General features: G+C 56.6%; 116 protein-coding genes and 1 pseudogene (1 of these 117 running past the window's edge). 67 read left to right on the top strand and 50 right to left on the bottom strand.

What is annotated here, in order from left to right:
* Position 1: 1 nt before the first annotated feature.
* The 6 genes from EH164_RS11990 to sad form a co-directional block, all read right to left on the bottom strand.
* The gene (locus EH164_RS11990; protein WP_124968384.1) at positions 2-976 is read right to left on the bottom strand and encodes a diguanylate cyclase; all 975 of its coding nucleotides are present in this window, start codon (positions 974-976) and stop codon (positions 2-4) included.
* Between the two features lie 212 nt (positions 977-1,188).
* Entirely contained in the window at positions 1,189-2,625 is a 1,437-nt protein-coding gene (locus EH164_RS11995; protein ID WP_124968385.1) for a GGDEF domain-containing protein, read from the bottom strand.
* Between the two features lie 108 nt (positions 2,626-2,733).
* Positions 2,734-3,096, bottom strand: coding sequence for a DUF4186 domain-containing protein (locus tag EH164_RS12000; RefSeq protein ID WP_124968386.1), 363 nt, complete (start codon positions 3,094-3,096; stop codon positions 2,734-2,736).
* Complete coding sequence (gene glsB, locus EH164_RS12005) at positions 3,096-4,022, bottom strand: glutaminase B (protein WP_124968387.1); 927 nt, start codon at positions 4,020-4,022, stop codon at positions 3,096-3,098. The genes EH164_RS12000 and glsB overlap by 1 nt, the downstream gene beginning before the upstream one ends.
* A 60-nt stretch (positions 4,023-4,082) precedes the next feature.
* Positions 4,083-5,672, bottom strand: coding sequence for a methyl-accepting chemotaxis protein (locus EH164_RS12010; protein ID WP_124968388.1), 1,590 nt, complete (start codon positions 5,670-5,672; stop codon positions 4,083-4,085).
* A 100-nt stretch (positions 5,673-5,772) separates the two neighbouring features.
* Positions 5,773-7,161, bottom strand: coding sequence for a succinate-semialdehyde dehydrogenase (sad, locus tag EH164_RS12015; RefSeq protein WP_124968389.1), 1,389 nt, complete (start codon positions 7,159-7,161; stop codon positions 5,773-5,775).
* Between the two features lie 104 nt (positions 7,162-7,265).
* Between sad and EH164_RS12020 the strand changes: the two genes are divergently transcribed.
* Positions 7,266-8,117, top strand: a complete 852-nt coding sequence (locus EH164_RS12020; protein WP_124968390.1) for a LysR family transcriptional regulator — start codon at positions 7,266-7,268, stop codon at positions 8,115-8,117.
* Between the two features lie 768 nt (positions 8,118-8,885).
* Here the strand turns inward: EH164_RS12020 and EH164_RS12030 are convergent.
* The gene (locus tag EH164_RS12030) at positions 8,886-9,356 is read right to left on the bottom strand and encodes a GNAT family N-acetyltransferase (RefSeq protein WP_124968392.1); all 471 of its coding nucleotides are present in this window, start codon (positions 9,354-9,356) and stop codon (positions 8,886-8,888) included.
* A 149-nt stretch (positions 9,357-9,505) separates the two neighbouring features.
* Here EH164_RS12030 and EH164_RS12035 point away from each other — a divergent pair, with 149 nt between their 5' ends.
* Entirely contained in the window at positions 9,506-10,450 is a 945-nt protein-coding gene (locus EH164_RS12035) for an L-lactate dehydrogenase (protein WP_023479024.1), read from the top strand.
* 40 nt (positions 10,451-10,490) lie between these two features.
* On the opposite strand, the gene EH164_RS12040 is transcribed toward EH164_RS12035, so the two are convergent.
* Positions 10,491-11,282: a PhzF family phenazine biosynthesis protein gene (locus EH164_RS12040; RefSeq protein ID WP_124968393.1), complete on the bottom strand. Its 792-nt coding sequence runs from the start codon at positions 11,280-11,282 to the stop codon at positions 10,491-10,493.
* Positions 11,283-11,452: 170 nt separating this feature from the next.
* Here EH164_RS12040 and EH164_RS12045 point away from each other — a divergent pair, with 170 nt between their 5' ends.
* Positions 11,453-12,649, top strand: coding sequence for a sugar transporter (locus EH164_RS12045; protein ID WP_124968394.1), 1,197 nt, complete (start codon positions 11,453-11,455; stop codon positions 12,647-12,649).
* Between the two features lie 594 nt (positions 12,650-13,243).
* On the opposite strand, the gene EH164_RS12050 is transcribed toward EH164_RS12045, so the two are convergent.
* Together EH164_RS12050 and EH164_RS12055 are read right to left on the bottom strand one after the other, a co-directional pair.
* Entirely contained in the window at positions 13,244-14,398 is a 1,155-nt protein-coding gene (locus EH164_RS12050) for a carboxylesterase (RefSeq protein ID WP_124968395.1), read from the bottom strand.
* The gene (locus tag EH164_RS12055) at positions 14,398-15,072 is read right to left on the bottom strand and encodes a MarC family NAAT transporter (RefSeq protein WP_042715624.1); all 675 of its coding nucleotides are present in this window, start codon (positions 15,070-15,072) and stop codon (positions 14,398-14,400) included. The genes EH164_RS12050 and EH164_RS12055 overlap by 1 nt, the downstream gene beginning before the upstream one ends.
* A 242-nt stretch (positions 15,073-15,314) precedes the next feature.
* Between EH164_RS12055 and marR the strand changes: the two genes are divergently transcribed.
* From marR to marB, 3 genes are read left to right on the top strand one after another with little or no spacing between them, the layout of a single operon-like run.
* Positions 15,315-15,749 (top strand): multiple antibiotic resistance transcriptional regulator MarR, encoded by a 435-nt coding sequence (gene marR, locus EH164_RS12060; protein ID WP_023478578.1) that lies wholly within the window; start codon positions 15,315-15,317, stop codon positions 15,747-15,749.
* 18 nt (positions 15,750-15,767) lie between these two features.
* Positions 15,768-16,148, top strand: coding sequence for an MDR efflux pump AcrAB transcriptional activator MarA (gene marA, locus EH164_RS12065; protein ID WP_023478575.1), 381 nt, complete (start codon positions 15,768-15,770; stop codon positions 16,146-16,148).
* 36 nt (positions 16,149-16,184) lie between these two features.
* Positions 16,185-16,400 carry a multiple antibiotic resistance protein MarB gene (gene marB, locus EH164_RS12070; RefSeq protein ID WP_023478576.1) on the top strand — a complete coding sequence of 72 codons (216 nt, stop codon included), beginning with the start codon at positions 16,185-16,187 and terminating at the stop codon, positions 16,398-16,400.
* 38 nt (positions 16,401-16,438) lie between these two features.
* On the opposite strand, the gene eamA is transcribed toward marB, so the two are convergent.
* Positions 16,439-17,335, bottom strand: coding sequence for an O-acetylserine/cysteine exporter (eamA, locus tag EH164_RS12075; protein WP_124968396.1), 897 nt, complete (start codon positions 17,333-17,335; stop codon positions 16,439-16,441).
* A 189-nt stretch (positions 17,336-17,524) separates the two neighbouring features.
* On the opposite strand from eamA, the gene ydeE reads away from it, so the two are divergent.
* On the top strand, positions 17,525-18,712 hold the full coding sequence (ydeE, locus tag EH164_RS12080; RefSeq protein ID WP_124968397.1) for an efflux MFS transporter YdeE: 1,188 nt from the start codon (positions 17,525-17,527) through the stop codon (positions 18,710-18,712).
* Positions 18,713-19,296: 584 nt separating this feature from the next.
* Here the strand turns inward: ydeE and EH164_RS12085 are convergent.
* Both EH164_RS12085 and EH164_RS12090 read right to left on the bottom strand, forming a co-directional pair.
* Positions 19,297-20,400: a cobalamin-independent methionine synthase II family protein gene (locus EH164_RS12085; protein WP_124968398.1), complete on the bottom strand. Its 1,104-nt coding sequence runs from the start codon at positions 20,398-20,400 to the stop codon at positions 19,297-19,299.
* 186 nt (positions 20,401-20,586) lie between these two features.
* Positions 20,587-20,997, bottom strand: a complete 411-nt coding sequence (locus EH164_RS12090) for a rhodanese-like domain-containing protein (protein WP_023481406.1) — start codon at positions 20,995-20,997, stop codon at positions 20,587-20,589.
* Positions 20,998-21,064: 67 nt separating this feature from the next.
* Between EH164_RS12090 and ftrA the strand changes: the two genes are divergently transcribed.
* Together ftrA and mgtS are read left to right on the top strand one after the other, a co-directional pair.
* Entirely contained in the window at positions 21,065-22,069 is a 1,005-nt protein-coding gene (gene ftrA / locus EH164_RS12095; protein ID WP_370277275.1) for a transcriptional regulator FtrA, read from the top strand.
* 107 nt (positions 22,070-22,176) lie between these two features.
* Positions 22,177-22,269, top strand: coding sequence for a protein MgtS (mgtS, locus tag EH164_RS12100; protein WP_023481773.1), 93 nt, complete (start codon positions 22,177-22,179; stop codon positions 22,267-22,269).
* A gap of 572 nt (positions 22,270-22,841) precedes the next feature.
* Here mgtS and EH164_RS12105 read toward each other — a convergent pair.
* Positions 22,842-23,264, bottom strand: coding sequence for a hypothetical protein (locus EH164_RS12105; RefSeq protein ID WP_124968400.1), 423 nt, complete (start codon positions 23,262-23,264; stop codon positions 22,842-22,844).
* 50 nt (positions 23,265-23,314) lie between these two features.
* Positions 23,315-23,533 (bottom strand): hypothetical protein, encoded by a 219-nt coding sequence (locus EH164_RS12110; protein ID WP_023481553.1) that lies wholly within the window; start codon positions 23,531-23,533, stop codon positions 23,315-23,317.
* A 744-nt stretch (positions 23,534-24,277) separates the two neighbouring features.
* Here EH164_RS12110 and EH164_RS12115 point away from each other — a divergent pair.
* Positions 24,278-24,511: a hypothetical protein gene (locus EH164_RS12115; protein WP_241174959.1), complete on the top strand. Its 234-nt coding sequence runs from the start codon at positions 24,278-24,280 to the stop codon at positions 24,509-24,511.
* 146 nt (positions 24,512-24,657) lie between these two features.
* On the opposite strand, the gene dcp is transcribed toward EH164_RS12115, so the two are convergent.
* A complete protein-coding gene (gene dcp, locus EH164_RS12120; RefSeq protein ID WP_124968401.1) occupies positions 24,658-26,703 on the bottom strand; it encodes a peptidyl-dipeptidase Dcp in 2,046 nt (681 codons plus the stop codon).
* A gap of 185 nt (positions 26,704-26,888) precedes the next feature.
* Here dcp and ydfG point away from each other — a divergent pair, with 185 nt between their 5' ends.
* From ydfG to ydfZ, 3 genes are all read left to right on the top strand, one after another.
* Complete coding sequence (gene ydfG / locus EH164_RS12125; protein WP_124968402.1) at positions 26,889-27,638, top strand: bifunctional NADP-dependent 3-hydroxy acid dehydrogenase/3-hydroxypropionate dehydrogenase YdfG; 750 nt, start codon at positions 26,889-26,891, stop codon at positions 27,636-27,638.
* A gap of 90 nt (positions 27,639-27,728) precedes the next feature.
* On the top strand, positions 27,729-28,415 hold the full coding sequence (locus tag EH164_RS12130) for a GntR family transcriptional regulator (RefSeq protein WP_124968403.1): 687 nt from the start codon (positions 27,729-27,731) through the stop codon (positions 28,413-28,415).
* 165 nt (positions 28,416-28,580) lie between these two features.
* Entirely contained in the window at positions 28,581-28,784 is a 204-nt protein-coding gene (gene ydfZ / locus EH164_RS12135) for a putative selenium delivery protein YdfZ (RefSeq protein WP_023481798.1), read from the top strand.
* Positions 28,785-28,836: 52 nt separating this feature from the next.
* On the opposite strand, the gene EH164_RS12140 is transcribed toward ydfZ, so the two are convergent.
* The 5 genes from EH164_RS12140 to EH164_RS12160 form a co-directional block, all read right to left on the bottom strand.
* On the bottom strand, positions 28,837-30,300 hold the full coding sequence (locus EH164_RS12140; RefSeq protein WP_124968404.1) for a mannitol dehydrogenase family protein: 1,464 nt from the start codon (positions 30,298-30,300) through the stop codon (positions 28,837-28,839).
* A 146-nt stretch (positions 30,301-30,446) separates the two neighbouring features.
* On the bottom strand, positions 30,447-31,835 hold the full coding sequence (locus tag EH164_RS12145) for an MFS transporter (protein WP_124968405.1): 1,389 nt from the start codon (positions 31,833-31,835) through the stop codon (positions 30,447-30,449).
* A 54-nt stretch (positions 31,836-31,889) separates the two neighbouring features.
* A complete protein-coding gene (locus tag EH164_RS12150) occupies positions 31,890-32,906 on the bottom strand; it encodes a Zn-dependent oxidoreductase (protein WP_124968406.1) in 1,017 nt (338 codons plus the stop codon).
* A gap of 11 nt (positions 32,907-32,917) precedes the next feature.
* Positions 32,918-33,118 carry a hypothetical protein gene (locus tag EH164_RS12155; RefSeq protein ID WP_124968407.1) on the bottom strand — a complete coding sequence of 67 codons (201 nt, stop codon included), beginning with the start codon at positions 33,116-33,118 and terminating at the stop codon, positions 32,918-32,920.
* Positions 33,119-33,238: 120 nt separating this feature from the next.
* Positions 33,239-33,565: a YnfA family protein gene (locus tag EH164_RS12160; RefSeq protein ID WP_124968408.1), complete on the bottom strand. Its 327-nt coding sequence runs from the start codon at positions 33,563-33,565 to the stop codon at positions 33,239-33,241.
* A gap of 134 nt (positions 33,566-33,699) precedes the next feature.
* On the opposite strand from EH164_RS12160, the gene EH164_RS12165 reads away from it, so the two are divergent.
* Both EH164_RS12165 and speG read left to right on the top strand, forming a co-directional pair.
* Entirely contained in the window at positions 33,700-34,038 is a 339-nt protein-coding gene (locus EH164_RS12165; protein ID WP_124968409.1) for a DUF1283 family protein, read from the top strand.
* 48 nt (positions 34,039-34,086) lie between these two features.
* Positions 34,087-34,647 (top strand): spermidine N1-acetyltransferase, encoded by a 561-nt coding sequence (gene speG / locus EH164_RS12170; RefSeq protein ID WP_023481559.1) that lies wholly within the window; start codon positions 34,087-34,089, stop codon positions 34,645-34,647.
* Positions 34,648-34,665: 18 nt separating this feature from the next.
* On the opposite strand, the gene EH164_RS12175 is transcribed toward speG, so the two are convergent.
* Complete coding sequence (locus tag EH164_RS12175) at positions 34,666-35,376, bottom strand: YnfC family lipoprotein (protein WP_023481821.1); 711 nt, start codon at positions 35,374-35,376, stop codon at positions 34,666-34,668.
* Positions 35,377-35,567: 191 nt separating this feature from the next.
* On the opposite strand from EH164_RS12175, the gene EH164_RS12180 reads away from it, so the two are divergent.
* The 9 genes and pseudogenes from EH164_RS12180 to osmV all read left to right on the top strand — a co-directional run bounded on the left by EH164_RS12180 (position 35,568) and on the right by osmV (position 44,326).
* Positions 35,568-35,849, top strand: coding sequence for a DUF1161 domain-containing protein (locus tag EH164_RS12180; RefSeq protein ID WP_023481755.1), 282 nt, complete (start codon positions 35,568-35,570; stop codon positions 35,847-35,849).
* A gap of 152 nt (positions 35,850-36,001) precedes the next feature.
* Complete coding sequence (gene ynfE, locus EH164_RS12185) at positions 36,002-38,440, top strand: selenate/tellurate reductase subunit YnfE (protein ID WP_124968410.1); 2,439 nt, start codon at positions 36,002-36,004, stop codon at positions 38,438-38,440.
* Between the two features lie 10 nt (positions 38,441-38,450).
* Positions 38,451-39,068 carry a DMSO/selenate family reductase complex B subunit gene (locus EH164_RS12190; RefSeq protein WP_124968411.1) on the top strand — a complete coding sequence of 206 codons (618 nt, stop codon included), beginning with the start codon at positions 38,451-38,453 and terminating at the stop codon, positions 39,066-39,068.
* Between the two features lies 1 nt (position 39,069).
* Positions 39,070-39,927 carry a DmsC/YnfH family molybdoenzyme membrane anchor subunit gene (locus tag EH164_RS12195; protein ID WP_124968412.1) on the top strand — a complete coding sequence of 286 codons (858 nt, stop codon included), beginning with the start codon at positions 39,070-39,072 and terminating at the stop codon, positions 39,925-39,927.
* 64 nt (positions 39,928-39,991) lie between these two features.
* A complete protein-coding gene (gene dmsD / locus EH164_RS12200; RefSeq protein ID WP_124968413.1) occupies positions 39,992-40,603 on the top strand; it encodes a Tat proofreading chaperone DmsD in 612 nt (203 codons plus the stop codon).
* A gap of 282 nt (positions 40,604-40,885) precedes the next feature.
* Positions 40,886-41,596: an osmoprotectant ABC transporter permease OsmY gene (gene osmY, locus EH164_RS12205; protein ID WP_023481750.1), complete on the top strand. Its 711-nt coding sequence runs from the start codon at positions 40,886-40,888 to the stop codon at positions 41,594-41,596.
* Positions 41,597-41,616: 20 nt separating this feature from the next.
* Positions 41,617-42,521: pseudogene (osmX, locus tag EH164_RS12210) on the top strand (osmoprotectant ABC transporter substrate-binding protein OsmX).
* A gap of 9 nt (positions 42,522-42,530) precedes the next feature.
* On the top strand, positions 42,531-43,178 hold the full coding sequence (osmW, locus tag EH164_RS12215; protein ID WP_023481843.1) for an osmoprotectant ABC transporter permease OsmW: 648 nt from the start codon (positions 42,531-42,533) through the stop codon (positions 43,176-43,178).
* Positions 43,178-44,326 (top strand): osmoprotectant ABC transporter ATP-binding protein OsmV, encoded by a 1,149-nt coding sequence (osmV, locus tag EH164_RS12220; protein WP_023481673.1) that lies wholly within the window; start codon positions 43,178-43,180, stop codon positions 44,324-44,326. The genes osmW and osmV overlap by 1 nt, the downstream gene beginning before the upstream one ends.
* A gap of 54 nt (positions 44,327-44,380) precedes the next feature.
* Here osmV and EH164_RS12225 read toward each other — a convergent pair whose 3' ends face one another.
* The 5 genes from EH164_RS12225 to EH164_RS12245 all read right to left on the bottom strand — a co-directional run bounded on the left by EH164_RS12225 (position 44,381) and on the right by EH164_RS12245 (position 49,555).
* Entirely contained in the window at positions 44,381-45,337 is a 957-nt protein-coding gene (locus EH164_RS12225; protein ID WP_124968414.1) for a hypothetical protein, read from the bottom strand.
* 59 nt (positions 45,338-45,396) lie between these two features.
* Positions 45,397-46,311: a hypothetical protein gene (locus EH164_RS12230; protein WP_124968415.1), complete on the bottom strand. Its 915-nt coding sequence runs from the start codon at positions 46,309-46,311 to the stop codon at positions 45,397-45,399.
* Positions 46,312-46,488: 177 nt separating this feature from the next.
* Entirely contained in the window at positions 46,489-47,184 is a 696-nt protein-coding gene (gene bioD / locus EH164_RS12235) for a dethiobiotin synthase (protein ID WP_023481465.1), read from the bottom strand.
* Positions 47,185-47,309: 125 nt separating this feature from the next.
* Complete coding sequence (gene mlc / locus EH164_RS12240; RefSeq protein ID WP_023481507.1) at positions 47,310-48,530, bottom strand: sugar metabolism global transcriptional regulator Mlc; 1,221 nt, start codon at positions 48,528-48,530, stop codon at positions 47,310-47,312.
* 128 nt (positions 48,531-48,658) lie between these two features.
* Positions 48,659-49,555, bottom strand: a complete 897-nt coding sequence (locus tag EH164_RS12245) for a LysR family transcriptional regulator (RefSeq protein WP_124968416.1) — start codon at positions 49,553-49,555, stop codon at positions 48,659-48,661.
* Between the two features lie 122 nt (positions 49,556-49,677).
* On the opposite strand from EH164_RS12245, the gene EH164_RS12250 reads away from it, so the two are divergent.
* Positions 49,678-50,928 carry an MFS transporter gene (locus EH164_RS12250; protein ID WP_124968417.1) on the top strand — a complete coding sequence of 417 codons (1,251 nt, stop codon included), beginning with the start codon at positions 49,678-49,680 and terminating at the stop codon, positions 50,926-50,928.
* 67 nt (positions 50,929-50,995) lie between these two features.
* Here EH164_RS12250 and EH164_RS22930 read toward each other — a convergent pair whose 3' ends face one another.
* Entirely contained in the window at positions 50,996-51,088 is a 93-nt protein-coding gene (locus EH164_RS22930; protein ID WP_208864599.1) for a KPN_01571 family protein, read from the bottom strand.
* A 133-nt stretch (positions 51,089-51,221) separates the two neighbouring features.
* On the opposite strand from EH164_RS22930, the gene EH164_RS12255 reads away from it, so the two are divergent.
* From EH164_RS12255 to EH164_RS12265, 3 genes are all read left to right on the top strand, one after another.
* Entirely contained in the window at positions 51,222-52,706 is a 1,485-nt protein-coding gene (locus EH164_RS12255) for a carboxypeptidase M32 (RefSeq protein WP_124968418.1), read from the top strand.
* A 162-nt stretch (positions 52,707-52,868) separates the two neighbouring features.
* Positions 52,869-53,264 carry an acid resistance repetitive basic protein Asr gene (gene asr / locus EH164_RS12260; protein WP_034814024.1) on the top strand — a complete coding sequence of 132 codons (396 nt, stop codon included), beginning with the start codon at positions 52,869-52,871 and terminating at the stop codon, positions 53,262-53,264.
* 281 nt (positions 53,265-53,545) lie between these two features.
* Positions 53,546-54,376, top strand: a complete 831-nt coding sequence (locus EH164_RS12265) for a serine protease (protein WP_023481653.1) — start codon at positions 53,546-53,548, stop codon at positions 54,374-54,376.
* A 1-nt stretch (position 54,377) separates the two neighbouring features.
* Here the strand turns inward: EH164_RS12265 and EH164_RS12270 are convergent, their stop codons facing one another.
* From EH164_RS12270 to EH164_RS12285, 4 genes are all read right to left on the bottom strand, one after another.
* On the bottom strand, positions 54,378-56,540 hold the full coding sequence (locus tag EH164_RS12270; protein ID WP_124968419.1) for a bifunctional diguanylate cyclase/phosphodiesterase: 2,163 nt from the start codon (positions 56,538-56,540) through the stop codon (positions 54,378-54,380).
* 97 nt (positions 56,541-56,637) lie between these two features.
* Positions 56,638-56,967: a multidrug/spermidine efflux SMR transporter subunit MdtI gene (gene mdtI / locus EH164_RS12275; RefSeq protein WP_023481364.1), complete on the bottom strand. Its 330-nt coding sequence runs from the start codon at positions 56,965-56,967 to the stop codon at positions 56,638-56,640.
* Entirely contained in the window at positions 56,954-57,310 is a 357-nt protein-coding gene (mdtJ, locus tag EH164_RS12280; RefSeq protein WP_023481606.1) for a multidrug/spermidine efflux SMR transporter subunit MdtJ, read from the bottom strand. Before mdtJ ends, mdtI begins: the two co-directional genes overlap by 14 nt.
* Before the next feature lie 397 nt (positions 57,311-57,707).
* Positions 57,708-58,778 (bottom strand): AI-2E family transporter, encoded by a 1,071-nt coding sequence (locus EH164_RS12285; RefSeq protein ID WP_023481574.1) that lies wholly within the window; start codon positions 58,776-58,778, stop codon positions 57,708-57,710.
* Positions 58,779-59,010: 232 nt separating this feature from the next.
* Here EH164_RS12285 and umuD point away from each other — a divergent pair, with 232 nt between their 5' ends.
* Both umuD and umuC read left to right on the top strand, forming a co-directional pair.
* A complete protein-coding gene (gene umuD, locus EH164_RS12290; RefSeq protein WP_124968420.1) occupies positions 59,011-59,391 on the top strand; it encodes a translesion error-prone DNA polymerase V autoproteolytic subunit in 381 nt (126 codons plus the stop codon).
* The gene (umuC, locus tag EH164_RS12295) at positions 59,375-60,628 is read left to right on the top strand and encodes a translesion error-prone DNA polymerase V subunit UmuC (protein ID WP_124968421.1); all 1,254 of its coding nucleotides are present in this window, start codon (positions 59,375-59,377) and stop codon (positions 60,626-60,628) included. Before umuD ends, umuC begins: the two co-directional genes overlap by 17 nt.
* Here the strand turns inward: umuC and smrA are convergent.
* A complete protein-coding gene (gene smrA, locus EH164_RS12300; RefSeq protein ID WP_124968422.1) occupies positions 60,625-61,188 on the bottom strand; it encodes a DNA endonuclease SmrA in 564 nt (187 codons plus the stop codon). The two genes, umuC and smrA, sit on opposite strands and share 4 nt — an antisense overlap.
* Positions 61,189-61,645: 457 nt before the next feature.
* Here smrA and ogt point away from each other — a divergent pair, with 457 nt between their 5' ends.
* The 3 genes from ogt (at position 61,646) to uspE (ending at position 64,219) form a co-directional block, all read left to right on the top strand.
* Positions 61,646-62,161 (top strand): methylated-DNA--[protein]-cysteine S-methyltransferase, encoded by a 516-nt coding sequence (gene ogt / locus EH164_RS12305; protein WP_124968423.1) that lies wholly within the window; start codon positions 61,646-61,648, stop codon positions 62,159-62,161.
* Between the two features lie 209 nt (positions 62,162-62,370).
* Positions 62,371-63,123, top strand: coding sequence for a fumarate/nitrate reduction transcriptional regulator Fnr (gene fnr, locus EH164_RS12310; protein WP_023481718.1), 753 nt, complete (start codon positions 62,371-62,373; stop codon positions 63,121-63,123).
* A gap of 145 nt (positions 63,124-63,268) precedes the next feature.
* Positions 63,269-64,219 (top strand): universal stress protein UspE, encoded by a 951-nt coding sequence (uspE, locus tag EH164_RS12315; protein WP_124968424.1) that lies wholly within the window; start codon positions 63,269-63,271, stop codon positions 64,217-64,219.
* Between the two features lie 29 nt (positions 64,220-64,248).
* Here the strand turns inward: uspE and EH164_RS12320 are convergent, their stop codons facing one another.
* The 3 genes from EH164_RS12320 to pntA form a co-directional block, all read right to left on the bottom strand.
* On the bottom strand, positions 64,249-65,361 hold the full coding sequence (locus EH164_RS12320) for a mechanosensitive ion channel family protein (RefSeq protein WP_023481720.1): 1,113 nt from the start codon (positions 65,359-65,361) through the stop codon (positions 64,249-64,251).
* A gap of 108 nt (positions 65,362-65,469) precedes the next feature.
* Positions 65,470-66,858: a Re/Si-specific NAD(P)(+) transhydrogenase subunit beta gene (gene pntB / locus EH164_RS12325; protein WP_124968425.1), complete on the bottom strand. Its 1,389-nt coding sequence runs from the start codon at positions 66,856-66,858 to the stop codon at positions 65,470-65,472.
* Between the two features lie 10 nt (positions 66,859-66,868).
* A complete protein-coding gene (gene pntA, locus EH164_RS12330; RefSeq protein WP_124968426.1) occupies positions 66,869-68,401 on the bottom strand; it encodes a Re/Si-specific NAD(P)(+) transhydrogenase subunit alpha in 1,533 nt (510 codons plus the stop codon).
* Between the two features lie 492 nt (positions 68,402-68,893).
* Here pntA and ydgH point away from each other — a divergent pair, with 492 nt between their 5' ends.
* Both ydgH and EH164_RS12340 read left to right on the top strand, forming a co-directional pair.
* The gene (ydgH, locus tag EH164_RS12335; protein ID WP_023481762.1) at positions 68,894-69,838 is read left to right on the top strand and encodes a DUF1471 family protein YdgH; all 945 of its coding nucleotides are present in this window, start codon (positions 68,894-68,896) and stop codon (positions 69,836-69,838) included.
* A 198-nt stretch (positions 69,839-70,036) separates the two neighbouring features.
* Positions 70,037-71,419, top strand: a complete 1,383-nt coding sequence (locus EH164_RS12340) for an amino acid permease (protein WP_124968427.1) — start codon at positions 70,037-70,039, stop codon at positions 71,417-71,419.
* A 2-nt stretch (positions 71,420-71,421) separates the two neighbouring features.
* Here the strand turns inward: EH164_RS12340 and EH164_RS12345 are convergent, their stop codons facing one another.
* Positions 71,422-71,757: a GlpM family protein gene (locus tag EH164_RS12345; protein ID WP_124971427.1), complete on the bottom strand. Its 336-nt coding sequence runs from the start codon at positions 71,755-71,757 to the stop codon at positions 71,422-71,424.
* 128 nt (positions 71,758-71,885) lie between these two features.
* On the opposite strand from EH164_RS12345, the gene rstA reads away from it, so the two are divergent.
* The 3 genes from rstA (at position 71,886) to tus (ending at position 74,925) form a co-directional block, all read left to right on the top strand.
* Positions 71,886-72,602 (top strand): two-component system response regulator RstA, encoded by a 717-nt coding sequence (gene rstA, locus EH164_RS12350; protein WP_124968428.1) that lies wholly within the window; start codon positions 71,886-71,888, stop codon positions 72,600-72,602.
* Between the two features lie 21 nt (positions 72,603-72,623).
* Positions 72,624-73,919 (top strand): two-component system sensor histidine kinase RstB, encoded by a 1,296-nt coding sequence (rstB, locus tag EH164_RS12355; RefSeq protein ID WP_023481468.1) that lies wholly within the window; start codon positions 72,624-72,626, stop codon positions 73,917-73,919.
* A gap of 76 nt (positions 73,920-73,995) precedes the next feature.
* On the top strand, positions 73,996-74,925 hold the full coding sequence (gene tus, locus EH164_RS12360; protein WP_124968429.1) for a DNA replication terminus site-binding protein: 930 nt from the start codon (positions 73,996-73,998) through the stop codon (positions 74,923-74,925).
* Here tus and fumC read toward each other — a convergent pair.
* The gene (fumC, locus tag EH164_RS12365) at positions 74,922-76,322 is read right to left on the bottom strand and encodes a class II fumarate hydratase (protein WP_124968430.1); all 1,401 of its coding nucleotides are present in this window, start codon (positions 76,320-76,322) and stop codon (positions 74,922-74,924) included. The genes tus and fumC overlap by 4 nt on opposite strands.
* Positions 76,323-76,472: 150 nt before the next feature.
* Positions 76,473-78,119 (bottom strand): class I fumarate hydratase FumA, encoded by a 1,647-nt coding sequence (gene fumA, locus EH164_RS12370; RefSeq protein ID WP_124968431.1) that lies wholly within the window; start codon positions 78,117-78,119, stop codon positions 76,473-76,475.
* Positions 78,120-78,317: 198 nt separating this feature from the next.
* Between fumA and manA the strand changes: the two genes are divergently transcribed.
* From manA to EH164_RS12395, 5 genes are all read left to right on the top strand, one after another.
* The gene (gene manA, locus EH164_RS12375; RefSeq protein WP_124968432.1) at positions 78,318-79,496 is read left to right on the top strand and encodes a mannose-6-phosphate isomerase; all 1,179 of its coding nucleotides are present in this window, start codon (positions 78,318-78,320) and stop codon (positions 79,494-79,496) included.
* A 100-nt stretch (positions 79,497-79,596) separates the two neighbouring features.
* Entirely contained in the window at positions 79,597-81,129 is a 1,533-nt protein-coding gene (locus EH164_RS12380) for a YdgA family protein (RefSeq protein ID WP_124968433.1), read from the top strand.
* Between the two features lie 219 nt (positions 81,130-81,348).
* Complete coding sequence (locus EH164_RS12385) at positions 81,349-81,600, top strand: two-component-system connector protein YcgZ (RefSeq protein WP_124968434.1); 252 nt, start codon at positions 81,349-81,351, stop codon at positions 81,598-81,600.
* A 91-nt stretch (positions 81,601-81,691) separates the two neighbouring features.
* Complete coding sequence (locus EH164_RS12390) at positions 81,692-81,991, top strand: hypothetical protein (protein ID WP_124968435.1); 300 nt, start codon at positions 81,692-81,694, stop codon at positions 81,989-81,991.
* Between the two features lie 163 nt (positions 81,992-82,154).
* Complete coding sequence (locus tag EH164_RS12395; RefSeq protein ID WP_124968436.1) at positions 82,155-82,367, top strand: hypothetical protein; 213 nt, start codon at positions 82,155-82,157, stop codon at positions 82,365-82,367.
* A gap of 60 nt (positions 82,368-82,427) precedes the next feature.
* Here EH164_RS12395 and EH164_RS12400 read toward each other — a convergent pair whose 3' ends face one another.
* Positions 82,428-82,676 (bottom strand): biofilm development regulator YmgB/AriR family protein, encoded by a 249-nt coding sequence (locus tag EH164_RS12400; protein ID WP_124968437.1) that lies wholly within the window; start codon positions 82,674-82,676, stop codon positions 82,428-82,430.
* Positions 82,677-82,964: 288 nt separating this feature from the next.
* On the opposite strand from EH164_RS12400, the gene malX reads away from it, so the two are divergent.
* The 4 genes from malX (at position 82,965) to add (ending at position 87,241) form a co-directional block, all read left to right on the top strand.
* Positions 82,965-84,581 carry a maltose/glucose-specific PTS transporter subunit IIBC gene (gene malX, locus EH164_RS12405; protein WP_124968438.1) on the top strand — a complete coding sequence of 539 codons (1,617 nt, stop codon included), beginning with the start codon at positions 82,965-82,967 and terminating at the stop codon, positions 84,579-84,581.
* The gene (locus tag EH164_RS12410) at positions 84,578-85,762 is read left to right on the top strand and encodes a MalY/PatB family protein (protein WP_124968439.1); all 1,185 of its coding nucleotides are present in this window, start codon (positions 84,578-84,580) and stop codon (positions 85,760-85,762) included. Before malX ends, EH164_RS12410 begins: the two co-directional genes overlap by 4 nt.
* Before the next feature lie 28 nt (positions 85,763-85,790).
* Positions 85,791-86,072 (top strand): hypothetical protein, encoded by a 282-nt coding sequence (locus EH164_RS12415; RefSeq protein WP_241174960.1) that lies wholly within the window; start codon positions 85,791-85,793, stop codon positions 86,070-86,072.
* A gap of 167 nt (positions 86,073-86,239) precedes the next feature.
* Complete coding sequence (gene add / locus EH164_RS12420; protein WP_124968440.1) at positions 86,240-87,241, top strand: adenosine deaminase; 1,002 nt, start codon at positions 86,240-86,242, stop codon at positions 87,239-87,241.
* Between the two features lie 35 nt (positions 87,242-87,276).
* On the opposite strand, the gene EH164_RS12425 is transcribed toward add, so the two are convergent.
* Positions 87,277-88,317, bottom strand: coding sequence for an oxidoreductase (locus EH164_RS12425; RefSeq protein WP_124968441.1), 1,041 nt, complete (start codon positions 88,315-88,317; stop codon positions 87,277-87,279).
* Between the two features lie 197 nt (positions 88,318-88,514).
* On the opposite strand from EH164_RS12425, the gene blr reads away from it, so the two are divergent.
* The 10 genes from blr to nth all read left to right on the top strand — a co-directional run bounded on the left by blr (position 88,515) and on the right by nth (position 96,306).
* A complete protein-coding gene (gene blr, locus EH164_RS12430) occupies positions 88,515-88,652 on the top strand; it encodes a division septum protein Blr (RefSeq protein ID WP_023481427.1) in 138 nt (45 codons plus the stop codon).
* Positions 88,653-88,890: 238 nt separating this feature from the next.
* A complete protein-coding gene (gene ydgT, locus EH164_RS12435; protein ID WP_124968442.1) occupies positions 88,891-89,106 on the top strand; it encodes a transcription modulator YdgT in 216 nt (71 codons plus the stop codon).
* Positions 89,107-89,191: 85 nt separating this feature from the next.
* Positions 89,192-89,632 (top strand): DUF2569 domain-containing protein, encoded by a 441-nt coding sequence (locus EH164_RS12440; protein ID WP_023481384.1) that lies wholly within the window; start codon positions 89,192-89,194, stop codon positions 89,630-89,632.
* Between the two features lie 78 nt (positions 89,633-89,710).
* Positions 89,711-90,292, top strand: coding sequence for an electron transport complex subunit RsxA (gene rsxA, locus EH164_RS12445; protein WP_124968443.1), 582 nt, complete (start codon positions 89,711-89,713; stop codon positions 90,290-90,292).
* On the top strand, positions 90,292-90,870 hold the full coding sequence (gene rsxB, locus EH164_RS12450; RefSeq protein ID WP_124968444.1) for an electron transport complex subunit RsxB: 579 nt from the start codon (positions 90,292-90,294) through the stop codon (positions 90,868-90,870). The genes rsxA and rsxB overlap by 1 nt, the downstream gene beginning before the upstream one ends.
* On the top strand, positions 90,863-93,286 hold the full coding sequence (gene rsxC, locus EH164_RS12455; protein WP_124968445.1) for an electron transport complex subunit RsxC: 2,424 nt from the start codon (positions 90,863-90,865) through the stop codon (positions 93,284-93,286). The genes rsxB and rsxC overlap by 8 nt, the downstream gene beginning before the upstream one ends.
* A complete protein-coding gene (rsxD, locus tag EH164_RS12460; protein WP_124968446.1) occupies positions 93,287-94,339 on the top strand; it encodes an electron transport complex subunit RsxD in 1,053 nt (350 codons plus the stop codon).
* A gap of 9 nt (positions 94,340-94,348) precedes the next feature.
* Positions 94,349-94,969 (top strand): electron transport complex subunit RsxG, encoded by a 621-nt coding sequence (gene rsxG / locus EH164_RS12465; RefSeq protein ID WP_124968447.1) that lies wholly within the window; start codon positions 94,349-94,351, stop codon positions 94,967-94,969.
* A 3-nt stretch (positions 94,970-94,972) separates the two neighbouring features.
* Complete coding sequence (locus EH164_RS12470) at positions 94,973-95,674, top strand: electron transport complex subunit E (protein WP_124968448.1); 702 nt, start codon at positions 94,973-94,975, stop codon at positions 95,672-95,674.
* Complete coding sequence (nth, locus tag EH164_RS12475; protein ID WP_094420003.1) at positions 95,674-96,306, top strand: endonuclease III; 633 nt, start codon at positions 95,674-95,676, stop codon at positions 96,304-96,306. Before EH164_RS12470 ends, nth begins: the two co-directional genes overlap by 1 nt.
* 4 nt (positions 96,307-96,310) lie before the next feature.
* On the opposite strand, the gene EH164_RS12480 is transcribed toward nth, so the two are convergent.
* Positions 96,311-96,736, bottom strand: a complete 426-nt coding sequence (locus tag EH164_RS12480) for a CopD family protein (RefSeq protein ID WP_124968449.1) — start codon at positions 96,734-96,736, stop codon at positions 96,311-96,313.
* 742 nt (positions 96,737-97,478) lie between these two features.
* Here EH164_RS12480 and dtpA point away from each other — a divergent pair.
* On the top strand, positions 97,479-98,981 hold the full coding sequence (gene dtpA / locus EH164_RS12485) for a dipeptide/tripeptide permease DtpA (RefSeq protein WP_023481746.1): 1,503 nt from the start codon (positions 97,479-97,481) through the stop codon (positions 98,979-98,981).
* A 105-nt stretch (positions 98,982-99,086) separates the two neighbouring features.
* Positions 99,087-99,692, top strand: a complete 606-nt coding sequence (gene gstA / locus EH164_RS12490; protein WP_124968450.1) for a glutathione transferase GstA — start codon at positions 99,087-99,089, stop codon at positions 99,690-99,692.
* A gap of 78 nt (positions 99,693-99,770) precedes the next feature.
* On the opposite strand, the gene tyrS is transcribed toward gstA, so the two are convergent.
* The 4 genes from tyrS to anmK all read right to left on the bottom strand — a co-directional run bounded on the left by tyrS (position 99,771) and on the right by anmK (position 103,436).
* Positions 99,771-101,045, bottom strand: a complete 1,275-nt coding sequence (gene tyrS / locus EH164_RS12495) for a tyrosine--tRNA ligase (protein ID WP_023481336.1) — start codon at positions 101,043-101,045, stop codon at positions 99,771-99,773.
* 141 nt (positions 101,046-101,186) lie between these two features.
* A complete protein-coding gene (pdxH, locus tag EH164_RS12500) occupies positions 101,187-101,843 on the bottom strand; it encodes a pyridoxamine 5'-phosphate oxidase (protein WP_124968451.1) in 657 nt (218 codons plus the stop codon).
* A 56-nt stretch (positions 101,844-101,899) separates the two neighbouring features.
* Positions 101,900-102,220, bottom strand: a complete 321-nt coding sequence (gene mliC / locus EH164_RS12505) for a C-type lysozyme inhibitor (RefSeq protein WP_124968452.1) — start codon at positions 102,218-102,220, stop codon at positions 101,900-101,902.
* 91 nt (positions 102,221-102,311) lie between these two features.
* Entirely contained in the window at positions 102,312-103,436 is a 1,125-nt protein-coding gene (gene anmK / locus EH164_RS12510; RefSeq protein WP_124968453.1) for an anhydro-N-acetylmuramic acid kinase, read from the bottom strand.
* A 282-nt stretch (positions 103,437-103,718) separates the two neighbouring features.
* On the opposite strand from anmK, the gene slyB reads away from it, so the two are divergent.
* Entirely contained in the window at positions 103,719-104,186 is a 468-nt protein-coding gene (gene slyB, locus EH164_RS12515) for an outer membrane lipoprotein SlyB (protein ID WP_023481629.1), read from the top strand.
* An 89-nt stretch (positions 104,187-104,275) separates the two neighbouring features.
* On the opposite strand, the gene slyA is transcribed toward slyB, so the two are convergent.
* Positions 104,276-104,716: a transcriptional regulator SlyA gene (gene slyA / locus EH164_RS12520; RefSeq protein ID WP_034814017.1), complete on the bottom strand. Its 441-nt coding sequence runs from the start codon at positions 104,714-104,716 to the stop codon at positions 104,276-104,278.
* A 154-nt stretch (positions 104,717-104,870) separates the two neighbouring features.
* On the opposite strand from slyA, the gene EH164_RS12525 reads away from it, so the two are divergent.
* The 3 genes from EH164_RS12525 to EH164_RS12535 are packed head-to-tail and all read left to right on the top strand — an operon-like array spanning position 104,871 to position 107,994.
* Positions 104,871-105,107 (top strand): DUF1656 domain-containing protein, encoded by a 237-nt coding sequence (locus EH164_RS12525; RefSeq protein ID WP_054802851.1) that lies wholly within the window; start codon positions 104,871-104,873, stop codon positions 105,105-105,107.
* A 2-nt stretch (positions 105,108-105,109) separates the two neighbouring features.
* Positions 105,110-105,973, top strand: a complete 864-nt coding sequence (locus EH164_RS12530) for an HlyD family secretion protein (RefSeq protein WP_124968454.1) — start codon at positions 105,110-105,112, stop codon at positions 105,971-105,973.
* An 8-nt stretch (positions 105,974-105,981) separates the two neighbouring features.
* The gene (locus EH164_RS12535) at positions 105,982-107,994 is read left to right on the top strand and encodes an FUSC family protein (RefSeq protein ID WP_124968455.1); all 2,013 of its coding nucleotides are present in this window, start codon (positions 105,982-105,984) and stop codon (positions 107,992-107,994) included.
* On the opposite strand, the gene sodC is transcribed toward EH164_RS12535, so the two are convergent.
* The 3 genes from sodC to EH164_RS12550 form a co-directional block, all read right to left on the bottom strand.
* Positions 107,987-108,508: a superoxide dismutase [Cu-Zn] SodC gene (sodC, locus tag EH164_RS12540; protein ID WP_124968456.1), complete on the bottom strand. Its 522-nt coding sequence runs from the start codon at positions 108,506-108,508 to the stop codon at positions 107,987-107,989. The genes EH164_RS12535 and sodC overlap by 8 nt on opposite strands.
* A gap of 78 nt (positions 108,509-108,586) precedes the next feature.
* Positions 108,587-109,483, bottom strand: a complete 897-nt coding sequence (locus tag EH164_RS12545) for an aldo/keto reductase family oxidoreductase (RefSeq protein ID WP_124971433.1) — start codon at positions 109,481-109,483, stop codon at positions 108,587-108,589.
* 48 nt (positions 109,484-109,531) lie between these two features.
* Positions 109,532-109,783 (bottom strand): DUF1289 domain-containing protein, encoded by a 252-nt coding sequence (locus EH164_RS12550; RefSeq protein WP_161629349.1) that lies wholly within the window; start codon positions 109,781-109,783, stop codon positions 109,532-109,534.
* A 108-nt stretch (positions 109,784-109,891) separates the two neighbouring features.
* Between EH164_RS12550 and EH164_RS12555 the strand changes: the two genes are divergently transcribed.
* The 4 genes from EH164_RS12555 to rnt form a co-directional block, all read left to right on the top strand.
* Positions 109,892-110,488: a TetR/AcrR family transcriptional regulator gene (locus tag EH164_RS12555; protein ID WP_124968457.1), complete on the top strand. Its 597-nt coding sequence runs from the start codon at positions 109,892-109,894 to the stop codon at positions 110,486-110,488.
* A gap of 56 nt (positions 110,489-110,544) precedes the next feature.
* Positions 110,545-111,639, top strand: coding sequence for an alkene reductase (locus EH164_RS12560; protein ID WP_023481761.1), 1,095 nt, complete (start codon positions 110,545-110,547; stop codon positions 111,637-111,639).
* A gap of 95 nt (positions 111,640-111,734) precedes the next feature.
* On the top strand, positions 111,735-112,142 hold the full coding sequence (gene gloA / locus EH164_RS12565; protein ID WP_023481879.1) for a lactoylglutathione lyase: 408 nt from the start codon (positions 111,735-111,737) through the stop codon (positions 112,140-112,142).
* 91 nt (positions 112,143-112,233) lie between these two features.
* Positions 112,234-112,333: the beginning of a ribonuclease T gene (rnt, locus tag EH164_RS12570; protein ID WP_124968458.1), read on the top strand. Its footprint extends 557 nt past the window's final position; only the first 100 of its 657 coding nucleotides appear in the window; the start codon lies at positions 112,234-112,236; its stop codon lies off the right edge, out of view.

The following is a 112,333-nucleotide window of genomic DNA, read 5'->3' on the forward strand; positions in this document are numbered from 1 at the left end:
TTTAGCGTCCGCGATTGTTGCGGGATTTCATGGCATACATCTTCTCATCCGCCTCTTTCATCCAGCTGCGCAGATCGTCACTGCCATCGTGATTAAACTCGCTGACGCCCCAGGAGAAACCGAGTTTCCACGGTTTGCCCGACTGCTGGTTCCAGGCCTCAACCTGTTCAACCAGATGCTGCATCGCGATCCACGCGCCCTCTTCATTGGTATCGGAGAAGACAATCGCGAATTCGTCGCCGCCGTAGCGAACCCGCAGATCCGCTTCACGCAGGCTGGCCGTCATCACCTCCGCCATCGCCTTCAGGGCTTCATCCCCTTCGCCGTGGCCGTAGGTATCATTAATCTCTTTGAAGTTATCAAGGTCGATCCACGCCAGCGTCAATGGCTGCGCGCGGCGGCGTGCGCCAACAATCGCGAACTTCGCCAGGTTATCGAAGCCACGGCGGTTAAAGAGGCCGGTTAACTCATCGGTGGTCGCCGCGCTCATCACCGCGAACTCATCTTCGACGATCATGGCGAAATCTTTCAGGGTGTCGACTTCTGAGCCAGAAAAGCCGCGCGCCGCTTTATCAATCACGCACAGCGATCCCACCAGCGCACCGTCCGGCAGGCGCAGCGGGTAACCGGCATAGAAACGAATATACGGTTCGCCGGTCACCAGCGGATTATCGGTAAATCGCTCATCAAGATGGGTATCTTCGATGATCATCGCCGTTTCAGACAAAATGACGTGACCGCAAAAGGAGATGTTGCGCGGCAGCGTCTGGGCTTCTGCCGGATTACCGCCGGTGGATTTAAAATGGAGCGTATCTTCGTCGACCAGCGTAATCAACGCCGCCGGGACATTGAACATCCGTTGCGCCAGGCGCGTTAAGCGGTCTAAACGGGCGTTGACGCCACCCTCCAGCAGGCCGGAGTCATGCAATGACGCCAGGCGCTGTGCCTCATTTGCGGGAATCGCAGGTGTTTTCATAGAGTGCCGATCTCATCATTCTCAGTCTGGACCGCCGCGCTCGGGCAAACGGGCGAGTAGACAACGGTTTACAGCATTAAGCGTAGCCTATTCGGCACGTTTGTCAGGGTGAGCGAATCCGCAGCTTGCGACCGCGCGAGGCTAATCATATTGGTCTCAAAAATCAGCCGCAAGATATTTATAAGTTATTAATATTTATTGTGTTGCTTATTTCACGTTGCGGGCGAGATAGTGACTTCCGGCTCGCCGCTGTGGCTATCCGTGGTGCAGTTTCTGCCGTGCCTCTTCGAGCGGTAGAGATGCTCATCGGCCTCGGCCAGCAGATCGTTGAATCCCTCTGTTAACTGGCGCGGGTCGGGCGTGCCGTGCCCGATGCCGACGCTCATCGTCAGATGTAGCGTCTGCTGCCGCCATTTAAAGGGATGGGTTTCCACTGCACAGCGCAGCGTCTCCGCAAGTCTCTTCCCTGCTGTTGCATCTTTTGTGACGGCGACCACCACAAACTCCTCGCCGCCCATACGCGCCACCAGCCCACGCTCGCCAAGCTCCTGCTGCACTTTTTGCGCGAACGAAGTCAGCACCCGGTCGCCACACTCGTGACCATAACTGTCATTGACGCTTTTGAAGTAGTCGATATCCATCAGCATCACGGAGAGGTGTTTGCCCGCAAAACGCTTCTCCTCTTTACGCAGAGCTTCATACAGCCCGGAGCGGGAGTAAACGCGGGTGAGAAAATCAAAATCGGCGCGCAGCGACACCTGGCGCATCAGGCGGTTAATGGCTTCAACGCTGACCGACACGATCACCGGGCAGATCGCCATCGTCGCCACGCCGAGCCGCGCCGAGAGCATCTGCGGAATATCAAACGGCGAATGGACGTGAATATCGATCTGCCCGCTGGAGACCAGCATAATCTCCAGCCCACCGGTGATAAGCGTCACCAGGCAGGTTAACGGCAGTGAATAGCGCACCGCGCACCAGATGAGCGCTGGCAGCGGAAACGCCAGGCTTCCGGCACCGCCAATCATCACCGAGGCTGAGACAGACACCGCCAGCGCGAGGATCGGCATCACCTGCGGTAGTGAAAAGCCCTTAAGCACGCGCGGGCGCGTCATGGTCAGCAGACACGGCAGGATCAGCACGCCCGTTGAGAACTGCTCGCCAAACCAGTCAGCCAGCAATGGCCAGAAGCCCTGATCGTTAATCCCAACCGAGCCCAGCGCGCCAAAGAAGGCGCAGAGCAGCGCAGCCACCAGACAGTAACTAAAGAGTTTCAGCGCATTGATCGGCTGTGGCGTCTTGGCGATCTGGCGCCGCTCCCAACCGATAAGCTGCGCCATGGTGATGATAAAGACCATATTGGAGAAGTTGATGATCAGCGACGCCGTGCCCCAACTGGTGGTGACGGCATCGTAAGCCAGCATCGCGACATAGCTGATTAAGTAGTAGTGCCAGCGGTGCAAAAACGCGTAGCGGGCGAAGACCCCGGCCATCACCGCATTCAGCGGCCAGAAGAGCGACAGCTCCTCGACCAGGCGCATCATCGCGCCGATAAAATAGAACAGCGTGGTCAGCGCAAAAATCATTCCCGCATTTATCAGCGGGGTCTCTTCCCTGAACGGACGCCAGGAGGACAACAAAGCTCGCATCAAATCTCAGTTCCTGTCGCGGGCGGCAGGAGCTGCCCGAAGTAGCGTCGGAAATAGCCTAAAGCTTAGCATGCTTGTTTTCCGCTATAGCGTGTTGCGCAACCGCCATCAGCGCGGCGAGTTCATCTGGACAACCAGCCAGTGATAAATCACATCAACTACATACTGCTGCTGCGCGGGCGACAGCGGCTGGCCTGCCTCAATGGCGTGCCACTTCGCCAGACAGCCACGACAGCAGGTAGCGGTGGCATGCTGGGCGATAAATACCGGGTGACCACGCATCGGCGTCTGTTTGCCGTCATTATTAGGCAGCGCAGGCGCAAGGCGCTGAGCGACAAAATCGGCGGCGTGGGCAGCAATGACTTCTGCCCCCTTCTCTTCGCAGTAGTGCCGCTCCTTTGCGCCTAAGCGAAAACGGGAGCGAAAGGTAGAGCGCCCAAGGCGGGCAAACAGCGCATCGAAATCCGCCATCAGTAGACCGATCTACCAAGGCGCTGGCTGAGCGCTTCCAGCAGCGCGACGCCCGCCAGCGAGTTGCCCGCGTCATCCAGCTCCGGGCTCCAGACGGCGATCGCCATCTCATGAGGCACAATCGCCACGATCCCACCGCCAACGCCCGACTTCGCCGGCAGGCCAACGCGGAAAGCAAACTCCCCGGCGTTCTGGTACATGCCGCTGGTCGCCATCAGGGCGTTGATCTGCCGCGCCTGCATCGGCGTCACTACCGGCTGGGCGAGATTCACCGCCTGCCCGCTCTGCGCGAGGAAGAGAAAGGTGCGCGCCAGCTCAGCACAGCTCATCTTCAGCGCGCAGTAGTGGAAGTAGTTTTGCAGAACCGTAGTGACATCATTGTGGAAGTTGCCGAAAGATTTCATTAGCCAGGCGATAGCCGTGTTACGCGCAGCGTTATCGAACTCCGATCGCGCCACCGCCGTGTCGTAGACGATATCGTCGACGCCTGCGAGCTTGCGCACAATTTCCAGCATGCGCTGGCGCGGCGCGCTAAGGCGGCTTTGCAGCATATCGCATACCACCAGCGCCCCGGCGTTAATGAAAGGATTGCGCGGCTTGCCCTGCTCAATCTCAAGTTGCAGCAGCGAGTTGAAGGGCTGGCCGGAGGGATCTTTACCGACGCGCTGCCAGATCTCCTCCTCGCCGTAGTGGTTCATTGCCACCACCAGGCTAAGCACTTTTGAGATCGACTGAATTGAGAAGCGCTCATCGGCATCACCCGCCTGATAGTGCTCCCCATTGACGGTGCTGATCGCGATCCCCAGTTTATTGCCGCTGACTGCCGCCAGCGCCGGGATATAATCCGCGACCTTACCGCGTCCCAGCAGCGGGCGTACCTGGGCGACTATCGCCTCCAGCACGCCATTATCCATCACCGATGCCACTTTCACTCCTCGCCCACAGGCCAAATCGGGCTGCGAGTATACCAGAGCTGTTTTGTCGCGTCAGGCGCTGAGACGAAAACGCGCAACCGCTTGCATCAATACCTGCGAATCGTGATAAAGCTGCTCAGAGGCCGCAGCTGCCGTGGTCACCAGTTCGCCGGTGCGCCGCGCCACGCTGTTGAGTGAGTGGAGACGTCGGGTCATCTTGTGAATACTCTCGCCTTGACTAAGCGTTGCAGCTGAGATTTCACTCAATACCCCGCTCAGATGCCCGACCAGGCCAGTCACCTGTTGCAGGTTATCTTCAAGACGGTTCACCGCCTGGGTGCCATCGTTGATCCCCTGCAATGAGTGGTTAATCAGTTGCTGAATGGTTTGCGTCGAATGGCTGCTCTTACGCGCCAGCAGGCCCACCTCTTTCGCCACCACCGCAAAGCCGCGTCCGTGGTTGCCCGCATGCGCCGCTTCGATGGCGGCATTCAGCGCCAGAATGTTGGTCTGAAACGCCACGCCGTCGATCAGCGAGACGATATTGCGCATCTCGGCGGAGCGGTCGACAATCTCGCGCATCGACTGCGTCACCGTCTCCATCATTCTGTCGCCGCCCGCCGCCACTTTACGCGCTTCATCCGCCTGCTGGCGCGCCTCTTCGGCAAAACCGGTATTGCCCTCGACGTGCGACTCCAGCGTGGCGATATGTTCAGTGACATCGTTTAGCTCCTGCGCCTGCTTCGCCGATTGCTGATTAAGCGACTGGTTGCCTTCCGCCAGGCTGCCGATGGTGCCAATCATCGACGCGGTGGCGTCGCTCACCTGCATCACCAGCTGTTGCAGCCCCTGCTGCATGGTGCCGACGCTGTGGCTAAGCTGCTTGATTTCGCGGTTGAAACGCTGCACCGGCGGCAACGGCGTGCCGAGATCGCCAGCAGCAAGAATATTGATATGGGCAATCAATGCGCGCAGCGGGGTGATGACCCAGCGCGACATGCCGAACCACACCAGCAGCGCAATGACCACCAGCAGAGCCGGGATCAGCATAAACACTTGCTGCAAGCGGCTAAGGCTGGCAAGCAGCGACTGCCTTCCCTGCTCGGCGTGCTGCGCGCCAGCCTGCTGGAAACGGGCGTAGTTATCATTGAAATCGGCCTGAAATGCCTGCGCAGGGACGGCAAAAAAGGCATCGATCGACTGGGTTTTCACCAGCCCGTCGGCCTGCTCTTTCAGCGCGCCATAAAAGAGCTGATAGCTGTTGACCAGCCCTTCATCTTTTGGTGGATTCAGCGCCTGAAAAGCAAGCCAGGCTTTGTTGGAAGCCGCCAGTGCCTGCTGGGTCTCATCCATCAGGCTGTGCCAGCTGCCGTCCGAACCGGTCGCTTTATCCTGCATAAAGTAGACCCCGGCGCGGTTGAGCAGATCGCTTGCGGTGAGGAGTGCAATGCGTGCTTCGTCCGCCCGCACCTGTTGCAGATGCGCCTGTTGATTCAGGCTCTCGTCGTGCTGCGCGCTGCGAAGCGAGGCGGTAAGGAAAAAGGAGGAGGCGATTTGCAGGGCGGAAAAGAGCGCGATGATGCAGAAAATCCCGGCCAACAAACCAAACTGCTGCGGTGCGATACGCCGAAAAATTCGGCGAAAAATTTGCGTTAAGTTCATGATATTCTTCTGTAACCACTGAGTTGCGGTGAGTCTACAAAAGGATCATGACACATCCATGACAGCCAGAGCTGACGCGCCCCACAGGGGCGCGTTTAGCTTACAGGCGATCTTTCCACACGGTCTGAACGTTGCAGAACTCATGCAAACCAAAGTGGGAGAGTTCACGCCCGAAACCGCTCTTCTTCACGCCACCGAAGGCCACGCGCGGATCGCTGGCGCTAAAACCATTGATAAACACGCCGCCGCACTCGAGGTTATCGGCAAACCACTCGGCCTGCGCGCTGTCGGCGGTGAATACCGTGGCCGAAAGGCCAAAGTCGCTGTCGTTGGCAAGCGTCAGCGCATGCTCTGCATCGCGAGCGGTGCTGATCGCCGCAACCGGGCCAAACAGCTCCTGGCGAAATGCTGTCATCTGCGGCGTAACGTTGGTCAGTACGGTGGCCGGATAATAGTTGCCGCTGCCCGGCGTCTTCTCGCCGCCGAGTCGCAGGGTGGCACCCTCTTTAATGCTCGCCTCAACCTGGGCGTGCAGTTCGTCGCGCAGATCGAAGCGCGCCATCGGCCCAAGGTAGTTCTCCTCATTTTCCGGCGCGCCCTGCTGTAGCGCAGCCGCGGCGGCGACAAATTTCTCGGTAAACGCGTCGGCGATCCCTTCTTCAACAATGAAGCGTTTCGCCGCGGCGCACACCTGCCCGGTGTTCTGGTAACGCCCGGCAACAGCGGCTTTCACTGCCAGATCGAGATCGGCATCGTTAAGCACGATAAAGGGATCGGAACCGCCCAGTTCGAGCACGCACTTTTTCAGCGCCGCACCGGCCTGCGCACCGATTGCCGCCCCGGCACGCACGCTACCGGTGACGGTCACTGCGGCAATGCGCGCATCGTTAATCGCCTGGCTGACGCCCTCATTGGTGGCGTTGACCCAGCCAAAGACGCCCGGCGCGAACCCGGCTTCGCTGAACAACTCGCCGATCAGCGCCGCAGAACCCAGCACATTCGGCGCATGTTTTAACAGATAGCTGTTGCCCGCCAGCAGGATCGGCACCGCGCCGCGCAGCACCTGCCACAGCGGGAAGTTCCACGGCATCACCGCCAGAATCGGCCCCAGCGGGCGATATTCGATGCGCGCGCGCTGCGCTTCAACTTGCGTGGCTTCGCTGCCGAGCATCATCGGGCCATGTTCGGCGTACCAGTCGCACAGCGCGGCGGATTTCGCCACTTCTGCCCGCGCCTGTAAGATCGGTTTACCCATCTCTTCACTCATCATCTGCGCCATCTCCTCTGCGCGGTGACGCAGCACGGCGGCCAGATCGCGCAGCTTCTGCGCGCGGTCATTGACGCTGACGTTGCGCCACAGGCGGTAGCCGCTATCGGCCAGCGCCAGCGCGCGGTCAACCTCTTCGCGGCTGGCCCACGGCGTGGCGCGCAGGGTTTCGCCCGTGGCCGGGTTAATGGAGAGTGCATGGGTGGTGGCGGTCAGAGACATTATTTTTCCCCTCAATGATTTCAGAACTTGCATTAGGGTGACGCAGTTTGTTATTTCTGAAAACTGAATAATATTAACTTCACCATTCACGTTACGAGAACAACATGGATTTAACCCAGCTTGAGATGTTTAACGCCGTGGCGCAGACCGGCAGCATTACCCAGGCCGCGCAGAAGGTGCACCGGGTGCCGTCAAACCTGACGACGCGCATTCGCCAGCTGGAAGCGGATCTCGGTGTCGATCTCTTTATCCGCGAAAATCAGCGCCTGCGCCTGTCCCCTGCCGGGCACAGCTTTTTACGCTACAGCCAGCAGATCCTCGCGCTGGTTGATGAGGCGCGGATGGTAGTGGCGGGCGATGAGCCGCAGGGGTTGTTCTCGCTGGGCGCGCTGGAGAGCACCGCCGCGGTGCGTATTCCGGCGACGCTCGCCGCTTATAACCAGCGCTACCCGCGTATTCAGTTCGATCTCTCCACCGGCCCTTCCGGCACCATGATTGACGGCGTGCTTGAGGGGACGCTGAGCGCGGCGTTTGTCGACGGGCCGCTTATGCACCCGGGGCTGGAGGGCATTCCGGTCTATCGCGAAGAGATGATGATTGTCGCCCCGGCGGGCCATGAGCCGATTACCCGCGCTTCGCAGGTGAACGGTGCCAGTATTTATGCCTTTCGCGCCAACTGCTCCTACCGCCGCCATTTTGAGAGCTGGTTTCAGGCCGATCGCGCCACGCCGGGAAAAATTCACGAGCTGGAGTCCTACCACGGCATGCTGGCCTGCGTGATTGCCGGCGCCGGGCTGGCGCTGATCCCACGCAGTATGCTGGAGAGTATGCCCGCCCATCAGCAGGTCAATGCCTGGCCGCTGGCGGAGGAGTGGCGTTGGCTCACCACCTGGCTGGTGTGGCGACGCGGCGCGAAGAGCCGACACCTTGAAGCATTTATTGCGCTGTTGCCGTAGCCGTTTTGGCTGCGTGCGGTTTGTTATGCCGGATGGCGCGTAAACGCTTATCCGGCCAACGTGAACAGAGCCACTGAAACCGCGGCTGATTGCCGGATGGCGGCTTCGCCTTATCCGGCCAACAGGAAAGGTGCGGCTGAAACCGCGTAGGCCTGATAAGCACAGCGCCATCAGGCATTATCCCCCTGGCACCCATTGCCGGATGGCGGCTTCGCCTTATCCGGCCTACCAAAACGAGCCTTCAGCGACATCGTTGCGACATTTATCTGCAATATGACAGCGATGGTGTTGACCCCCGCTGAAATCGGCGAACCGAAGCGTGAATGACAAGGTCTGGACGCCATGGATGGCGGACAGAGGCGAACCGAGGCAGGACAAAATTGCCGGGAGCAATTTTGAACAGCGCTTGCGCTGGCCCCGAAGGGGCGAGTCCCATGGATGGGACGAGTAAACCGAGTTCCAGAATGGAACGAGTAAGTCGAGTCGAGCCGGCCGCAGTCAGACACGCGGGAGGTGAGCGCAGTGCGCAGCACCGATTTCCTCGCGGGGCCGCGGGGATTGACAAGGGGAGCGCGGCCGCTTCCCTTGTCCCGTTCACCGCATAAGAGGTTAATGAAACTCCCCCACGCCTGGTGAACGGAACCATTCCACCAATGCCACATGAAAACCCCATCGCCGGATGGCGGCTACGCCTTATCCGGCCTACGCTCGCGTCCACCGGGGCAACCTGCCGCGCCGATTGCCGGATGGCGCATACGCTTATCCGGCCTACGCTCGAAGCGCATCAGGCAACTGCTTCTCCATAAATACACTTAACGGGTCGGGATCATACGGCGCAAACGCCTCGCAAATCTGGTATCCGCAGCGCTGGTAAAGTTTCACCGCCGCGTGCTGCTCGACACCCGTCTCCAGCCGCAGCGTGTGGCACCCCTTCTCGCTCGCCGCCTGCTCCAGCGCGGCAATCAGCTGCTCGCCCAGCTTCTGCCCGCGGTGCGTCGGATCGATAAATACCCGCTTCATCTCCGCGCTGCCATCCTCATTAAGCAGCACCGCGCCGCAGCCAACGGCATCCTGCTGATGCACGATTTTACGCAGGATCAGCGTCTCTTCGGGAAAAGAAGCCAGGTCAACCAGATGGTTGCTCTCTGCCGGATAAAGCGCGGTCTGGTAGCGGTCGAGGGCGGCGATGAGGGCAATCACCTCCGGCTGCGTCGCGGTGGCATCAACAATACGGTACATAGCGGCTCCTTATAGTTATCGCATTGTTAAATTAGCGAAAATTCCGCCGCTTAACTCATATGAATAACCTATAGATCCGCGACAATATTGCACGCCAGCAATAACCCGCTGTACTTTACGCAAGAGAATATTCTGACAAGGGAATCGCCATGAATACAAAAGCTCGCAAAGTAATGATTATCGGCACCGGTAATGTTGGTGCATCTGCCGCTTACGCTCTTTTAAACCAGAACATTTGTGAAGAGCTGATCCTGGTGGATGTTAACGCCCCGCGCGTAGAGGGACACGCGCAGGATCTGGCGGATGCCGCCGCGTTTATGCCGGGGATGATGTCTATCTCCACCCGCTCCATCGAGGCGTGCGCGGATGTTGATATCGCGGTAATTACCGTCTCCGGTGGCGCGCTGAAGCCTGGCCAGACGCGGCTGGATGAGCTTGGCAACACCGCGCGCATTGTTAAAAACATTGTGCCCACCATGATGGCAAACGGCTTTAACGGCATTTTTCTGGTGGCGACCAACCCTTGCGACATCATTACCTGGCAGGTGTGGTCCCTCTCCGGCCTGCCGCGCAACCAGGTGATCGGCACCGGCGTCTGGCTCGACACAACGCGTCTTCGCCGTCTGCTGGCGCAGGCGCTGGATATCGGCGCGCAGAGCATTGACGCGTTTATTATGGGCGAACATGGCGATACGCAGTTCCCGGTGTGGTCGCACTCATCGATTTATGGCTCGCCTATCGCCGACGTCTATCAACAGAAAACCGGCCAGCCGCTGGATGCGGATGCGCTGGCGGATCGCGTGCGCCGCCACGGCTTTGAGATCTTTGCCCGCAAAGGCTGCACCGAATATGGTATTGCCGGCACGATTGCCGAGATCTGCCGCAATATTTTTACCGGTAGCCACCGCGCGCTGGCGATCTCCTGCATTCTTGACGGGGAGTATGGCGCGCACAATGTGGCGATTGGCGTGCCGGCGGTGCTGACCCACAGCGGCGTGGAGCAGATTATCGAACTGCACTTAACCGAGGACGAAGTGGCGAAGTTCAACCACTCCGTTGAGGTGATCAAAGCCAATATCGCGCGCTTGCCGTAATAAGCGCGCTGCGGGGGCGCTATCGCCCCCGGTCATTGTGCTAGCGCAAATAGACTTTGCCGATCAAGTAGAGCGTTGCCTGGCCGCCAATCAACACCCGATCGCCCCGCCACTCGCAGCGCAGATCGCCGCCGCGGGCGGAGAGCTGGCGCGCCTGCATCACCGTTTTGCCGAGCTTCTCGCCCCAGTATGGGATCAGCATACTGTGCGCCGAACCGGTAACCGGATCTTCGGCCACCGACTCGCCCGGGCAGAAGAAGCGGCTGACAAAGTCATACTCCTCCCCCGGTGCCGTGACACAGACCATTTTCCCCAGCGGTTTCATGGCGGTGATATCGGGCTGTAAGGCTTCGACCTGCGCCTGGTTCTCCAGCACTACCATGTAATCGCGCCCTTCATACACCGCCTGCGCCTGCGCAATGCCCAGCGTTTCCAGCAGCAGCGGCGGCGGATTTTCAACAATCTGGGTTGCCCATGCCGGGAAATTTAGGGTCAGCCAGTCGCCGTTGCGCGCAACGGTTAACTCGCCGACAAAACGGGTGCTGAAGCGGATCTCAGTCTCTGGATAATCGAGGTATTCGAAGATAACGTGAGCGGCGGCAAGCGTCGCGTGACCGCAGAGGTTGATCTCATCCTGCGTGGTGAACCAGCGCAGCTCGAAGCCGCTGTCGTTGCGCACAAAAAAAGCGGTTTCCGATTGGTTATGCTGCTGCGCCATTTTCAGTAACAGATCGTCTGGCAGCCATTCGGTGAGTGGACAGACTGCGGCGGCGTTACCGCCGAAGGTGTGGTCGCTGAAGGCATCGACCAGATAGAAGTCAATTGTTTGCATTGTTTTTCCTCATCTTTTCTTTTGTTCTGACGGCAAAATTTCAGCGGCGCAACCGCTATTTTTTTGCTGAATGAAAAATGAGATCTACATCACAAAAAGTTTGTCTTTCCGCCAGCAAAAGCATTAAGATCTTCGCCTCTTCTTCTCTTAAACCAACCCAAAGCACTCTTATGATGACGAATACTGTTTCACGTAAAGTCGCGTGGCTACGGGTGGTTACGCTTGCCGTTGCCGCTTTTATTTTCAACACCACCGAATTTGTGCCGGTGGGGTTGCTCTCTGATATCGCCCAGAGCTTCGATATGGAGACCCCGCAGGTCGGGATCATGCTGACCATCTACGCGTGGGTGGTGGCACTGATGTCGCTGCCCTTTATGCTGCTGACCAGCCACATTGAGCGGCGAAAACTGCTGATTGCGCTGTTTGTGCTGTTTATCGCCAGCCACGTTCTCTCCTTCCTGGCGTGGAATTTCGAAGTGCTGGTGATTAGCCGTATCGGCATTGCCTTTGCCCATGCCATCTTCTGGTCGATCACCGCTTCACTGGCGATCCGCCTGGCACCGGCGGGTAAACGCGCCCAGGCGTTAAGCCTGCTCGCCACCGGCACCGCGCTGGCGATGGTGCTCGGCTTGCCGATTGGCCGTATCGTCGGGCAGTACTTTGGCTGGCGCACCACCTTCTTTGTGATTGGCATGGGTGCGCTGGTAACGCTGGTTTGCCTGGTCAAACTGCTGCCGACGCTTAAAAGCGAGCACTCCGGCTCGCTGAAAAGCCTGCCGCTGCTGTTTCGTCGCCCGGCGCTGGTCAGCATCTATGTGCTGACGGCGGTGGTGGTCACCGCCCATTACACCGCGTACAGCTATATTGAGCCGTTTGTGCAGAATGTAGCGGGCTTTAGCGCCAATTTCGCAACTATTCTGCTGCTGTTGCTTGGCGGCGCGGGGATTATTGGCAGCGTGCTGTTCGGTAAGCTCGGCAACCGGCACGCCTCCGGGCTGGTGTGTAGCGCCATAGGGCTGCTGGTGATTTCGCTGGTGATGCTGCTTCCCGCCGCCGGGAGCGAAAGATCCCTCGCCGTGCTGAGCCTGTTTTGGGGCGTGGCGATTATGATTATCGGCCTTGGTATGCAGGTGAAAGTGCTGGCGCTGGCGCCGGATGCGACCGACGTGGCGATGGCGCTCTTTTCCGGGATTTTCAATATCGGTATCGGCGCAGGCGCGCTGGTGGGCAATCAGGTGAGCCTGCACTGGTCGATGAATACGATCGGTTATGCCGGTGCCGTCCCGGCGATTGCCGCGCTGGTGTGGGCGGTGGTGATTTTCCGCCGCTGGCCGGTGCAGCTCGAGGAGCAGAGCGAGCCAGTGTGATCGTTCTGAAACCGCGTAGGCCGGATAAGCGCCAGCGCCATCCGGCATTGTCTTCCCGCACCCATTGCCGGATGGCGGCTTCGCCTTATCCGGCCTACCAAAACGAGCATACAGCAACACCGGTGCGGCTTTTCTCTGCAATATGACAGCGAGGGTGTTGTGTCCCCGCTGGAATCGGCGAACCGAAGCGTGAATGACAAGGTCTGGACGCCATGGATGGCGGACAGAGGCGAACCGAGACAGGGAGCGAGACCCGGAACGGGCGAGCAAGTCGAGTCGAGCCGGCCGCGGTCAGGCACGCGGGAGGTGAGCGCAGTGCGAAGCACCGATTTCCTCGCGGGGCCGCGGGGATTGACAAGGGGAGCGCGGCCGCTTCCCTTGTCCCGTTCACCGCACATGAGATTAATGGAACTCCCCCACGCCTGGTGAACGGAACCATTCCACAAAACGCCATATGCCAGGCCCATTGCCGGATGGCGGCTATGCCTTATCCGGCCTACAGAACGCCTTCCACCCAGGCAACGTGCCGCAACGATTGCCGGATGGCGCTACGCTTATCCGGCCTACTCGGTTTCATCGGCTACTGTGAAGCCATCAGGGCGCTGCGGTGATAACGTCGTGCATCACCGAATTTTGCCATGCAAACCACGGGTTCCACGTCAACCGGGCGTGAATTTTCCCCGGCGTCACTAATCCCCAGTCGGAATACCACACCTCGTCACCCTTCAGGCAACGCTCTGCCGCCGCCTCCGACTGCCCGTTACCGCAAAGCCTTACGCTGCCCTGCCGACCATAGAGCGGATTATCCGGTGAAAAGAGCACCGACATATGGGAGAACTGGCTGATGCGCTCCTGCGGTAGAATATCGGTTTTCACGCGTAAACGTGACATTGTCACTGATTCGGACGGCGGCGTGCCGTACCAGATTAAGCGGCTGGCGGGATGGGTAAAGGCGCGGTCGAATTGATCGAGGATCCAGCGCGTATCCAGCACCGAATCATGCTCCGTTAACACCACGAGCGTCGGTTTATTGAAGGGCTTCTGCGCCAGCAAACTCTGCGCGCTGGCGCTGGTTCGCCAGAACTGGGCAAAACCGTTGGTCGGCACGCGCAGATAGCGGGTTGCGATCTGCTGCGGGAAAAGCGTCCCCGGCGGGCGCAGCCAGTCGCGAAACAGCGCCAGCGTCGGTGCCAGAAAAGCGTAGCGGGTACTTGGCCTGAAGGCCGGCGAGAAGAGCAGCAGCCCCTGCACATTGTCATGCGTCATAGCATATTCCAGCGCCAGGTTACCGCCGGTAGAGAAGCCGCCGAGCCAGAGCGAATCGACCTCTTTCGCCAGAATCGCCGCCTGCTCATTCACCACCTGCCGCCACCGGTCAACGCTGACACCAATCAGATCGGCGGGACGCGTGCCGTGGCCGTCCAGCAGCACGGTGCGCACCAGAAACCCTTTGCGGGCAAGCTCAGGGGCGATATCGACGAACGATCCCGGCCCATCGCCAAGACCGTGGATCAACAAAATCCCCTTGCGCGCCTTCTGCGCAGGACGCCACTCCTGCGGCGTATTGAGCCGCAATTCGGCGGGTTTATCCAGCGTCTGAAAGGCGCGATGGGCGGCGACATAATCGCGCGTCTGCTGTTGATACGCAGCAAAGCTGTTCTGCCCAAGCGGCGCTTCGACGCGCTTTTGCTGCTGGCAGCCGACGATCAGCAGAGAGCAACAGAGAATGAAGCCGGAGAACTGCCGCATCAGGCGCCCGCCGGATAGGTCGAGATAATCTCCAGCACGCCATTAATAATGAACTGCACGCCCATACAGACCAGCAGGAAGCCCATCAGCCGCGAGATGGCTTCAATGCCGCCCTTGCCCACCAGCCGCATAATCGCACCGGAACTGCGCAGACTTACCCACAAAATCAGCGCCACGGCGGCAAAGACCAGCGGCGGCGCGACGGCGATCACCCAGGCGGGAAAATCAGCGCCGTGGCGAACGGTCGACGCCGAACTGATGATCATCGCAATGGTGCCCGGCCCGGCAGTGCTCGGCATCGCCAGCGGTACAAAGGCAATATTGGTCTCCGGCTCATCCGCCAGCTCCGCCGTTTTGGCTTTTGTCTCCGGCGACTCATGACTTTTCGCCGGTGGAAAGAGCATGCGAAAGCCGATAAACGCCACAATCAGCCCACCGGCAATGCGCAGGCCTGGAATCGAGATGCCAAAGGTATTCATCACCACCTGGCCTGCGTACCAGGCGACCATCATGATGATAAAGACATAGAGCGAAGCCATGCGCGCCTGCTGGTTTCGCTGGACGCTGTTCATGTTCCCCGCCAGGCCTAAGAACAGCGCCACGGTGGTCAGCGGGTTTGCCAGCGGCAGCAATACCACCAGCCCGAGACCGATAACTTTGATCAATTCCATCATGGTACGTTTCACCTCTCCCCGGTTAACAACCCCGCCAGTATAGCCGCAACGCGGCGGCAAAAGCGCCTTCACTTATGCTGATAATGGGTAAAAGTTACGTAAATTCAACTAGATGAAATTAAAAACATTCTTAAGCGTGAAAAGTTTTAGCAATTAGTGGCATCCGATACCCATTTGGTTGACTTATATTTGCCTGAGCAATAATATCTGCCGTGATTAAACTACTTGCCGGGGCAACCATTGTGAAAAGCACGAATGATCTATTCAACGACATCATTCCTTTAGGCCGCTTGATCCACATGGTTAACCAAAAAAAAGATCGTTTACTCAACGACTATCTTTCGCCGTTGGATATCACCGCAGCCCAGTTTAAGGTGCTCTGCTCTGTCCGCTGTGAAGGGTGTATTACCCCGGTTGAGTTGAAAAAAGTTCTCTCTGTCGACCTTGGCGCACTGACCCGCATGATGGACAGGCTGGTGTGTAAAGGCTGGATTGAACGCAGCCCGAATCCTAATGACAAGCGCGGCGTGCTGGTGCGATTAACACCTGAAGGCGCGACGCTCTGTGAGCAATGTCATCAATTAGTGGGTCAAGACCTGCATCAGGAATTAACAAAAAACTTAACCGCAGAAGAAGTGGCAACACTTGAGCATTTGCTTAAGAAAGTCTTGCCGTAAAAACAAAGAGGTATGACGATGTCCAGACGCAACACTGACGCTATTACCATTCATAGCATTTTGGACTGGATCGAGGATAACCTGGAGTCGCCGCTCTCCCTGGAAAAGGTGTCAGAGCGTTCGGGTTACTCTAAGTGGCACCTGCAACGGATGTTTAAAAAAGAGACTGGTCATTCACTGGGACAATACATTCGCAGCCGCAAGCTGACGGAAATTGCGCAGAAGCTCAAGGGAAGCAATGAGCCGATCCTGTATCTGGCGGAGCGTTATGGGTTTGAATCGCAACAGACCCTGACCCGCACGTTCAAAAACTATTTTGACGTGCCGCCACATAAGTTCCGGGTCACGGATATGCCTGCGGAGTCCCGCTATCTCTATCCGTTAAATCACGCTTGTTAACTAATCGCCTGTAATTAAAGACGTATCGAGGAAAGTATGAAACGTATTACCTGTGCCGCAGCGGCATTTTTGGTGCTGCTGAGTGGCCAGAGTTATGCGGAGCAGTTTGATCACAGCACCGGGCAAAACGCCCGTGACGCGATGATCATACCCGCCGCCCAACAAACATCGCCGTATGACTTCAACCATATGGGGGCGGGAAGCGACAAATCTGACGAGTTAGGCGTAGCGTATTACCATCAACGCAGCTAACCGTTTGCCCCGTACCGTGCGGGGCTTTTTTTTTACTTTCAGTTTGCCTGTGCCGCCCGGCGCAGACGAAAACCAAACACATTGATATAGAGCCCGGCCATCACCAGCACGGCACCGGCGAGCTGCATCGCGGACAATTTCTCATCCAGCAGCAGGGCTGCACTCGCCATGCCGACCACTGGCACCAGCAGGGACAACGGCGCAACGCGCCAGGTTTCATACCGCCCCAGCAGCGTTCCCCAGATTCCGTAGCCGAGAATGGTGGCGATAAAGGCCAGATAGACCAGCGACAGCAGCGTCGTGGTATCGATCGCCACCACGCTTTTCAGCATCAGGGCCGGGCCGTCAAAAATCAGTGAGCAGACCATAAACGGCACAATCGGGATCAGCGCGCTCCACACCACCAGCGACATCACCGCCGGGCGCGAACTGTGCTGCATAATTTTTTTATTGAAGATATTGCCGCAGGCCCAGCTAAAGGCCCCCGCCAGCGTGAGCATAAAGCCGAGCAGCGGAATATGTTGCCCCGTGAGGCTCGCCTCAATCAACACCAGCACACCGACTACTGCCAGCGCAATGCCGACCAGCTGTTTGACTTGCAACCGTTCGCCAAAGATCCCCGCCCCGAGAATGATGGTGAAGAAGGCCTGCGCTTGCAGAACCAGCGAGGCTAATCCTGCGGGCATACCGAACTTGATGGCGCAAAAGAGAAACGCAAACTGCCCGAAGCTGATGGTCAGGCCATAGCCGAGCAGCAGACGCATCGGCACTTTTGGGCGGGCAACAAACAGTAACGCCGGGAAAGCGACCAGCAGAAAGCGTAACCCCGCGAGCATCAGCGGCGGCATGGCGTGCAGCCCCACTTTGATCACCACAAAATTGAGGCCCCAGGCCACGACTACCAGCATTGCCAGCAGCACATCTTTACGCGCCATCTACGCCCCTTTTTGTTTACAAATTTGTAAAAAATTTACGTTAACTGAAAAAATAGTCCAGTAATAGATCATTAAATTCGGTAGGTCGTTTTTGGCACCCACAGACAAATTGGCGGTTGTGCGCCTCAGTTTCGGCGTGTTATTGCTGTTGGTATCACAAAAACGAAAATAAACATGCCGGGTAAGAAAATGACCTCGACACAAACACGCTCCACCGCTGCATTACTTTTTTCATCACTTTTGTTAACGATTGGCCGCGGCGCAACGCTGCCGTTTATGACTATCTACCTCAATCGCCAGTACGGCATGGCGGTCGATCAGGTCGGCTATGCGATGAGTATCGCCCTGACAATCGGCGTGATCTTCAGCCTTGGCTTTGGCATGCTGGCGGATAAGTTCGATAAAAAACGCTATATGTTGCTGGCAATTATCGCCTTTATCGGCGGATTTGCTGCCATTCCGCTGACCCACCATGCTGGCCTGGTGGTGCTCTTTTTCGCTCTGATCAACTGCGCCTATTCGGTCTTTTCAACGGTGTTGAAGGCCTACTTTGCCGATACGCTGCTGCCGGCGACGAAAGCGAAAATTTTCTCGCTCAACTACACCTTCCTCAATATCGGCTGGACCGTCGGGCCACCGCTCGGTACCCTGCTGGTGATGCAGAGCATCAATCTGCCCTTCTGGCTGGCCGTGTTCTGCGCCGCCTTTCCGCTGGTATTTATTCAGCTCTATGTGCAGCGCATCGCCGTTGGAGAGGGCCACGATCCTGCCGCATCCTGGTCTCCGTCGGTGCTGCTGAAGGATAAAGCGCTGGGCTGGTTTACCCTCTCAAACTTTCTCGCCTCGTTCGTTGCCGGCTCTTTTGCTTCCTGCCTGTCGCAGTATGTGATGGTGGTTGCCAGCAGCGAATTCGCCGAGCGCGTGGTGGCGGTGGTTCTGCCGGTCAACGCGGCGATAGTCGTCACCTTGCAGTATGCCGTTGGGCGCAAACTCACACCGGGCAACCTGCGGCCGTTGATGGGGATTGGCACGCTCAGTTTTGTTATCGGCCTCGCGGGCTTTATGCTCTCTGGCGACAATTTATGGCTGTGGGGCCTCTCCGCTGCGGTGTTTACCCTCGGCGAGGTGATCTATGCGCCAGGCGAATATCTGTTGATAGATAACATTGCGCCGCCGGGCATGAAAGCGACCTACTTCTCCGCGCAGGCGCTCGGCTGGCTGGGCGCGGCGATGAACCCGCTGTTAACCGGCGTGATCCTCACCACGCTGCCGCCCTGGTCGCTGTTTGTCATCCTGATGGTCACCATTGTGATCGCCTGGCTGATGATGCTCAAAGGGATGCGCGTCCGGCCATGGGGAGTGTTGCAGACGCAATAAAGTGATGCCCGTCATTCCGGATCGTAACTGCGCCTTATTCGGCCTGTGGTAACGAAGCCGCTGAAATAATGCCGGATGGCGCTAACGCTTATCCGGCCTACAAAAGCGAGCCCACAGCCCCATCAATGTTGCTTTTATCTGCGATATGGAAGCGAGGGGTTGTGTCCCCGCTGAAATCGGCGAACCGGAGCGTGAATGACAAGGTCTGGACGCCATGGATGGCGGACAGAGGCGAACCGAGACAGGGACTCGTTCCAGAATGGAACGAGTAAGTCGAGTCGAGCCGGCCGCAGTCAGGCACGCGGGAGGTGAGCGCAGTGCGCAGCACCGATTTCCTCGCGGGGCCGCGGGGATTGACAAGGGGGGAGCGGTCCCCCCCTTGTCCCGTTCACCGCATAAGAGGTTAATGAAACTCCCGAACGCATGGTGAACGGAACCCTTCCACAAATGCCAACCCCATTGCCGGATGGCGCGTACCGCTTATCCGGCCTACGCCGTTTCAGCGAGCTCCGTTTTTGTAGGCCGGATAAGGCGCAGCCGCCATCCGGCAATCATGCAGCGGAGACAAAGCCGGATGGTGCCTGTTACCACACCTGCTCGGCGATACGGGTCACCAGGCGCACTTTCTCCCACTGCTGCTCTGGCGTCAGGGAATTGCCCTCTTCGGTTGAGGCAAAACCGCACTGCGGGCTGAGGCAGATCTGGCTGATATCAACATACTTCGCCGCTTCCTCAAGACGTGCTTTCACTCCCTCCGGGTTCTCAAGCTCACCGTTTTTAGTGGTGATCAGACCCAAAACCACCTGCTGTTTGCCCGGACGCACAAAGCGCAGTGGCGCAAAGTCGCCGGAACGATCGTTGTCGTACTCGAGGAAGAAGGCATCGACATTCACGCCGCCGAACAGCACTTCCGCCACCGGCTCGTAACCCCCTTCGGAGATCCAGGTCGAGCGGAAATTGCCGCGGCAGACATGCAACCCGATGGTCAAATCTTCCGGCTTATCCTCCAGCGCCTTGTTCAGTACGCGGGCGTAAATGCGTGCCAGCTCCTCCGGATCGTCACCACGGGCGACAATCTGTTTACGCTGCTCGTCAGAGCAGAGATAGGCCCAGACGGTATCGTCCAGTTGCAGATAACGGCAGCCAGCATCATAAAACGCGCGGATCGCATCACGCCAGGTGGTGGCGAGATCGTCAAAATAGGCATCCAGCTCGGGATATACCGTCGCGTCGATCACCTTACGGCCTCCGCGGAAGTGGAGCACGCTCGGGCTGGGAATAGTCATTTTCGGCTGCGCATCGCCGCTGATGCTCTTCAGGTAACGAAAATCTTCCAGCATTGGGTGGTCTTTAAAACTGACTTTGCCCGTCACGCGCACGCCGTGCGCTTTGGTCTGCACGCCATTGAACTGGATCCCCTGCTCGGCTTCGAAAAGCTCAACGCCCTCCAGCCCGGCAAAGAAATCAAAATGCCACCAGGCACGGCGAAACTCGCCATCGGTCACCACGTGCAGACCGCAGGCGCACTGCTGTTCCACCACATGACGAATCTCTTCGTTTTCAACATGACGCAGCTGATTGGCGCTGATTTCACCCTGCGCAAACTGCTGACGCGCCTGCTTAATGGCGTCGGGGCGTAAAAAGCTGCCAACTACGTCTGCACGGAACGGGGCCTGATGTCGCTGCATAATTCTCTCCTTATGCGCCGTGGCAGATGGTTGCCCGGCGTGATAATTCATTATTTGAATATTTAGACTTCTGGACGGCTAAATGTCCAAACAAAATGTCACACCGGGGCAACGGCGGCAAACGAGAAAATTTCACGTGCCATGAAAAAGATTCACGTTCGAGGCAGAAAAGTGAAAAATATCAGGTCAGGCGGCGTGCTCTATCCCGCTGGCGAAGCTAAAACCTTCATCCTGCCAGCCGGTAATGCCGCCGATCATGATCTTTACCGCCAGTCCAAGACGCGCCAGCTTAAGCGCTGCGAAATCAGCGCCATTGCAGTGTGGACCAGCGCAGTAGACGACAAACAGCGTGTCGGCGGGCCACTCCGCCATTCGCTCCGGCGTGATGGTGTTATGAGGCAGATGGATTGCGCCGGGCAGATGGCGACGCGCAAACGCATCCGGGCTGCCGACCACGTGCAGTAAGACAAAATCTTTCTCATTATGGGTCAGGGCGTGGTGCACGTCCGCGCAGTCCGTCTCAACGCTCAGGCGGTGCATAAAGTGGCTGGCGGCTTCTTCCGGGGAGGCGGCGGGAATATCGGTTACATAGCTCATCGTCTTTTCTCCGTGGTTGTGTTAACACTAATCTAACCAAAACAGCGCGCCCTGAATGCGCCCTTCTCTGCCAGATAACACCAGGATAATGACAACTTTACGACACCCGACCGATCGCCATCGCGTGGTCGCCCTCGCCTATGACGGGCTCTGTACCTTTGAATTTGGCGTCGCCGTGGAAGTGTTTGGTCTGCCGCGCCCGGAGATGGGCGATAAGTGGTATGACTTTGCCGTTGCCGCCGTTGATGATGGCGAACTGCGCGCCACCGGCGGCATTCGTATCATGACGGAAGGCGGTCTTGAACTGCTTGCTGAGGCGAATACCGTGGTGATTCCCGGCTGGCGCGGTGCCGATCAGCCGGTGCCACCCGCGTTGTGCATTGCATTACAAAAAGCATGGCAGCGCGGCTGCCGGATTATCTCAATTTGTTCTGGGGTGTTTGTGCTGGCGGCTGCGGGGTTACTCAACGGGCGCAAAGCGACTACGCACTGGCGCTATACCGACCTGTTACGTGAACACTATCCGGCCATCGTCGTGCTGGACGACGCCCTCTATTATGACGAGGGAAATGTGATGACCTCGGCGGGCAGCGCGGCGGGCATCGATCTCTGTCTGCACGTGGTGCGCGAGGATTTTGGTATTGAAGCGGCTAACAGCGTCGCCAGACGGCTGGTAGTGCAGCCTCACCGCGACGGCGCACAAACTCAACATCTGAGCCGCCCGGTGGCGCGTACGCGTGAAAGCCGTCAGCTCGGCCTGCTGTTTGATTATCTGCACCAGCACCTGGCGGGCAACCATACGGTCGCCGCGCTGGCGCAGCGCGCGGCCATGAGCGAGCGCACTTTTCTGCGCCGTTTTCAGGAAGCCACCGGCACCACGCCCGCACGCTGGATATTGCAGGAGCGGTTGCTGCGCGCGCAGTCACTGCTGACGCAAACGCGGATGAGCATCGAGCTTATCGCCCGTCATAGCGGGTTCGCTAACGCCGCCTCGCTGCGCCACCATTTTCAACAGCAGCACGCCCTGTCGCCTGCGGCGTACCGGAAAAAATTTACCGAAGCGGTGAATTAATTCACATTATTAAGCGTTTGTTGATATTTAGCAGGCTATTATCTCTCCATTGCAGCGATAAAATTTTCAAGTGAGGCAAATCAGTGAAATAAATGGAGAGGTACAAAATGGGAAATATGCATGTATTTATGGCGGTTCTGGGCATTATTTTGTTTTCAGGTTTTTTAGCCGCTTATTTTAGCCATAAATGGGACGATTGATGAACGACGATAATCCCCCACCGCGACGGCTTCTTACATTATGTGTAAGAAGCCGTTTTTGCTTTATCTGGCGCAAAAAAAAACCGCCGGTTATGGCGGTCAATGCTTGCATGGATAGATTTGTGCTTATTGTTACACGCTAACTCATTTTTCAATGTTAACGGGCTGGTGTCACTTTATCAGTAACAACCTCAACAGAACCTAAACGACGCCTGCCATTACCTCTTCATCAGGGGAAATCATCGAAACGATTGCCTGACCTTAATTGACATTTTTATTTGAAAATAAAGAGGATATATCCCTTTTAACCTGGTTGCCGTGTTAGGGTGGTCTCTCAATTCATCAGACCGGAGGGGTTATCCCCAATCTCAAATTTACGTGCCCGGTTTGCAGCAGCCACAAGTTTACTTTTACTACTTATTGTTCCGATAAACTTCCTTCGCACGGGGCGATTTGCTCAGTGTGTGGCGCGCGACTTACTGCGTTAACCTGTATTCCTGCACTCAGAAGACGGCGCTGGCCGAAACTCGTTTTTTAAAAATGGGGCCTCTTTCCCGGCCCCGTTTTTTTGTTTACGCGTTTTTTGCTTTGCCTAATGAGAAACCACTAACCTTCGCAATATGCACCCGTAATATTGTGCCCTTTACGCTCGTCCAGCCGCCATTACCTGTCATCCATGAGGGATCTTTAATATGCAGGTAATTAAGCGGAATCTCTTGCTCGTTGTCGACGCGGTAATCTTCTGCCAGCTGATCGAAAAAAGCGGCGATAGGATTTTTAATATCCTCATCACCGGCAACGGAACGAATCGCCTGCGCCGTTGACAGCGCATACTCTTCACCTGATACCAGTTCACCTGCCACAACCTGACCGCCAACCACCAGCGTGACCACCATGCTTGCGCCAAGGTTTGCGCAGGAGACCAGATGCGACAGCGCGCTGTCCTGCGTGCTGATGGTCGGCGTAGCGGCTGTTACTTCACGTTCTGTTTCCATCGATACCTCCACATACAGGCAGAAAAAAACCGCCCGCAGGCGGTTAGGGTTTAATGAAACTTGCGAATAGCTTGCTCCGTCTCCTGCTGGGTGACCAGATCGGAGAAACGGGCGACGAAGTAGGTCTCGCCGTCGAGCTCCCAGGGCTCGATCGGGATTTCCAGAAAAGCGCTTTGCTCATTTTTAAAGGTGACCGATTTGGCGTTATCTTCCACGGACACCTGCTCAACCTTACCACCGGCGCGAATTACCACTACATTTTTGGTCATGTCGGTTACCTCAGTTGCTTAAATTGCCTTCGACATTAACACAGCCATGCTCATCATGCCTGCACCATGCCATAGATTGTTAAGCGCTAAAAATTAGGTCCTATAATTTGGCTTAATGAGAGGGATAACGCTACGGCGGGAAACGTGAGGTGGACCACACTTTCGCAATTGTGTGGGTATAAAAAGGCGGCAAAAAGCCAGAGACCGGCTAAATAACCCGTCTCTGGCTAAGGATATTTCGGTGATGCCGGGTGCCTCCCGGTGAGTGCGCGCCAGCCCGCACAACTCGCTTTCACCCCAAAAGATGTGGCTGGTAGCCCCTCCGCGTAGGGGGATTCATCACCATGTTTAACGTTATTAAGCGAAGGGAGATCGGTCAATGCTCATGCGGGTTATGTAAGTTTTTAAAGCATAAACCTTTATCGCAGGGCGGGCTCGCTCACTGCTCTTCATCGCGCAGCACGTAGAATCCCGCGATTTCAATTTTTGATAAAGAATAAAGGTCTTCTGGTCGATAACGGTTAACAGGAAACGTTCACGAACGCTGACAGGGTCAAACCGGACAGGTCAGTGTTCAGCGCCTTTTCACAAAACTGCTGTGGGCTGTACCGTTTAGCGTTAATCGTTTTCAGAGATGGCTTGTCCGTTTTAGACACGTCGCGTGGCGTTAACTTATTCAGGTAATCTCGACAGAACGTTTTTTAACCAATCGATATGATGTATCAAAGCATTTCTTAAGGAGAGATGATGAAGACAACCGAAGAAACGATTAACGATCTGCAGTGTCGCGCTTTAGCCTATGAAGTCATTTTCCAGTCCATCTTCTCTGAGCTGCCGCAAGTGTTCATTGAAAGAGCCGCTGATAAAATTGAAGGTAACTTCAAAGCTTTCGAATCAGGCACCCATTCCGAAGCAGGAAAAGCCAAGCTTGATGCGGCGAAAGCTGTCGTTTCGCGGATCATGGGAACAAAGATTTAACCGTCCTGACATGTGGCTGATGAAGTCGTGCGGTTTGAAACAATGCTCTTAATTTACGGCTTCCAGTTGCATCTGCTATCGACGGGGCCGCTTGAGCATAAAAAAACCGGGCATCTCGCCCGGCTCTTTTTCCATCCTGCGAAGATTTATTCGCTTAAGCCCCGATTTTTCAGCATCGGTTCGATCTGCGGATCGTGCCCGCGCCACTGGCGATAGAGTTCCGCTAAATCGGTACTATTGCCGCGCGACAAAATGGCGTCGCGGAATTTCTGCCCGTTTTCACGGCTCAACCCGCCCTGCTCAACGAACCACTGATAGCCATCATCGGCGAGCATTTGCGTCCATAAGTAGGCGTAATAACCCGCGGCATAACCACCGCCGAAGATATGGGAAAAATAGCTGCTACGATAGCGCGGCGGTACGGCGGCCAGGTCGAGCTTCTCTTTGGCGATAGCCTGCGCCTCAAAGCTTCCCACATCGTTGACTTCAACATTCGCTGCCAGCCCATGCCAGTTCATATCCAGCAACGCTGCGCTCAGCAGTTCGGTCATGTCGTAACCTTTATTAAACTGCGTGGCGCGCAGCATCTTGTCGCGCAGGGCATCCGGCATCGGCTCGCCGCTTTGGTAGTGGCGAGCGTAATGGGCAAACACCTGCGGCTGGCTGGCCCAGTGCTCGTTGATCTGCGACGGGAACTCAACAAAATCGCGCGGCGTGTTGGTTCCGGAGAGGCTGGCGTAGCGCTGGCTGGCAAACAAGCCGTGCAGCGTATGGCCAAACTCGTGGAAAGTCGTAATCACCTCATCCCAGGAGAGCAGCGCAGGCTGCCCGTTGGCCGGTTTCTGGTAATTGCAGACGTTGTAGATAACCGGTTGCGTGCCGTTAAGCGTCGACTGCTCGATAAAGTTACCCATCCAGGCGCCGCCGCTTTTCGAGTCGCGGGCAAAGAAGTCGCCATAAAAGAGCGCCAGCCCGCGATCGTCAGCATCAAAAATCTCCCATACACGAACATCCGGATGGTAAACGGGGATATCAAACCGCTCCTGAAAACGGATGCCGAACAGCTGGCTTGCCGCCCAGAAGACCCCTTCCGTTAATACCGTGTTCAAGGCGAAGTAGGGTTTAATCTGCGTCTCATCGAGATCGTATTTCGCCATGCGAACCTGTTCCGCGTAGAAGGCCCAGTCCCAGGCCTGCGCGGTAAACCCACCCTGCTGGTTATCGATAACCTGCTGAATATCAGCCAGCTCGCGTTCAGCGCGCGCACGAGCAGCTGGCGCGATATTGCGCATAAATTCCAGCGCTGCCTGCGGCGTACCGGCCATCTGATCGGCAATCTTCCAGCTGGCGAAATCATCAAAGCCGAGCAGATGCGCCTGCTGAGCCCGCAACTGCGCCAGACGCAGCACCAGCGCGCGGGTGTCGTTGGCGTCGTTGCGCTCGGTACGCAGCCAGCTGGCTTTAAACAAATTCTCTCGCGTCTGACGATCGCGCAGTACGGCCAGCGCTGGTTGCTGAGTGGTGTTAAGCAGTGTTAACAGCCAGCGGTTTTCCAGCCCTTTTGCCTTCGCCGCTTCGGCGGCATGCTCAATCTCTTCAGCGCTCATGCCGTCGAGTTGGCGGACATCGTCCACCACCAGGCCGCCCGCTTTATCCGCCGCCAGCAGGCGCTGATTGAAGTGGCTAATCAGCGACGCTGCTTCCGTATTAAGCGCTTTCAATGTCGCTTTATCCTGCTCATCCAGCATCGCGCCCGCCAGCACAAATCGCTGATAGGTCACTTCAACCAGGCGCATTGATTCAGCGTCGAGGTTCGCGGTATCCAGGCTTTTCCATACCGCTTCAACGCGGTCAAAAAGCTGTTCATCAAGATAAATGTCGTTCGCCAGCCCAGCTAATTCCGTGGAGAAGGCCTCATCAAGTTGCTGGAGGAAATCATTGGTGTCTGCCGACGTCATGGCAAAAAAGACGCTGGTCACGTAAGTGAGCAAGGCACCGCTCTGCTCCAGCGCCAGGATGGTGTTATCGAAGTCCGCAGGCGCGCTGTTTTGCGCGATCGCCGCAATCTGCTCGCGTTTTTGTCGCATCCCTTCATCAAAGGCCGGGCGATAGTGCTCCTGCGCAATAAGATCGAAGGGCGGTGCCTGATACGGCAGCGGGCTGGCAATAAAAAAGGGATTGGTGACCGACATAGTTTGCTCCTGAATGCGGTAAGTCTCCTCAGAGTAGGCATCCGCCGCGCGCGACGCAATGCTTTCTCGACCCTGCACAAGCCACCATTTTTTGCCACACTCTTTAACAGTCAAAACTTGTATTGCCGCCTCTGTGCGGTGCATGCTATGTCACGACATCACAAAAATCGTTGAGGAACAAAGAGATGATTATTCTTGTTACCGGGGCAACCGCAGGGTTTGGCGAGAGCATTACCCGCCGCTTTATTCAAAATGGCCACCACGTGATCGCCACCGGCCGCCGCCAGGAGCGCCTGCAGGAGCTGAAAGAGGAGCTGGGCGAGAATCTCTACACCGCGCAGCTGGATGTGCGTAACCGTGCGGCGATCGACGAGTTTATCGCCGCCCTGCCCGCGCAGTGGCGCGAAATTGATGTGCTGGTCAATAACGCCGGGCTGGCGCTGGGCATGGAGCCCGCCCACAAAGCCAGTGTGGATGACTGGGAAACGATGATCGACACCAACAATAAAGGGCTGGTCTATATGACCCGCGCCGTGCTGCCAGGCATGGTTGAGCGCAATCGCGGTCATATTATCAACCTTGGATCAACGGCCGGTAGCTGGCCTTACGCGGGTGGCAACGTCTACGGCGCGAGCAAAGCCTTTGTGCGCCAGTTCAGCCTCAACCTGCGCACCGATCTGAGCGGTACCGCAGTGCGTGTCACCAATATCGAGCCGGGTCTGGTTGGCGGCACCGAATTCTCCAACGTGCGCTTTAAAGGCGATGACGATAAAGCGACTAAAACCTACGAAAACACCACCGCGCTGAGCGCGGAAGATGTGACCGAAGCGGTATGGTGGGTGGCGACACTGCCGAAGCATGTCAATATCAACACACTTGAGATGATGCCGGTCAGCCAGAGCTACGCCGGTCTGAGCGTGCACCGCCAGAGCTGATGCTTCCCGCCCGGCCTGCGGGCCGGGTATGGGATGTGCGCAGAAACAATGGTATGGTAGCCGGGTTAACCCTTTAAAAAGTAAGAGCGAATGGCCTCCGAAACGCAACTCAATCCTACGCAGCCCGTTAATCAACAGATCTACAGCATCCTGCGACGGGATATTGTCCACTGCCTGATCCCACCGGGCACACCACTCTCGGAAAAAGAGGTGTCGGTGCGTTTTGACGTCTCGCGCCAGCCGGTGCGTGAAGCTTTTATCAAGCTCGCGGAAAACGGCTTGATTCAGATCCGCCCTCAGCGCGGAAGCTACGTTAATAAAATCTCGCTTACACAAGTGCGCAACGGTTGCTTTGTCCGCCAGGCGATAGAGTGCGCCGTGGCACGCCGCGCCGCGCAGATGATTGATGACAGCGCCTGTTATCAGCTTGAGCAGAATCTCCACCAGCAGCGGATCGCCATTGAGCGTAAGCAGCTGAATGATTTCTTTGAACTGGATGATGATTTTCACCACAAGCTGGCGCTGATTGCAGACTGCCAGCTGGCGTGGGATACGATTGAAAACATCAAGGCGACTATCGACCGCGTACGCTATATGAGCCTCGATCACGTTTCACCCCCGGAGATGCTGCTGCGCCAGCACCAGGCGATTTTCGAAGCGCTGGAAAAACGCGACGCCGATGCGGTTGAAAATGCCATGACCCTGCATCTGCAGGAGATCAGCGAATCGGTTAAAACCATTCGCCAGGAGAATCGCGACTGGTTCAGCGAAGAGTAACTCCCCCTCTTTTCCCCTTATCAGGTCACCTTTTTTGCCGGAAAAAAGTGTGACCTTGATCAAAAGCAAAAACTCATCATCTCAGTGGCGTATTTATAGGGCGTCCGTTTTGGGGCCATCTTCTGCCCCGGTTCGCTTTATGGATATTATCAAGGAGAAACCATCATGATGACTTATGACCGTAACCGTAACCCTATCACCACCGGCTCACGCGTGATGATTAACGGCACTGGCCGCACTGGCAAAATTGTCGCTATTCACGCCGAGGGATTAAGCGCTGAAAAAGTGCGCCGTAACAAAACGGTGGAAGTGGAAGGGTGTGAAGGCAAATTCGAGCCGGTAGAGCTGATCCGCCTCGGCCTGCACTGATCGGCAAGACGTGATGAATATGAATGCCGCCGCGGCGGCATTCATTGTTGAGTTACAGCCCGGCAGCAAATTGCGCGACCGTCGCTTTTGCCCCTTTCGCCAGCAGCATCTGATACGCCTTTTGCACCTGCGCGACAAACGCTCTCTCTTTCGGCAACTCACGGCCAAAGATCGCCTCAATGCCCAGCAACGCCTCTACGCGAGCTTCCCCTTCTGCACTGCTGTTAACTGCCTGCTGAATCACAGACAGTAGCGGATCGCACACCTCAATCGCCTGCCCCTGCTCGTCAACGCCACCGACATAGCGCATCCAGCCCGCGATGCCTAACGCCAGCAGGGAGAAATCACTGCCCTGCGTCAGATGCCAGCGCACAGAATCGAGCATGCGCTGCGGCAGCTTCTGACTGCCGTCCATGGCAATCTGCCAGGTACGATGGCGCAGCGCGGTATTGCTGTATCGTGCGATCAGCAGATCGGCGTAATGCGCCAGATCGACGCCTTCGACTTTCAGCGTCGGAGCCTGTTCGCGCAGCATCAGGGCATGTGCTGCGCGGCGGTAGTGTTCATCTTCCATGCATTCGTTGATGTGCTGATAACCCGCCAGATAGCCGAGATAGGCGAGGAAGGAGTGACTGCCGTTCAGCATGCGCAGCTTCATCTCTTCAAACGGCACCACATCACTCACCAGCTCAGCCCCCGCTTTCTCCCACGTCGGGCGGCCTGCGACAAAGTTATCTTCAATCACCCACTGACGGAACGGTTCACAGGCGACGCCCGCCGGATCGCGCACGCCGGTAAGCTGTTCGATCTTCTCAAGGGTTTCCGCCGTCACAGCCGGGACGATACGATCGACCATCGTGGAGGGAAAGGTGACGTTCTCTTCAATCCAGCGCGCCAGCGCGGCGTCCACCGTGCGGGCATAGGCGCAGACAACGTTGCGCGTAACGTGGCCATTTTCCGGCATGTTGTCGCAGGACATCACGCTGAACGGCGGTAAACCTGCGGCTTTGCGACGCGAGAGCGCTTCGACAATCACCCCGGCGGCGGATTTTGGCTGATGCGGGTTTTGCAGATCGGCTACGATCAGCGGGTGATCGAGCATCAGTTCCCCGGTCGCCGGTGAGTGGCAGTACCCTTTCTCGGTGATGGTCAGCGAGACAATCGCAACCTGCGGCTCACACATGGCATCCAGCACCGTTTCCAGCCCGTCCACCTGCGCATGCAGCGCGCGTTTCGCCACGCCAACCACGCGCGCGGTCCACGCATCGGCGGACATCTCCGCCACGGTGTAGAGATTATCCTGCTGTTTCAGATCGGCAATCTGCTGCTCGCCGCCGATAAGATTAACTTCGCAGTAGCCCCAGTCGCTGCCGTGCTCTGCGGCGAGAATATCGGTGTAGACCGACTGATGCGCGCGGTGAAACGCGCCAAAACCAAGATGCACAATGCGCGCAACCAAAGTGCTGCGATCGTACTGAGGTAACGTGGCTTTCGCCGTTAACAGCCTGTTTTCCATGGTGAGACTCGTCTTATTAAATGAAACAGTGGTTCACTAGATTAAGGCGTAGCGCAAACCCGACTATGATTTGCGACAGGATTTGCTGACTACACCAACTAGAATGGTAACCAAATGTGTCTTAGGCCTGAGTAAACTGGTTCAACTCAGACATAGTGGCGAGATGCAACAGGCTGCGCCGCGCTTTGGTTCTGGCTTTGAGGTTCAGCGGCGTCTTGCAGAATACTCAAATCACGGTCGCGTACTTCCGGCATTAGTACAGCGGAGACGAGGCCAATCACCGAGTAAGCCATTAACATCACCGCGATTGGCCACCACGCACCGGTCATATTACAGAAGATACCCGCCAGTACCGGCCCGAAACCGACCGCAATCAGACCACCCGCCTCTTTTGAGATCGCCATGCGCGTAAAACGGTTACGTGAGCCGAACATCTCCGCCATGGTGATATTCTCGAGCGCGAACAGCCCCAGTACGGCGATATTATGGATAACGATGATCGACAGCATAATCACGCCGGGCGCGTAGCTTTTATCGACAATCACCGCCATCATTGGCCAGGCAAGCAGCACCGATGAAACGCAGAGACAAATATAGGGCAAACGGCGACCCACTTTGTCCGACAACCAACCGAGCAGCGGTATGGTGATAAAACCAATAATCGAGCTAATCATTAACGCATCGGTGGGGATGCGTTTCTCAAACAGCAGCGTCTGCACCAGGTAGCCTGCGAGGAAAGTCTGAATCAGACCGGAATTACCCGCCTGACCAAAACGCAGCCCCGTCGCCAGCCAGAACGTTTTGCTGCTGAACATCGCACCCAGGCTAGTCTGCTCCGGAGCGATCTTCGCCGGTGCCTGTTCACCTTCATGTACCTGTTCAAACACCGGGCTCTCTTTCAGGTTCAGACGTAACCAGATGGCGAACAGCATGACCACCACGCTGGCAATAAAGGGAACGCGCCAGCCCCAGGCCAGCAGCGCTTCACGATCGAGCGCAAAGAACATGATCGCCCAGATGGCAGTGGCGCTCAGCGTACCGCAGTTGGTGCCCATCGCCACCAGTGAGGAGATGATGCCGCGCTTTCCCTTCGGCGCATATTCGGCAAGCATGGTTCCGGCACCGGAAATTTCAGCCCCGGCGCCAAAACCCTGAATGACGCGCAGCGTCACCAGCAGCACCGGTGCGAATATGCCAATCTGCGCGTAGGTGGGTAATACGCCAATCAAGGTCGTACAGATGCCCATCATGGTGATGGTGATAAAGAGCACTTTTTTACGCCCGATGCGATCGCCCATTTTGCCAAAAACAAATGCGCCGATAATTCGTGCGATATAGCCCGCTCCGTAGGTTCCCATCGCCAGGATGAGCGCCATCGCAGCGGACTGCTCCGGGAAGAAAATTTCATGAAAAACCAGCGCCGCACCGAGGGAGTAGAGCTGGAAATCCATAAATTCAAGGGCGGTGCCCAGCCAGCCGGATACCGCCGCTTTCACCAGGTCCGAGGTCGTTCTTTCAGCTTTTACGTCAGTCATAATCGCCTTCTCAATCGTGTTGAATGCGTACGCCTGCAACGCACTTATTGTTATTTAATTGAACGTTAATAAAACCTTGCAGCAGCGACGCTGGTCTTTTTCAAACAGTTCAATCGCATCTGTGACGTGGTGATACGCAAATTTATGCGTCACCAGTTTGCCCGGGTCGATAAGCCTGCGCGCCAGCCAGTCGATAACCACCGGGAATTTATTGGCGTTGAGACGGGAGGAGAAAATCGACAGCTCTTTACCGGTAATGCCCTGCTGGACAATGGTGCTGGGCTCGCTGGAAAAACCCATTATCACGATGCGCGCCGCGGGCGATGCCAGCGTAATCGCCTCCTGCAAAATCGACGGATGACAGGCGGCATCGATAATCAACGTCGGTTTGATGCCAGCCTGTGTCAGCACCTCGGGCAGCGCTTGCTGGCTGTTGTTAATCACCCGATCGGCCCCGCTGCGCTGCGCCATCGCCAGCCGCTCATCGATTCGGTCAACGACGATGACCTGCTTAACGTTGTAGACCCCCTTCAACACCTGCAATGTGGTCAGCCCCATCGGCCCTGCGCCGTAAATCAGCGCCACATCATTTTCGCCGGGCTGAACCTGGCCGGTGACATTCGCGGCGATGGTATAGGGCTCAACCATCACGGCATCTTCGTCGGAAATCGTGTCGGGAATGACCCAGGCGTTGCGTGCCGGAACCGTTGCATATTCGCTAAAGCCACCATCCCGGTGGACACCGAGCACCACCAGTTCGGTACAGACATTCGGTTTACCGACCGAACAGGGGTAGCAGTGGCCACAGCTAATCACCGGATCGACCGCCACCCGCTCACCGATTCGCGAGGGTGAGACGCCTTCGCCAACGGCATCAATCAGCCCGAAGAATTCATGACCAATAACCCGCGGATATCTGGCGAACGGATTATGCCCGCGATAAATATGGCTGTCGGAGCCGCAAATCCCGGCGAGCTTAATGTTGACGCGCACCTCCCCGGCAGCGGGCTCTGGCAGAGGGCGTTCAGCAAGGATCAGCTGATTAGGTTGTTCAATTACCACACTTTTCATAGAGATATCCTTTATGACCGGTTCCACAAAGAGCCGGACAGGCCATTCAGCGTTGGGCAAAGATAAGAGTCAGGCGTTGAGATGAAGCCGCGATGGCGGCCGCCAGGCGAGGCGTCGCCCGGCGTAATCAGGCCGTTATCGGGGCAGTGATGCGGTGAGAAACGTTGGCACTCCGCCAGGCTGGCGTAGCGTTTTACAGGTGCAATTTTCATCGGAAATCCCTTACATCAAATGAATGTGTTGTAAGGGAACTTACGGAATGTGGCAACTACCATACAAGTATAACGATCGAAATTTACGCGTTCGATCACAGAACTTTAACACTTACCTTCTCAATTACGTGACCAGCCTGCGACGATGATCAACATACCGCACAGAGCAACCCCTGCGCCCAGCCAGTCATAAACGGTCAGTTTTACCCCTTCGACAACGCGCAGCCAGAGAAGCGCGGTGCAGACGTAAACCCCGCCGTAAGCAGCATAGACGCGCCCGCTGGCGACCGGGTGGAGCGTCAGCAGCCAGACAAAAAGCGCCAGTACGATCGCGGCAGGAATAAGTAGCAGTGGTGAGCCGTCGCGTTTTAGCCACAGCCAGGGCAAGAAACAGCCTACAATTTCACACAGAGCGGTGACAAAAAAGAGCAGCGTAGTTTTCAGCATAGTCAGGTCGTTTATTGAAAATAGGTTGAACCATCTTACCTGATAATGCTCTTACAGTCGGTTTCGCCCCGGTATGCTGGCAGGCGGAGATCGCTTAGAATAGAGACGTTTTTCCTCACTTAAGGACCATTGCCATGACTTCTACACTTAGCAAACGCCTGTGCCTGACCGCAATGCTGACGCTGGGTGCCATTGTGTACACCACTTCCGCACTGGCTGAAACCAACCGTCTGGTGATTGAATCGGGCGACAATGCGCTGTCCCGTCAATCCGCCGCGATGGAAAAAGAGCAGTGGAACGACACCCGCAGCCTGCGCCACAAAGTTAATAAACGCGTCGAGAAAGAGTGGGACAAAGATGATGTCGCCTTTGATGCGCGCGATAACTGCCAGAAAAGCAGCAACCTGAATGCATACTGGGAACCCAATACCCTGCGCTGTCTGGATCGCCGCACCGGGCGTGAAATTCGGTAATCTCGTCGGGCGCGCTGCGCCCGCCTTCATCTCAGAGAAAGGATTTTTATGAGTGACGACTATCCTGTTCGTCTTCGCCCGCTTGAGCGCGAAGACCTTCGATTTGTCCACCAGCTCGACAACAACGCCAGCGTAATGCGCTACTGGTTCGAAGAGCCCTATGAAGCCTTCGTTGAACTCTCCGATCTTTACGACAAACACATTCACGATCAGAGCGAGCGCCGTTTTGTCGTCGAGTGTAATGGCACCAATGCCGGTTTGGTGGAGCTGGTTGAAATTAACCATGTGCACCGCCGCGCGGAGTTTCAAATCATTATCTCGCCGGAATTCCAGGGCAAAGGACTGGCGTCAAAAGCGGCTAAGCTGGCGATGGATTATGGTTTTACGGTATTAAACCTCTATAAGCTCTATCTCATCGTTGATAAAGAGAATGAGAAAGCAATTCATATCTACCGCAAACTGGGTTTTCAGGTGGAGGGGGAATTAATTCACGAGTTCTTTATTAATGGCGAATACCGCAACACCATCCGCATGTGTATTTTTCAGCAGCACTATCTGCAAGAGCATAAAACCAGCGGTAGTACGCTGTTAAAACCCACCGCGCAATAAGCGCGGGGGCTAACAGCATCAATAATACTCAATGGTGTTTTTGATGCTGTATTTATGTGTCACCTGCGGAGTCACGCTCTCATCAACAATCTCCAGGCTACAACTCAGCGGATTATCATGCTTATCGTAGTCGCAGGTCTGCTGCACTTTACTCAGCGGCTTATCATTAAGCGTGCTCACTGCAGCGTAATCGAGCTTTTTGCGCTTATCTTTCGCTGGCGTGGAAGCAACATCGAGATGCACATCTTTCGAAGTGGTCGATTTCCCGAGCGGGTAACCTTCGTCATCATAGCGATACTTCACTTCCATATCTTTGCCCGATGCGCGCACCACAAAGCCGTTATCGTCGGTGTCCCAGGTGACGCCCGCCGACGGGAATTCTGCCAGCTGGCATTTCCCCTGTAGCCGCAGTCGCTTCTCCTGCGTTTCGGCTTCGATATAGTAATTGGCATCCAGCACCAGCGATACGCCGCTATTATTCTCCAGATCGTGAAGTTCGAGCGTATCGAAACAGCCCTCTTTCGACAGCGTTCCGCTGACGCGCTTCGTCACCTCGCCCTTCTCGTTAAGCAGGGTCTGACTAAAGTTTTTTACCGCGCCGCGCAGAGGATCAAAATCGAATTCATTCGAAAAACTTGCCATCTCCGGCGTGAATGCGACCGGGCCTTTTTCCTCATCACATCCGGCCAAAATCAGGGTCAGAGAGATGAGTAATAACTGTTTTTTCAAAGGTTTCACCACAGTTTTCTTTAGAATGGCGCTTATATTAGCAAAACATTTACCCTATAGCGTAATGAGTTAACGACTTCCTTATCGGGTATCTGCGGAATTTCACATACAGGTAAGATGATTCAGAGATTTACCTTTTGTCGAAAAGAGAAGTGCTAAGCTTAAAGCGCACAATAAATAAGGAGACAAGCATGCACTATTCACGTTGGCTGTGCGCAGCACTGCTGGTAGGTTCTGTTCCTGCTTTCGCCGCGCCGGATTCATGCGAACGCGTAAAAACGGATATCCAGCAAAAAATTATTAACAATGGCGTCCCGGAGTCCGGGTTCGAATTGACCGTGGTACCAAACGATCAAGCTGAACAGGCGGGCGGCCAGGTGGTTGGCCACTGCGCCAACGACACTTACAAAATTATCTACGCCCGTAATGGCGGCGCATCATCTCAGAACGAAAACAGTAACAGCAATCAGTAAAATCTAATCCCCCTGATTTCCAGGGGGATTCCCCTCTATTTGATCGTGCATAACATTCCCCTACTCCTTAATGATTAACATACCTCCATCATTAGCCTGCTTTTAATTTGCGCGGGTAAGTTTTTATTTAAAAAATAATAATGGAGTGAGTCATGTCGAAGACGGAATATGCCGGGGGTATTAGCCGACGAACGCTGGTAAAGTCGACCGCCCTTGGATCGTTAGCGCTGGCAGCAAGCAGTTTTTCTCTTCCGTTTGGTATGCGCTCCGCCGCTGCCGCGGTGCAACAGGCGATGCAACCCGCGCCGGATAAAGTGGTCTGGGGAGCCTGCTCAGTCAATTGCGGCAGCCGCTGCGCCCTGCGTCTGCATGTGCGCGATGAGGAGGTCTACTGGGTCGAAACCGACAACACCGGCGAAGACCAGTATGGCAACCACCAGGTGCGCGCCTGCCTGCGCGGTCGCTCTATCCGGCGGCGTATCAATCACCCGGATCGTCTCAACTACCCGATGAAACGGGTCGGCAAACGCGGCGAAGGCAAATTTCAGCGCATCAGCTGGGACGAAGCCCTCGATACCATCGCCACCCGCCTGAAAGGGGTGGTGGAAAAGTATGGCAACGAAGCGGTCTATATCAACTACTCCTCCGGCATCGTCGGCGGCAACATTACCCGCTCATCCCCTTCCGCTTCGCTCGTCGCCCGCCTGATGGCGATGTATGGCGGTTTTCTTAACCAATATGGTACCTACAGCACGGCGCAGATCGCCTGCGCGATGCCCTACACCTACGGCTCCAACGAAGGGAACAGCACCTCCGATATCGAAAACAGCAAGCTGGTGGTGATGTTCGGCAACAACCCGGCGGAGACCCGCATGAGCGGCGGCGGCATTACTTATTTTCTCGAGCAGGCGCGCGAACGCTCCAATGCGCGAATGGTGGTGATTGACCCGCGCTATACCGACACCGCCGCCGGACGCGAAGATGAGTGGGTGCCGATCCGCCCGGGCACCGACGCCGCATTGGTTGCTGGCATGGCCTGGGTGCTGATCAGCGAAAACCTGGTCGATCAGCCCTTCCTCGATAACTACTGCGTCGGCTACGACGAGAAAACCCTGCCCGCCGGTGCACCGGCAAACGGCCACTACAAAGCCTATATTCTCGGCCAGGGCGATGACGGCGTAGCGAAAACGCCGCAGTGGGCGTCGCGTATAACCGGTATTCCGGCAGACAAAATCATTAAGCTCGCCAGAGAGATTGGCAGCACCAAACCGGCCTATATCTGCCAGGGCTGGGGCCCGCAGCGCCAGGCCAACGGCGAACTGACCGCCCGTGCGATCGCCATGCTGCCAATCCTCACCGGCAATGTCGGCATTAATGGCGGCAACAGCGGCGCGCGCGAGTCGACCTACACCATTACCATTGAGCGGATGCCGATGCCGGAGAACCCGGTGAAGACTGCCATCTCCTGCTTTAGCTGGACCGACGCCATCGCCCGCGGGCCGGAGATGACGGCAACGCGCGACGGCGTGCGCGGTAAGGAGAAGCTCGATGTGCCGATTAAGTTTATCTGGAACTATGCCGGTAACACCCTCGTCAACCAGCACGGTGACATCAATCACACCCACGATGTTCTACAGGATGAGAGCAAGTGCGAGACGATCGTGGTGATTGAGAACTTTATGACCTCGTCGGCGATGTACGCCGACATCCTGCTGCCGGATCTGATGACCGTTGAGCAGGAGGATATTATCCCCAACGACTACGCCGGCAACATGGGCTATCTCATCTTCCTGCAACCGATCACCGCGCCGAAGTTCGAGCGCAAAGGCATCTACTGGATCACCAGCGAGATCGCCCGCCGCCTCGGGCCGGATATCTACCAGCGCTTTACCGAAGGGCGCACGCAGGAAGAGTGGCTGAAATACCTCTACGCCAGAATGGTCGCGAAAGATCCGCAGCTCCCCTCCTACGAGGCGTTGAAAGCGATGGGTATCTACAAGCGTAAAGATCCGAACGGTCACTTTGTGGCCTATAAAAAATTCCGTGACGACCCGCAGGCCAACCCGCTGAAAACGCCGTCGGGCAAAATCGAGATCTACTCCAGCAAGCTGGCGGAGATCGCAAGCCGCTGGGAGCTGCAAAACGATGAAGTGATAAGCCCGCTACCGGTCTATGCCTCCACTTTTGAGGGCTGGGACGATCCGGCGCGCGCCACCTTCCCGCTGCAACTGTTCGGTTTTCACTACAAAGCGCGTACCCACTCCAGCTACGGCAACATTGATGTGCTGAAAGAGGCCTGCCGCCAGGAGGTGTGGATCAACCCGCTTGATGCCGAACGGCGCGGGATTAAGAACGGCGATCTTGTCCGGGTCTTTAACGACCGTGGCGAAGTGCGGATTGCGGCGAAAGTGACGCCGCGCATTATGCCGGGCGTCAGCGCCATGGGTCAGGGTGCGTGGCACCAGGCGGATATGGCGGGGGATCGCGTCGATCACGGCGGTTGCGTCAATACGCTGACCACGCACCGCCCTTCGCCGCTGGCGAAAGGCAACCCGCAGCACACCAATCTGGTCGACATTCAAAAGGTTTAAGGAGTAGCCGATGAGCACCCAGTATGGATTTTTTATTGATTCCGCCCGCTGCACCGGTTGTAAAACCTGCGAACTGGCCTGTAAAGATTACAAAGATTTAACCCCGGACGTCAGTTTCCGCCGCGTCTACGAGTACGCGGGCGGCAACTGGCAGGAGGATAACGGCGTCTGGCAGCAAAACGTCTTTGCCTACTATCTCTCCCTCTCCTGTAACCATTGTGAGGATCCGGCCTGCACCAAAGTCTGCCCCAGCGGCGCGATGCATAAACGCGAAGATGGCTTTGTGGTGGTCGACGAAGAGGTCTGTATCGGCTGTCGCTACTGCCATATGGCCTGTCCGTACGGCGCGCCGCAATACAATGCGGCAAAAGGCCATATGACCAAGTGCGACGGTTGCCACGAGCGCGTGGCCGAGGACAAAAAGCCTGTCTGCGTCGAGTCCTGCCCGCTGCGCGCCCTCGATTTTGGTCCGATTGAAACGCTGCGTAAAAAGCACGGCACGCTGGCGGCGGTCGCGCCCATTCCGGCGGCGCACTTTACCCGCCCGAATATTGTCATCAAACCCAACGCCAACAGCCGTCCGGCCGGGGACACAAGCGGCTATCTGGCTAATCCACAGGAGGTATGAAATGGGAAACGGATGGCATGAATGGCCGCTGGTATTGTTTACGGTGCTTGGTCAGTGTGTCGTGGGCGGTGTCATTGGCACCGGCCTGGTATGGATGGCTAATGAGGGCGATCGCCGCGGTCAGTTGCATATTGTGCGCAGCCAGTTTTTCCTCTGGCTGCTGATGGGCATCGGCTTTGTCGCCTCAATGATGCACCTCGGCTCTCCGCTGCGCGCCTTTAACTCCCTTAACCGCATTGGTGACTCTGCGTTGAGTAATGAGATTGCCGCCGGCTCGCTCTTTTTTGCCATCGGCGGCATCTGGTGGCTGCTGAACTGGCTGGGAAAAATGCCTGCTGGCCTCGGGCGCATATGGCTGCTGATCGGTATGGTCTCTGGCGTGCTGTTTGTCTGGGCGATGACGCGGGTCTATCAGATTGAGACCGTGCCGACCTGGCATAACGGCTACACCACTGCCAGCTTCTTCCTCACCATGCTGATTGGTGGCCCGCTGCTCGCAGCACTGCTGCTGCGTCTGGTCGGCATGCGCTTTCCGGCCTCCCGTTTTGCGGCGATAAGCGCGATCGCGCTGCTGGCAAGCGCAGCGGTGGTGATGATGCAGAGCATGCAGCTTGGCGAGATTCACTCTTCCGTGCAGCAGGCGACCGCGCTGATCCCCGATTATGGCTTGCTCCAGGCGCTGCGACTGCTGCTTTTAGCGCTGGGGCTGGGCTGCTGGATCTGCCCGCTGGTGCTGCGCAGACAGCCGCGCGTCAGTAGCTTGTTGGTTGGGTTTGCGCTGGTGGTTGCCGGGGAGCTGATTGGCCGCGGCCTCTTTTACGGGCTGCATATGACCGTTGGCGTCGCCGTTGCCGGGTGATTGATTGCAGGGCCGGATAGCGATTAGCGCTTATCCGGCCTTCGGCACTTTTTCGGGAAATACCATGACAGTTGAAAACCGTGAATCGTTTATTTTCACCGCCCGCGTGCTCGGCGCCCTCTTTTACTATCCGCCGGAGAGCGAACCTGCTGCGCCGCTGGTCAGCGCCTTTACGCACAATGCGTGGATGGCGTCATGGCCGCTGGCACAAAGCCTGCTGCTTCCGCTGGCTGAACAATTTTCAGCCAATGGTGAAGAGCCGTTAACCGACGCCTGGCAGCGGCTGTTTATCGGCCCGTGGGCGCTGCCAGCACCGCCGTGGGGATCGGTATGGCTGGATAAAGAGTGCGTGCTGTTTGGCGACTCAACGCTGGCGCTGCGCCAGTGGCTGCGCGACAACAATATTGCTTTCGAGATGCAGCAAAACGAGCCGGAGGATCATATCGGCACCCTGCTGATGCTGGCGGCCTGGCTGGCGGAGCAGGGAAAGACGCAGGCCTGCGATGAGCTTCTGGCGTGGCATCTGCTGCCGTGGTCGGGCCGCTTTCTTGCCGTGCTGGAGGAGCAGGCGCAGCACCCTTTCTGGCAGGCGCTCGCCCGGCTGGCACAGCTAACTTTGGCAGAGTGGCAAGCGAACCTGTTAATGCCTGTGGCGCAGAAGCCGCTTTTTCGTTAACACCCTCTCTTTCACATGCCGGGATAGTTTATCCCGGCAACCATATGTGACAACGTCACTCCTGCCGCTTCGCTTTTAAGACAATTCTTTAATATTCCGATCAGCCTGTACGCAGTAAGGCTTACTGTGAAAAAGCCGATTGCCGCTGGGTTTTAAAAAGCGGCTTCAGAACTGGAAGCATCCCCGCACGCTTGCTATAGCTCAAAGCACCCTGCCGAACATGGCATAACAACACGCAACCTGCCGTTGCTATAACGCATGCAAACAGGGAGAGACACTGCCATGCAGACTTCCATGCTTACCCGCGCGCTGCTGTTTATCGCCGGGATTGTCGCCATACTGGCGCTGATTACCTGGGGTGTCGGGCTGGAGACGATAAAAGCCCGCCAGGTGGATTTGATTTATCTCGGGCAACAGCACCTGATTCTGGTGTTCAGCTCAATGTTTTTTGCCCTGCTGGTCGGTATTCCCAGCGGTATCGCCCTTAGCCGCCCCGCCGCACGTGGGGTTGCCGAATATGTAATGCAGATTTTCAACGTTGGTAACACGCTGCCGCCGCTGGCGGTGCTGGCTCTGGCGATGGTGGTGATTGGCATTGGCGATATCCCGGCGATCATCGCGCTGTTCCTCGCCTCGCTGCTGCCGATTGTGCGCAATACCTATGCCGGGCTCTGCTCGGTGCCCGCCTCGTTAATTGAAGCGGCGAATGGGATTGGCATGACCAAATGGCAGCGCTTACGCCAGGTGGAGCTACCGAATGCCCTGCCGGTGATCCTCTCCGGGGTGAGAATTGCGACAGCGATTAACGTCGGTACCGCGCCGCTGGCGTTTCTGATTGGCGCCAGCAGCTATGGCGAACTGATCTTCCCCGGCATCTATCTCAATGATTTCCCGACGCTGATTTTAGGCGCAGCCGCCACGGCGCTGTTCGCCCTGATCCTCGATACCCTGCTGGCGGCGCTGGGCCGTCTTCTTAGCCCGCACACGGCGTGATAACAATAAGAGGAAGTGTGATGAAACGACTTTTTCATACGCTGGGCTGGCTGGCAGCAACGGCGCTAATTACCGCCAGCGCCCATGCGGCACCGCTGATTGTGGCGACTAAAAGCTTTACCGAGCAGCATATTTTGTCGGCCCTGACCGTGCAGTATTTGCAGAAAAAAGGCTTCCAGGTGCAGCCGCAGACCAATATCGCGACGGTGATTTCCCGTAACGCGATGATCAACAAGCAGGTCGATATGACCTGGGAGTATACCGGCACCTCGCTGATTATTTTTAACCACATCAACAAACGCATGTCGGCACAGGAGACCTACGACACCGTCAAACGCCTCGATGCGAAACACGGTCTGGTGTGTGGCTTAACCCGGCCAACATGAACAACACCTATGCTTTCGCCATGCAGCGTAAACGCGCCGAGGCTGAGCACATCACCACCATGTCGCAAATGGTGGCGAAGATTGAAGAGATCCGTAAAACCAACCCGAAAAAGAACTGGCTGCTGGGCCTCGATCTGGAGTTTGCCGGGCGCAGCGACGGCATGAAACCGTTGCAGCAGGCGTATGGCATGGAGCTGGATCGCCCGCAAATCCGCCAGATGGATCCCGGTCTGGTCTATAACGCCATCCGCGACGGCTTTGTCGATGCCGGTCTGGTCTACACCACCGATGGCCGCCTGAAAGGCTTCGATCTGAAAACGCTGGAGGATGATAAAGGCTTCTTCCCGAGCTATGCGGTCACGCCGGTGGTGCGTAAAGACACCCTTGAGGCCAATCCGGGCTTAGCGGATGCGCTCAATACCCTCTCCGGGCTGCTGAACAACGAGGTGATTATCTCCCTCAACGCGAAAGTCGATATCGATCACCAGACGCCGCAGCAGGTCGCCCGCGACTTCCTGCGCGAGAAAGGGTTGCTGTAAGGAGAGCCTATGGACACGATTCACTACATGATGGACAACGCTGGCTACCTGGCGAGCCTCACCTTCCAGCATCTCTGGCTGGTGCTGCTGGCGGTGGGCATGGCGATACTCATTGGCGTACCGCTGGGGGTTTTGATTGTGCGCCACAAATGGCTGGCAACGCCGGTGCTTGGCCTGGCGACGCTGGTGCTGACCATCCCATCAATTGCCCTGTTTGGGCTGATGATCCCGCTCTTTTCTCTGGTCGGCCAGGGGATTGGCGCGCTACCGGCCATTACTGCGGTGTTTCTCTACTCGCTGCTGCCGATTGTGCGCAACACCCACACCGCCCTCGACAGCCTGCCGCCGGGGCTGCGTGAAGCGGGCCGCGGGATTGGCATGACCTTCTGGCAGCGCCTGCGCTGGGTGGAGATCCCGATGGCGCTGCCGGTGATTTTCGGCGGGATCCGTACCGCTGTGGTGATGAATATTGGCGTAATGGCTATCGCCGCCGTGATTGGTGCGGGCGGGCTGGGACTGCTGTTGCTGAACGGCATCGGCGGGAGTGATATCCGCATGCTGATTGCCGGCGCGGTGATGATCTGTGTGCTGGCGATTGTGCTCGACTGGTTACTGCACCGCTTACAAATCGTGCTGACGCCGAAGGGGATTCGATAATGATTAAACTGGAAAATCTGACCAAACAATTTACGCAAAAGAACGGCCAGAGTGTGAATGCCGTCGACAATGTCAACCTGATGGTACCGGAAGGTGAAATGTGCGTGCTGCTCGGCCCTTCCGGCTGCGGCAAAACCACTACGCTGAAGATGATTAACCGCCTGATTACGCCAAGCAGTGGCAAGATCCTGATTAATGGTGAAGACACTAGCGGGATGGATACGGTTACTCTGCGGCGCAATATCGGCTATGTGATCCAGCAGATCGGCCTGTTTCCCAATATGACCATCGAAGAGAATATTACCGTGGTGCCGCGCATGCTGGGCTGGGATAAAGCGCGCTGCAAAAGCCGTGCGGAAGAGCTGATGGAGATGGTGGCGCTCGATGCGAAAAAGTTTCTGCACCGCTACCCGCGCGAGATGTCCGGGGGCCAGCAGCAGCGTATCGGCGTGATCCGCGCGCTGGCGGCCGATCCACCGGTGTTGCTGATGGATGAACCCTTCGGCGCGGTCGACCCGATCAACCGCGAAGTGATCCAGAACCAGTTCCTTGAAATGCAGCGCGCGCTGAAAAAGACGGTGCTGCTGGTCAGCCACGATATCGACGAAGCATTAAAGCTCGGCGACCGCATTGCGGTGTTCCGTCAGGGACGCATCGTGCAGTGCGCCAGCCCCGATGAGCTGCTGGCAAAACCGGCGAATGAGTTTGTCGGATCGTTTGTCGGCCAGGACCGGACGCTTAAGCGCCTGCTGCTGGTTTCTGCCGGGGACGTGACCGATCAGCAACCGACCATTACCGTGCGCGAATCGACCCCCGCTGCTGAGGCGTTTGCCATTATGGATGATAACGATATGCGTGCCGTAACGGTGGTCGACGGTGCCGGTAAGCCGCTCGGCTTCGTTAAACGCCGCGAAGCGCGCCATGATGCCCGCGACTGCGCTGCCCTGCTGCATCCGTTCCGCATCACCGGTAAAGCTGAGGATAACCTGCGCGTGGTGCTTTCAAGGCTCTATGAGAGCAACACCAGTTGGATGCCAATCGTCGATGAAGAGGGTCGCTATAACGGCGAGATTTCACAGGACTACATCGCCGAGTATTTAAGCTCCGGGAAAACGCGCCGGGCGCTGGCGATCCACAGCGAGAGTTAAGGATATTTGCCAAATGGCGCTAACCGCAGGCCGGATAAGCTGCAGTTAGCGCCTTCAGGTCACCGATTTCATTTTGCGCGCAAGATAAGCTTTAATATTTGGCCAATTCCGCTGCTCTGTTTTCCCGTACAAATCACTGAACCCTTCGGCAAAAGCCTCTTCCGCCCCGCCGCTGGTGCCGCCCTGCCAGTAGTAGTTATCAAATGATTCCGGCGATGTGTTGCCCAGATCTTTTTCCCAGGCAGAAATAAAACTGGGTCGTCTGCTTAAATAATCGCCCGCCTCGCCCGTGCCCTTTGGCCCCATTAACGCTTTTTCGCCAAAGCTACGATCAATTGCGTGACCATATTCGTGTAATACCAGGTTCGTTGAACTGTGCCCACCAGCCAAAGACCATCCGCCACCTTCTTTTTTACTTAAAGAGATGATGGTTTCGTCTGGATGTGTTCCCGGAAGCGCGACTTTTCCTGGCGCCCCCATACCACTGACTGATTGCAACGTCTGTCCGGCAGGCCACCCTCTCGGACTGAAATCTTTATATTTCGTCATCCGAGGATGGTTAGTAATATTTTCATTTGTTGCGGTGAGAACCTGACCCAACGAAAACGCTTTTTGTAATACATTCGACGGGATTTTATGCAAATAGCGTCTTATTTCACCTACATCAACAGGCAGATTATTTGGCGTGGTAAGCGTATGTATTTTACTGTTAATCAAATCTCTCATGGCGATAAAATCAGCGATCGCCGCCATATGCTCAGCGGTAAGATTTCGATCGCTGTTCAATGGGATACTATCACTAAGCGCATTCCAGATTTCGTTATAGACCGTTTCCCCATAAATCTTGTAGATTTCATGAAATGCCTGTTGGTAGGTTCGCAACGTTCGCGGGAGCCAAACCCGCTGCGCCTGTATTGCAATACGCTCCCGCTCCGTCATCGCATTGTCACCCTGTTCATGAGACGAAGCGGACGGCTGCGCTCTGGCTTTCTCTTTTGCATAGGTATACATCAGTTTCTCTCCAGGGCTTTGATTTACCGAAGCACCGCGATGAACAGCCGCCAGGATCGTTATCTGTACAACCTGTAAATATCACCTTTATATTTTTTTACTTCCGCAGGTGATTGCTCAACAAAACGATAGGTGGTTCCGCTCCGCCCCATATATTTAAACTTGGCTCCTACCGGAAAAATACTCTCCTGCTCGGCAACGTCACCATATTTAAACTCTTTTGGATTGCCTATGATGTCGTATATCACACCCAGTTCATCACTATCTGAAGAAGTATTATATTTACCGGAAGCAAACCGCTCTGCCATATTTTTATCGTGGGTGACCGACATGAGGAAATTGGCGCTGACTAACATTCCAGGTTCGATGGCATCAAGAACAGGTCTGTGTTTTGTTCCCCTAAAATAGGAATCCATGCCCGAAGATCTCGCCTCTTCCGCAGCCTGATTCATGATTGCAATTGCATTCCCTTTTTTGCTCAATGTTTTTATGACTCTTTTTATATCTATCCCTGGCGCGAAGGGGGCTGGATTTTCGCCGACTTCAAACTGTTTTCTGGCATCCCGAGCCACCGTGGTAGCATCAGGCACCTCAATCTGCTGACCTTTTTCCTTTCTGATAAGTGAGTTTATATATAGCGCCCCCCGGTTTGTTGCATATAAATAGAGTGCCCCATCCACTATGTCGGCAGGGAATTTTTCAGATGCAGCAGCAGGCGCTGGTTTGACACTCCTGGATGGAGCAGCGCTTGCGTTACTATTGGCCCCCGCAGTCGCACCTGAGCGATATTTACCGACCAGCAGATGAGGCTGTTTTAATTTAGGGTTGAGTTGTTTGATTTTATCGAGGATGTTTTTGAGGTCATCCTTAGGGAAATTACTCATTCTCAACTGTTCAAGGATTTCATCCTCTGAAGGCGCGGCAGTATGTGAGGAAATTGGGGGCTTAGTTTTCTCTTTTGCATATGCATACATAGCCTTTATCTCCGGGGACATTTTTCAATTAAGCGTAGCCCTCGCCGGAAATCTCTAACTTCCCTTTCAGATATTTCATTCAAAAATATGCAGTGTAAACAGGCGTAGTGCGCTAGTCGGAATGCGCCAGGCCGGACAGGCATCAGCGCTATCCGGCAAAAGATTCAGAAAAGCGGCTCAGGCGAGCACGCGGTCAGCGACCAGCATGCCGGTGGCCATTTGCAGATTGATATAGTGGGCGAGATCGCGCTGTTCCGGGCGGGGGAGATAGGGCAGCTCACCCACCAGTGGTGCGGGCAGTTTTTTGCTGAGCACGTTGATGATCTCGGCATAATGCGCAAGGCCTGGGTTGATGCGGTTTGCTACCCAGCCGATCAGCGGCAGGCCATCGCTGGCGATCGCCTGAGCGGTGAGTAGGGCATGGTTGAGACACCCTTCCTGAATCCCCACCACCATCACCACCGCCATCTGCTCCTGTACCACCCACTCGGAGAGCGGACGCAGATCGTTCATCAGGCTGCGCCAGCCGCCGGTGCCTTCGACAACAACGTGATCGACCTGCTTACACAAATCGGCCAGGCCGTTCGACAGCAGGGTGTAGTTGATGGGACAGCTGTGCGCTACGCTGCTCTCCTCCTCACTCAGCGCGATCGGGTTGATGGCACTGTAAGGCAGTTCGAGGGAGGAGACACTTTGCAGCACCAGCGCGTCTTTATTACGCAGCCCTTCCGGCGTTGCCTGACTTCCTTTTGCAACAGGCTTATAACCTGCCACCGTTTTGCCGCTGGCAGCCAGCGCCTGGAGCAGCGCGCGGGACGCCACTGTCTTCCCGACAGAAGTGTCTGTACCCGTAACAAAGAAACGCTTAAGCATAAGTAACTCCACCGTTAAGCAACGAAAATATAATCCGGAAATATAATTCAGAGCAGAAAGTCTACGGGAAGTGGTGGAGGCTCAATTTGAGATAGCGCAATTTTTATCGCGACTGGGTAAAAATGTTACCCCTGTAACAAACGAATCAGCAGCGATCCGTTATACATCGCGTCTTTTACCAGCGCGGCACCCGCCATAGTGCCCTGATTAGTGAACTGCGTACTCTCAACGGAGATATGTTGGCTATATGCGGGTAGCGCCTGCTGGCGAATGCAGTCGGCAATGGTGGGAAACAGCACATCTGCCGCAAGGCTCAGTGGAGAGCCAATCAATATTTTTTGCGGGTTGAACAAATTGACCATGATGGCGAGAATGCGCCCGACATTCGCCCCGACGCCGCTGATGATATCTTTTGCCAGCAAATCGCCCTTCAGCGCCGCCTGGCACAGCCACTCCACCGTCAGGGGTTGCTGGTGCAGCATCGAACTCATCGACTGGCTCATGCGCAGCTGCGCCAGCTCCAGCACGCTCTCCACGCTGGCGATGGTCTCCAGGCAGCCGTGGTTGCCGCAGTAGCAGCGCTTGCCGTAAGGGTCGACTTGCGTATGTCCAATCTCCACCAGGCTGCTGCTGCCCGCATGGAGCAGGCGTCCATCGGTGATCACCCCGGCACCGACGTTATGGTCGATCACCACCTGAATCACATCCCGTGCGCCGCGCGATGCGCCAAACAGCGCTTCCGCCATCGTCCAGGCGCTGATGTCATGCTGCACATAGACCGGCACGCCGGTGTGCGCCTCCAGCGCTTCGCCGAGCGGCATCTCCTTCACATCCTCATAAAAAGGCATGCGGTGGATAACGCCATTTTCCGTATCAATAATGCCCGGTAGCGTGATGGCGATTGCCGTCAGCCGCTCCAGCTTATGCTGATGGCGGATAAAAAACTGATCGATTTGGGTAATGATGCGAGTGAGCAAGGGTTCGGCGGCGGTTAAGGGAAGATCGAGACGATCCTCGACCACCAGCTTGCTGCTTAAATCGCGCAGGGAGAGGAAAATTTCGCCGCGGCTAATTCGCAGCGAGAGGTAGTGCCAGGCTTCAGTCTCCACCACCAGCCCGACCGCCGGACGCCCACGGCTGCCCGGCTCCTGGATCTCCGTCTCCTGCACCAGGTGGGCTTCCAGCATCTCGCGTACGATTTTGGTGATGCTTGCCGGAGCCAGTTGCGCCAGACGGGAGAGGTCGATACGCGAGACCGGGCCAAGCTGGTCGATGAGGCGATAGACTGCGCCCGCATTGGTCTGCTTTATTTGATCAATATGCCCCGGCTGGCTATCAGCGACCACCTCATACTCCCTTATTTTCGCGCTTCGAAATAAACATTCGGCTATGGTGAAACACTTAATGGCTGTCGTCAAATATTTACCCATGCTTGTGATTTAACGCACATTTTGCCCGCCGTTATGGGTGAAATTCAGCCGTTTGCCGCGTCAAGGAGCTGCTGTTTGAAACGCGCCGCCGCCGCCCCCTGCTCCTGGTGTTTTGACCACACCAGCCACATCTCCGAAACGGCATCCTCCTCAATTATCGGTATCCAGCACATCTCGCTGAGCTGAACGCGGTGAAACGAGGCGGGCAAAATCGAAACGCCAAGCCCCGCCGCAACCAGGCCGATAATGGTCATCGCCTCGCCCACTTCCTGCGCGATGCGCGGCGTCAACTGGTAGCGTCGCATCAGGCTGAGGATATCGTCATACAGACCAGTGCCGACATGGGGATCGAAAAAGACAAACGGCTCCTGCGCCAGTTCGTGCAGCGAGACTGCCGTACGTGTTGCCAGCGGATGGTTACGCGGGATCATCGCCAGCAGCGGTTCGCGCAGGATCACCTCCCACGCCAGCGTCTCCGGCAGCGGGGTGTTGCGCATCAGACCGAGATCCAGCGTTCCTTCATTCAGTGGGGCTATCTGTTCGCGGGTATTGATCTCCCGCGTCTGGATATGGACATCCGGGTAGCGCTGGCGAAAGGAAGAGAGGGTATCTGAGACCGCTTTGATAAAGGGCGCGGAGGAGGTAAAGCCAATCCGTAACTCCCCCGTTTCGCCCTGGTGCAAACGCAGCGCACGGGCGGCGGCCTCATCCACCTGGTTTAAGATTTGACGGCTATCGGCCAGAAACTGGCGTCCGGCGGGGGTCAATGAGACGCTACGATTTGTGCGGGCCAGCAGCCGCGCGCCGACCTGCTGTTCGAGGATCTGAATTTGCTGGCTCAGGGGCGGCTGCGAAATGTTCAGCCGCGCGGCGGCATGACCAAAATGGAGCTCTTCCGCCACGGCGATAAAGTAGCGCAGATGGCGCAATTCGATATTCATTGATATGTATAACGACCTAGTTGAGATAATTAATATATTAGACAGAATATTGCCGCTTTCATACCCTTACGCCGTGGTAAGCCCGTCCCCGTAATGACGGGTCAAAAAGGTAAGGATCCCAAGTGAGTCGTACAACAACGGTTGATAGCGAACCGACACACATCGTTAACGAAAAACCCGCCGCCCTGCCGGGGCAGTTTATTAAACGGGGAACTCCCCAATTTATGCGCGTCACGCTGGCGCTCTTCTCCGCCGGGCTTGCGACCTTCGCCCTGCTCTACTGCGTTCAGCCTATCTTGCCGGTGCTCTCCCATGAGTTCGGTGTTTCGCCCGCCAGCAGCAGTATTTCTCTCTCCATTTCCACCGCCATGCTGGCGATTGGCCTGCTATTTACCGGGCCGTTATCGGATGCCATTGGACGCAAAAATGTGATGGTTACCGCGCTGCTTCTGGCGTCGTGCTGCACGCTGCTCTCAACGATGATGACCAGCTGGCACGGCATTCTGGTGATGCGCGCGCTGATGGGGCTCTCCCTCAGCGGCGTGGCAGCGGTCGGCATGACCTACCTGAGTGAAGAGATCCACCCCAGTTTTGTCGCCTTCTCAATGGGGCTTTATATCAGCGGCAACTCCATCGGCGGCATGAGTGGCCGTCTGCTAAGCGGCGTTTTTACCGACTTCTTTAACTGGCGGGTGGCGGTGGCGGTGATTGGCTGCTTTGCGCTGGCTTCGGCGCTGATGTTCTGGAAGATTTTGCCCCCCTCGCGCCACTTTCGCCCCTCTTCGCTGCGGCCAAAAACGCTGCTGATTAACTTCCGTCTGCACTGGCGCGATCGCGGCCTGCCGCTGCTTTTTCTCGAAGGCTTTTTGCTGATGGGGTCGTTTGTCACGCTGTTTAACTATATTGGCTATCGCCTGATGCAATCCCCGTGGATGCTGAGCCAGGCGGTGGTTGGCCTGCTGTCGGTGGCTTATCTGACCGGCACCTGGAGTTCGCCAAAAGCGGGCGCGATGACCAGCAAATATGGCCGCGGCCCGGTGATGATCGCCTTTACCGCGATTATGCTGCTCGGTTTACTGCTGACGCTCTTTTCGTCGCTGTGGGCGATCTTTATCGGCATGCTGCTTTTCACCAGCGGTTTTTTTGCCGCACACTCCGTCGCCAGCAGCTGGATTGGCCCGCGCGCTAAGCGCGCCAGAGGCCAGGCCTCGTCGCTCTATCTCTTCAGCTACTATCTTGGCTCGAGCGTGGCAGGAACCCTGGGCGGCGTCTTCTGGCACAGCTATGGCTGGAACGGCGTCGGCGGGTTTATCGCGGCGATGCTGGTGCTGGCCCTGCTGGTCGGCACACGGCTACACGCGCGTCTGCACTAGCGCGTATAAAGGAAGGCAGCCCTGCGCAAGCGGGGCTTTTTTTATTGCGATGTAGTGCGGAAAAGAGCTAGAAAAGCGCGAAGACGGAGCTTGCGCCCATCAACTCCCGCACAGCGTCAAGCGCCATTAAACTGCAGATCACCCAAATGAAAGGATTCATGGTTTTTTGCTGTGTTATGCGTTTATTGGTTAAATGAATGTGTTCTCTATTATGGTACAGATTTTAACATTAGCCGCAGACCTACTATTTTTAGGTGTTCAGGTTAAGAAAATGCAAAAAAATCAGAGGCATTATGGATAAGCAAAACTACCAACAACTCACCCGTACCTTTCTTCGCCTGTCACGTTTCTCACACCTTGCCGCCGTTGCCGGCTGGGATATGTTCGCCATGATGCCGCCGGGCGGCAGCGCCGCGCGCGGTGAAGCGCTGGCCGAGCTGAGCGTGCTGCGCCACCAGATTTTAACCAACCCGCAGGTCGGCCAGTGGCTTGCCAGCGCCGGTCAGGAAGATCTCAACGATGTTGAGCAGGCTAACCTGCGCGAAATGCAGCGCCACTACGATGAAGCAGCACTGCTGCCGGAAGCGCTGGTGGAAGCCCTGTCGCTGGCGGGCAGTAAATGCGAACACGCCTGGCGTACCCAGCGCCCGGCCAATGACTGGGCGGGCTTCTCCGCCAACCTGAAAGAGGTGGTGAAACTCACCCGCGAAGAGGCGAAGCTGCGCGCGGCGGCGAAAGGCTGCTCACCCTATGATGCCCTGCTGGATAAGTTCGAGCCGGATATGACCAGCGCCCGCCTTGATGAGCTGTTTGGCGAGGTCAAAAGCTGGCTGCCGGATCTGCTGAAAAAGGCGGTAGAGAAGCAGGCGCAGCAGACGCTTATTGCGCCACAAGGGCCGTTCCCGATTGCCGATCAGCGCGAACTGGGTTTGCAGGCGATGAAGACGCTCGGTTTCGACTTTAACGGCGGACGCCTTGATGTCAGCGCCCACCCCTTCTGCGGCGGCGTGCCGGAAGATGTGCGCATTACCACCCGTTACGACGAAAATGAGTTGCTGAGCGCCCTGTTCGGCGTGGTGCATGAAACCGGTCACGCCCGCTATGAGCAGAACCTGCCGCGTAGCTGGCCGGGTCAGCCGATTGCGCTGGCGCGCTCCACGGCGATCCACGAGTCACAGAGCCTCTTCTTTGAGATGCAGCTTGGCCGCAGCGAAGCCTTCCTGCGCCGTCTGCAGCCCGCGATTATTGAGCGCTTTGGTATGCAGCCTGCCTTTGAAGAGCACAACTTTATCGCCTGGAACCAGCGCGTGAAGCCGGGCTATATTCGCGTCGACGCCGACGAGGTAAGTTATCCGGCACACGTTATTCTGCGCTATGAGATCGAGCGGGCGCTGATCGACGGTGAGATTGAGGTCGACGATATTCCGGCACTGTGGAATGAGAAGATGCAGGCCTGGCTTGGACTCTCGACCGAAGGCAACTACCGCAACGGCTGTATGCAGGATATTCACTGGACCGACGGCGGCTTTGGTTACTTCCCCTCTTATACGCTGGGCGCGATGTACGCCGCACAGCTGTTCCACGCCGCGCGCCGTGCGCTGCCGGGTCTGGATGACGCCATCGCCGCCGGTGATTTCAGCGCGCTGTTTGAGTGGCTGCGCCAGAACATCTGGCAGCACGGTAGCCGCTTTAGCACCGCACAGCTGATTGCCAACGCCACCGGCGAGCCGCTGAATGCGGACTATTTCCGCCAGCATCTTACCCGCCGTTACCTCTGATCACCGCGCGCCGGAGCCGCTTTCCGGCGCGTTTTCCCTCTCTGTACATTCCGTTACACGCCGATACCAATCACTCACGGAAACGCTTCGATAACAGGGATATAGTTCTTTCAACGGCCCCGCAGTGGGGTTGAATGAAGAAACTAATTCGAGGATATCGGAATGAAAAAAGTATTAGCTCTGGTTGTTGCCGCTGCAATGGGTCTGTCTTCTGCTGCTTTCGCTGCTGACACCGCTGCCACCTCTCAGGCGCCGGCTGCTGCGCCGACTACCACTACCGCTGCTCCGGCTGCTGCTGACACCAAAGCTGCTCCGGCGAAGAAAGTTCACCACAAGAAACACAAAAAAGCCGCTGAGCAGAAAGCTCAGGCTGCTAAAAAACAACACAAAAAAGCTGCCGCTAAACCGGCTGCTGAGCAGAAAGCCCAGGCTGCTAAAAAGCACCACAAAAAAGCAGCCGCTAAACCGGCTGTAGAGCAGAAAGCCCAGGCTGCTAAAAAACACCACAAACACGTAAAACACACTGCTGCTAAACCGGCTGCACAGCCGGCTGCATAAGCCACGTGTCTGTAACCGGCGCTCACTATGAGCGCCGTGCTAAAACGCGGCGCTGAGCCCTTCGGGTGAAGCGCCGTTTTTCTCTGGAGGCCTGAGCATGCTGCGACGTTATCGTTTTGAAGTTATCCTGATGATGTTAATTCTCTGCGCGCTTATCGCCCTCCGTTTCTATCTTTATTGATGTAGCACGCTGATTTTACTCCCGCTTTCTATGCGTCCCGTCTATATTTATTACTCATGGCTCGACCTTAATAATCATAATTTCCCCACCTGAGAGTACTATGCGAAGAACCGTTGTGCTGTTGCTGGGACCGCTGCTTTTGTTTTCCGCTGTTGGACATGCTGATGATGGCGATGAGGACGCGGTTAGCGCCAGGGATATAAAAACCCTCTTTTTTGGGCATGACGATCGTGTCCGCGTCGCGTCACCGACCACCGCACCGTGGGATGCGATAGGTCAGCTCGAGACCGCCAGCGGCAATCTCTGCACCGCCACGCTTATCTCCCCGCATCTCGCCTTAACCGCCGGACACTGTCTGCTGACGCCGCCGCGCGGCAAAGTTGATAAAGCGATAGCGCTACGGTTTGTGTCGCAAAAAGGGATCTGGCGCTATGAGATCCACGGTATTGAAGGGCGCGTTGATGCCTCGTTGGGTCGACGACTGAAGGCCGACGGCGAAGGGTGGATTGTCCCCTCCTCGGCTGCCTCATGGGATTTTGGGCTGATTGTTTTACGCTATCCGCCCTCCGGCATTACGCCCCTGCCGCTGTTTAGCGGCGATAAAGAGGCGCTTACCGCCGCGCTGAAGGCGGCCAACCGCAAAGTGACGCAGGCGGGTTATCCGCAAGATCATCTGGATAATCTCTTCAGCCACCAGGATTGTATTGTGACAGGCTGGGCGCAGAGCAGCGTGCTGTCGCATCAGTGCGATACGCTGCCGGGCGATAGCGGCTCACCGCTGATGTTAAAAACCGATGAGGGCTGGCAGTTGATCGCCGTGCAAAGCTCAGCCCCGGCGGCAAAAGATCGCTGGCGCGCTGATAACCGCGCGATTGCGGTGACCGGTTTTCGTGACAAGCTGGACGCGCTGGCCAGCGATACGGTGCAGTAACTCACTCCTGCCGCTGGTGATGCTGTTGTAGCAGCCTCTCCAGCGGCATCGGTGCGCTAAAGTAGAATCCCTGCAACTGATCGCAGCCCGCATCACGCAGCAGCGCCATTTGCGTTTCGTTTTCCACCCCTTCCGCTACGACCTGCATCCCCAGCGCGCTGGCAATGCGGATTGTGCCGCTTACTAATGCTGACGCCTGCTCATCGTTATCCACTAATCCGGCTAGCGATTTATCAATTTTGATGGTGTCGAAATTAAAGCGCCGCAGGTAGCCGATGCTGGAGTAACCGGTGCCGAAATCATCGAGCGCCACCGCCGTGCCCAGCGCTTTTAAGTTGGCAATCGCCGCCTGCGCGCGCTCCGGGTTCTCCAGCACGTACGTTTCCGTCACCTCCAGTTGCAGGCGCTGCGCCGGAAAGCGGCAGGTCTCCAGCACCTGAGCCACTTTGTCTTCAAACTCCGGGTCGCGAAACTGCGCGGGAGAGATATTAACCGACAGTTTGAGCCCCGCCTGCGGATAGAGATCGCGGCAGGCGCGACGCAGGACAAACTGCCCCAGCGCGTAAATCAGGCCGCTGGTTTCAGCAATCGGGATAAACTCATCCGGTTTCAGCTCGCCATCCGGACGCCGCGGCCAGCGCGCCAGCGCTTCAACGCCGCTCATCTTGCCGCTGCGGGCATCGATAATCGGCTGATACCAGACGTCAAACTCCTCCCGCTCCAGCCCGTCGCGGATATCGTTTTCAATCATCAGCTGGCGCTCGCGGGCGCTGTTTAGCGCCGCGTCGTAGTGCGTTACCCGCGCCTTGCCACACATTTTCGAGTGGTACATAGCGATATCGGCCCGGCGAAACAGCTCGGAGCTTGAGCACTCCACCAGCGTTCCGCTGGCGATACCGATGCTGGCGCTGATATGCAGCGAACGTTTGCCAATGCGCACCGGCGCGCGGAAGTAGTCGAGCACCGTTTGCGCAAAGTCGGCGGCTTTTTCAACCGACCACGGCCCGCTCAGGGTCATGGCGAACTCATCCCCGCCCATGCGCGCCAGCATGCCGTCGGTCGGCACTTTTTCCTGCAACGTTTGCGCAATGGTGACAATCAGCCGGTCACCCACGTCATGACCATAGATATCGTTCACATCTTTAAAGCCATCAAGATCGATAAACACCACGCTTATCAGATCGCTGTTGCCCCACTCACTCCACTGATCTAACTGCTCAATCAGCGCGCGTCGGTTGGGCAGACGGCTTAGCCAGTCGGTTAGCGCAATGCTGCGCGCCAGCTTCTCCCCTTTTGCCAGCTTATAAAGCCCGGCGCTGCTGAGCACAATAAACAGCAGGATAAGACCCGAGGCGAGCATTGCGATCTGGCGGATATCGTCTGCCGCCGCGTCTGCCGCTTCCGCGCCGGGTAAGTGCGGTTTCCAGCTCATATAACCGAGAAATTCATCGGCAGAGCCATGTAACGGGATACTGCTCGCTGGGGTATTTTGCGACGACAGTCGCAGGTTCTGGATCTGAAAGGTGCTGCCCAGTTCGCTGAGCAGTTCATCATCAAGATGACGGGTCATCACTAAGTAACGACGCGTACTGCCCTGCTTCTCAAGCCGCCCCGATATCGGGCGGATCAGGCCTATGCTGACAAATGCTACCCCCCGCTGTGTGCGGGTGATACCGGCGAAAATGTCCTTGCCCTGCTGCAACGCCGCGGCATGGTTGCGAATAAGCGCCGCCAGCCCGTCACCAAAAAAGGCGAGATTGCGCTCGGTAAAAGGCTGACTGCGAAACGCCCCCCACACCACTGTAAAGTGTTCATCCAGCACAAAGGTGCCGTCATAAAGATTATCGACTTTAAAGCCCGCGCCCCAGGTGTTGTAGAGCCAGCCGCTATCCATTGGCGTGCGGTAGACGACGCGCACCGCTTCATCCCACACTGCGTTATCGAGACCGAGGGATCGCATTCTGTTGACTGAAGTCTGCATCGCACCCTGCACGGCGAGCGCCGCGCGGTGCTCATCGATTTCATTCGCTTTGCTGCTAATCAGGTGCAGTGAGAGATAGAGGAGCGCAACGACGGAGATGATTAAGCCCACTCCCGCCAGAAAAATCATCACAAAGAGCGTTCTTGCTGTGGGAATATTGCGCCAGCTTAGCGGATTGAGCATCGACGACCCTTACTGGTGTCCCGTAACGTTTGTTATTGTCCTCTAAGCGTAATACAGCCCACAAATTTCGTTGCCCGCAAACGCGGGCAATATCACATCAGGAAAGTTTTATCAGCATCATCCCGATAAGCAGCAGCGCCAGGCCGATCCAGCCTTTGCCATTGAGGCGCTGGCCGAAGAGGATCCAGCCGGCGGCGAGCGTCGCCACGATACCAAACCCGCCCCACAGCGCGTAGGCGACGGAGAGATCGATCCCCTTTACCGCCTGCGACAGCGCGCTGAACGCCGCCAGCACCGCCACTAACGATCCGCAGCCATAGAGTTTGCGACGAAAGCCGTCAGAAAGTTTTAAAAAGATGTTGGCGACAATTTCCAGAATAATGGCCATCGCCAGCCATAACGCGTGCACCCACTCAAGCAGTAACATGACCCTGCTCCTGACGTGGGGCCTTACGCGTGCCGGACTTGATCAGCACAATACCGAGCGCCAGCGCCACCAGACCCGCCGCTTTCAACGGTGAGAGGGGTTCATCAAACAGCAACACGCTAAACAGCGTAATAATGGCAATACCGACACCTTCCCATAATGCGTAGGCCACGCCGAGGGCGATTTTTTTTACCGCAAACGCCAGGAAAATATAGGAACAGGTGATCATCACCAGCATTAAAATAAAACCGCTGTGGCTGTCGTTAATACTTGCCCATTTCATAGATAGCGTCCCGGTTATTTCCGAGACAATCGCCATCGCTAATAAAATCCAGTAAATCATATTTTTTCTCCTGCTTGAGAATAGAGATCCTTGCGATTTACCGCATAGCGGAAAACCGTAAAAAAATTAACAGTTGCGCACAGGGCGCCGGATCGGGCAGGAGAGGACTACAGCGCAGTGCGCCAGTATTGTTCGCCCGCAGGCGGGCAGCAGAAGGAGGCAGGAAGTGAAAAACAGGGGGTAAGACTACTGAACCGAATGTCCATATTTTTACAATTTACCGCGCGTTGCTTCTCTTCGTGGCGGTTAAAAATTGTCCTCAGTTGTTGTACATGCCTTATATTTAGCACAGGCTAAGATTTTACTCAAAGTATTTGCAATTCTTTACCGCTCACCAAATTAATTAAACGAAGAGTAAACGAACGCTGCCGGTTTATTTCCGGCAGCGGATTACGTTTTATTCCTGCGGCGTATTAAGCGCATTGGCACGCGCTTCTGCCAGTAAATTCCACGAGGAGATAAACAGCCCTGCGATCAGTGGCCCGAGCACAAAGCCGTTGATACCGAAAAATTGCAGACCGCCAAGGGTGGTAAGCAGGATCAGGTAGTCCGGCATACGGGTATCTTTCCCCACCAGCAGCGGGCGCAGCAGGTTATCTGCCAGCCCGACCACAATCACAAAGTAGAGGGTCAGCAGCGTGGCAGTGAGCAGCTCGCCCGTGGAGTAGAGGAAGATCACCGCCGGGATCCAGATAAGCGCGGTACCGACCGCCGGGATCAGCGACAGGAACGCCATCAGCGCGCCCCACAGCAGGCTGCCGCTCAGGCCAGCGAACCAGAAGCCAATCCCGCCCAGCGCGCCCTGCGCAATCGCCACCACCAGCGTTCCTTTTACCGTCGCGCGCGCCACACCGGCAAATTTCAGGAACAGACGGCGTTTGATTTTGGCCGACAGCGGCATCACCTCGTAGATCTTCTTCACCAGCGCAGCGCCATCTTTCAGCAGGAAAAAGAGCAGATAGACCATCAGTGAGAAGCTGATGGTTAGCCCCAGCGTCCCTTTACCGATGATCACCGCGCTGCCCGCCAGATAGCGCCCGACGCTGAGTGCCACACCGGAGAGTTTTTCGCGGATAGCGTCTACCGAATCAAAATTGTTTTCGCGCAGCGCATGTTTCGCCCACTCCGGCAGGTGCGCAATGCCGTTGCTTAACAGCTGCGGCAGATCCGTCGCGTTAGTTTGCAGGCGCTGATAAAGCGCGTTGATCTCTACCGCCAGCGACGAGAGCACGATCATCATCGGGATAAAGACGAGGATGCAGATCAGCAGCACGGTGATCAGCGAGGCGATACCGTTTCGCCCGCGCAGTAGCGCGGTGAGCTTTGTGCGCAGCGGATAGAAGATCAATGCCAGGATCACCGCCCAGATGATGGCGGAGTAGTAAGGCTGGATCAGGGTGAAAAACGCCACGCTGACCAGTAATAACAAAATAGTAAAAAAGAAGTTGTTGCTCTTAAGCGTTGTCATGCGGACCGTCCAATGGAAATATTCCCTCTAAGTGTAGTGGCTTACCCTTTGATTGCAAAAGCATTAACCGGCAAAACACACAGCCCGCCGCGCGCACGCTGAAAATGATTGTGCAAAAAACTGCCAATATCATCAGGATCTTTCAACGATCCTTGCTTCAGGGGCTTGATCCTTTCGTGCGAACAGCGATACTGTATTTATATACAGTAATAATAAAAGATCGACACCCATTATGACTACCAGCGCTTTTCCGAGTCCGGCTGCGGACTACATTGAAGATGCGATCGACCTGGTGAGCAGCCTGATCGCCCACCCGTCGGCCACCTATGTGATGCGGGCTTCCAGTGACGCCATGTGCGAGGCGGCGATCCTGCCAGGGTCGCTGTTGCTGGTTGATACCAGCCTGCAACCGGGCGATGGCGATATCGTTGTCGCCCGCCTGTTAAGCGGTTTTATGGTAAAGCGCCTGCGGCTACGGCCTTATCCGCAGCTGGTGGCGGATAACCCCGCTTACCCGGCGATCAGGATCGATGAAGAGGAAGGCGCGCATATTGTTGGCGTCGTGACGACCGTGATCACTTTGCCGCCCCGCCATCATGTACGCGCTCGTTGATGTTAATTCGTTCTATACCAGTTGCGAGACCGTCTTCCGGCCCGATTTAACCGGTAAGCCGGTGGTGGTGTTATCCAATAACGATGGCTGCGTCATCTCCCGATCGTCCGAAGCCAAAGCGCTCGGCATCACGATGGCTGACCCCTACTTCAAGCAGAAAGCGCTGATGGAGCGTCACAATGTGGCGGTGTTCAGCAGTAACTACGCGCTGTATGGCGATATGAGCCATCGGGTGATGACGCTGCTGGAGGAGCTCTGTCCGGCGGTGGATATCTACAGCATCGATGAAGCGTTTGTGGATTTAACCGGCATTCCACAGCTGCGCGAATTTGGGCGCACCCTGCGTAACGCCATTTATCAGCGCACCATGCTTACCGTCGGCGTCGGCATTGCGCCGACGAAGACGCTGGCCAAGCTGGCGAATCACGCCGCCAAAAAGTGGCCGCAGGCGTCGGGCGGCGTGGTGGATCTGTCGCGCCAGGCGCAGCAGTTAAAGCTGATGGCCGCCCTGCCGGTAGGCGAAGTGTGGGGAATTGGCCGCCGTCTGAGCAAGCGGCTGGAGGCGATGGGTATTGATACCGTGCTCAAGCTGGCGCAGAGCGATTTATGGCTTATCCGCAAAAACTTCAGCGTCGTGCTGGAGCGAACGGTACGTGAACTGCGTGGCGAACCCTGTCTTGGATTTGCTGAATTCGCGCCAGCGAAGCATGAGATCATCAGCTCCCGCTCCTTCGGCGATCGCGTCAGTGACTACGCATCGGTGCGCGAAGGCATCTGCACCTGGGCGGCGCGGGCCGCTGAAAAACTGCGCGCGGATCGTCAATATTGTCGCTATGTCGGGGCTTTTATTAAGAGTAGCCCGCACGATGATGATGAACCTTATTACAGCAATAGTGCAGGCATTCGTTTGCTAACGCCGACCCATGACACCCGCGATATTATTGCGGCAGCAACGCGTAGCCTGGATATTATCTGGAAGCAAGGGCCGAGATATCAAAAAGCGGGCGTTATGCTGGGGGATTTTTTTAGTAAAGGCGTTGCGCAACTTAATTTATTCGATGAATTTACTCCGCGAGAAAATAGCGAATCGCTAATGAATGTTTTAGACACGCTTAATAAGAAGGGAAATAAATTATGGTTTGCCGGCCAGGGCGTCACGCCAGGCTGGAGGATGAAGCGCTCCCTGCTCTCCCCCGCCTGGACCACACGCTTAGCGGATGTTCCGCTTGTCGGCTAGCGGCTGCGCTTGGCGTGCCGCTCCCAGTTCTCCTGCTTTGCCTGCTCAGATTTGCGCAGGGCGACATAGCATGCGCCGCTGCCGCCGTGGTGCGGCAACGCCGGGCAGAACGCCTGCACATCCTCAAACTCCGGCAGCCAGCGCGCCAGGTAGCTACGGATGATATTGGCGTGCGAAGTTTCGTCGCGCCCTTTTCCGTGAATGATCAACACATTGCGCAGCCCATCCTTACGGCTCTGATGCATAAAGCTAAACAGCATCTGCCGGCACTGCTCGACGGGCTGGCGCAGCAGGTTCAGGCTCGCCTGCTGGCTATATTTGCCGAGCCGCAGTTTATCGAGCACGCCGATTTGCAGCCCTTCGCGGCGAAACTCCAGCGGCGTATCAAGCGCAACCGGGTCAAGAAAACCGGTGGTCAAAAAATTATCGAGCTGCAGGGTGTCAATGCGCTGCAATGGTCGGGATTTATGGCTCGGGTGCCAGTGCACATCGGCGCTGCGCTTCAGGGGTTGGACATCCTCCATGGCGTCAAGAAACAGCGATTTTTCATCCGGGTTCATGGGGCAGTCCTCCAGCAACATCTGCTGAAGTACTATAGCTGGCACAGGAGCGCTTCTCAATGCTGTGGGCAAATTACGCGTAGGCACAAGGGGTTATAAAAAGAGTATAACGGCGTGCCTTTTTATACCCTGAACCTTTGTTAAATAATCGTGAAATTAATCACTGATTAAAACTGGCAATAATTATTATGGCCGCTATAAATATAAAGAAGGCGCAAGGATCGCGTGCAAAAAATAAAGATTGGATGCTCAGTTTGTGTGTACTCTGGAGCCTGACGGATGTCGGCAGGCTCTATTTTTTTAATTAATAAACGTTAGTAACCTTATATTTTCTCCGTCAATTAACTCTTAAGGGTTATTTCCTTATTGACACCTAAAACTGCCACCCTTTCAGGGTATGGTGAGGCGTTTTTTTGTTTGCTAAATTATCACCGCTATTAAGTGATAAGGACGCGAGATGCTCACCCTGCTTGAAGATAAAATCTCCACCCCGCTTGGCCCGCTGTGGGTCATCTGCGATGAGCAGTTTCAGCTGCGCGCCGTCGAGTGGGAAGAACATGATGCCCGGATGGTTGAACTGCTGAATATTCACTATCGCCGTGAAGGGTATCAGCGCGTGGCTTCGCAGAATCCTGGCGGGTTGAGCCAAAAACTGCAGGACTATTTCGACGGCGACCTGGCGGTGATTGATACCCTGCCGACCGCGACGGGCGGTACCACTTTTCAGCGCGAAGTGTGGCAGATGCTGCGCACTATCCCCTGCGGTCAGGTGATGCACTATGGTCAACTGGCGACAACTCTTGGTCGCGTCGGTGCGGCGCGTGCCGTGGGTGCGGCGAACGGTGCTAATCCGATTAGTATTGTCGTCCCCTGCCACCGCGTAATCGGCAGTAACGGCATGCTAACCGGCTATGCGGGCGGTGTGGCGCGTAAAGAGTGGCTACTGCGCCATGAACGCTACTTACTATTGTGAGAAAACAGGTCTGTTTGGTATGTATTTCATGCACTTCGCTCGCTAAAGCCGTAGTGAACTAGTGGAAATTCAATAACATGAGACAAAGTAAGTCTTTACCGTTTCGCTCCACTGTTTCATTTATGGTGAATTGACGTTTTGCCAGGCTTACGTGCGCCATAAAAAGATGTTAAAATTGACCAATATCAATTACGGCGTAGAGCAGACCTATGATCCCGGAAAAGCGAATTATTCGACGCATTCAGTCTGGCGGTTGTGCTATCCATTGTCAGGATTGCAGTATCAGCCAGCTTTGCATCCCCTTTACTCTTAATGAACATGAGCTGGATCAGCTCGACAATATCATTGAGCGTAAAAAGCCCATCCAGAAAGGTCAGACCCTGTTTAAAGCAGGCGATGAGCTGAAATCGCTCTACGCTATCCGTTCTGGCACCATTAAAAGCTATACCATCACCGAACAGGGTGATGAGCAGATCACCGGGTTCCATCTGGCGGGCGATCTGGTGGGCTTTGACGCCATCGGTACCGGCCATCACCCGAGCTTCGCTCAGGCGCTGGAGACCTCAATGGTCTGTGAGATCCCGTTCGAAACGCTGGACGATCTCTCCGGTAAAATGCCGAGCCTGCGCCAGCAGATGATGCGTCTGATGAGCGGTGAGATCAAAGGCGATCAGGATATGATCCTGCTGCTGTCGAAGAAAAACGCGGAAGAGCGCCTGGCGGCATTTATCTACAACCTCTCCCGTCGTTTTGCGCAGCGTGGTTTCTCACCGCGTGAATTCCGTCTGACCATGACTCGTGGCGACATTGGCAACTACCTCGGCCTGACCGTTGAGACCATCAGCCGTCTGCTGGGTCGTTTCCAGAAGAGCGGCATGCTGGCGGTGAAAGGGAAATATATCACCATCGAAAATGGCGATCTGCTCTCTGAGCTGGCGGGTCACGCCCGTAACGTTGCCTGATTTTTACCCCCACCTTTTGCCTTTTTGCCGGGTCATTACATTTTTCTGATTTATTGATCCGGCAAAAGGTTTCCGCTGTTTCATTCAGCTTATATGGGTTATCTTTTACTGTCAGAGAGTGGTGACAGATGTAAGGAGACCCTGTATGGCTAAGTATCAGAATATGTTGGTCGCCATCGATCCTAATCAGGACGATCAACCCGCATTACGACGTGCCGTGTATTTGCATCAACGGATTGGCGGTCGGATCAAAGCATTTCTACCGATTTACGACTTCTCATACGAGATGACCACCCTTCTGTCCCCCGATGAGCGAACGGCGATGCGCCAGGGCGTTATCAGCCAGCGCACCGCATGGATCCGCGAACAGGCGAAATACTATCTCGACGCGGGTGTGCCAATCGACATCAAAGTGGTGTGGCATAACCGTCCTTTCGAAGCGATTATCCAGGAAGTGCTCTCCGGCGGCCACGATCTGCTGCTGAAGATGACCCACCAGCACGACAAACTGGAATCAGTAATTTTCACCCCGACCGACTGGCATCTGCTGCGTAAATGCCCCTGCCCGGTGTGGATGGTCAAAGATCAGCCGTGGCCAGAAGGCGGTCGCGCTGTGGTTGCCGTTAACCTTGCCAGCGAAGAGATCTACCACAACGCGCTGAATGAGAAGCTGGTGAAAGAGACCCAGCATCTGGCTGAGCAGGTCAACCATACTGAAGTGCACCTCGTCGGTGCCTATCCTGTCACCCCTATCAATATTGCGATTGAACTGCCGGAGTTTGATCCGAGCGTCTATAACGACGCCATTCGCGGCCAGCATCTGCTGGCGATGAAAGCGCTACGGCAAAAGTTTGGTATCGGTGAGAAAATGACGCATGTCGAGAAAGGGTTGCCGGAAGAGGTGATCCCGGATCTGGCGGAACATTTACAGGCCGGGATTGTGGTGCTTGGCACCATTGGCCGCACCGGTATCTCCGCCGCGTTTCTCGGCAATACCGCAGAGCAGGTGATCGATCACCTGCGCTGCGATTTGCTGGTTATCAAACCGGATGATTACCAGTCGCCCGTTGAGCTGGATGACGACGAAGACGACTAAGCAACTAACCCGCCGCGAGGCGGGTTTTTTTATACTGCCGGTTGTTCACTCTGCGGCTCTGCCGACGGCGTTTCCACCGCCAGCCCCCCTTTCACCACCACGCACGGTATCGCCAGCTCAATCCCTTCTGCCGCCAGCTGCTCCATGATGCGGATATTGATCTCCTGCTGAATATCCATGTAGGTGTTGTAATCCGCCGAATTAACAATGTGCACCACTTCAAAGTTCAGCCGATCGGTACCAAAGCCGAGGAAGTGGGCGCGATCGAAGCGCGTATTGCCCACTTCGGTAATGATGGTTTTCACCATTTCGCCCACTTTACGCAGCTTATCCGGCGGCGTGGTGAGCGCCAGGCCAAAAGTGAAGACGATACGGCGCGTCTGCATGCGCTTGTAGTTATGCAGCGTTTGCTGCAACAGGATGGCGTTGCCGCAGACAATCTGCTCCCCGCTCAGGCTGCGAATACGTGTGGTTTTGAGACCAATATGCTCAATGGTACCGGCAACGTCGCCGAACACCACAAAGTCACCAATCTCAAAAGGTTTATCGAAGCCAATGGAGAGCGAGGCAAAAACGTCGCTCAGAATGGTTTGCACCGCAAGCGCAATGGCGATACCGCCTACTCCGAGGCTGGCTACCAGCGCAGTAATGTTGACGCCGACGTTTGCCAGGATCGACAGCAGCATCATCGTCCAGAGCATCATGCGCAGCAGCAGACCGGCAATCACCATAGTGACCGGGTTTTTGCTGGTGTTAGGGGAGTACATCAGGTGGCGCATCCACGACACCACGCCCTGATCAAGCCAGAGCGCGATCTGGATCGCCAGCACTAAAAACCAGGCGTGTCCGAGGGTGTTAAAGAGATGGTCGGGTAGATCGACGAAGCGCAGGCTGAAGAGTAACGCCGCTACAAAGAGCAGGAATTTACTGGTGCGTCTGAGCATATCCACCACCACATGCTGCAGCGTGCCGACGCCGCCCTGCTTCTCACTCCAGTTGCGCGCGCCTTTCAGCACCATTTTCAGTAAGTGGGTGAAGAGCCAGTAGACCACCAGCGTCACAATCACCACCGTACCAAGACCAATCCAGAATGAGGGCATCATCAAGATGGATATAAAGTCAAAACGTGACAAAAACGTCATCCTTCCTCCTTATAAAAAAGATCAAGCAAGAAGTATAGACGCTCTGGCAAGCCTTACTGCGGGCAAAAAAATACCGCTCCGAAGAGCGGTATCGTTAAGCAATCAACCTTACAGCGCTTTGAGAATGGCATCGACGCTGGCTTTGGCATCGCCAAACAGCATCTGCGTATTCTCTTTAAAGAAGAGCGGGTTCTGCACACCGGCGTAACCGGTGTTCATCGAACGTTTAAAGACAATCACGTTCTGCGCCTTCCACACTTCCAGCACCGGCATACCGGCGATGGGGCTGCGCGGATCGTCCTGCGCCGCCGGGTTAACGGTGTCGTTCGCGCCAATCACCAGCACCGTGTCGGTATCGGCGAAATCATCGTTGATCTCATCCATCTCCAGCACGATGTCATACGGCACTTTCGCTTCCGCCAGTAGCACGTTCATATGGCCCGGCAAACGCCCGGCGACCGGGTGAATACCGAAACGCACTTTCACGCCGCGGGCGCGCAGTCTTTCGGTAATTTCCGCTACCGGATACTGCGCCTGCGCCACTGCCATGCCGTAGCCCGGGGTGATGATCACCGAGTGGGAGTTTTTCAGCAGCTCCGCCGTCTCTTCAGCGTTGATTTCGCGGTGCTCGCCCGCTTCCTCTTCGCTGCCGCTGGAGGAGCCGTCGGTGCCAAACCCACCGGCAATCACGCTGATAAAGGAGCGGTTCATCGCCTTACACATAATGTAGGAGAGGATTGCCCCGGACGAACCGACCAGCGCGCCGGTGACGATCAGCAGGTCGTTGCTGAGCATAAAGCCCGCCGCTGCCGCCGCCCAACCGGAGTAGGAGTTAAGCATTGAAACCACCACCGGCATATCCGCCCCGCCAATCGACGCCACCAGATGCCAGCCGAACACCAGCGCGATGATGGTCATCAGCAGCAGCGCCAGCACCTGCAGGCCGACGCTGTCGGTACGCACGAAAACCAGCAGCAGCACAAAGGAGACCACCAGCGCGGCGAGGTTCATCTTGTGACGATTCGGCAGCATCAGCGGCTTCGAGGAGATTTTCCCGCGCAGCTTACCGAACGCGACAATTGACCCGGTAAAAGTGACGGCACCGATAAAGATACCAATGAACACTTCGGTGAGATGGATATTCACCAGCACCGGATCGATGCCCGGGTTGTGATCAAGATAGCTGTTGAAGCCCACCAGCACCGCTGCCAGGCCAACAAAGCTATGCAGCACCGCGACCAGCTCCGGCATTTCGGTCATTTCGACACGCTTCGCCAGACGCATACCGATTGCGCCACCGATGATCATCGCCAGCAGGATCCAGGCGACATTCCCTGCATCCGGACCAAAGATGGTCGCCACCAGCGCGATCGCCATCCCGGCGATACCGAAGTTGTTACCCTGCTGGGAGGTTTCGTGCTTTGAAAGCCCCGCCAGGCTGAAAATAAACAGGATCGCGGCAACAATGTATGCAGCTGTAACTAATCCACCAGACATTTGTTACCCCTTAGTTCTTCCGGAACATTTTCAGCATGCGCTGAGTGACGGTGAAACCACCAAAAATATTGATACTGGCAATCAGCACCGCGATAAAGCTGAAGAAGCTGACCCAGCCGCCGTGCCCCATCTGCAACAATGCACCGACGACAATAATGCCGGAGATGGCATTAGTGACCGACATCAGCGGCGTATGCAGCGCATGGGAGACGTTCCACACGACGTAGAAACCGACGACGCAGGAGAGCGCAAACACGGTGAAGTGACCAAGGAACTCTTTCGGTGCGACATCGGCAAGCCAGCCAAACAGCACAATCGCCAGCGCCATCAGCGCATATTTACGCCACGGTGAAGCCGGTGTCGGCTCCTCTTTCGGCGCAACGGGGGCCGCTTTCGGTGCGGCCTGCGGCTGGGCAGAGACCTGAATCGGCGGTGCCGGCCAGGTCACTTCGCCTTCACGCACTACCGTTACGCCGCGCACCACCACGTCGTCAAAATTAACCACCACGTTGCCATCTTTCTCAACGCAGAGCAGTTTCAGCAGGTTAACCAGGTTGGTGCCATAGAGTTGTGACGACTGGGTCGGCAGGCGGCCCGGGAGATCGGTGTAGCCAATCACTTTGACGCCGTTGGCGGTAGTGGTGACCTGGTTTGGCACGGTATATTCGCAGTTACCGCCGTTTTGCGCCGCCAGATCGACAATCACGCTGCCCGGCTGCATGGCGTCAACCATCTCGCGGGTGATCAGTTTCGGCGCCGGTTTACCCGGAATGAGTGCCGTGGTGACGATGATGTCGACCTCTTTCGCTTGCGCGGCAAAGAGCTCCATCTCTGCTTTGATAAAGGCTTCCGACATTACCTTGGCATAGCCGTCGCCGCTGCCCGCTTCCTCTTCAAAATCAAGTTCGAGGAACTCGGCGCCCATACTTTGCACCTGCTCCTTCACTTCCGGGCGGGTATCGAAGGCGCGGACAATCGCGCCAAGGCTGTTGGCCGCACCGATGGCGGCAAGACCGGCAACGCCTGCGCCAATCACCATCACTTTGGCTGGCGGTACTTTACCGGCGGCGGTGATCTGCCCGGTGAAGAAGCGGCCAAACTCGTGGGCGGCTTCGACAATCGCGCGATAACCGGCGATGTTTGCCATCGAGCTCAGCGCATCCAGCGACTGAGCGCGCGAGATGCGCGGAACAGAGTCCATCGCCATCACCGTGACATTGCGTGCCGCCAGCGTCTCAATCAGCGCCGGGTTTTGCGCAGGCCAGATAAAGCTGGCCAGCGTTGTGCCCGGATTGAGCAGCGCAATCTCCTCCTCCAGCGGCGCGTTCACTTTCAGGATCACATCCGAATGCCAGACATTGTCACCGTCGACAATGGTCGCGCCCGCCTGGGCAAACGCCTCGTCGTCAAAACTTGCCAGCTTGCCCGCGCCGCTCTCAATCGCGACGGTGAAACCCAATTTTAGTAGCTGCTCGACCGTTTTCGGCGTCGCGGCCACGCGGGTTTCATTGGCCAACCTCTCTTTAGGTACACCAATACGCATAGTTTTCCCTTCCATCGGTTTTAGTTGATGGTTTGTCCGTTTTTCGCGGTGGCTTATTAACGCCGTGCGGAAAATAAAACAGTAACAAACTTTCTATAACCTACTGAAAATAACGCCTGCGATCCACCGTCAGAAAAGCGAAATGCTGCACTAATCCGCGAAAATTAAGCGCTGAAGCGGGCTGACAGGGTTATTTGACTTAAATTAACGTGGAAAGGCTGATATTCCGCTTAAGCGAAGCGGCAAAACATGATTTATCTCCGCCCCACCATCCCTTTTAACATTACATTAACTTTAAAAACTCATAACCTTTATCACTTTTGCTGGTCAAGGGGCTATTTTTTCAACATATCACTAAAGGTTATGGTTTATTCCCCTGGCCGCGCACACTCTGTAAAAAATGACGCAGACAGTCGCGCGGTTTAAATGCAATAATCACCGACGTTTTATTAATAACAACTTATGGTTTGCGCAAGGCGAAGGATTATTTTTATGAAGCTCAAGTACACCCTCCTGGCGTCAGCACTTCTGTCCGCAACCGCGTTTACTGCTAACGCCGCGACAGAGTTAACACCGGAGCAAGCCGCTGCGGTGAAGCCTTACGATCGCATCGTGATTACCGGACGTTTTAACGCGATTGGCGATGCGGTTAACGCCGTCTCCAAACGCGCAGATAAAGAGGGCGCGGCCTCTTTTTATGTTGTTGACACCTCTGATGCCAATAACAGCGGCAACCAGCGCGTCACCGCCGATCTCTACAAAGCAGATGCGGCGAAAGCAGACAAGCCGACCTATCGCGTGATCAATGGCGTAACAGAATATCCAAAAGATAAAGCCATTGCGCTCGAGCCTTATGATACCGTGACGGTGCAGGGTTTCTACCGCACCCAGCCGGAAGTTAACGACGCTATCAGTAAAGCGGCGAAAGCGAAGGGCGCTGATGCGTTCTATATCGTGCGCCAGGTTGATGCCAACCAGGGCGGTAACCAGCTGATTACGGCCTTCATCTATAAAGCCAATGCGAAAAAACGCGTGATTCAGAGCGCAGACGCCATCCCACGCGACTCCGAAGCGGGCCGTGCCGCGCTGGCGAAAGGCGGTGAAGAAGCGAAGCGTGTTGAAATTCCAGGCGTAGCGTCAGATGCCACCGCAGGCGTAGGCGTCGGCCGTTTCTTTGAAACGCAATCCTCCACCGGTGGTCGTTACAGTGTCACGCTTCCGGACGGTAAAAAGATTGAAGAGCTGAATAAAATCACCGCTGCGCAGATGGTGCCTTTCGACAGCGTTAAGTTTACCGGCAACTATGGCAACATGACTGAAATCTCTTATCAGGTCGCCAAACGTGCCGCCGCAAAAGGCGCGAAGTACTATCACATCACGCGTCAGTGGTCTGAAAGCGGCAACAACATGACCATCAGCGCCGACCTCTATAAATAAGGCGTCGCTCAGAGAAAAGGCGGCTTAGAAAGCCGCCTTTTTTTTCAGTTTTATCTACTTTTTCACAAAATTCCCCTCGCCCTCATTGCATGCCCTGACGACTCTCCGTAAAATTCCGCGCCTTAGTGATATCCACCATATTTATGCGCTCCGGCAAAATAATTATTCTGGATGAGTTGCTTTTTTGACAGGATAACAATGGAAAAGAAACTTGGCCTTAGCGCTTTAACTGCGCTGGTCCTGAGCTCAATGCTTGGTGCGGGCGTCTTCAGCCTGCCGCAAAATATGGCGGAAGTCGCCAGCCCTGCCGCGCTGATTATCGGCTGGCTGATCACCGGCGTCGGCATCATCCTTCTCGCCTTCGCCATGCTGATCCTGACCCGCATCCGCCCCGATCTCGATGGCGGCATCTTCACCTACGCCCGTGAAGGCTTTGGCGAGCTGATTGGTTTCTGCTCCGCCTGGGGCTACTGGCTATGCGCGGTGATCGCCAATGTCTCCTATCTGGTGATCGTCTTCTCCGCCCTCAGTTTCTTCACTGACAGCCCGTCATTGCGGCTGTTTGGCGATGGCAACACCTGGCAGTCGATCGTCGGCGCCTCCGCGCTGCTGTGGATTGTTCATGCGCTAGTGCTGCGCGGTGTGCAAACCGCAGCGAGCATCAACCTGGCGGCAACGCTGGCGAAACTGGTGCCGCTCGGGCTGTTTGTCGTACTGGCGGCGCTGGCCTTCAACCTCGATAAATTCTCCCTCGACTTCAGCGGCGTAGCGCTCGGCGTGCCGGTGTGGGAGCAGGTGAAAAACACCATGCTGATCACCCTGTGGGTGTTTATCGGCGTGGAGGGCGCGGTGGTCGTCTCTGCCCGTGCGCGGAATAAACAGGATGTCGGCCGCGCAACGCTGCTGGCAGTGCTGGCGGCGCTGACGGTCTACCTGCTGGTGACGTTGCTCTCTCTCGGCGTGGTCGCACGCCCGGAACTAGCGGAGATGCGCAACCCGTCAATGGCCGGGCTGATGGTGAAACTGCTGGGCAGCTGGGGCGAAGTGGTGATCGCGACGGGGCTGATTATCTCTGTCTGCGGTGCCTACCTGAGCTGGACCATTATGGCGGCGGAAGTGCCACTGCTGGCGGCAACGCATAAAGCCTTCCCGCGTATCTTCGCGCATCAGAACAAACAGAACGCGCCTGCGGCTTCGCTGTGGCTGACCAACGCCAGCGTGCAGATCTGCCTGGTGCTGATCTGGCTTACCGGTTCGGATTACAACACTCTGCTGACCATTGCCTCAGAGATGATCCTTGTGCCCTACCTGCTGGTCGGTGCTTTCCTGCTGAAAATCGCGCGTCGTCCGCTGCACCGGGTGGTCGCCGTTGGGGCTTGCCTCTACGGTTTATGGCTGCTCTATGCCTCCGGCCCGATGCACCTGCTGCTCTCGGTGGTGCTCTATGCCCCCGGTCTGCTGGTCTTTATCTATGCCCGCAGCACCCATAGCGAAACCATCTCGCTGATGCAGCGCGAAAAAGTCCTGATTTTCCTGCTGCTGGTTGCCGCCCTGCCCGCCACCTGGATGCTGGTGCGCTGAGATCAGTGCAGGCGACTCCAGCAGTAGATTAACAGCCAGGCGCTGAGGCTCCAGCAGATCACCGCACAGCCCAGCGCCGGCCCTACCCGCATAAAAGCGGTGAAGTACCAGAGCGAAAGCAGATAGAGAAAGTAAGGGATGATCGCCCACATGCCAAAGATAATGGTGGTGCGCAGCGCCTCGACACCGCGCTCGGTGGCGACAATATAGTGCGCAATCATCGCAAAGGTAGGAAAGAGCGGGATTAACCCGGCTATATAGTAGTTTTTTGTCTTCGCCAGCACACCAATCAGCACCACCACCAGCGCGCCAATTGCCGCCTTCATCAGCAAGCCCATCATTTTTCCTGTTAACATTTCAACAACATAGACCGCCAGCATAACGGAAGAACATTCGTTTAGAAAAGAGTAATGGCAGGTTCCATCAAGGCGGTGTATGTTGACGTTTTTGTTAATCATAATGGCTTATGAATAAGATCGTTTTTGTAGAAGACGACCCGGATGTGGGCGCACTGATTGCCGCGTACCTTGGCAAACACGATATGGATGTGATTGTCGAGCCGAGAGGCGATCGCGCTGAAGAGGTGATCGCACGGGAGAACCCGGAGCTGGTGCTGCTTGATATTATGCTGCCTGGCAAAGATGGTATGACCCTGTGCCGCGACCTGCGCAAACAGTGGACCGGGCCGATTGTGCTGCTGACCTCGCTCGACAGCGATATGAACCATATCCTGTCGCTGGAGATGGGCGCTAACGACTATATTCTGAAAACCACTCCGCCCGCCGTGCTGCTGGCGCGGCTGCGGCTCCATTTACGCCAGCGCAGCGCAGCGACCGCCGAGCCTGCGGTGCCATCGCTGAAACAGCATAAAACCATTACCTTCGGCACGTTGTCGATTGACCCCGTTAACCGCCAGGTTCTGCTGGCAGGCGTTGAGGTGGCGCTTTCAACCGCTGACTTTGATCTGCTGTGGGAGCTTGCCACCCACGCGGGACAAATTATGGATCGTGATGCGCTGCTGAAAAACCTGCGCGGCGTAAGCTACGACGGGATGGATCGCAGTGTTGATGTGGCAATTTCGCGCCTGCGCAAAAAGCTGCTCGACAGCGCCACTGAGCCCTATCGTATTAAAACCGTCCGTAACAAAGGCTATCTGTTTGCTCCCCATGCGTGGGACAACTGAAATCCGTAACCAGGTGTCACGATGAAAAAGCTGTTCGTCCAGTTTTACCTTCTGCTGTTCGTCTGCTTTCTGGTGATGACGATGCTGGTCGGTCTGGTCTATAAATTTACCGCCGAGCGTGCCGGTCGCCAGTCTCTCGACGATTTGATGAAAAGCTCGCTCTACCTGATGCGTAGCGAACTGCGCGAAATCCCGCCCCACGAGTGGGCAAAGACCTTAAAAGATCTGGATCTGAATCTCTCTTTTGATCTGCAGGTCGAGCCGATGAACAAATTCACCCTCGATCCTGCCGCTGCCCAGCGTCTGCGCGAAGGCGATATCGTCGCGCTTGATTCGGAATACACCTTTATCCAGCGCATTCCGCGTAGTCACTATGTGCTGGCGGTCGGCCCGGTGCCCTATCTCTTTTTCCTGCATGAAACGCGGCTACTGGATATGGGGCTGATGGCGCTGATTGCCATCTCGCTGGCCTTCCCGGTCTTTATCTGGATGCGGCCGCACTGGCAGGAGATGCTGCGGCTGGAGTCCGCCGCACAGCGTTTTGGTGAAGGCCATCTTGAGGAGCGCATTCACTTTGACAGCGCCTCCAGTTTCGAACGGCTCGGCATCGCTTTTAACCAGATGGCGGACAATATCAACGCCTTAATCGCCAGTAAAAAGCAGCTAATTGACGGCATCGCTCATGAATTACGTACGCCGCTGGTCAGGCTGCGTTACCGGCTGGAGATGAGCGATAACCTCAGCGAGGCCGAGCACACCGCACTGAACCGCGATATCGGGCAACTGGAGGGGTTGATTGAGGAGTTGCTGACTTATGCCCGCCTCGATCGCCCACAGACCGAATTGCAGCTGACGACGCCGGATCTGCCCGCCTGGTTCAGCAGTTATCTCGACGATGCGCGCAGCATGAACCCGCAACATAGCTTACTGCTCGACTGCCAGGCCGGTGACGAGTATGGCGCGCTCGATATGCGCCTGATGGAGCGCGTGCTGGATAATCTGGTCAACAATGCCCTGCGCTACAGCGAAGGGACGATTAAGGTGACGCTACAGCGCCAGGGATCGCTTGCCAGCATGACGGTAGAGGATGATGGCCCCGGTATCGCCCCGGCTGAACGGGAGCGTATTTTCGAACCCTTTGTGCGCCTCGACCCGAGCCGCGATCGCGCCACCGGCGGCTGCGGCTTAGGGCTGGCCATTGTGCACTCCATCGCCCAAGCCTTTGGCGGCAGCGTCAGCTGCGACGAGAGCGAGCTGGGCGGTGCGAAATTTACCTTCCAGTGGCCGATCTACCATAACCTTCCGCTTCCTGTTTAACCTTTAAACGCACAGTGGCTAATGCCCGGCTCCTGTGCTATAAACCATGAGTATGTTGTAACTACAGGAGTGCAAAATGGTCGCCTTAGATCTGATTGACCGCCTGAACAGCACCTTTCGCCAGCTGGAGCGTGAGCTGGCGGCGCTGAAGGCTGAACTGAGCGAGTGCCGCCTGATGGTCGCCCGCGTCTTTACCCTGCCGGAGATTGCCAAAGGCGCCGAGCACGATCCGCTCCCGACCATCGCAGTGAAGCAGCATATCGGCAAAGCGGCGGCCAGCCTCGCGCTCAACCACTACACCCATCTCTTTATTCAGCAGCAGTCGGAAAATCGCAGCAGTAAAGCCGCCGTGCGGCTGCCCGGCGTGGTCTGCTATCAGGGAAGTGACGCGATGTTGCAGGCGCTGGAGGCGCGCATTAACGCCATCAATTCGCTCAAACAGGCTTTTGAAAAGATCGTCACGGTTGAATCCGGGCTGGCGCCCACTGCCCGCTTCGAGTGGGTACATCGCCATCTGCCGGGGCTGATTACCCTCAATGCTTACCGCACATTAACACTGCTGCGCGCACCGGCGACCATCCGTTTCGGCTGGGCTAATAAGCACATTATTAAAAATTTCACCCGCGATGAGGTGCTGGCGCAGCTGGAGAAGAGCCTGAAATCACCGCGCGCGGTAGCAGGCTGGAGCAGAGATGAGTGGCTGGCGCGCGTTCAGCAGGAGTACAACGATGTCGCCGCCCTGCCGCAAAAAGCGCGGTTGAAGATCAAACGTCCGGTGAAGGTGCAACCTATCGCCCGCGTCTGGTACGCCGGCTCGCAAAAACAGGTGCAGCACGCCTGCCCGACGCCGATTATCACGCTGATATCGGAGGAGAATGGCGGCGCGGTGCCGGACGTCGGCGAACTGCTGGACTACAACGCCGATAACGTTCAGCACCGCTACAAACCGCAGGCGCAGCCGTTAACCCCGATTATTCCCCGGCTGCACCTCTACGTGGCGGATTAGACAGGCTTCATGCTGCCGACCATCGATTCCGGCCGCACCCAGCTGTCAAACTCGGCTTCCGTCAGGTAGCCGAGCGCCAGCGCCGAGGCTTTCAGCGTCAGCCCCTCTTTATGCGCCTTTTTGGCAATCTCCGCCGCTTTGTCATAGCCAATATGGGTATTGAGGGCGGTCACCAGCATTAGCGACTCATTCAGCAACTGATCGATACGCTCCCGGTTCGGCTCAATGCCCACCGCGCAGTGCTCATTGAAGCTCTCCATACCATCCGCCAGCAGGCGAATCGACTGCAGGAAGTTATGGATCACCATCGGGCGGAAGACGTTAAGCTCAAAGTTACCCGACGCGCCGCCCATATTCACCGCCACATCGTTGCCCAGCACCTGACAGCAGAGCATGGTCATCGCTTCGCACTGGGTCGGGTTAACTTTGCCCGGCATGATGGAGCTGCCCGGCTCATTTTCCGGGATCGAAATTTCGCCAATGCCGCAGCGCGGGCCGGAGGCGAGCCAGCGCACATCGTTGGCGATTTTCATCAGCGACGCGGCCAGCCCCTTTAACGCGCCGTGGGCATGCACCAGCGCATCGCAGGTTGCCAGCGCTTCAAACTTGTTCGGCGCGGTAATGAACGGCTGCTGCGTAAAGCTTGCCAGCTCTTTCGCCACCCGTTCGGCATATTCCGGATGGGTATTCAGCCCGGTCCCCACCGCCGTGCCGCCGAGCGCCAGTTCGCCAAGATGCGGCAGGCTCTGTTCGATATGTTTAAGATTGTGCTCAAGCATCGCCACCCAGCCGGAGATCTCCTGGCCGAGGGTCAGCGGCGTTGCATCCTGCAAATGGGTACGGCCAATTTTGACGATATCGGCAAAGGCGGTGGCTTTTTCACTGAGGGTCTTTTTCAGTACCTGAAGCTGTGGGATAAGCTGCTCACGCACGCCAATTACCGCCGCGACGTGCATCGCCGTCGGGAAAACATCGTTGGAGCTCTGGCTCTTGTTGACGTCATCATTGGGGTGGATCTTGCGCGCCATGCCGCGCTCGCCGCCGAGGATCTCGCTGGCGCGGTTTGCCAGCACCTCATTCATATTCATGTTGCTCTGGGTGCCGGATCCGGTCTGCCAGATCGCCAGCGGAAACTCTTCAGGGTGTTTTCCGGCCAGCACCTCATCGGCCGCTGCCATAATTGCGCGCGCCTTCTCTTCCGGCAGCAGGCCCAGATCCTGGTTCACTTTCGCCGCCGCGCGTTTGGTCAGCGCCAGGGCGTGGATCAGCGAGACCGGCATCTTCTCTGTTGAGATACGGAAATGCTCAAGCGACCGCTGGGTCTGCGCGCCCCACAGCTTATCTGCCGGGACGTCAATCGCGCCCATCGAATCTTTCTCACTGCGATGCGTTGTCATTACTCTCTCCTTGGGTACAAAGTGATAGGGTTTTCGACTGGCTCACTTGCAAACAGGTAAAAGTATTGATGCTTTTTAGAATGTTGTTGTGAAGTTCGTGCTTTATCACTGCCAAAACGGGGAAAAAACCGCCCCGCAGGGCGGCAGGTACTATTTCAGGCAGCTGGCGCACTGACCAGACTGGATCTGCTGGAAGAAGTCATTCCCTTTGTCATCGACGAGAATAAAGGCCGGGAAATCCTCCACCTCAATTTTCCAGATAGCCTCCATACCCAATTCCGGGTAGGCGACACACTCAAGATGTTTAATGCTGTTTTGCGCGAGGATCGCCGCCGGGCCACCGATGCTGCCAAGGTAGAAACCACCGTGTTTCGCGCAGGCATCCGTCACCTGTTTGCTGCGGTTGCCCTTCGCCAGCATGATCATGCTGCCGCCCTGGGATTGCAGCTGATCGACGTAGGAGTCCATACGCCCGGCGGTGGTTGGGCCAAGCGAACCGGACGCGTACCCTTCCGGGGTTTTCGCCGGGCCGGCGTAGTAGATCGGGTGATCTTTTACGTACTGCGGCAGATGCTCGCCGCTGTCCATCAACTCTTTCAGCTTGGCGTGAGCGATATCGCGGGCGACGATAATCGTCCCGGTCAGCGACAGGCGCGTGGAGACCGGATACTTCGACAACTGAGCCAGGATCTCGCTCATCGGGCGGTTGAGATCGACTTTTACTGCCTCACCCTCACCCGCCTGGCGCAGTGCTTCCGGGATGTATTTGCCAGGGTTCTGCTCAAGGCGCTCAAGCCAGATGCCATCGCGGGTGATTTTGCCTTTGATATTGCGGTCTGCGGAGCACGACACGCCCATACCGACCGGGCAGGATGCGCCATGGCGCGGGAGACGGATCACGCGGATATCGTGGGCGAAGTATTTGCCGCCAAACTGCGCGCCAAGGCCAAGGTTGCGCGCCTCTTGCAGTAACTCCTGCTCAAGCTGCACATCGCGGAACGCCTGGCCGTGCTCGTTACCCTGGGTCGGCAGCGCGTCATAATATTTGGTCGAGGCCAGTTTGACGGTCTTCAGCGTCGCTTCCGCAGAGGTCCCACCAATCACAAAAGCGATGTGGTATGGCGGACAGGCCGCTGTGCCGAGGGTGCGCATTTTTTCTACCAGATAGTTTTTCAGCTTCGCCGGGGTGATCAGCGCTTTTGTCTCCTGGTAGAGATAGGTTTTGTTCGCTGAGCCGCCGCCTTTAGCGATAAACAGGAACTTATACGCCTCGCCATCAACGCTGTAGAGATCGATCTGCGCCGGCAGATTGGTGCCGGTGTTGACCTCTTTGTACATATCCAGCGGCGCGTTTTGCGAGTAGCGCAGGTTATCTTCGGTGTAAGTGTTGTAAACGCCCTGCGCCAGCGCGGCTTCATCGCCGCCGCCGGTCCAGACGCGCTGCCCTTTTTTACCCATGATGATCGCCGTGCCGGTATCCTGGCAGGTCGGCAGAATGCCTTTGGCAGCGATTTCTGAGTTGCGCAGGAACTGCAGCGCGACATATTTATCGTTCTCGCTCGCCTCCGGGTCGCTCAGAATATCGGCAACCTGCTGCTGATGCGCCGGGCGCAGGAGAAACGAAGCGTCATGGAAAGCGTGCTGCGCCAGCAGCGTCAGCGCCTGCGGATCGACTTTTAGAATATCCTGCCCCTCGAACTGGGCAACGGAGACGTGGTCGCGGCTTAGCAGATAGTATTCGGTGTCATCCTCTCCGAGGGGGAAAGGATCCTGATAACAGAAGGGTTTGTTCGACATTGTTCTCTCACTTACGGCACGATTTGGTTATTGTTCAGGCAGGAGATCCCTCAGCCTGTGTTAAAGCGAGTCGACATATCCTACACAAATTTTTAACAAAAACTGAGACTAGTACGACTTTTTACCCTCACTGATTACTTCCGCCGGGTTTGTTGCTTTAATGACGCGATAATTTTCCTAATCAAAAAGGGCTTGATAATGCAAAAACTCATCAACTCCGTGCAGAACTATGCCTGGGGTAGTAAAAGTGCGTTAACGGATCTCTACGGCATCGCCAATCCGGACAATCTGCCAATGGCCGAGTTGTGGATGGGTGCCCACCCGAAGAGCAGCTCAAAAGTGCAGGACGAACAGGGGCAAACCCGCGCGCTGCGCGAGGTGATCGAGGCCGACAAGCGCCGCCTGCTCGGCGATGCCGTGGCTGAACGCTTTGGCGAACTGCCATTCCTGTTTAAAGTGCTCTGCGCTGACCAACCGCTCTCAATCCAGGTTCACCCGAACAAGAAAAACTCAGAGCTGGGCTTTGCGAAAGAGAACGCGGCCGGTATTCCGCTGGATGCCGCCGAGCGCAACTACAAAGATCCTAACCACAAGCCGGAACTGGTCTTTGCCCTCACCCCTTTCCTGGCGATGAACGCGTTTCGTGAGTTCTCTGACATCGTCTCCCTGCTGCAACCGGTCGCCGGTGCGCACCCTGCCATCGCCCACTTCCTGCAGGCACCCGGTGCCGAGCGCCTGAGCGAGCTTTTTGCCGCGCTGCTCAATATGCAGAATGAGGAGAAGTCCCGCGCGCTGGCGGTGCTGAAGTCAGTGCTTGATAAAGAGCATGGCGAGCCGTGGAACACCATCCGCACCATTGCCGAATTCTATCCGGACGACAGCGGTCTCTTCTCACCGCTGCTGCTTAACGTGGTCAAACTTAACCCCGGCGAAGCGATGTTCCTGTTTGCGGAAACCCCGCACGCTTATTTGCAGGGCGTGGCACTGGAGGTAATGGCCAACTCTGATAACGTGCTGCGCGCCGGGTTGACGCCGAAATATATTGATATCCCGGAACTGGTGGCGAACGTCAAATTCACGCCGAAAGCGGCGGATCAACTGCTAACCCAACCGGTTCGTGACGATGCCGCCCTCGATTTCCCGATCCCGGTAGCTGACTTTGCCTTCTCGCTGCACGATCTCTCCACCCACGAAACGCCGCTGGCGCAGCAGAGCGCGGCGATTATCTTCTGTGTCGAAGGCGAAGCGGTGCTCAGTAAAGGTGAGCAGACGCTGGTGCTGAAAGCGGGCGAATCGGCGTTTATCGGCGCGGATGAGTCACCGGTCGCCGCAAGTGGCGCCGGACGGGTGGCGCGCGTGTTTAATAAAATCGACTAAGTTACTGAAGTTTTAAGCAACTATTGCTAAGCTTTAGCGAACTTCATTCGACAGTCCAGGCGGTTTGCACCGCCTGGTTTCTTTTTCAGGGATAAGCGCTATGAAAAAAACGTTGGTTGCCGCCGGGGTTATTGTTGCATTAGGTGTCGTCTGGGCAGGCGGAGCCTGGTATACCGGGAAACAGCTGGAAGGACGTCTGGGTGAGATGGTGAGCCAGGCAAATGCCCAGATCAAACGCAGCGCGCCGGACGCCAATGTTGAGCTTTCGGCGCAGGATTACAAACGCAGCCTCTTCTCCAGTACCTTTACGCTGCAGGTCAAGCCCATTGCAGGCACCACCAGCCCGTGGCTGAAGCCGGGCCAGAGCGTGGTTCTGCATGAAAATGTCGATCATGGCCCCTTCCCGCTGGCACAGCTGAAATCCTTCAGCCTGACGCCGGCGATGGCCTCCGTCCACACGCAGCTGGTCAATAATGACGTCACCAAAGCGCTGTTCGAGATGGCAAAGGGTGAGTCGCCGTTCGTCGCCGAAACGCGTATTGGCTACGCCGGTGATACCCGCAGCGACATCAACCTGCGCGCGCTGAATTTCGAAAAAGAGGGTGAGAAAGTCGCTTTCGGCGGCGGTAATTTCCGCGTCAGCGCTGATAAAGAGGGCAATGCGGTCGCGGTGAGCGGCGAAGCGCAAAGCGGCCTGGTCGATACGGTTAACGAGTTTGGCCAGAAAGTGCAGCTCTCATTTAATAACTTCAAGACCGATGGCTCGAGCGAAATGAGTGCTTTTAATGAGCGCACCGGCAGCCAGAAGATGAGCCTTGATAAACTTGCTATCTCCATTGAAAACAAAGAGATGGCGATTCTTGAAGGGATGGAACTTACGGCGAAATCGGACGTGGCGGACGATAAGAAAAATATCAACAGCCAGGTCGATTACACCCTCAACAGCCTGAAAGTACAGGGCCAGGATCTCGGCAACGGCAAACTGACGCTGAAAGTCGGCCAGGTTGATGGCAACGCCTGGCATCAGGCCACGCAGCAGTATGATGCGCAGATCCGCGCCCTGATGGCGCAGCCTGATATTGCCCAGAATCCTGAGCTGTACCAGCAGAAAGCGACCGAAGCGTTTCTCAGCGTCGTACCGCTGCTGCTGAAAGGCGAGCCGGTGATTACCGTTGCCCCGCTGAGCTGGAAAAATGCGAAAGGCGAATCGACCTTTAACCTCTCGCTGTTCCTGAAAGATCCGGCAAAAACCGCTGACGCCCCGCAGACGCTGGCGCAGCAGGTTGATCGCAATGTGAAATCTCTCGACGCCAAGCTCTCCATTCCGGTGGATATGGCGACCGAGCTGATGACCCAGGTGGCGAAGCTGCAAGGGTATCAGCAAGAGGATGCGGCAAAGCTGGCTAGCCAGCAGGTGAAAGGCCTGGCGGCAATGGGCCAGATGTTCCGCATCACCACCCTTGAGAACAACACCATTCTCACCAGCCTGCAGTATGCCAATGGCCAGGTGACGCTGAACGGCGAGAAGATGCCGCTGGAGCAGTTTGTCGGCATGTTTGGCCTGCCTTCAATGCAGCCAGCCGTACCGGGTGGAGCGGTTTCTCCCGCTCCACCGGCAATCCCGCAGCAGTAAGCAAAACGCCCCTCACATGAGGGGCATTTTTTTGCTTTCCGGCGGAAGATATATCCTTCCAGAGTGCCCTTTTCCCTTCCCTATCTATTTCTTTCAGTTATTATTAGCGAGCAAAATTCGGGGCTGCTGAATGCTATGTAGCGCGAGGCTGATAACCGAATCAGTCCGTCGATGCAAAATCATTCTTTTGGCATTTAGCCCGTTGAAGAGAGGACAGTCGTGAAAGGTTTCCAGGGTAAAGGTCCGGATGAGAGTGCGTTCTTCCCGCCGGGTTGCACGCCCTCGCAAGAGGAGTTGTTGGGCGAAATCGTGATCGAGCTTTTGCGTGAAAAAGGCCAGGTCAGCCGACAGAGTCTCTGTATCAAACTGGCAACGCGTCTCGATAACGCCAACGATCCATTAACAGAAGCGCGCTATGGCGATCTGCTGAAGCTGATTTTCACCAGAAAAATGGGATCGTCATTTCCATAATTTTAATCAATGCGCTATAACGTTTAGCATAACGTTACTAAGATGCATGACCGGGAAACCTTTGTACGGTGCAGCAAATGTGTGAGGCAGAATGAGTAAAAATGAGTCAGATAAGCTTGTAGATACGGTAATGGGCGAGGCGGTACTGGCCCTGCTTGATTCAGATGATGATGTCTCTTTTGATGCGCTGATTGGGCAACTGCAAGAGTCCCTGATGAGCGAAGTCGACAGCACACGACGCGAAGCGCTGCAAAGTGCGATCAGCGGTATTCACCACTATAAAACCCAGCCAGCCTCACGCGGGCGCAAAAGCAGTTTACAGGTCAGCCGCCTAAAGAGCCGGTTGCCTTTATCAGGCCCGGGCATAGATAACAAAGCCCGCAAGCACTGATTTTCCAGCAACATCTCGTCACCAGGTCTGGCGTTCCCCACCGGCCCCCTACTTTTCACCCTTCTATTCAGACTTGCTTCGCATGTTTCGACGAATGCACAGTAGATTTGATCTGGCCCGCGTGCCTGGAAGAGAGAATCAACAGTGCAACAAGGGAGAGTCATTGAACGACGATGTGCAAGTTGAACCTGAAGAGATCCATGAGGTCATCGGCATAGCCGCTACCTACCTTATGCATTCTCAACGGCCTGTGAAGCCCAGTAACCTGATTATGGTGCTGCGTGCACAGAGCAGTATAACCACCGATCCCAGACAGAAGCGCGTGCTTGATGCCGCCCGGCAGCTTATCCTCGAACGGGTAACTTACTCCGCCTGACTAGCGTGAAAACGCCTTCGTCTGCAATGAAGGCGTCTTTGTTGATAAATCGATGCTGGTTTACATGTCGTCCGGCCTTTTCTGCACCACTCTTTCTAATGCGTTGCGATACACCTCCAGCATTACGGGATTATCTTCTGTTTCGAGTAGCCCAATCAGTGCCAGGATGAGATGTTTATGGTTGACGTCGCGCTGCTGCAAACGCAGGTTCGAAAGGAGGGTGCTAATCACCTGCTTTTCAGCCTCTTCATCACGCGCGGTGACGCCAAAATAGGCGTTGAACTGCTCTTCAGTGGTTGTCGTCTGCATACTCATCCTGCATAGAGATACGAAAAACGGACCTCCGCATCAGGGTTGGAGGGTGTAATTTCGCCACTAAAAATAGTCTTGGTTTTCGGCCTTCGCAACAGGATATATAAAATTTTCTCAGCCATTTGCCAAAGCTGGAAAACACCTCGCAAATCCCCCTCTATCTGGTTGAATTCCTAATTAAGATCGTCAGGATGATTAGCTCTGCCGCCAGCGCCAGAAACCTGATACAACGCTATACGCAAAGTCAGGAAGCCTGCCGTTCGCTTACTTTTTTGAGGAGTTGTTATGACGGGTAAAAAAAGGTCGGGTAGTGCCGTATGGGAATTTTTTCAGCAGTTAGGACGCACCTTTATGCTGCCGGTCGCGCTGCTCTCCTTTTGCGGTATTATGCTGGGCATTGGCAGTTCGCTGAGCAGCCGCGATGTGATTACGCTGCTGCCGCTGTTAGGCCATCCATTACTGCAGGCAATCTTTGTCTGGATGAGCAAAATCGGTGCGTTTGCCTTCACCTTCTTACCGGTGATGTTCTGTATTGCCATTCCGCTGGGTCTTGCGCGGGAAGATAAAGGCGTCGCCGCCTTTTCTGGCTTTGTCGGCTATGCGGTGATGAACCTGGCGGTCAACTTCTGGCTCACCGCGCAGGGTATTTTACCCACCAGCGACGCTGCCGTGCTCAAGGCGCATAACATTCAGAGCGTGCTCGGCATTCAGTCAATTGATACCGGTATTCTCGGCGCGGTGATTGCGGGGGTGATCGTCTGGCGTCTGCACGAGCGCTTTCACACTCTGCGCCTGCCGGATGCGCTGGCCTTTTTTGGCGGCACGCGTTCCGTCCCCATTGTTACCAGCGTGGTGATGGGCATTGTCGGCCTGCTGATCCCGCTTATCTGGCCCTGGTTTGCGCTTGGCATCAGCGGCCTCGGGCAACTTATCGATCGCGCGGGCGACTTCGGGCCGATGATCTTTGGCACCGGCGAGCGGCTGCTGCTCCCCTTCGGTTTACAACATATTCTGGTCGCACTGATCCGCTTTACCGACGCGGGCGGCACCATGGAGGTGTGCGGACATCAGGTAAGCGGCGCGCTGACCATCTTCCAGGCCCAGCTTGGCTGCCCGCAGACGCACGGCTTCTCTGAGAGCGCGACCCGTTTTCTCTCGCAGGGGAAAATGCCCGCATTCCTGGGTGGGCTGCCCGGCGCGGCGCTGGCGATGTACCACTGCGCGCGGCCGGAAAACCGCCATAAGATTAAGGGGCTGCTGATTTCAGGTGTTATCGCCTGCGTCGTCGGCGGCACTACCGAGCCGGTTGAGTTCCTGTTTCTTTTTGTCGCCCCGGCGCTCTATCTGATCCACGCCCTCCTCACTGGCCTCGGCTTTACCGTTATGGCAGTGCTCGGAGTAACGATTGGCAACACCGACGGCAATGTGATTGATTTCATCGTCTTCGGCGTGCTGCACGGGCTGGCGACCAAATGGTATCTGGTGCCGCTGGTCGCCGCGGTGTGGTTTATCGTCTATTACGTGCTGTTCCGTTTCGCCATCACCCGTTTTGATCTGAAAACGCCCGGCCGCGAACCGCAGACGGTTGAGAGCGAGCAAGGCACGACGCCAGAAGCGACAGACCGCTCCGGCTATAATGTTCCGGCCTTGCTTGCCGCCCTTGGCGGGGCGCAAAATGTGCAGAGCCTGGATAACTGTATTACCCGCCTGCGCCTGTCGGTGGGCAGCATGGCGCAGGTTGATGCCGCCGCGCTGAAAGCCCATCGCGCCCTCGGCGTGGTGAAGGTCAACGACCACAACCTGCAGGTGGTGATAGGGCCGCAGGTGCAGTCGGTAAAAGATGAAATGGCGCGGCTCATTGCAGCGGCGCAGGCACAGATAACCCCAGAGGCAAGTAGATGAAACGCGACGTTTCCTTTGATTTTTCCACTCCGGTCGATCGCCACGGCACCTGGTGCACCCAGTGGGACTACGTGAGCGACCGTTTCGGCCGCGCCGACCTGCTGCCCTTTACCATCTCGGATATGGATTTCGCCACCGCGCCCTGCATTCTCGACGCCATGCAAAAGCGCCTTGCGCACGGGGTTTTCGGCTACAGCCGCTGGCAGAACGACGACTTTCTCGGCGCCATCGAATACTGGCTCGCCAGCCGTTTCGACACCCGAATCGACTGTGACGCTCTGGTCTATGGGCCGTCGGTTATCTGGATGATTGCCGAGACCATCCGCCAGTGGACGCAGCCCGGCGATGCCGTTGTGGTTCACACGCCCGCCTATGACGCCTTTCCGAAGATGATAAGCCACAATCAGCGCAAGCTGCTGACGGTGCCGCTGCATCAATATCATGGCGGTTGGGTGTGTGACATGACGCAACTCGAAGCGGTGCTGGCGCGCCCGGAGAGCAAAGTTCTGCTGCTCTGCAGCCCGCATAACCCGACCGGCAAAGTGTGGACGCATGAAGAGCTGACCGCGATGGCACTGCTGTGCGAACGTCACCAGGTAAAAGTGATCAGCGATGAGATCCATATGGATATGGTCTGGAGCGCCCAGCAGCACACTCCGTGGGGTAACGTCGCGCGCTCACCGTGGGCGCTCTTCTCCTCGGCATCTAAAAGTTTCAATATCCCGGCATTAACTGGCGCATGGGGGCTGTTTGGCGACAAGGCGTCGCGTAATGGCTATCTCGACGCGTTAAAAAACGCTAACGGCTTGTCCTCGCCGTCGGTGCTGTCAGTCGCGGCGCATGTTGCCGCTTACCGCGAAGGCGGGCCGTGGCTTGAGGCTCTGCGCAGCTATCTGCGCGCTAACCTGGCTTATCTCGCCACGACCCTCAACGACGCCTTCCTGCAGCTGCGCTGGCAGCCGCCGGAGTCGACCTATCTGGCGTGGATCGATCTGCGGCCACTCGATATTGATGATGACAGGCTGCAAAAAACGCTGATTGAGCAGCAGCAGGTGGCGATTATGCGTGGTGGTGTCTATGGGCCAGCGGGGCGCGGGTTTATTCGCCTTAACGTCGGCTGCCCACGAGTGAAGCTGGAAGAGGGAGTAAAAAGGCTGATTGCCGCGCTGCGTTCATGTTAGCCTGTGGCGAAATTTATCAAGGGAGTGAATGATGGTCTGGGGCGTGTCGCTGGTTTACTTTGTTCTCGGCTGGATCTTTTTTACCCGCACGTTCCGTCTTTATGCGCTGGTGTCGAGCCTGCTGTTAGCCATCGCGCTGCACAACGTGCTGCAAAGCCGTCTGCTGGTGATCCTCTATCTCGCCGTGCTGGCGGTGGCCTTTATCACTCTCCTGTTGCTTAAACGTAGCCCGGACAAAAAGGGCACGCTCTACTTTTCAGTGCCCTGCTGGCTGCTGATCGTCACAGTGGTTTTCAACGTCTTCTTCTGAGGGTGTAAGCGGTGCCAGCCCGGCTTACGCTGGCATCAGCAGGTGCATATTTTCCCATATCCTTTGCGCGCCCTCCTTTTTTATCCTGCTAATTTTATTACTATTTTTAATAAGTTAACGAAGTGTTGTATAATGCTTTGCACTTTTACAAAAATATGAGTGCGATCATGATTGATTTAAAACTGCCTTTAACCGATATCCATCGTCATCTTGACGGCAATATCCGTGCCCAAACCATCCTCGATCTTGGCCGCCAGTATAATTTAACCCTCCCCGCGCAAACCCTCGACGCACTGCGCCCGCATGTGCAGGTGACCTCGAACGAGCCCGATTTAGTGAGCTTTCTCGCCAAACTTGACTGGGGCGTAAAGGTGCTGGCCTCGCTGGATGCCTGCCGTCGCGTAGCTTATGAAAACATGGAGGATGCGGCGCGAAATGGCCTGCACTATGTTGAGCTGCGCTTCTCGCCGGGCTATATGGCGATGACCCACAACCTGCCGGTGGCAGGCGTGGTGGAAGCGGTGATTGCCGGGGTACGTGAAGGGAGCCGCGATTTTAATGTGCAGGCGCGCTTAATCGGCATTCTGAGCCGCACCTTCGGCGAAGCCGCCTGCGAACAGGAGCTGGACGCCCTGCTCGCTCATCGCGACGGTATCACCGCTCTCGATCTGGCGGGCGATGAGCTCGGTTTTCCGGGAAGCCTGTTCCTCACCCACTTTACCCGCGCCCGCGATGCCGGCTGGCAGATCACCGTGCATGCCGGTGAAGCCGCTGGCCCGGAGAGCATCTGGCAGGCGATCCGTGAACTGGGTGCCGTGCGCATCGGTCACGGCGTAAAAGCGATTGAAGATGCCGCGCTGATGGACTTCCTTGCCGAGCAGCGGATTGGTATTGAATCCTGCCTCACCTCTAACATTCAGACCAGCACCGTGGCCTCTCTCGATCGCCATCCGCTGAAAACCTTCCTCGATCACGGCATTCTGGCCAGCATTAATACGGACGATCCGGCGGTACAGGGGATCGACATTGGTCACGAATATGACGTTGCAGCCCCGGCTGCTGGGCTGAGTAGCGAGCAGATCCGCCAGGCGCAGATTAACGGGCTGGAGTTGGCCTTTATCACTGCCGAAGAGAAACAGGCGCTGCGCGAGCGCGTCGCGCAGGCTTGATGAGCATGGCTCACGGCCTGCCGTGAGCCATTCGTTCAGGTGAGGCTGAGGGTTGCGCGGTGTTTTGCCGACTCGATACCAAGCTCAATCAGTTCCATAATGCGGATCGCCTGGCTGGCCGGCACCGGATTCTCACCGCCGCCCATCAGCGCATCGCGGATTGCCGCGTAATAAGCCGGATAGTTGCCCGGCAGTGTCAGCCAGGTCTCCTCTTTACGCGTTTCACCATCAATGCGGGTCAACACGCCATCGCGCATGTCGTAGCCCCAATCCTCCTGCGGTAAGCGCGCCCCGCTTTTTAAGCGCTCCTCCTGCGGATCAAGACCATATTTCACATAGCTGCCGCGCGTGCCGTGGACGATATAGCGCGCGGATTCCGCCGCCGCCAGCAGCGTGCCGTGCAGCACCACGCGGCGCTGGGGATAGGTCAATACCGCGTGAAAATAGTCGGTGGATTGCGCGCCCGGGCGCAGCTGGGCCAGATCGACAGTTAATGAGACCGGCAGACCAAACAGATTGATCGCCTGATCAAGCAAATGCGGGGCTAAATCGTACCAGATGCCGCTCCCCGGGCCGCCCTGTTCGCGCCAGCGGTCACGCACCTGCGGGCGGAAGCGGTCGAAATGGGATTCGAAATAGGCGACTTCACCCAGTGCGCCATCGGCAAGCAGCGCTTTCAGCGTCAGGAAGTCGCTGTCCCAACGGCGATTGTGAAACACCGATAACAGGCGGCCATAGCTGCGGGCCAGCGCGTCCAGCTCGCGCGCCTGTGACAGTGTCACGGTAAAGGGTTTATCGACCACCACATGTTTGCCCGCTTCCAGCGCCGCTTTCGCCAGCGGAAAGTGGGTATCGTTAGGCGTGGGGATGACAATTAAATCAATATTGGGATCGTTAAACAGACGTTTGGGATCGGCAACAACATCGACGTTGGGCCAGTCCGCTTTGACCTTTGACTCATCACTGCTGGAAATAGCTGCCAGCGCCATACCGGCGGTGCCAGCGATCAGCGGAGCATGAAATGTTTTACTGGCGTAGCCATATCCGATCACGCCAACCCGAATAATATCACTCATATCACGGCCTCTTTTCAGTGGACCTCCATTTCACACTATCTGCCTGATGCCGACAACCGCTGTTGTAACGCATTTTTAAGGTGAATAATTCAGCGCATTCTGGTCTGGTTTCCGCTTACAAAATCTGCTTAAATCTGCGCCCAACACCCGTTAATGACTACCGGCGTGTGATGTGAATCCCAGGGAGCAGTATAAATATGACCGCAATATTCAATCGGATTGTTGAATTAATGGGCTGGATTGTGCTCGGCGTATCAACCATTCTGTTGGTGTTTGCCAGCCATATTGATAATTACCAGCCGCCTGAGCAAAGCGTGGTAGTGCAAAAGAAATAAAGGTATTCCCTATTGCTGCGATAGCCCATATCGCGCCAGAAGCGGGTTGCCCGTCCTGAGGAAGGACGTTAACCTTCTTCGCCCGGCGCCTTTGTGGCGCCTGGTTTTTATCTGAAAAGAATATGCTTAATTTAATGGCAGATTATTCTCACGCTAGTTACGCCCGGATAATAACGTCTGTTATTTGCGCGCATAGCCGTTCTTTTTTTGCCTCTTCATTATATGGACACCCTCCGACATGACCGTGCAGGACTATTTATTAAAATTTCGCAAAATCAGTTCGCTTGATAGCCTGGAAAAGCTCTTTGATCACCTTAACTACACCCTGACCGAGAGCAGTGAGATCATTAATATGTACCGCGCAGCCGATCACCGCCGCGCTGAACTGGTCTCCGGCGGGCGGTTATTTGACATTGGGTGCGTTCCGCGCTCGGTATGGCGCTACGTGGTCTGAGGCCGCTGGCAATCGCCGTGCGATGCTTTATACTCGTCGCCCGGCAATGTTTGCCGCAACTGAATGTGTTAACAGAGGAAATGGCATGACAACAACACCCGCAGAACGTATCGGAGGCTGGTTACTCGCCCCTCTGGCCTGGTTGCTGGTCGCGTTATTAAGCACCTCGCTGGCGTTAATGCTGTATGTCACCGCCCTGTTAACGCCGCATGCGCTCTCGGCCCTGCTGGCGCAGCCGTCGAAAGCGATGCTGCTGTTGATCTTATCCTTTGTTTTTGCCGCCGCGCTCTGGTGCTATACGCTCTGGCTGACCATCGCCTTTTTCAAACGCCGCAGCCTGGTGCCGAAACACTATATTATCTGGCTGCTGGTCTGCGTGCTGCTGGCGATAAAAGCGTTTGCATTTTCACCCGTTTCCGATGCGATGGCGGTTCGCCAGCTGATCTTCCCTTTGCTGGCAGCGGCGCTGTTTGTGCCCTACTTCAAGCGCGCGGTGCGCGTGAAGAAGACCTTTATTAACCCGTAAATAACCTTACAGTTAACCTGTTGTCGCCCGCGGCTGTTTGCCCGATAATAGGCGGCTTTTTTCATTTCAGGCCACATAATGACAGACTATCTTCTGCTATTTATCGGAACGGTACTGGTCAACAACTTCGTACTGGTGAAGTTTCTTGGCCTGTGTCCGTTTATGGGCGTTTCCAAAAAGCTGGAAAGCGCAATGGGTATGGGGCTGGCGACCACCTTCGTAATGACCATGGCTTCGATCTGCTCATGGCTTACCGACAACTGGGTGCTGATCCCGTTGAACCTGGTCTATCTGCGCACCCTCTCCTTTATCCTGATTATTGCCGTGGTGGTGCAGTTCACCGAGATGGTGGTGCGTAAAACCAGCCCGGCGCTCTATCGCCTGCTCGGTATCTTTCTGCCGCTTATCACCACCAACTGCGCGGTGCTTGGCGTCGCCCTGCTCAACATCAACCTTGGGCACAACTTTATGCAGTCGGCGCTGTATGGCTTCGCCGCCGCCGTCGGCTTCTCACTGGTGATGGTGCTGTTCGCCGCAATCCGCGAACGCCTTGCCGTCGCCGATGTTCCCGCGCCGTTTCGCGGTAACGCGATTGCGTTAGTTACCGCCGGCTTAATGTCTCTGGCCTTTATGGGCTTTAGTGGTCTGGTAAAACTGTAATGAATGCGATAACCATCGCCGTTGCAGTCCTGAGCGTACTTGGGCTGCTGTTCGGCCTGATCCTCGGTTACGCCTCGCGCCGGTTTGCGGTCGAGGACGATCCGGTTGTTGAACGTATTGATGAAGTGCTGCCGCAGAGCCAGTGTGGGCAGTGCGGCTACCCCGGCTGTCGCCCCTACGCCGAAGCGGTGGGCACCAAGGGCGAAAAGATCAACCGCTGCGCCCCCGGCGGTGAAGCGGTAATGCAGAAAATCGCCACGCTGTTAAACGTCGATCCGCAGCCAATTGACGGCGATGCCGACGCACTGGAGCCGGTGCGCATGCTTGCCATCATCGATGAGAGCAACTGCATCGGCTGTACAAAATGCATTCAGGCCTGCCCGGTCGACGCCATCGTCGGCGCAACCCGCGCCATGCATACGGTGGTAAGCGATCTCTGCACCGGCTGTAATCTTTGTGTGGATCCGTGCCCGACGCAGTGTATCGACCTGCGCCCGGTTGCGCCAACCACGCAGAACTGGAAATGGGATCTGCACACCATTCCGGTGCGCACTATTCCCGTGGAGCACCATGCTTAAGTTATTTTCCGCATTTCGAAAAGAGAAACTGTGGGATTTCCACGGCGGCATTCATCCGCCGGAGATGAAAACCCAGTCGAACGGTACGCCGCTGCGTCAACTGCCGCTGGCGAACCGTTTTGTCATTCCCTTAAAGCAGCATATCGGCGCTGAAGGCGAACTGTGCGTCAGCGTGGGCGATAGCGTTTTGCGCGGTCAGCCGCTGACCCGTGGCCGCGGTCGTATGCTGCCGGTGCACGCGCCGACCTCCGGCACCGTTGTGGCGATTGCCCCTCATGCTACCGCGCACCCCTCCGCCCTGCCTGAACTGAGCATCATTATCGAAGCGGATGGCGAAGATCGCTGGATTGCGCGTGAAGGGTGGCAGGATTATCGCACCCAGAGCGTTGAAGCACTGATTGAGCGCATCCATCAGTTCGGCGTTGCCGGGCTGGGCGGTGCGGGCTTCCCGACTGGTGCCAAGCTGCAAGGTGCAGGCGATAAAGTCGATACGCTGATTATCAATGCCGCCGAGTGCGAGCCCTATATCACCGCCGACGATCGCCTGATGCAGGATTGCGCCGCGCAGATTATGGAGGGGGTGCGCATCCTCGCGCATATCCTTCAGCCGCGCCAGGTGCTGATCGGTATCGAAGATAATAAACCGCAGGCGATCTCGATGATGCGTGCGGTGCTGGCGGGCAGCCACGATATTCAGCTGAAAGTGATCCCGACCAAATACCCCTCCGGCGGCGCAAAACAGCTGACGCAGATCCTCACCGGCAAGCAGGTGCCGCACGGCGGACGCTCGTCCGATATCGGCGTGCTGATGCAGAACGTCGGCACCGCCTACGCGGTGAAGCGTGCGGTGATTGATGGTGAACCGTTAACGGAGCGCGTGGTGACCCTGACCGGTGAAGCGGTTACCCGCCCGGGCAACGTCTGGGCGCGGCTCGGCACGCCGGTTCGCCACCTGCTTGATTACGCGGGCTTCCAGCCTTCGGCAGAACAGCTGGTGATCATGGGTGGCCCGCTGATGGGCTTTACCCTGCCGTGGCTGGATGTTCCGGTGGTCAAAATTACTAACTGCCTGTTGGCTCCTTCGGCCAGTGAAATGGGAGAAACGCAGGAAGAGAAAGGCTGCATCCGTTGCAGCGCCTGCGCCGACGCCTGCCCGGCGGACTTGCTGCCGCAGCAGCTCTACTGGTTCAGCAAAGGCCAGCAGCACGACAAAGCCATCGCACACAATCTCTCTGACTGTATTGAGTGCGGTGCCTGCGCATGGGTCTGCCCGAGCAATATTCCGCTGGTGCAATATTTCCGCCAGGAGAAGGCGGAGATCTCCGCGATCGCCGAGGAAGAGCGACGCACCGCCGAAGCGAAGGCGCGTTTTGAAGCCCGTCAGGCGCGTCTTGAGCGCGAGAAACTGGCGCGCCAGGCGCGTCACAAGCAGGCTGCCGCGAAACCTGGCGAAGAGGATAAGCAGGCGATTGAAGCCGCCCTCTCCCGCGTGAAAGAGAAACAGGCCGCTGCCGCAGAGCCGGTGGTGGTGCAGGCTGGCGCAGAGCCTGATAACCGCGAAGTGATTGCCGCCCGCGAAGCGCGTAAAGCCGAGGCGCGTGCGCGCCAGGCAGAAAAAGCGCAGCAGGCTGAGGCTGAAGGCGACGATCCGCGCAAATCCGCTGTCGAAGCAGCGATTGCCCGCGCTAAAGCCCGTAAAGCTGAGCATGCGCAGAAAGTCGCTGCCGCGACCGAGCCGGAAACCACTGAGTTAGTTGATCCGCGCAAAGCCGCCGTTGAAGCGGCAATCGCCCGTGCGAAAGCGCGCAAAGCGGAGCAGGCACAGAAAGAGGCGCCTGCTGCCGAGCAGGAAGCCAGCGAACCGGTTGACCCGCGCAAAGCCGCCGTTGAAGCGGCAATCGCCCGTGCGAAAGCGCGCAAAGCGGAGCAGGCACAGAAAGAGGCTCCTGCTGCTGAACCGGAAGCCAGCGAACCGGTCGATGCGCGCAAAGCCGCCGTTGAAGTGGCGATTGCTCGCGCCAAAGCACGTAAAGCGGAGCAGGCACAGGCGCAGAAAGAGGCTCCTGCTGCCGAAACGGAATCCCGCGAACCGGTCGATCCGCGCAAAGCCGCAGTTGAAGCGGCGATTGCCCGCGCCAAAGCACGTAAAGCGGAGCAGGCACAGGCGCAGAAAGAAGCTCCTGCTGCCGAGCCAGAAACCAGCGAGCCGGTTGACCCGCGCAAAGCCGCCGTTGAAGCGGCGATTGCTCGCGCGAAAGCCCGTAAAGCAGAGCAGGCCCGCGCGCAATCCAGCGCAGAAGAGGCCTCCACGCACACCCAGGCTGCCAATGACGATCCGCGTAAAGCGGCGGTCGCGGCGGCCATTGCCCGAGTTCAGGCTAAAAAAGCCGCGCAGCAAGCTGTTAACGAGGATTAAATGGTTTTCAGAATCGCAAGTTCCCCCTACACCCATAACCAGCGCCAGACCTCGCGCATTATGCTGCTGGTCACGCTGGCGACGATACCGGGCATCGCCGCGCAGCTCTGGTTTTTTGGCTGGGGAACATTGATCCAGCTTATCCTCGCTATCGTCAGCGCCCTGTTGGCGGAAGGGCTGGTGCTGAAGCTTCGCAAACAGTCCGTCAGCCCCATACTGGCGGATAACTCGGCCCTGCTGACCGGCCTGCTGCTCGCCATCAGCATCCCCTCTTTTGCACCGTGGTGGATGGTGGTGCTGGGCACCGTATTTGCGGTGATTATCGCCAAGCAGCTGTATGGCGGTCTCGGCCATAACCCCTTTAACCCGGCGATGATCGGCTATGTGGTGCTGCTTATCTCCTTCCCGGTGCAGATGACCAGCTGGTTGCCGCCCCATGATATTGCGCGCACGGTCCCCGGTTTGCTGGATGCTATTGGGGTGATTTTCACCGGTCACAGCACCACCGGCGCGACGATGGATGCCCTGCAAATGGGGGTGGATGGCATCAGCCAGGCGACGCCGCTCGACACCTTTAAAACCTCGCTGCATGCCGGACACAGCGTTGAGCAGATTATGCAGTACCCGATTTACAGCGGCGTGCTGGCGGGTGCAGGCTGGCAGTGGGTCAACCTCGGCTACCTGGCGGGCGGGATCTTTTTGCTGTCGCAGAACACCATTCGCTGGCATATCCCGGTCAGCTTCCTGCTCTCGCTGACCCTGTGCGCCACCCTCGGCTGGCTCTTTGCCCCGCAGAGCTTCTTAGCCCCGCAGCTCCATCTGCTCTCTGGCGCGACGATGCTCGGCGCGTTCTTTATTCTTACGGATCCGGTCACCGCCTCGACCACCAATAAAGGCCGCCTGATCTTCGGCGCACTGGCCGGTTTGCTGGTGTGGCTGATCCGCAGCTTCGGTGGTTATCCGGACGGCGTGGCCTTTGCGGTACTGCTGGCAAATATCACCGTGCCGCTGATTGATTACTACACGCGCCCGCGTGTGTATGGACATCGTTAAGGAGCCGTCATGCTAGAGACAATGCGTAAACATGGCGTCACGCTGGCCCTCTTTGCCGCTGGCTCCACCGGCCTGACCGCCGCCATTAATCAGATGACCAAAAGCACCATCGCCGACCAGGCGGTGTTGCAGCAAAAAGCGCTCTTCGACCAGGTGCTGCCGCCCGAGAGCTATACTAACGCGTTGGCGCAGAGCTGTTATGTGGTAAGCGACCCGGCGCTCGGCAAAGGTTCGCATCGCGTATGGATTGCGCAGAAGGAGGATAAACCGGTGGCGGCGGTGATTGAATCGACCGCGCCGGATGGCTACTCCGGTGCTATCCAGCTGCTGGTCGGCGCGGATTTTAGCGGCACGGTGCTGGGCGTGCGTGTTACCGAACACCATGAAACGCCGGGGCTTGGGGATAAAATCGAGCTGCGCATCAGTAACTGGATCACCTACTTTACCGGCAAGAGAATCGATGGTCCGGCCGACAGCCACTTCGCCGTAAAGAAAGATGGCGGCGATTTCGATCAGTTTACCGGTGCGACCATCACCCCGCGCGCGGTGGTGAATGCGGTGAAACGCACCGGAATTTACGCTATGACGCTGCCTGAGCAGCTGTCCCGTTTGCCAGAGTGTGGAGAGTAAACGATGAGCGAAGTAAAAGAGGTTATTGTCCAGGGGCTGTGGAAAAACAACTCCGCGCTGGTGCAGTTACTCGGCATGTGTCCGCTGCTGGCGGTCACGTCGACCGCTACCAACGCCCTCGGGCTGGGTCTGGCCACCACGCTGGTGCTGACTCTGACCAACCTGTTTATCTCCCTGCTGCGCCGCTGGACGCCGTCGGAGATCCGTATTCCCATCTACGTAATGATTATCGCCTCGGTGGTGAGCGCCGTGCAGATGCTGATCAACGCCTATGCTTTCGGCCTCTATCAGTCGCTGGGGATCTTTATTCCGCTGATCGTCACCAACTGTATCGTGGTCGGTCGCGCAGAGGCCTTCGCAGCGAAGAAAGGGCCGGTGCTGTCGGCGCTGGATGGTTTTGCCATCGGCATGGGGGCGACCGGCGCGATGTTCGTGCTTGGCTCCATGCGTGAGATACTCGGCAACGGCACTCTGTTTGACGGCGCGGATGGCCTGCTGGGTAGCTGGGCCAAAGGGTTGCGTATCGAAGTGTTCCATACAGACTCCCCTTTCCTGCTGGCGATGCTGCCGCCGGGCGCGTTTATTGGCCTCGGTATGATGCTGGCGGGTAAATATTTAATCGACCAGAAAATGAAAAAACGTCGTGAAGCCGCTGCCGCCGCGCAGGTCAACGACGCGCAAGGGACTTCGCCCGGGAAGGCATAATGAATAAAGCGAAACGCCTCGAGATCCTCACCCGGCTGCGGGAGAACAACCCGCATCCGACCACTGAACTGAACTTCACCTCACCGTTTGAACTGCTGATCGCCGTGCTGCTCTCAGCCCAGGCGACGGATGTCAGCGTCAATAAAGCGACGGCGCTGCTCTACCCGGTTGCCAATACGCCGCAGGCGATGCTGGAGCTGGGCGTGGATGGCGTGAAGCAGTACATCAAGACCATCGGCCTTTACAACAGCAAAGCGGAGAACGTCATTAAGACCTGCCGCATTTTGCTGGAAAAACATGGCGGTGAAGTGCCGGAAGATCGCGCCGCGCTGGAAGCGCTGCCGGGCGTCGGGCGTAAAACCGCCAATGTGGTACTCAATACCGCCTTTGGCTGGCCGACTATCGCTGTCGATACGCACATTTTCCGCGTCTCTAACCGCACGCGCTTTGCGCCGGGGAAGAATGTCGAAGAGGTGGAGGAGAAGCTGCTGAAAGTGGTGCCGGCGGAGTTTAAAGTCGACTGCCATCACTGGCTCATTCTGCACGGGCGATACACCTGCATCGCCCGTAAACCCCGCTGCGGCTCCTGCATCATTGAAGATTTGTGCGAATACGACAGCAAGACCGATTAACGCCTCAGAAGGGGCGTACCACCGCCAGTAGCGTAATCACCACGGTAAACAGCACCAGCAGCCGCGTTGCGTTGTTCAGCGCGCCTGTACGCTTCAGGGTTTCCCCATTCGCCAGACGGCGTAGCGTGGCGGAGAGAAAGCCGTGCAGGCCCGATAGCAGCACCACAAACACGATCTTGACGATTAACCACAGGTGCGGCATCTGCCCGTAGGCCACCAGCATGGCGATCCCGGCAATCCACAGCACGATCATCGCCGGGCTGGTCATTCTGCGGTTCCAGCTGCGTACATCGTTAAGCAGAATCAGGGTGGTACTTTTATCTTTCTGTCGCAGGCTCCACTGCGCCACCATGGCGGTCATCAGCATGCCGCCAATCCAGACGATTGCGCTGACAATATGTACTGCGTTGATCCACGGATGAAAATTCATCGCTTTGCTCCCATAAAAATGAAGTCAGAAGTCTGCCACTGCAGCCCCCTGCTGTCATGAACAACCGGCTTATCCGGGCAAGAATTGTTAATTATTTCTCTGTTAAGCGTATCGCTTGCAAAAAATGCCGCCACAAAGTGGCTGATTTTAGGAGATAACTCATTGTGATATGCCTCACAACTCTGCAAAAGAGTCACCCGGTGACACGATCGGGCAGTCGAATGGCGCTTTGAGCAAATAATCATCCGCTTATACACTTTCTGACAGTCGAAACCTTTTTTTAGAAGAAAAAAATCCAACGCTAAGCCCTTTGGGGCTTATTTGCTAAGGTAATGTTAATAAAGGGCTAAATGTTAAAATTTACGCGTCCCTGATATCCATCCCACACCCTCTCGGGCGGGACATCCAACCAGATATGTCTCAGAAACCAGCCCGATGCACTGCCTGTGCGCGAAAATAGCCGAACATATCCCTTACCGCCGCTTCATGATGTTAAGAACCAGTAGAAAAATCCACTTTTACCAAAATGATAAAATTAAACTCTGAATAACAATTCAGTTTGCCGAGCAAAGTTATGCGCTGGATCTATGTAACAGAATATGTCAAAAGACTTGCCTCATGAGCCAGGATAGTGAACATTACCCGCCGTTTCTCCTCCCAATATAACTAAAAGCGTGATGCAAACTGGTTATCGCGCGCTGAACACCCCCCGTTAATATGGGATGTAAAAAAAGAGGTCTACGTGTCAACTGCAAACAAACCAACAGAAAGCGTCAGCATGAACGCTTTCAAACAACCGAAAGCGTTCTATCTCATCTTCTCGATCGAATTGTGGGAACGTTTTGGTTACTACGGCCTGCAAGGGATTATGGCCGTTTACTTGGTCAAGCAACTGGGAATGTCGGAATCAGACTCCATTACGCTCTTCTCCTCCTTTAGCGCGCTGGTCTATGGCCTGGTGGCTATCGGCGGCTGGCTGGGCGACAAAGTGCTCGGCACCAAACGTGTGATCCTGCTGGGCGCGATTGTGCTGGCGCTCGGTTATGCGCTGGTGGCCTGGTCAGGTCACGATGCCAGCATCGTCTATATGGGCATGGCGGCCATCGCGGTCGGTAACGGTCTGTTTAAAGCCAACCCCTCTTCGCTGCTCTCCACCTGCTATGACAAGGATGACCCGCGTCTCGACGGCGCGTTCACCATGTATTACATGGCGGTGAACGTTGGCTCCTTCTTCTCAATGCTGGCAACGCCGTGGCTTGCTGCCCGCTTTGGCTGGAGCACCGCGTTTGGTCTGAGCGTCGTTGGCCTGCTGATCACCATCGTTAACTTTGCTTTCTGCAAACGCTGGGTGAAAAACTACGGCTCAAAACCGGACTTCGAACCGCTGCGTATCGGCTACCTGCTGGCAACCATCGTCGGTATCGCGGTGCTGATCGCTATCGCCACCTGGCTGCTGCATAACCAGGGTATCGCGCGTATGGTGCTGGGCGTGATCGCACTGGGCATTATCGCTATCTTCGCGAAAGAGACCTTTACCCTGCAGGGCGCGGCACGTCGTAAGATGATCGTCGCCTTTATCCTGATGGTGCAGGCTATCGTCTTCTTCGTGCTCTACAGCCAGATGCCGACCTCCCTGAACTTCTTCGCTATCCGTAACGTTGAACACACCCTGTTCGGCATCGCGTTTGAGCCGGAGCAGTATCAGGCGCTGAACCCGTTCTGGATCATTATCGGTAGCCCGATTCTTGCCGCTATCTATAACAAAATGGGCGACACTCTGCCGATGCCGCACAAGTTTGCCATCGGGATGGTGCTCTGCTCTGGCGCGTTCCTCGTGCTGCCGCTGGGCACCAAGTTTGCCTCTGATGCCGGGATTGTTTCCGTAAGCTGGCTGATTGCGAGCTACGGCCTGCAGAGTATTGGTGAGCTGATGATCTCCGGCCTTGGCCTGGCGATGGTCGCGCAGCTGGTGCCGCAGCGTCTGATGGGCTTTATTATGGGTAGCTGGTTCCTGACCACTGCGGGCGCGAATATTATCGCTGGTTACGTGGCCAACCAGATGGCGATCCCGGAGAACGTTACCGACCCGCTGATGTCCCTGAACATCTACGGTAGCGTCTTCCTGCAGATTGGTATTGCGACGGCGGTGATTGCCGTGCTGATGGTGCTGACCGCGCCGAAGCTGAACCGCATGACCCAGAGCCGTGACGACGCGGATGAAGCGTCCAAAACCGCCACTGCGTAATCGCAAGCGGGTAAAAATGAAGAAGCCGTTAACGTCAGTTAGCGGCTTTTTTTTTATGCAACGGCGTACTACTCTATGCCGGAATTCAGATAAAAGGAAACGTCGATGAAACTGTTCTACAAGCCAGGTGCCTGCTCACTCGCCTCCCATATCGCGCTGCGCGAAGCCGGGAAAGAGATCTCCCTTATTAGCGTCGATCTGATGAAAAAACGTCTGGAAGATGGCGAAGACTTTTTCGCGATTAACCCGAAAGGCCAGGTTCCGGCGCTGCTGCTGGATGACAACACGCTGATCACCGAAGGCGTTGCCATTATGCAGTACGTTGCGGATAACGCGCCGCAAAGCCAGCTGCTGCCCGCTGTCGGCACCCTGCCGCGCTACAAGGCGCTGGAGTGGCTGAACTATATCGCCACCGAGCTGCACAAGGGCTTCACCCCGCTGTTCCGCCCGGATACGCCGGAAGAGTACAAACCGACCGTGCGCGCACAGCTAGAGAAGAAGCTGCACTACGTTAACGACTCTCTGAGCGGCAACGGCTGGATCAGTGGTGAGCACTTCACTATTGCCGATGGCTATCTCTTCACCGTGCTGCGCTGGGCGCATGCGGTAAAACTCGATATGAGCGGTTTTAGCAATATTGGAGCCTACATGGCGCGCGTGGCGGCCCGCCCGGCGGTGGCTGCGGCGCTCTCTGCGGAAGGCATTGCCTGATTTACAGCAGCCTGCCTGAATGCAGGCAAAGAAAAAGGCGGGAATATCCCGCCTTTTTTATCGTCTGAAGCCAGAGAATTACTTCCAGCACACCAGGCAGTAGTTCTTCTTACCGCGACGCAGCAGCGTGTAGCGACCAAACAGACGGTCAGCATCGGTGAAGAAATACTCCGGATCGGCCTGCTTTTCACCGTTGATGGTGACAGCATTAGAGGCGATGGTTTTGCGCGCCTGGCCGCGGGACGGTTGCAGCTCGGAATCAACCAGCGCCTGCATCAGATCCGCGCCCTTCTCCATCTCAACCATCGGTACGCCATCCTGCGCCAGCTGCTCAAAGTCGGCTTCGCTGAGATCGCTCAGCGTGCCGTTGAACAGGCTTGCAGTGATGCGTTTCGCGGCGGTCAGACCCTCGTCACCGTGAACCAGACGCGTTACCTGCTCGGCCAGCACATACTGCGCGCGCGGCGCTTTCCCGCTGTTCTTATCCTCTTCTTCCAGCGCGTTGATCTCGGCGATGTCCATAAAGGTGAAGAACTTCAGGAAGCGATAAACATCCGCATCGGCGGTGTTGATCCAGAACTGGTAGAACTTGTACGGGCTGGTTTTCTTCGGATCGAGCCACACCGCGCCGCCTTCGGTTTTACCAAATTTGGTGCCGTCGGCTTTGGTGATCAGCGGTACGGTCAGGCCGAAGACCTGGTTCTGATGCAGACGACGGGTCAGGTCGATACCGGAGGTGATGTTGCCCCACTGATCGGAGCCGCCAATCTGCAGCGCCACGCCGTAGCGCTCGTTCAGGCAGGCAAAGTCATAGCCCTGCAGCAGGTTGTAGGAGAATTCAGTGAAAGAGATGCCGACATCATCGCGGTTCAGACGCTGTTTGACCGCTTCTTTGTTAATCATCTGGTTAACAGAGAAGTGTTTACCGATATCGCGCAGGAAGGTCAGCACGTTCATGCTGCCGAACCAGTCGTAGTTGTTCGCCGCAATAGCCGCGTTCTCGCCGCAGTCAAAATCGAGGAACGGTGCCACCTGGTTGCGGATCTTGTCGACCCACTCCTGCACGGTATCTTCGGTATTGAGTTTACGCTCGGTGGCTTTAAAGCTCGGATCGCCGATAAGCCCCGTTGCGCCGCCCACCAGCGCGACCGGTTTGTGACCCGCCTGCTGGAAGCGTTTCAGGCATAACAAAGGAACCAGATGCCCCAAGTGCAAGCTGTCAGCGGTGGGATCGAAGCCGCAATAGAGCGCGATTGGCCCCTGCGCCAGTCGCTCTGCTAACGCTTCCTCATCCGTCACCTGGGCCACCAGGCCCCGCTCTTGCAATTGTTTAATCAAGTTACTGCTAGCCATCAAATTCTCCATGTATAAAACGGACTGCACCTATGCCGGTACACGACTTTTCGCCAGATGCGAAAGGATACTTCAGGGGGGCAGATAGCATAAAGCGCCGGGCTACGTTGCACCAGCGCTTATCACAACATTTTCGGCGTTTTACGGTGCCAGACGGTCGATTTTCCACGCATCATTTTCACGCTGGTACAAAAAACGATCGTGCAGACGATTTGCGCCGCCCTGCCAGAACTCCATCTGCTCAATCGGGATGCGATACCCGCCCCAGAAACTGGGCAGCGGCACTTCGCCCTGCTGGAATTTCTGTTTCAGTTCGAGGAATTTGCTTTCGAGGATACCGCGCGCGGAGATGCGGCTTGATTGCTTCGAGACCCAGGCGCCGATTTGGCTGTCGCGCGGGCGGCTGTGGAAATATTTCACCACCTCAAGCGTGGAGAGACGCTCCGCTTTTCCGGTCACCATCACCTGGCGCTCCAGCATGTGCCACGGAAAGAGCAGGCTGATAGCCGGATTATGTTCCAGGTGCTGCGCTTTACGGCTGCCGAGGTTGGTGTAGAACACCAGCCCTTTTTCGTCGTAGTGCTTGAGCAGCACAATGCGCTGATAGGGTTGCCCCTGCTCATCAACGGTGGCGACCACCATGGCCGTCGGGTCAGCGAGCTGCGCTTCACACGCCTGGCCAAGCCAGCGTTCAAAGAGCGTTAAAGGGTCGGCGGGAAGATCGGCGCGGCGCAGACCGCCTTTGGTGTACTCACGGCGCAGGTGCGCAATGTGCTGCAATTGATCGTTATCAGTCATGGCGTTAGCGAAAGTTGTCCTCAGGGAGAGCTATTATGCGCCCCCCGGTGAAAATCTCAACGCTGCGGAATTAACTGACAGTTGTTTAACACAATACGGTCGCGTTTATAGACGGTGGCACCGTCACCTTTTGACCAGAATACGTACACGCCGTCGGTGTAACGCGCGCCCGAGGCGGAGAGCCCCTGCTGAAGTGTTAGCTGCTGGTTATCAAGCACGAAACTCGCCTGCTGGCGGGTCTGGTTAATCTTCACGGTTAGCGGCTTTTCATCGCACTGATAGGCGAGAGTGTCAGTGTGCATGCGCTCGACGAACTGGTTGTAATAGCTGCATCCGGCGAGCAGTGCGGGCAGGCAGATGATAAGGATTTTTTTCATAGGATACTCCGGGACGCTCCTGGTCACGGAGAGCGAAGCGCCCTCCTTAAACCCGGTCAGTCTAGCGGCGTACCCCTGAAGTGGAATGCGGTTAACTCTGATTCTGCCGTGGGTTAGCCGGGAAGATCGCCCCCAGCACCGTTGGCGCGGCAGCACCGGTCACCGAGGGGAGATTGCCCGGCAAGCCAGCCAGCGTGCGCCAGGCCAGCCACGCAAAGGCGAGCGCTTCCATATCGTCGCCGCTGATCCCGGCATCATCCGTTGGTGCCACTTCAATGCCGGGAAGCTGGCTTGCCAGACGCGCCATTAAAAGCGGGTTGCGGCTGCCGCCACCGCACACCAGCAGCCGCTCGCAGCCGCCGCTGAGTAATACCTGTTCGGAGATGGTGATCGCCGTCAGCTCCACCAGCGTCGCCTGCACATCGCAGGCGGCAAGCCCAGGATAGTGAACAAGGTGGCGCTCCAGCCAGGCGGCGTTGAAATACTCCCGCCCGGTGCTCTTCGGTGCCGGCTCGGCAAAATAGGGGTCGCTCAGCATTCTTTGCAGCAGCGGCAGGATCACTTTGCCTTCGCTCGCCCACTGCGCGTTCTCATCATAGGCTTTACCCTGATTACGCCAGATCCACGCATCAAGCAGCATATTGCCCGGCCCGGTGTCGAAACCTCTGACCGGCTGGCCTGGGATCAAGAGTGAGAGATTGGCGATACCGCCGATATTGAGCACCATACGCCGCTCAACCGGGTGCGCGAGCAGCGCGTGATGAAAAGCGGGCACCAGCGGCGCGCCCTGCCCGCCGAGCGCCATATCCCGGCGGCGAAAATCGCCGACCACGGTAACGCCGGTACGCGCGGCGATCTGGTTGTTATCACCGATTTGTAAGGTGTGCGGTGCGACGCCCGTCGGCTCGTGCCAGACGGTCTGGCCGTGACAGCCAATCGCCACAATATCCTGGGCAATGAGCTGCTCTCTGTCCATCAGGGCTAATACCGCATCGGCAAAGAGTTTGCCGAGCTGCGTGTCGAGGCGACCGAGCTGCGAGAGGGTTAGCTCCTGCCCCTGGCAGATGCCGAGGATCCCCTCTTTCAGCGGCAGCGGAATGGGAAAGGTCAGGCTTGCCTGCTGCGCGACCATGGTGTCGTCGATGGCGGCCAGCACCACATCCACCCCGTCCAGGCTGGTGCCCGACATCACCCCAATATAGCGACCTGATTTCATACCCCTTCCTTTCATGTATGGCAAAGAGGCTCCACTCCACCATAAAGCGTCCGTTTACGCCATCGACTGCAAACACTTTTTAACAATCCTCACCCTTTTGCTTAAGTGTAAATGGCGCAAAGTACGCTTATAATCGCTTCGTTTAGATCGGGTTGATCGCGCTTTGTGTATCATTTTTTTCGGGAATTGGCTGAAGATTCGAGTGGCATTGCGAATATGCCATATAATTTAGCCATGACGGATGCTCGCAAGGGCGTTTCATGGTGAACAGGAGATTCATAAATGATGTTACGTGCACTGGCAGTTTCGCTGGTTGGTTTTACATTGGCTGGGTGTGTGAATAACGACTCGCTCTCCGGCGACGTCTACTCTGCATCCGAAGCCAAACAGGTGCAAAATGTCACTTACGGCACCGTGGTTAACGTTCGTCCGGTGCAGATTCAGGGCGGTGATGACAGCAATGTTATCGGTGCGCTGGGCGGTGCCGTGCTGGGTGGTTTCCTGGGCAACACCATTGGCGGCGGCGCAGGTCGTTCGCTGGCAACCGCCGCAGGCGCTGTAGCCGGTGGCGTTGCGGGTCAATCCGCGCAGGGTGCGATGAACAAAACCCAGGGCGTGGAGCTGGAAATTCGTAAAGATGACGGCAACACCATTATGGTGGTGCAGAAACAGGGTAAAACCCAGTACGTTGCAGGTCAGCGCGTCGTGATGGCGAGCAACGGCCGCGAAATTACCGTTTCCCCGCGTTAATCACAAGCGTGTGCGGTCATGCTGATGGCCGCATAAGCTTGCCCTCTATGGGCATAAAAAAAGCCTTGCGATTGCAAGGCTTTTTGCTTTCAGTCTCGCGACTGGAGCTCAGTGATATTGTGCTCCAGCCGGGCAATCATCTTAATTAACATGTCCAGCTCCTCCGCAGAGAACCCGGATAAAATTTCACCCCGGGTCTTACGAATTACCGTCTCCATCTGATCGATGATAGGCGACGCTTTCTCGGTCAATTTAATGCGTTTTGCCCGCCGATCGCTGGCGCAAGTCTGGCGAGAAATCAGGCCCTTCTCTTCCAGTTGATCGAGCGTGCGCACCAGTGAAGGCTGCTCAATGCCGATCGCTTTTGCCAGTTGAATTTGCGACTGATCGGGCGGTAACTGATGAATATTGTGCAGCGTCACCCAGTGTGTCTGCGTTAATTCCAGAGGTTTTAGGCGATGGTCAATCAAAGCACGCCAAATGCGCACTAAGCGTGCCAGATCAGAACCTAATGGCGATTCCAATTTCATCTCCTTATAATTAGTTTGCTAAGTTATTATACTCATTTTAGAATAGTTTGCAGCATTTATATTTGTAAAACAAATATATTGCTCGCCTCGCCAGGGCTTGTGCCGTGCCGCTTTCCGTCCCCCTGGCGCACTCATTTAAACAGGACAGTGACGCGTGAAGTTAACCTCAAGTTCTCCCGATTTACCCTTCCAGGATCTTATCTTTGGCGCCTCGGTCTATTTCCCGCCGCTCTTCAAAGCCGTGATGCTGGGCTTTCTTATCTGGCTGATGGCGCACCGCCTGCTGCGCGACTGGATCTACGCGGGCGATATCTGGCACCCGATGCTGATGGATCTCTCCCTCTTTGTGATTGCGCTGAGCCTCGCGCTCGGCCTGTTGATGGTGTGGTAACAATGCGGCTTAATTCACTGAAGTATTTCTCAACGTTATTGGTCGTGGCGATTGCGCTGGCCGCAGGCTGGTGGATGTGGAATGTCTATATGCAGTCGCCCTGGACGCGGGATGGCAAAGTGCGCGCCGAGCAGGTGAGCATCACGCCGCAGGTCTCCGGCACTATTCGCCAGCTGGCGGTGAAAGATAACCAGTATGTTCACGCAGGCGATGTGCTGTTTCTGCTTGACGATACCCCTTATCGCATTGCGGTGGTGAATGCCGAAGGGCAACTGGCGAAGGCGCAAACGGAGCTGGCAAAAGCCAATAACGAAGCCAATCGTCGCCGCCACCTCTCCCATAACTACATCTCGGCCGAAGATCTCGACACCGCCAATATTGGCGTTAAAGCGGCGCAGGCTGATGTCGCCGTCGCTACGGCGCAACTCAATCAGGCGAAATGGCAGCTGGCGCAAACCCGCGTTACCGCGCCGGTCGATGGCTGGGTGACCAATCTCTCAGCGCGCACCGGCAACTACGCTACTGCCGGTCAGCCGGTGTTTGCGCTGGTCGACAGCCACTCGTTTTACGTTGTCGGCTATTTTGAAGAGACCAAACTGCGCCACATTCGTGAAGGTGCTGCGGCGAAGATTGTGCTCTACAGCAGCAATAAAACGTTACAGGGTCACGTAGCCAGCATTGGTCGCGCCATTTACGATCAGAGCGTGGAGGCGGACAGCGGGCTGGTAGCGGATATTAAACCGACTGTTCCGTGGGTGCGGCTGGCGCAGCGTGTGCCGGTACGCATTCAGTTTGACGCCCTGCCGCAGGATATGACGCTGGTGGCTGGCACCACCTGCACCGTCACCATCAGCGAGCAGCCGTGAGCAGGCTAATGCTGCTGTGGCAAAACCTGCCGTGGGTCAAGGCGACCGGCGGCCAGTGGCGCTACGCACTGCGTAACGGCATTGCTATGTGCCTGGCACTGACGCTTGCCTATGCGCTCAACCTGGATGAGCCCTACTGGGCAATGACCTCTGCAGCGGTGGTCAGCTTTCCCACCGTCGGGGGCGTGATCAGCAAAAGCCTCGGGCGTATTGCCGGTAGCCTGCTTGGGGCGTGCGCCGCACTGATTATCGCCGGGCAAACCCTTAACGATCCGTGGCTGTTTCTGTTTGCCATGGCGGGCTGGATAGCCTTCTGTACCTGGGCCTGCGCCCAGTTCACGAACAATGTCGCCTACGCCTTTCAACTGGCGGGTTATACCGCCGCCATCATCGCCTTTGCGATGACCAATATCACCGAAATTACCGAACTGTGGGATATCGCCCAGGCGCGCGTCTGCGAGGTGATCCTCGGCATTCTGTGCGGCGGCATGATGATGATGATCCTGCCAGGCACCGCCGATGGCCCGACTCTGCTCGCCGCGCTCAGAAGGATGCATGCCCGGTTACTGGAGCACGCCAGCCTGCTCTGGCAGGCGGAAACAAACGACGCGATCCGCAACGCACATGAGAGCGTGATTGGGCAGATCCTCACCACCAACCTGCTGCGCATTCAGGCTTTCTGGAGCCACTATCGCTTTCGTCGTCAAAACCGGGTGCTCACCTGGCTGCTCCATCAGCAGTTGCGCATGACCAGCGTCATCTCCAGCCTGCGGCGAATGATGCTCAACTGGCCCGACGCGCCCGCCACTTTGCGCCCGGTGCTTGAGCAACTGCTGGCAGAGCTGGCGCATCACGATGCCGACGCGCTAACGGTCGCGCGCATCATTGCTCCGCTGGCACCGACGCCGCAGGCTGACTATCGCCATCACGCTTTCTGGCAGCGGCTGCGCTACTTCTGCCGTTTATACCTTGCCAGCAGCCGCTGGTTACGCCAGCTGGAAAACGCCTCACCGGTAAGCGAAGCGCTGCCGCCGCGCAGCCCGGCGTTAATGCGCGATATCGACAATGCCGAGGCGTTGTGGAGCGGGCTGCGAACCTTTGTCGCGCTGATCATGATCGGAGCGTGGAGTCTCAGCGCGCAGTGGGAGCATGGTTCCGCCGCGCTGACGCTGGCAGCGATCAGTTGCGTGCTCTACTCCGTCTCGCCCGCGCCGTTTAACTCTTTAACCCTGCTGTTGCGCACGCTTGCCCTGCTGACACTGTTTAGCTTTGTGGTGAAATTTGGCCTGATGGTGCAGATCAACGCGCTGGCGCTGTTTCTGCTGTTTCTCTTTCCGCTGCTTACCACCCTGCAATTGCTCAAGCTTCAGATGCCAAAGCGCGCCGGGCTGTGGGGGCAGTTGATTGTTTTTATGGGTTCGTTTATCGCGGTGAGCGACCCACCGGTGTTTGATTTTGCCGATTTTCTCAATGCCGATCTGGCAAAGATCCTCGGCGTGGCGCTGGCCTGGCTCGCCTTTGCGGTGCTGCGACCGGGATCGGATGCGCGCAAAAGCCGTCGCCATATTCGCGCCCTGCGCCGCCATTTTGTTGACCAACTGAGCCGCACGCCAAGGTTGCAGGAACACCAATATGAGTCGGTTGTTTATCACCACATCAGTCAGCTCAGTAACAGCCAGGATGCACAGGCGCGGCGCTGGTTATTGCGCTGGGGCGTGGTGCTGCTCAACTGTTCGCATGTGGTGTGGCAACTGCGCGGCTGGGAGACGCGTTCCGATCCGTTAAGCCGGGTGCGCGATCGCGCCATTGGTCTGCTGCGGGATGTGATGAGCGAGCGCGGCGTGCAGCAACGGTCGCTCAACGCCACGCTCGCAGAGTTAGATCGGATTTGCGCGGCGCTGGGTCAGCATCACCAGCCCGCCGCGCGGGAACTCGCCTCGCTTATCTGGCGTCTCTACTGCGCGCTTGCTCAACTGGAAAACGCGCCTGCGCCAGGCACTATTAGCGAGCCGGTTACTTAATTACGCCGCAGGCATAACGCGCCCCGCCGCCGCCGAGCGGTTTCGGCTGATCGGACATGTTATCGCCACCGACATGGATCATCAGCGCCTTGCCTTTCACCTCATCCAGCTTTTTCAGGCGCGGCGCAACAACGGCATCGGTCGCTTTACCGTCATTATTGACCACCAGCACCGGCAGGTCGCCTAAATGGCCTTCCCCCTCTGGTCCTGCATGTTTGCCTGTTTTATGGGGATCGAGGTGACCGCCTGCGGCTTCAGCGGCAGAGGGCTTGCCCTCTTTCATTGCTGGCTGACAGCTGCCTTTGGCATGGACATGGAAACCGTGCTCGCCGGGCGGCAGCGCATTGAGGTCGGGCGCGAACTCCAGCCCTTTATCGGTTTCGCTGATCTTCACGCTACCGACGGACTGCCCGACGCCCTGCGCGGTGACGAGGTTCATCTGCACTTCTTCACTGGCGGCCTGCGCACCCGCACAGGTGAGCAGAGCCAGCATTGCCAGACTAAAACGCTTCATGTGACCTCCGTTGGATTGTTTTCGCTCTGTAAGTGTAGGCCAGAGCGGCAGATTTCACCGGGAGGTCATAGCGTTAGCTTACGGCACGTCGTAGCCGAGCGCCGCTTTACGGATGCGGAACCACTGCTGGCGGGACATCTGAAGATTGAGCGCGCCCAGGGATGAACGCACGCGCTCAATTTTGCCGGAGCCGATAATCGGCAGCGGCGCAGAGGGTAAACGCAGCACCCAGGCGTAAATCACCTGCTCAATGTTTTCGGCGTTCAGCTCCGTTGCCACCTGGTGCAACTCATCGCGCAGCGGCTGGCAGTCGGCATCGCTGAAGATGCGCCCGCCGCCCAGGCAGGACCACGCCATCGGGCGGATGCGCAACTGCTGAAGCTGATCGAGCGTGCCATCAAGCAGCAGCGGCTGGTGCACAGGCGAGATCTCTACCTGATTAGTGACCAGCGTAAACGGCAGCCGTGATTGCAGCAGGGAGAATTGTGCGGGCGTGAAGTTAGAGACGCCGAAGTGGCGCACTTTACCGCTCTGGTGCAGCTGTAAAAAGGCTTCAGCGACTTCGTCGGCATCCATCAACGGATCCGGGCGATGGATCAACAGCAGATCGAGATAATCGGTCGCCAGGTTGCGCAGGGACTGCTCGGCGCTGTGAATAATATGGTCGCGCTCGGTGATGTAGTGGCCGAGCGCGTGTTCCGGCTTCGCGGTAGTGGCAATGCCGCATTTGGTGACCATCTCCATACGCGCGCGCAGATGCGGGGCAAGTTTGAGGGCTTCGCCGAAGGCGGCTTCACACTGATAGCCGCCATAGATATCGGCATGATCGACGGTGGTAACGCCAAGGTCGAGATGGGCTTCAATAAAACTCACCAGCTGGCGCGGGGTAAAGTTCCACTCCATCAGACGCCAGTAACCCATCACAAAACGTGAGAACTCAGGACCTTGCGGCGCAAGGGCAATACGCTGGACCATCATAGTTTCCTCGAAGGTAATTTGCCCCGAGTATACCCATTTTTGCCCTTAAAACAGCGAAGGTTGATCAGGTTCTTCCGGGGGCTGGTCACGCATTGCGCGCAATTTACGCTGCCAGCGCTGGCGGCAGAGGCGCAGCACCTCCTGCTTTTGCGCATCGCTCATCGCTTGCCAGTTAAAGCGCTCATCGCGGCTGCGCATACAGCCACGGCAAAAGCCGCGCTCATCTGACTGACAGATGCCGCGACACGGACTCTGGACCGGGAAAAACTCCAGTTGTTCAGGCAATGGACGCTCCATAGATGCAGGCTTTCTCTACATTCAAGACCGCGGTGAGATATTGCGCAACTGTTAAAAACGCATTGTTCGCCAATTGCCATCACAAAGTTCGCCCGCTAGAGTGTGTCGATGCGCAAGAATTCTGAACACGACACACGCGAACACTTACTGGCAACCGGCGAGCAGCTCTGTATGCATCGCGGCTTTACCGGCATGGGGTTAAGCGAATTACTGAAAACGGCGGAAGTGCCGAAAGGCTCCTTCTACCACTACTTTCGCTCGAAAGAGGCGTTTGGCGTGGCGCTGCTTGAGCGCCACTATGCGGGTTACCACCAGCGGCTGGCGAACCATTTTGCCAGCGGCCCGGGCACGGCGCGCGACAGATTGCTGGCCTATTATCAGGAGACGCTGAATCAGTTTTGCCAGCAGGGCCACATCAGCGGCTGCCTGACGGTGAAGCTCTCGGCGGAAGTGTGCGATCTCTCGGAAGATATGCGCACCGCCATGGACCGTGGCGCGCGGGGGATTATCGCCCTGCTCGCTAAGGCGCTGGAACAGGGACGCGAGGATAAGAGTCTCGCCTTTGCCGGCGAAGCCCACACCCAGGCGCAGGTGTTATATGCTCTGTGGCTTGGTGCAAACCTGCAGGCAAAAATTTCGCGCAGCGCCGTGCCGCTGGAGAGCGCGCTGGCGCATGCGCAACAGATCATTACCCGGCCTGAATAACATCAGGCTTTTTATTTCACTTTTTACTAGTCGACCGGTCTATTCAGGAGTTGTTTATGTCCAGTAAATTATTTACGCCGTTGAAAGTCGGTGCCATTACCGTACCGAACCGCGTGCTGATGGCGCCCCTGACGCGCCTGCGCAGCATTGAGCCGGGCGATGTCCCAACACCGCTGATGGCCGAGTACTACCGCCAGCGCGCCAGCGCCGGGCTTATCATCAGTGAAGCGACGCAAATCTCCGCCCAGGCGAAAGGCTATGCGGGTGCGCCGGGTCTGCACAGCGACGAGCAGATCGCCGCCTGGAAAAAGATCACCGATGCCGTTCATGCCGATGATGGCCGCATTGCGGTTCAGCTGTGGCACACCGGCCGTATCTCTCACAGCAGCTTACAGCCGGGCGGTGCCGCACCGGTTGCGCCGTCTGCGATCAGCGCGGGTACCCGTACCTCGCTGCGGGATGAAAACGGCAACGCCACCCGTGAAGATACCTCCATGCCGCGCGCGCTGGAGACCGATGAGATCCCGGGCATCGTTAATGATTTCCGCCAGGCCGTTGCCAACGCGCGCGAAGCCGGTTTTGATCTGGTTGAGCTGCACTCTGCCCACGGCTACCTGCTGCACCAGTTCCTCTCACCTTCTGCTAACCAGCGTACCGACCAGTATGGCGGCAGCGTTGAAAACCGCGCGCGCCTGGTGCTGGAAGTGATTGATGCCGTGTGTGAAGAGTGGAGCGCCGATCGCATCGGTATTCGTGTCTCGCCAATCGGCTCTTTCCAGAACACCGACAACGGCCCGAACGAAGAAGCGGACGCGCTCTACCTGATTGAAGAGCTGGGTAAACGCGGTATCGCTTATCTGCACATGTCCGAGCCGGACTGGGCGGGCGGCGAGCCGTACAGCGAAACGTTCCGTGAAAAAGTGCGTGCGCGCTTCCACGGCCCGATTATCGGCGCTGGCGCATACAGCGTTGAGAAAGCGGAAGACCTGATCAACAAGGGGCTGATCGATGCCGTGGCGTTTGGCCGCGCCTATATCGCCAACCCGGATCTGGTAAAACGCCTGCAGCTGAAAGCGGAACTCAACCCGCAGCGCCCGGAAAGCTTCTATGGCGGCGGCGCAGAAGGCTACACCGACTACCCTTCTCTCTGAGAAGCGGATTGAGATTTGATAGCGGCCCGGATCGGCCGCTATACTAAAACCGTGTTTCGAACCGGAACGTTAACGCATTCATAAAAGAGGATATTATGCGCTTACTTCACACCATGCTGCGCGTCGGCGACCTGCAACGCTCAATCAACTTCTACACCAATGTGCTGGGCATGAAACTGCTGCGCACCAGCGAAAACCCGGAGTACAAATATTCGCTGGCTTTTGTCGGTTACGGTGATGAGAGCGAAGAAGCGGTGATTGAGCTGACCTACAACTGGGGTGTCGACAGCTATGAGCTGGGCACGGCGTATGGTCACATCGCGCTGAGCGTGGAAAACGCGGCGGAGTCCTGCGAAGCGATTCGCAAAAACGGCGGCAACGTCACCCGTGAAGCTGGCCCGGTTAAAGGCGGCACCACGGTTATCGCCTTCGTTGAAGATCCGGACGGTTACAAAATCGAACTGATTGAAGAGAAAGACGCCGGACGCGGTCTGGGTCACTGATCCCATCGGGCGCGCAATGCGCCCGCTGTTTTACATCTTTCCGTAAAATTTGCCATAATGCGCTGCCCTTTTTTCCTATCAAGAGATCCTGATGTCCGATAATGCTCAACTGACTGCTCTGTGCGACCGTTTTCGCGGTTTTTACCCTGTGGTAATCGATGTTGAAACCGCCGGGTTTAACGCCAAAACCG

Source organism: Kosakonia sp. CCTCC M2018092, assembly GCF_003864115.1.
Taxonomy (GTDB): domain Bacteria; phylum Pseudomonadota; class Gammaproteobacteria; order Enterobacterales; family Enterobacteriaceae; genus Kosakonia; species Kosakonia cowanii.

Excerpts from the sequence above, each read along its gene's own strand:
- EH164_RS11990 (WP_124968384.1), bottom strand. The coding sequence starts at position 976 with ATGAAAACACCTGCGATTCCCGCAAATGAGGCACAGCGCCTGGCGTCA.
- EH164_RS11995 (WP_124968385.1), bottom strand. The coding sequence starts at position 2,625 with ATGCGAGCTTTGTTGTCCTCCTGGCGTCCGTTCAGGGAAGAGACCCCG.
- EH164_RS12000 (WP_124968386.1), bottom strand. The coding sequence starts at position 3,096 with ATGGCGGATTTCGATGCGCTGTTTGCCCGCCTTGGGCGCTCTACCTTT.
- EH164_RS12010 (WP_124968388.1), bottom strand. The coding sequence starts at position 5,672 with ATGAACTTAACGCAAATTTTTCGCCGAATTTTTCGGCGTATCGCACCG.
- sad (WP_124968389.1), bottom strand. The coding sequence starts at position 7,161 with ATGTCTCTGACCGCCACCACCCATGCACTCTCCATTAACCCGGCCACG.
- EH164_RS12020 (WP_124968390.1), top strand. The coding sequence starts at position 7,266 with ATGGATTTAACCCAGCTTGAGATGTTTAACGCCGTGGCGCAGACCGGC.
- EH164_RS12030 (WP_124968392.1), bottom strand. The coding sequence starts at position 9,356 with ATGTACCGTATTGTTGATGCCACCGCGACGCAGCCGGAGGTGATTGCC.
- EH164_RS12035 (WP_023479024.1), top strand. The coding sequence starts at position 9,506 with ATGAATACAAAAGCTCGCAAAGTAATGATTATCGGCACCGGTAATGTT.
- EH164_RS12040 (WP_124968393.1), bottom strand. The coding sequence starts at position 11,282 with ATGCAAACAATTGACTTCTATCTGGTCGATGCCTTCAGCGACCACACC.
- EH164_RS12045 (WP_124968394.1), top strand. The coding sequence starts at position 11,453 with ATGATGACGAATACTGTTTCACGTAAAGTCGCGTGGCTACGGGTGGTT.
- EH164_RS12050 (WP_124968395.1), bottom strand. The coding sequence starts at position 14,398 with ATGCGGCAGTTCTCCGGCTTCATTCTCTGTTGCTCTCTGCTGATCGTC.
- EH164_RS12055 (WP_042715624.1), bottom strand. The coding sequence starts at position 15,072 with ATGATGGAATTGATCAAAGTTATCGGTCTCGGGCTGGTGGTATTGCTG.
- marA (WP_023478575.1), top strand. The coding sequence starts at position 15,768 with ATGTCCAGACGCAACACTGACGCTATTACCATTCATAGCATTTTGGAC.
- marB (WP_023478576.1), top strand. The coding sequence starts at position 16,185 with ATGAAACGTATTACCTGTGCCGCAGCGGCATTTTTGGTGCTGCTGAGT.
- eamA (WP_124968396.1), bottom strand. The coding sequence starts at position 17,335 with ATGGCGCGTAAAGATGTGCTGCTGGCAATGCTGGTAGTCGTGGCCTGG.
- ydeE (WP_124968397.1), top strand. The coding sequence starts at position 17,525 with ATGACCTCGACACAAACACGCTCCACCGCTGCATTACTTTTTTCATCA.
- EH164_RS12085 (WP_124968398.1), bottom strand. The coding sequence starts at position 20,400 with ATGCAGCGACATCAGGCCCCGTTCCGTGCAGACGTAGTTGGCAGCTTT.
- EH164_RS12090 (WP_023481406.1), bottom strand. The coding sequence starts at position 20,997 with ATGAGCTATGTAACCGATATTCCCGCCGCCTCCCCGGAAGAAGCCGCC.
- mgtS (WP_023481773.1), top strand. The coding sequence starts at position 22,177 with ATGGGAAATATGCATGTATTTATGGCGGTTCTGGGCATTATTTTGTTT.
- EH164_RS12105 (WP_124968400.1), bottom strand. The coding sequence starts at position 23,264 with ATGGAAACAGAACGTGAAGTAACAGCCGCTACGCCGACCATCAGCACG.
- EH164_RS12110 (WP_023481553.1), bottom strand. The coding sequence starts at position 23,533 with ATGACCAAAAATGTAGTGGTAATTCGCGCCGGTGGTAAGGTTGAGCAG.
- EH164_RS12115 (WP_241174959.1), top strand. The coding sequence starts at position 24,278 with ATGATGAAGACAACCGAAGAAACGATTAACGATCTGCAGTGTCGCGCT.
- dcp (WP_124968401.1), bottom strand. The coding sequence starts at position 26,703 with ATGTCGGTCACCAATCCCTTTTTTATTGCCAGCCCGCTGCCGTATCAG.
- ydfG (WP_124968402.1), top strand. The coding sequence starts at position 26,889 with ATGATTATTCTTGTTACCGGGGCAACCGCAGGGTTTGGCGAGAGCATT.
- EH164_RS12130 (WP_124968403.1), top strand. The coding sequence starts at position 27,729 with ATGGCCTCCGAAACGCAACTCAATCCTACGCAGCCCGTTAATCAACAG.
- ydfZ (WP_023481798.1), top strand. The coding sequence starts at position 28,581 with ATGATGACTTATGACCGTAACCGTAACCCTATCACCACCGGCTCACGC.
- EH164_RS12140 (WP_124968404.1), bottom strand. The coding sequence starts at position 30,300 with ATGGAAAACAGGCTGTTAACGGCGAAAGCCACGTTACCTCAGTACGAT.
- EH164_RS12145 (WP_124968405.1), bottom strand. The coding sequence starts at position 31,835 with ATGACTGACGTAAAAGCTGAAAGAACGACCTCGGACCTGGTGAAAGCG.
- EH164_RS12150 (WP_124968406.1), bottom strand. The coding sequence starts at position 32,906 with ATGAAAAGTGTGGTAATTGAACAACCTAATCAGCTGATCCTTGCTGAA.
- EH164_RS12155 (WP_124968407.1), bottom strand. The coding sequence starts at position 33,118 with ATGAAAATTGCACCTGTAAAACGCTACGCCAGCCTGGCGGAGTGCCAA.
- EH164_RS12160 (WP_124968408.1), bottom strand. The coding sequence starts at position 33,565 with ATGCTGAAAACTACGCTGCTCTTTTTTGTCACCGCTCTGTGTGAAATT.
- EH164_RS12165 (WP_124968409.1), top strand. The coding sequence starts at position 33,700 with ATGACTTCTACACTTAGCAAACGCCTGTGCCTGACCGCAATGCTGACG.
- speG (WP_023481559.1), top strand. The coding sequence starts at position 34,087 with ATGAGTGACGACTATCCTGTTCGTCTTCGCCCGCTTGAGCGCGAAGAC.
- EH164_RS12180 (WP_023481755.1), top strand. The coding sequence starts at position 35,568 with ATGCACTATTCACGTTGGCTGTGCGCAGCACTGCTGGTAGGTTCTGTT.
- ynfE (WP_124968410.1), top strand. The coding sequence starts at position 36,002 with ATGTCGAAGACGGAATATGCCGGGGGTATTAGCCGACGAACGCTGGTA.
- EH164_RS12190 (WP_124968411.1), top strand. The coding sequence starts at position 38,451 with ATGAGCACCCAGTATGGATTTTTTATTGATTCCGCCCGCTGCACCGGT.
- EH164_RS12195 (WP_124968412.1), top strand. The coding sequence starts at position 39,070 with ATGGGAAACGGATGGCATGAATGGCCGCTGGTATTGTTTACGGTGCTT.
- dmsD (WP_124968413.1), top strand. The coding sequence starts at position 39,992 with ATGACAGTTGAAAACCGTGAATCGTTTATTTTCACCGCCCGCGTGCTC.
- osmY (WP_023481750.1), top strand. The coding sequence starts at position 40,886 with ATGCAGACTTCCATGCTTACCCGCGCGCTGCTGTTTATCGCCGGGATT.
- osmW (WP_023481843.1), top strand. The coding sequence starts at position 42,531 with ATGGACACGATTCACTACATGATGGACAACGCTGGCTACCTGGCGAGC.
- osmV (WP_023481673.1), top strand. The coding sequence starts at position 43,178 with ATGATTAAACTGGAAAATCTGACCAAACAATTTACGCAAAAGAACGGC.
- EH164_RS12225 (WP_124968414.1), bottom strand. The coding sequence starts at position 45,337 with ATGTATACCTATGCAAAAGAGAAAGCCAGAGCGCAGCCGTCCGCTTCG.
- EH164_RS12230 (WP_124968415.1), bottom strand. The coding sequence starts at position 46,311 with ATGTATGCATATGCAAAAGAGAAAACTAAGCCCCCAATTTCCTCACAT.
- bioD (WP_023481465.1), bottom strand. The coding sequence starts at position 47,184 with ATGCTTAAGCGTTTCTTTGTTACGGGTACAGACACTTCTGTCGGGAAG.
- EH164_RS12245 (WP_124968416.1), bottom strand. The coding sequence starts at position 49,555 with ATGAATATCGAATTGCGCCATCTGCGCTACTTTATCGCCGTGGCGGAA.
- EH164_RS22930 (WP_208864599.1), bottom strand. The coding sequence starts at position 51,088 with ATGAATCCTTTCATTTGGGTGATCTGCAGTTTAATGGCGCTTGACGCT.
- EH164_RS12255 (WP_124968418.1), top strand. The coding sequence starts at position 51,222 with ATGGATAAGCAAAACTACCAACAACTCACCCGTACCTTTCTTCGCCTG.
- asr (WP_034814024.1), top strand. The coding sequence starts at position 52,869 with ATGAAAAAAGTATTAGCTCTGGTTGTTGCCGCTGCAATGGGTCTGTCT.
- EH164_RS12265 (WP_023481653.1), top strand. The coding sequence starts at position 53,546 with ATGCGAAGAACCGTTGTGCTGTTGCTGGGACCGCTGCTTTTGTTTTCC.
- EH164_RS12270 (WP_124968419.1), bottom strand. The coding sequence starts at position 56,540 with ATGCTCAATCCGCTAAGCTGGCGCAATATTCCCACAGCAAGAACGCTC.
- mdtI (WP_023481364.1), bottom strand. The coding sequence starts at position 56,967 with ATGTTACTGCTTGAGTGGGTGCACGCGTTATGGCTGGCGATGGCCATT.
- mdtJ (WP_023481606.1), bottom strand. The coding sequence starts at position 57,310 with ATGATTTACTGGATTTTATTAGCGATGGCGATTGTCTCGGAAATAACC.
- EH164_RS12285 (WP_023481574.1), bottom strand. The coding sequence starts at position 58,778 with ATGACAACGCTTAAGAGCAACAACTTCTTTTTTACTATTTTGTTATTA.
- umuD (WP_124968420.1), top strand. The coding sequence starts at position 59,011 with ATGACTACCAGCGCTTTTCCGAGTCCGGCTGCGGACTACATTGAAGAT.
- umuC (WP_124968421.1), top strand. The coding sequence starts at position 59,375 with ATGTACGCGCTCGTTGATGTTAATTCGTTCTATACCAGTTGCGAGACC.
- smrA (WP_124968422.1), bottom strand. The coding sequence starts at position 61,188 with ATGAACCCGGATGAAAAATCGCTGTTTCTTGACGCCATGGAGGATGTC.
- ogt (WP_124968423.1), top strand. The coding sequence starts at position 61,646 with ATGCTCACCCTGCTTGAAGATAAAATCTCCACCCCGCTTGGCCCGCTG.
- fnr (WP_023481718.1), top strand. The coding sequence starts at position 62,371 with ATGATCCCGGAAAAGCGAATTATTCGACGCATTCAGTCTGGCGGTTGT.
- uspE (WP_124968424.1), top strand. The coding sequence starts at position 63,269 with ATGGCTAAGTATCAGAATATGTTGGTCGCCATCGATCCTAATCAGGAC.
- EH164_RS12320 (WP_023481720.1), bottom strand. The coding sequence starts at position 65,361 with ATGACGTTTTTGTCACGTTTTGACTTTATATCCATCTTGATGATGCCC.
- pntB (WP_124968425.1), bottom strand. The coding sequence starts at position 66,858 with ATGTCTGGTGGATTAGTTACAGCTGCATACATTGTTGCCGCGATCCTG.
- pntA (WP_124968426.1), bottom strand. The coding sequence starts at position 68,401 with ATGCGTATTGGTGTACCTAAAGAGAGGTTGGCCAATGAAACCCGCGTG.
- ydgH (WP_023481762.1), top strand. The coding sequence starts at position 68,894 with ATGAAGCTCAAGTACACCCTCCTGGCGTCAGCACTTCTGTCCGCAACC.
- EH164_RS12340 (WP_124968427.1), top strand. The coding sequence starts at position 70,037 with ATGGAAAAGAAACTTGGCCTTAGCGCTTTAACTGCGCTGGTCCTGAGC.
- EH164_RS12345 (WP_124971427.1), bottom strand. The coding sequence starts at position 71,757 with ATGGGCTTGCTGATGAAGGCGGCAATTGGCGCGCTGGTGGTGGTGCTG.
- rstA (WP_124968428.1), top strand. The coding sequence starts at position 71,886 with ATGAATAAGATCGTTTTTGTAGAAGACGACCCGGATGTGGGCGCACTG.
- rstB (WP_023481468.1), top strand. The coding sequence starts at position 72,624 with ATGAAAAAGCTGTTCGTCCAGTTTTACCTTCTGCTGTTCGTCTGCTTT.
- tus (WP_124968429.1), top strand. The coding sequence starts at position 73,996 with ATGGTCGCCTTAGATCTGATTGACCGCCTGAACAGCACCTTTCGCCAG.
- fumC (WP_124968430.1), bottom strand. The coding sequence starts at position 76,322 with ATGACAACGCATCGCAGTGAGAAAGATTCGATGGGCGCGATTGACGTC.
- fumA (WP_124968431.1), bottom strand. The coding sequence starts at position 78,119 with ATGTCGAACAAACCCTTCTGTTATCAGGATCCTTTCCCCCTCGGAGAG.
- manA (WP_124968432.1), top strand. The coding sequence starts at position 78,318 with ATGCAAAAACTCATCAACTCCGTGCAGAACTATGCCTGGGGTAGTAAA.
- EH164_RS12380 (WP_124968433.1), top strand. The coding sequence starts at position 79,597 with ATGAAAAAAACGTTGGTTGCCGCCGGGGTTATTGTTGCATTAGGTGTC.
- EH164_RS12390 (WP_124968435.1), top strand. The coding sequence starts at position 81,692 with ATGAGTAAAAATGAGTCAGATAAGCTTGTAGATACGGTAATGGGCGAG.
- EH164_RS12400 (WP_124968437.1), bottom strand. The coding sequence starts at position 82,676 with ATGCAGACGACAACCACTGAAGAGCAGTTCAACGCCTATTTTGGCGTC.
- malX (WP_124968438.1), top strand. The coding sequence starts at position 82,965 with ATGACGGGTAAAAAAAGGTCGGGTAGTGCCGTATGGGAATTTTTTCAG.
- EH164_RS12410 (WP_124968439.1), top strand. The coding sequence starts at position 84,578 with ATGAAACGCGACGTTTCCTTTGATTTTTCCACTCCGGTCGATCGCCAC.
- EH164_RS12415 (WP_241174960.1), top strand. The coding sequence starts at position 85,791 with ATGATGGTCTGGGGCGTGTCGCTGGTTTACTTTGTTCTCGGCTGGATC.
- add (WP_124968440.1), top strand. The coding sequence starts at position 86,240 with ATGATTGATTTAAAACTGCCTTTAACCGATATCCATCGTCATCTTGAC.
- EH164_RS12425 (WP_124968441.1), bottom strand. The coding sequence starts at position 88,317 with ATGAGTGATATTATTCGGGTTGGCGTGATCGGATATGGCTACGCCAGT.
- blr (WP_023481427.1), top strand. The coding sequence starts at position 88,515 with ATGACCGCAATATTCAATCGGATTGTTGAATTAATGGGCTGGATTGTG.
- ydgT (WP_124968442.1), top strand. The coding sequence starts at position 88,891 with ATGACCGTGCAGGACTATTTATTAAAATTTCGCAAAATCAGTTCGCTT.
- EH164_RS12440 (WP_023481384.1), top strand. The coding sequence starts at position 89,192 with ATGACAACAACACCCGCAGAACGTATCGGAGGCTGGTTACTCGCCCCT.
- rsxA (WP_124968443.1), top strand. The coding sequence starts at position 89,711 with ATGACAGACTATCTTCTGCTATTTATCGGAACGGTACTGGTCAACAAC.
- rsxB (WP_124968444.1), top strand. The coding sequence starts at position 90,292 with ATGAATGCGATAACCATCGCCGTTGCAGTCCTGAGCGTACTTGGGCTG.
- rsxC (WP_124968445.1), top strand. The coding sequence starts at position 90,863 with ATGCTTAAGTTATTTTCCGCATTTCGAAAAGAGAAACTGTGGGATTTC.
- rsxD (WP_124968446.1), top strand. The coding sequence starts at position 93,287 with ATGGTTTTCAGAATCGCAAGTTCCCCCTACACCCATAACCAGCGCCAG.
- rsxG (WP_124968447.1), top strand. The coding sequence starts at position 94,349 with ATGCTAGAGACAATGCGTAAACATGGCGTCACGCTGGCCCTCTTTGCC.
- EH164_RS12470 (WP_124968448.1), top strand. The coding sequence starts at position 94,973 with ATGAGCGAAGTAAAAGAGGTTATTGTCCAGGGGCTGTGGAAAAACAAC.
- nth (WP_094420003.1), top strand. The coding sequence starts at position 95,674 with ATGAATAAAGCGAAACGCCTCGAGATCCTCACCCGGCTGCGGGAGAAC.
- EH164_RS12480 (WP_124968449.1), bottom strand. The coding sequence starts at position 96,736 with ATGAATTTTCATCCGTGGATCAACGCAGTACATATTGTCAGCGCAATC.
- gstA (WP_124968450.1), top strand. The coding sequence starts at position 99,087 with ATGAAACTGTTCTACAAGCCAGGTGCCTGCTCACTCGCCTCCCATATC.
- tyrS (WP_023481336.1), bottom strand. The coding sequence starts at position 101,045 with ATGGCTAGCAGTAACTTGATTAAACAATTGCAAGAGCGGGGCCTGGTG.
- pdxH (WP_124968451.1), bottom strand. The coding sequence starts at position 101,843 with ATGACTGATAACGATCAATTGCAGCACATTGCGCACCTGCGCCGTGAG.
- mliC (WP_124968452.1), bottom strand. The coding sequence starts at position 102,220 with ATGAAAAAAATCCTTATCATCTGCCTGCCCGCACTGCTCGCCGGATGC.
- anmK (WP_124968453.1), bottom strand. The coding sequence starts at position 103,436 with ATGAAATCAGGTCGCTATATTGGGGTGATGTCGGGCACCAGCCTGGAC.
- slyB (WP_023481629.1), top strand. The coding sequence starts at position 103,719 with ATGATGTTACGTGCACTGGCAGTTTCGCTGGTTGGTTTTACATTGGCT.
- slyA (WP_034814017.1), bottom strand. The coding sequence starts at position 104,716 with ATGAAATTGGAATCGCCATTAGGTTCTGATCTGGCACGCTTAGTGCGC.
- EH164_RS12530 (WP_124968454.1), top strand. The coding sequence starts at position 105,110 with ATGCGGCTTAATTCACTGAAGTATTTCTCAACGTTATTGGTCGTGGCG.
- EH164_RS12535 (WP_124968455.1), top strand. The coding sequence starts at position 105,982 with ATGCTGCTGTGGCAAAACCTGCCGTGGGTCAAGGCGACCGGCGGCCAG.
- sodC (WP_124968456.1), bottom strand. The coding sequence starts at position 108,508 with ATGAAGCGTTTTAGTCTGGCAATGCTGGCTCTGCTCACCTGTGCGGGT.
- EH164_RS12545 (WP_124971433.1), bottom strand. The coding sequence starts at position 109,483 with ATGGTCCAGCGTATTGCCCTTGCGCCGCAAGGTCCTGAGTTCTCACGT.
- EH164_RS12550 (WP_161629349.1), bottom strand. The coding sequence starts at position 109,783 with ATGGAGCGTCCATTGCCTGAACAACTGGAGTTTTTCCCGGTCCAGAGT.
- EH164_RS12555 (WP_124968457.1), top strand. The coding sequence starts at position 109,892 with ATGCGCAAGAATTCTGAACACGACACACGCGAACACTTACTGGCAACC.
- EH164_RS12560 (WP_023481761.1), top strand. The coding sequence starts at position 110,545 with ATGTCCAGTAAATTATTTACGCCGTTGAAAGTCGGTGCCATTACCGTA.
- gloA (WP_023481879.1), top strand. The coding sequence starts at position 111,735 with ATGCGCTTACTTCACACCATGCTGCGCGTCGGCGACCTGCAACGCTCA.